This is a genomic window from Asanoa ishikariensis, from assembly GCF_900107455.1.
GTDB classification, from domain to species: Bacteria; Actinomycetota; Actinomycetes; order Mycobacteriales; family Micromonosporaceae; genus Asanoa; species Asanoa ishikariensis.
On record NZ_FNQB01000005.1, the window covers coordinates 115,344 to 228,380 of the forward strand.

108 protein-coding genes and 1 riboswitch (2 of these 109 running past the window's edge) are annotated in these 113,037 nt (G+C 71.5%); of the genes, 63 read left to right on the top strand and 45 right to left on the bottom strand.

What is annotated here, in order from left to right; translation table 11 throughout:
• Positions 1–229: the final stretch of a DUF5937 family protein gene (locus BLV39_RS37460; RefSeq protein ID WP_090803159.1), read on the top strand. The gene continues 761 nt to the left of window position 1, outside the view; the window shows 229 of its 990 coding nt (coding positions 762–990); its start codon lies off the left edge, out of view; the stop codon is at positions 227–229.
• Positions 230–236: 7 nt separating this feature from the next.
• Positions 237–578, top strand: coding sequence for a DUF1330 domain-containing protein (locus BLV39_RS37465; protein WP_090803162.1), 342 nt, complete (start codon positions 237–239; stop codon positions 576–578).
• Here BLV39_RS37465 and BLV39_RS37470 read toward each other — a convergent pair.
• On the bottom strand, positions 544–1,518 hold the full coding sequence (locus tag BLV39_RS37470; RefSeq protein ID WP_090803164.1) for a sugar kinase: 975 nt from the start codon (positions 1,516–1,518) through the stop codon (positions 544–546). The two genes, BLV39_RS37465 and BLV39_RS37470, sit on opposite strands and share 35 nt — an antisense overlap.
• 21 nt (positions 1,519–1,539) lie before the next feature.
• On the opposite strand from BLV39_RS37470, the gene BLV39_RS37475 reads away from it, so the two are divergent.
• Complete coding sequence (locus tag BLV39_RS37475) at positions 1,540–2,136, top strand: bifunctional 4-hydroxy-2-oxoglutarate aldolase/2-dehydro-3-deoxy-phosphogluconate aldolase (RefSeq protein WP_090803167.1); 597 nt, start codon at positions 1,540–1,542, stop codon at positions 2,134–2,136.
• Here BLV39_RS37475 and BLV39_RS37480 read toward each other — a convergent pair.
• Positions 2,126–2,404 carry a hypothetical protein gene (locus BLV39_RS37480; RefSeq protein WP_239084019.1) on the bottom strand — a complete coding sequence of 93 codons (279 nt, stop codon included), beginning with the start codon at positions 2,402–2,404 and terminating at the stop codon, positions 2,126–2,128. The genes BLV39_RS37475 and BLV39_RS37480 overlap by 11 nt on opposite strands.
• A 59-nt stretch (positions 2,405–2,463) precedes the next feature.
• On the opposite strand from BLV39_RS37480, the gene BLV39_RS37485 reads away from it, so the two are divergent.
• A complete protein-coding gene (locus BLV39_RS37485) occupies positions 2,464–3,666 on the top strand; it encodes an amidase (RefSeq protein ID WP_090803170.1) in 1,203 nt (400 codons plus the stop codon).
• Positions 3,667–3,670: 4 nt separating this feature from the next.
• Positions 3,671–4,693 carry an aldo/keto reductase family protein gene (locus tag BLV39_RS37490; protein ID WP_090803173.1) on the top strand — a complete coding sequence of 341 codons (1,023 nt, stop codon included), beginning with the start codon at positions 3,671–3,673 and terminating at the stop codon, positions 4,691–4,693.
• 4 nt (positions 4,694–4,697) lie between these two features.
• On the opposite strand, the gene add is transcribed toward BLV39_RS37490, so the two are convergent.
• On the bottom strand, positions 4,698–5,630 hold the full coding sequence (add, locus tag BLV39_RS37495; protein WP_239084020.1) for an adenosine deaminase: 933 nt from the start codon (positions 5,628–5,630) through the stop codon (positions 4,698–4,700).
• 23 nt (positions 5,631–5,653) lie between these two features.
• Here add and BLV39_RS37500 point away from each other — a divergent pair, with 23 nt between their 5' ends.
• Entirely contained in the window at positions 5,654–6,976 is a 1,323-nt protein-coding gene (locus BLV39_RS37500; protein WP_090803176.1) for an aldehyde dehydrogenase family protein, read from the top strand.
• Positions 6,977–7,089: 113 nt separating this feature from the next.
• Positions 7,090–8,553, top strand: coding sequence for an MFS transporter (locus BLV39_RS37505; RefSeq protein WP_090803179.1), 1,464 nt, complete (start codon positions 7,090–7,092; stop codon positions 8,551–8,553).
• A 1-nt stretch (position 8,554) separates the two neighbouring features.
• On the opposite strand, the gene BLV39_RS37510 is transcribed toward BLV39_RS37505, so the two are convergent.
• On the bottom strand, positions 8,555–9,628 hold the full coding sequence (locus BLV39_RS37510; RefSeq protein ID WP_143050060.1) for an Ig-like domain-containing protein: 1,074 nt from the start codon (positions 9,626–9,628) through the stop codon (positions 8,555–8,557).
• 250 nt (positions 9,629–9,878) lie between these two features.
• Here BLV39_RS37510 and BLV39_RS37515 point away from each other — a divergent pair, with 250 nt between their 5' ends.
• The 3 genes from BLV39_RS37515 (at position 9,879) to BLV39_RS37525 (ending at position 15,026) form a co-directional block, all read left to right on the top strand.
• Positions 9,879–13,589, top strand: coding sequence for an alpha-L-rhamnosidase (locus BLV39_RS37515; RefSeq protein WP_090803184.1), 3,711 nt, complete (start codon positions 9,879–9,881; stop codon positions 13,587–13,589).
• Positions 13,590–13,736: 147 nt separating this feature from the next.
• A complete protein-coding gene (locus BLV39_RS37520; RefSeq protein ID WP_176985288.1) occupies positions 13,737–14,801 on the top strand; it encodes a LacI family DNA-binding transcriptional regulator in 1,065 nt (354 codons plus the stop codon).
• Between the two features lie 15 nt (positions 14,802–14,816).
• On the top strand, positions 14,817–15,026 hold the full coding sequence (locus BLV39_RS37525; RefSeq protein ID WP_090803190.1) for a hypothetical protein: 210 nt from the start codon (positions 14,817–14,819) through the stop codon (positions 15,024–15,026).
• Between the two features lie 3 nt (positions 15,027–15,029).
• On the opposite strand, the gene BLV39_RS37530 is transcribed toward BLV39_RS37525, so the two are convergent.
• The 5 genes from BLV39_RS37530 to BLV39_RS37550 all read right to left on the bottom strand — a co-directional run bounded on the left by BLV39_RS37530 (position 15,030) and on the right by BLV39_RS37550 (position 19,204).
• Complete coding sequence (locus tag BLV39_RS37530) at positions 15,030–16,424, bottom strand: cation:dicarboxylate symporter family transporter (protein ID WP_239084021.1); 1,395 nt, start codon at positions 16,422–16,424, stop codon at positions 15,030–15,032.
• 43 nt (positions 16,425–16,467) lie between these two features.
• On the bottom strand, positions 16,468–16,977 hold the full coding sequence (locus BLV39_RS37535; RefSeq protein ID WP_090804030.1) for an LURP-one-related/scramblase family protein: 510 nt from the start codon (positions 16,975–16,977) through the stop codon (positions 16,468–16,470).
• Between the two features lie 17 nt (positions 16,978–16,994).
• Positions 16,995–17,609 carry a CE1759 family FMN reductase gene (locus tag BLV39_RS37540; protein ID WP_090803196.1) on the bottom strand — a complete coding sequence of 205 codons (615 nt, stop codon included), beginning with the start codon at positions 17,607–17,609 and terminating at the stop codon, positions 16,995–16,997.
• Complete coding sequence (locus BLV39_RS37545; protein WP_090803199.1) at positions 17,606–18,694, bottom strand: LLM class flavin-dependent oxidoreductase; 1,089 nt, start codon at positions 18,692–18,694, stop codon at positions 17,606–17,608. The genes BLV39_RS37540 and BLV39_RS37545 overlap by 4 nt, the downstream gene beginning before the upstream one ends.
• Before the next feature lie 66 nt (positions 18,695–18,760).
• The gene (locus tag BLV39_RS37550) at positions 18,761–19,204 is read right to left on the bottom strand and encodes a DUF5709 domain-containing protein (protein ID WP_090803202.1); all 444 of its coding nucleotides are present in this window, start codon (positions 19,202–19,204) and stop codon (positions 18,761–18,763) included.
• A 92-nt stretch (positions 19,205–19,296) separates the two neighbouring features.
• On the opposite strand from BLV39_RS37550, the gene BLV39_RS37555 reads away from it, so the two are divergent.
• The gene (locus BLV39_RS37555; RefSeq protein WP_143050061.1) at positions 19,297–20,949 is read left to right on the top strand and encodes a glycosyltransferase family protein; all 1,653 of its coding nucleotides are present in this window, start codon (positions 19,297–19,299) and stop codon (positions 20,947–20,949) included.
• A gap of 153 nt (positions 20,950–21,102) precedes the next feature.
• Here the strand turns inward: BLV39_RS37555 and BLV39_RS37560 are convergent, their stop codons facing one another.
• Positions 21,103–21,960: a bifunctional 5,10-methylenetetrahydrofolate dehydrogenase/5,10-methenyltetrahydrofolate cyclohydrolase gene (locus BLV39_RS37560; protein WP_090803208.1), complete on the bottom strand. Its 858-nt coding sequence runs from the start codon at positions 21,958–21,960 to the stop codon at positions 21,103–21,105.
• Between the two features lie 17 nt (positions 21,961–21,977).
• A riboswitch (ZMP/ZTP riboswitch) is annotated at positions 21,978–22,060 on the bottom strand.
• A 35-nt stretch (positions 22,061–22,095) separates the two neighbouring features.
• A complete protein-coding gene (gene pdxR / locus BLV39_RS37565; protein ID WP_204082961.1) occupies positions 22,096–23,481 on the bottom strand; it encodes a MocR-like pyridoxine biosynthesis transcription factor PdxR in 1,386 nt (461 codons plus the stop codon).
• A 46-nt stretch (positions 23,482–23,527) separates the two neighbouring features.
• Here pdxR and BLV39_RS37570 point away from each other — a divergent pair, with 46 nt between their 5' ends.
• Complete coding sequence (locus BLV39_RS37570; protein ID WP_090803214.1) at positions 23,528–24,469, top strand: aldo/keto reductase; 942 nt, start codon at positions 23,528–23,530, stop codon at positions 24,467–24,469.
• Here BLV39_RS37570 and BLV39_RS37575 read toward each other — a convergent pair.
• The gene (locus tag BLV39_RS37575) at positions 24,466–25,281 is read right to left on the bottom strand and encodes a S1 family peptidase (protein WP_090803217.1); all 816 of its coding nucleotides are present in this window, start codon (positions 25,279–25,281) and stop codon (positions 24,466–24,468) included. The two genes, BLV39_RS37570 and BLV39_RS37575, sit on opposite strands and share 4 nt — an antisense overlap.
• Positions 25,282–25,488: 207 nt before the next feature.
• Here BLV39_RS37575 and BLV39_RS37580 point away from each other — a divergent pair, with 207 nt between their 5' ends.
• Complete coding sequence (locus tag BLV39_RS37580) at positions 25,489–28,917, top strand: 3-keto-alpha-glucoside-1,2-lyase-like domain-containing protein (protein ID WP_090803219.1); 3,429 nt, start codon at positions 25,489–25,491, stop codon at positions 28,915–28,917.
• 19 nt (positions 28,918–28,936) lie between these two features.
• Here BLV39_RS37580 and BLV39_RS37585 read toward each other — a convergent pair whose 3' ends face one another.
• Together BLV39_RS37585 and BLV39_RS37590 are read right to left on the bottom strand one after the other, a co-directional pair.
• Positions 28,937–29,845 carry a helix-turn-helix domain-containing protein gene (locus BLV39_RS37585; protein WP_090803224.1) on the bottom strand — a complete coding sequence of 303 codons (909 nt, stop codon included), beginning with the start codon at positions 29,843–29,845 and terminating at the stop codon, positions 28,937–28,939.
• A gap of 32 nt (positions 29,846–29,877) precedes the next feature.
• Positions 29,878–30,138, bottom strand: a complete 261-nt coding sequence (locus BLV39_RS37590; protein ID WP_373315420.1) for a hypothetical protein — start codon at positions 30,136–30,138, stop codon at positions 29,878–29,880.
• A gap of 264 nt (positions 30,139–30,402) precedes the next feature.
• Between BLV39_RS37590 and BLV39_RS37595 the strand changes: the two genes are divergently transcribed.
• From BLV39_RS37595 to BLV39_RS37615, 5 genes are all read left to right on the top strand, one after another.
• On the top strand, positions 30,403–30,618 hold the full coding sequence (locus BLV39_RS37595) for a hypothetical protein (RefSeq protein WP_143050062.1): 216 nt from the start codon (positions 30,403–30,405) through the stop codon (positions 30,616–30,618).
• Between the two features lie 10 nt (positions 30,619–30,628).
• Positions 30,629–30,871 carry a hypothetical protein gene (locus tag BLV39_RS37600; protein ID WP_090803230.1) on the top strand — a complete coding sequence of 81 codons (243 nt, stop codon included), beginning with the start codon at positions 30,629–30,631 and terminating at the stop codon, positions 30,869–30,871.
• 87 nt (positions 30,872–30,958) lie between these two features.
• Positions 30,959–31,750 carry a class I SAM-dependent methyltransferase gene (locus BLV39_RS37605; protein ID WP_239084022.1) on the top strand — a complete coding sequence of 264 codons (792 nt, stop codon included), beginning with the start codon at positions 30,959–30,961 and terminating at the stop codon, positions 31,748–31,750.
• 153 nt (positions 31,751–31,903) lie between these two features.
• Complete coding sequence (locus tag BLV39_RS37610; protein WP_090803233.1) at positions 31,904–32,104, top strand: hypothetical protein; 201 nt, start codon at positions 31,904–31,906, stop codon at positions 32,102–32,104.
• A gap of 95 nt (positions 32,105–32,199) precedes the next feature.
• On the top strand, positions 32,200–33,543 hold the full coding sequence (locus BLV39_RS37615) for a hypothetical protein (RefSeq protein WP_143050063.1): 1,344 nt from the start codon (positions 32,200–32,202) through the stop codon (positions 33,541–33,543).
• Between the two features lie 34 nt (positions 33,544–33,577).
• Here BLV39_RS37615 and BLV39_RS37620 read toward each other — a convergent pair whose 3' ends face one another.
• Entirely contained in the window at positions 33,578–34,789 is a 1,212-nt protein-coding gene (locus BLV39_RS37620) for a M48 family metalloprotease (protein WP_176985289.1), read from the bottom strand.
• A gap of 79 nt (positions 34,790–34,868) precedes the next feature.
• Here BLV39_RS37620 and BLV39_RS37625 point away from each other — a divergent pair, with 79 nt between their 5' ends.
• On the top strand, positions 34,869–35,813 hold the full coding sequence (locus BLV39_RS37625; protein ID WP_176985290.1) for a Kae1-like domain-containing protein: 945 nt from the start codon (positions 34,869–34,871) through the stop codon (positions 35,811–35,813).
• On the opposite strand, the gene BLV39_RS37630 is transcribed toward BLV39_RS37625, so the two are convergent.
• Positions 35,749–36,993: an MFS transporter gene (locus BLV39_RS37630; RefSeq protein WP_090803242.1), complete on the bottom strand. Its 1,245-nt coding sequence runs from the start codon at positions 36,991–36,993 to the stop codon at positions 35,749–35,751. The genes BLV39_RS37625 and BLV39_RS37630 overlap by 65 nt on opposite strands.
• The gene (locus BLV39_RS37635; protein ID WP_239084023.1) at positions 36,990–37,472 is read right to left on the bottom strand and encodes a MarR family winged helix-turn-helix transcriptional regulator; all 483 of its coding nucleotides are present in this window, start codon (positions 37,470–37,472) and stop codon (positions 36,990–36,992) included. The genes BLV39_RS37630 and BLV39_RS37635 overlap by 4 nt, the downstream gene beginning before the upstream one ends.
• A gap of 63 nt (positions 37,473–37,535) precedes the next feature.
• Between BLV39_RS37635 and arfB the strand changes: the two genes are divergently transcribed.
• Genes arfB through BLV39_RS37660 form a run of 5 tightly spaced genes read left to right on the top strand, consistent with a single transcriptional unit; the run spans position 37,536 to position 41,750 of the window.
• Entirely contained in the window at positions 37,536–37,961 is a 426-nt protein-coding gene (gene arfB, locus BLV39_RS37640; protein WP_090803244.1) for an alternative ribosome rescue aminoacyl-tRNA hydrolase ArfB, read from the top strand.
• Between the two features lie 25 nt (positions 37,962–37,986).
• On the top strand, positions 37,987–39,039 hold the full coding sequence (locus tag BLV39_RS37645) for an ROK family protein (protein WP_090803248.1): 1,053 nt from the start codon (positions 37,987–37,989) through the stop codon (positions 39,037–39,039).
• 37 nt (positions 39,040–39,076) lie between these two features.
• Complete coding sequence (locus tag BLV39_RS37650) at positions 39,077–40,351, top strand: GTPase domain-containing protein (RefSeq protein ID WP_090803251.1); 1,275 nt, start codon at positions 39,077–39,079, stop codon at positions 40,349–40,351.
• The gene (locus BLV39_RS37655; protein ID WP_090803254.1) at positions 40,348–40,986 is read left to right on the top strand and encodes a hypothetical protein; all 639 of its coding nucleotides are present in this window, start codon (positions 40,348–40,350) and stop codon (positions 40,984–40,986) included. The genes BLV39_RS37650 and BLV39_RS37655 overlap by 4 nt, the downstream gene beginning before the upstream one ends.
• A 32-nt stretch (positions 40,987–41,018) precedes the next feature.
• On the top strand, positions 41,019–41,750 hold the full coding sequence (locus BLV39_RS37660; RefSeq protein WP_090803257.1) for an enoyl-CoA hydratase/isomerase family protein: 732 nt from the start codon (positions 41,019–41,021) through the stop codon (positions 41,748–41,750).
• Here BLV39_RS37660 and BLV39_RS37665 read toward each other — a convergent pair.
• Positions 41,713–42,243, bottom strand: a complete 531-nt coding sequence (locus tag BLV39_RS37665) for a winged helix-turn-helix transcriptional regulator (RefSeq protein WP_090803260.1) — start codon at positions 42,241–42,243, stop codon at positions 41,713–41,715. The two genes, BLV39_RS37660 and BLV39_RS37665, sit on opposite strands and share 38 nt — an antisense overlap.
• 73 nt (positions 42,244–42,316) lie before the next feature.
• Here BLV39_RS37665 and BLV39_RS37670 point away from each other — a divergent pair, with 73 nt between their 5' ends.
• On the top strand, positions 42,317–42,979 hold the full coding sequence (locus BLV39_RS37670) for a Type 1 glutamine amidotransferase-like domain-containing protein (protein ID WP_090803264.1): 663 nt from the start codon (positions 42,317–42,319) through the stop codon (positions 42,977–42,979).
• A gap of 1 nt (position 42,980) precedes the next feature.
• On the opposite strand, the gene BLV39_RS37675 is transcribed toward BLV39_RS37670, so the two are convergent.
• Both BLV39_RS37675 and BLV39_RS37680 read right to left on the bottom strand, forming a co-directional pair.
• The gene (locus BLV39_RS37675) at positions 42,981–44,183 is read right to left on the bottom strand and encodes a DNA polymerase domain-containing protein (RefSeq protein ID WP_090803267.1); all 1,203 of its coding nucleotides are present in this window, start codon (positions 44,181–44,183) and stop codon (positions 42,981–42,983) included.
• A 9-nt stretch (positions 44,184–44,192) separates the two neighbouring features.
• Positions 44,193–45,179: an NADPH:quinone reductase gene (locus BLV39_RS37680; RefSeq protein WP_090804042.1), complete on the bottom strand. Its 987-nt coding sequence runs from the start codon at positions 45,177–45,179 to the stop codon at positions 44,193–44,195.
• Between the two features lie 166 nt (positions 45,180–45,345).
• Between BLV39_RS37680 and BLV39_RS37685 the strand changes: the two genes are divergently transcribed.
• A complete protein-coding gene (locus BLV39_RS37685) occupies positions 45,346–46,713 on the top strand; it encodes a glycosyl hydrolase family 18 protein (RefSeq protein ID WP_090803269.1) in 1,368 nt (455 codons plus the stop codon).
• Between the two features lie 56 nt (positions 46,714–46,769).
• Here the strand turns inward: BLV39_RS37685 and BLV39_RS37690 are convergent, their stop codons facing one another.
• The gene (locus BLV39_RS37690; RefSeq protein WP_090803271.1) at positions 46,770–47,393 is read right to left on the bottom strand and encodes an NADPH-dependent F420 reductase; all 624 of its coding nucleotides are present in this window, start codon (positions 47,391–47,393) and stop codon (positions 46,770–46,772) included.
• Positions 47,394–47,465: 72 nt separating this feature from the next.
• Between BLV39_RS37690 and BLV39_RS37695 the strand changes: the two genes are divergently transcribed.
• On the top strand, positions 47,466–48,065 hold the full coding sequence (locus tag BLV39_RS37695) for an iron transporter (RefSeq protein ID WP_090803274.1): 600 nt from the start codon (positions 47,466–47,468) through the stop codon (positions 48,063–48,065).
• Here the strand turns inward: BLV39_RS37695 and BLV39_RS37700 are convergent.
• Entirely contained in the window at positions 48,052–48,975 is a 924-nt protein-coding gene (locus BLV39_RS37700) for an SDR family NAD(P)-dependent oxidoreductase (RefSeq protein ID WP_090803277.1), read from the bottom strand. The genes BLV39_RS37695 and BLV39_RS37700 overlap by 14 nt on opposite strands.
• Before the next feature lie 94 nt (positions 48,976–49,069).
• Between BLV39_RS37700 and BLV39_RS37705 the strand changes: the two genes are divergently transcribed.
• Together BLV39_RS37705 and BLV39_RS37710 are read left to right on the top strand one after the other, a co-directional pair.
• The gene (locus tag BLV39_RS37705; RefSeq protein ID WP_090803280.1) at positions 49,070–49,615 is read left to right on the top strand and encodes a TetR/AcrR family transcriptional regulator; all 546 of its coding nucleotides are present in this window, start codon (positions 49,070–49,072) and stop codon (positions 49,613–49,615) included.
• Between the two features lie 42 nt (positions 49,616–49,657).
• Positions 49,658–50,635 (top strand): phosphotransferase, encoded by a 978-nt coding sequence (locus BLV39_RS37710; RefSeq protein WP_239084024.1) that lies wholly within the window; start codon positions 49,658–49,660, stop codon positions 50,633–50,635.
• Between the two features lie 2 nt (positions 50,636–50,637).
• On the opposite strand, the gene BLV39_RS37715 is transcribed toward BLV39_RS37710, so the two are convergent.
• Positions 50,638–52,038: a serine hydrolase domain-containing protein gene (locus BLV39_RS37715; protein WP_176985291.1), complete on the bottom strand. Its 1,401-nt coding sequence runs from the start codon at positions 52,036–52,038 to the stop codon at positions 50,638–50,640.
• A 99-nt stretch (positions 52,039–52,137) separates the two neighbouring features.
• On the opposite strand from BLV39_RS37715, the gene BLV39_RS37720 reads away from it, so the two are divergent.
• Positions 52,138–53,595 (top strand): long-chain-fatty-acid--CoA ligase, encoded by a 1,458-nt coding sequence (locus BLV39_RS37720; protein WP_090803285.1) that lies wholly within the window; start codon positions 52,138–52,140, stop codon positions 53,593–53,595.
• Here BLV39_RS37720 and BLV39_RS37725 read toward each other — a convergent pair whose 3' ends face one another.
• From BLV39_RS37725 to BLV39_RS37745, 5 genes are all read right to left on the bottom strand, one after another.
• Positions 53,596–54,801 carry a cytochrome P450 gene (locus BLV39_RS37725; protein ID WP_090804048.1) on the bottom strand — a complete coding sequence of 402 codons (1,206 nt, stop codon included), beginning with the start codon at positions 54,799–54,801 and terminating at the stop codon, positions 53,596–53,598.
• Between the two features lie 39 nt (positions 54,802–54,840).
• Positions 54,841–56,352 (bottom strand): serine hydrolase domain-containing protein, encoded by a 1,512-nt coding sequence (locus tag BLV39_RS37730; RefSeq protein ID WP_090803288.1) that lies wholly within the window; start codon positions 56,350–56,352, stop codon positions 54,841–54,843.
• 93 nt (positions 56,353–56,445) lie between these two features.
• Complete coding sequence (locus tag BLV39_RS37735; RefSeq protein ID WP_090803290.1) at positions 56,446–56,883, bottom strand: nitroreductase family deazaflavin-dependent oxidoreductase; 438 nt, start codon at positions 56,881–56,883, stop codon at positions 56,446–56,448.
• 9 nt (positions 56,884–56,892) lie between these two features.
• Positions 56,893–58,005, bottom strand: a complete 1,113-nt coding sequence (locus tag BLV39_RS37740; RefSeq protein WP_204082963.1) for a protein kinase family protein — start codon at positions 58,003–58,005, stop codon at positions 56,893–56,895.
• A complete protein-coding gene (locus BLV39_RS37745; protein WP_090803292.1) occupies positions 57,969–59,132 on the bottom strand; it encodes a monooxygenase in 1,164 nt (387 codons plus the stop codon). The genes BLV39_RS37740 and BLV39_RS37745 overlap by 37 nt, the downstream gene beginning before the upstream one ends.
• Before the next feature lie 111 nt (positions 59,133–59,243).
• Between BLV39_RS37745 and BLV39_RS37750 the strand changes: the two genes are divergently transcribed.
• Both BLV39_RS37750 and BLV39_RS43390 read left to right on the top strand, forming a co-directional pair.
• The gene (locus BLV39_RS37750) at positions 59,244–59,753 is read left to right on the top strand and encodes a sigma-70 family RNA polymerase sigma factor (RefSeq protein WP_090803294.1); all 510 of its coding nucleotides are present in this window, start codon (positions 59,244–59,246) and stop codon (positions 59,751–59,753) included.
• A complete protein-coding gene (locus BLV39_RS43390; protein WP_090803297.1) occupies positions 59,746–60,600 on the top strand; it encodes a hypothetical protein in 855 nt (284 codons plus the stop codon). The genes BLV39_RS37750 and BLV39_RS43390 overlap by 8 nt, the downstream gene beginning before the upstream one ends.
• A gap of 6 nt (positions 60,601–60,606) precedes the next feature.
• Here the strand turns inward: BLV39_RS43390 and BLV39_RS37760 are convergent, their stop codons facing one another.
• Entirely contained in the window at positions 60,607–60,987 is a 381-nt protein-coding gene (locus BLV39_RS37760; protein WP_090804055.1) for a VOC family protein, read from the bottom strand.
• Between the two features lie 96 nt (positions 60,988–61,083).
• Here BLV39_RS37760 and BLV39_RS37765 point away from each other — a divergent pair, with 96 nt between their 5' ends.
• The 18 genes from BLV39_RS37765 to BLV39_RS37850 all read left to right on the top strand — a co-directional run bounded on the left by BLV39_RS37765 (position 61,084) and on the right by BLV39_RS37850 (position 81,181).
• On the top strand, positions 61,084–61,545 hold the full coding sequence (locus tag BLV39_RS37765) for a response regulator (RefSeq protein WP_090803299.1): 462 nt from the start codon (positions 61,084–61,086) through the stop codon (positions 61,543–61,545).
• 933 nt (positions 61,546–62,478) lie between these two features.
• On the top strand, positions 62,479–63,510 hold the full coding sequence (locus BLV39_RS37770) for a D-2-hydroxyacid dehydrogenase (RefSeq protein WP_239084025.1): 1,032 nt from the start codon (positions 62,479–62,481) through the stop codon (positions 63,508–63,510).
• A gap of 1 nt (position 63,511) precedes the next feature.
• Positions 63,512–64,420 carry a dihydrodipicolinate synthase family protein gene (locus BLV39_RS37775; protein ID WP_090803300.1) on the top strand — a complete coding sequence of 303 codons (909 nt, stop codon included), beginning with the start codon at positions 63,512–63,514 and terminating at the stop codon, positions 64,418–64,420.
• The gene (locus BLV39_RS37780) at positions 64,417–65,190 is read left to right on the top strand and encodes an SDR family oxidoreductase (protein ID WP_090803303.1); all 774 of its coding nucleotides are present in this window, start codon (positions 64,417–64,419) and stop codon (positions 65,188–65,190) included. The genes BLV39_RS37775 and BLV39_RS37780 overlap by 4 nt, the downstream gene beginning before the upstream one ends.
• A complete protein-coding gene (locus BLV39_RS37785) occupies positions 65,187–66,350 on the top strand; it encodes a pyridoxal phosphate-dependent aminotransferase (protein ID WP_176985293.1) in 1,164 nt (387 codons plus the stop codon). The genes BLV39_RS37780 and BLV39_RS37785 overlap by 4 nt, the downstream gene beginning before the upstream one ends.
• Before the next feature lie 14 nt (positions 66,351–66,364).
• A complete protein-coding gene (locus BLV39_RS37790) occupies positions 66,365–67,966 on the top strand; it encodes an ABC transporter substrate-binding protein (protein WP_090803308.1) in 1,602 nt (533 codons plus the stop codon).
• A gap of 88 nt (positions 67,967–68,054) precedes the next feature.
• A complete protein-coding gene (locus tag BLV39_RS37795; protein ID WP_090803311.1) occupies positions 68,055–69,023 on the top strand; it encodes an ABC transporter ATP-binding protein in 969 nt (322 codons plus the stop codon).
• Positions 69,020–69,991: an ABC transporter ATP-binding protein gene (locus BLV39_RS37800; RefSeq protein WP_090803313.1), complete on the top strand. Its 972-nt coding sequence runs from the start codon at positions 69,020–69,022 to the stop codon at positions 69,989–69,991. The genes BLV39_RS37795 and BLV39_RS37800 overlap by 4 nt, the downstream gene beginning before the upstream one ends.
• Positions 69,988–70,890, top strand: coding sequence for an ABC transporter permease (locus tag BLV39_RS37805; protein WP_090803316.1), 903 nt, complete (start codon positions 69,988–69,990; stop codon positions 70,888–70,890). Before BLV39_RS37800 ends, BLV39_RS37805 begins: the two co-directional genes overlap by 4 nt.
• Positions 70,890–71,816 (top strand): ABC transporter permease, encoded by a 927-nt coding sequence (locus tag BLV39_RS37810; protein ID WP_090803318.1) that lies wholly within the window; start codon positions 70,890–70,892, stop codon positions 71,814–71,816. The genes BLV39_RS37805 and BLV39_RS37810 overlap by 1 nt, the downstream gene beginning before the upstream one ends.
• A 34-nt stretch (positions 71,817–71,850) precedes the next feature.
• Positions 71,851–72,972, top strand: a complete 1,122-nt coding sequence (locus BLV39_RS37815; protein WP_090803321.1) for a Gfo/Idh/MocA family protein — start codon at positions 71,851–71,853, stop codon at positions 72,970–72,972.
• A complete protein-coding gene (locus tag BLV39_RS37820; RefSeq protein WP_090803324.1) occupies positions 72,969–74,444 on the top strand; it encodes a TldD/PmbA family protein in 1,476 nt (491 codons plus the stop codon). The genes BLV39_RS37815 and BLV39_RS37820 overlap by 4 nt, the downstream gene beginning before the upstream one ends.
• Positions 74,444–75,823: a TldD/PmbA family protein gene (locus BLV39_RS37825; protein ID WP_090803326.1), complete on the top strand. Its 1,380-nt coding sequence runs from the start codon at positions 74,444–74,446 to the stop codon at positions 75,821–75,823. Before BLV39_RS37820 ends, BLV39_RS37825 begins: the two co-directional genes overlap by 1 nt.
• Positions 75,823–76,677, top strand: a complete 855-nt coding sequence (locus BLV39_RS37830; protein ID WP_239084026.1) for a DUF4438 family protein — start codon at positions 75,823–75,825, stop codon at positions 76,675–76,677. The genes BLV39_RS37825 and BLV39_RS37830 overlap by 1 nt, the downstream gene beginning before the upstream one ends.
• Positions 76,674–77,498, top strand: coding sequence for a DUF4438 family protein (locus BLV39_RS37835; protein WP_239084027.1), 825 nt, complete (start codon positions 76,674–76,676; stop codon positions 77,496–77,498). The genes BLV39_RS37830 and BLV39_RS37835 overlap by 4 nt, the downstream gene beginning before the upstream one ends.
• Positions 77,495–78,157 (top strand): GntR family transcriptional regulator, encoded by a 663-nt coding sequence (locus tag BLV39_RS37840; protein ID WP_090803331.1) that lies wholly within the window; start codon positions 77,495–77,497, stop codon positions 78,155–78,157. The genes BLV39_RS37835 and BLV39_RS37840 overlap by 4 nt, the downstream gene beginning before the upstream one ends.
• A gap of 89 nt (positions 78,158–78,246) precedes the next feature.
• The gene (locus BLV39_RS37845) at positions 78,247–79,773 is read left to right on the top strand and encodes a hypothetical protein (protein WP_090803334.1); all 1,527 of its coding nucleotides are present in this window, start codon (positions 78,247–78,249) and stop codon (positions 79,771–79,773) included.
• A gap of 184 nt (positions 79,774–79,957) precedes the next feature.
• Entirely contained in the window at positions 79,958–81,181 is a 1,224-nt protein-coding gene (locus tag BLV39_RS37850) for an MFS transporter (protein WP_239084028.1), read from the top strand.
• 10 nt (positions 81,182–81,191) lie between these two features.
• On the opposite strand, the gene BLV39_RS37855 is transcribed toward BLV39_RS37850, so the two are convergent.
• The 3 genes from BLV39_RS37855 to BLV39_RS37865 form a co-directional block, all read right to left on the bottom strand.
• A complete protein-coding gene (locus tag BLV39_RS37855) occupies positions 81,192–82,067 on the bottom strand; it encodes an RNA polymerase sigma-70 factor (RefSeq protein WP_090803337.1) in 876 nt (291 codons plus the stop codon).
• A 20-nt stretch (positions 82,068–82,087) separates the two neighbouring features.
• A complete protein-coding gene (locus tag BLV39_RS37860) occupies positions 82,088–82,840 on the bottom strand; it encodes an SDR family oxidoreductase (RefSeq protein ID WP_090803339.1) in 753 nt (250 codons plus the stop codon).
• Positions 82,841–82,970: 130 nt separating this feature from the next.
• On the bottom strand, positions 82,971–83,741 hold the full coding sequence (locus BLV39_RS37865) for a GntR family transcriptional regulator (protein WP_275414328.1): 771 nt from the start codon (positions 83,739–83,741) through the stop codon (positions 82,971–82,973).
• A 93-nt stretch (positions 83,742–83,834) separates the two neighbouring features.
• Here BLV39_RS37865 and BLV39_RS37870 point away from each other — a divergent pair, with 93 nt between their 5' ends.
• The 7 genes from BLV39_RS37870 to BLV39_RS37900 are packed head-to-tail and all read left to right on the top strand — an operon-like array spanning position 83,835 to position 91,609.
• Positions 83,835–84,803 carry a Gfo/Idh/MocA family protein gene (locus BLV39_RS37870; protein WP_090803341.1) on the top strand — a complete coding sequence of 323 codons (969 nt, stop codon included), beginning with the start codon at positions 83,835–83,837 and terminating at the stop codon, positions 84,801–84,803.
• Complete coding sequence (locus BLV39_RS37875) at positions 84,800–85,645, top strand: TIM barrel protein (RefSeq protein ID WP_090803344.1); 846 nt, start codon at positions 84,800–84,802, stop codon at positions 85,643–85,645. Before BLV39_RS37870 ends, BLV39_RS37875 begins: the two co-directional genes overlap by 4 nt.
• Complete coding sequence (gene iolC / locus BLV39_RS37880; RefSeq protein WP_090803347.1) at positions 85,642–86,586, top strand: 5-dehydro-2-deoxygluconokinase; 945 nt, start codon at positions 85,642–85,644, stop codon at positions 86,584–86,586. The genes BLV39_RS37875 and iolC overlap by 4 nt, the downstream gene beginning before the upstream one ends.
• Positions 86,579–87,454 (top strand): Cgl0159 family (beta/alpha)8-fold protein, encoded by an 876-nt coding sequence (locus tag BLV39_RS37885; protein ID WP_090803350.1) that lies wholly within the window; start codon positions 86,579–86,581, stop codon positions 87,452–87,454. Before iolC ends, BLV39_RS37885 begins: the two co-directional genes overlap by 8 nt.
• Before the next feature lie 32 nt (positions 87,455–87,486).
• Complete coding sequence (iolB, locus tag BLV39_RS37890) at positions 87,487–88,287, top strand: 5-deoxy-glucuronate isomerase (RefSeq protein WP_239084029.1); 801 nt, start codon at positions 87,487–87,489, stop codon at positions 88,285–88,287.
• Complete coding sequence (gene iolD / locus BLV39_RS37895) at positions 88,284–90,125, top strand: 3D-(3,5/4)-trihydroxycyclohexane-1,2-dione acylhydrolase (decyclizing) (RefSeq protein ID WP_090803355.1); 1,842 nt, start codon at positions 88,284–88,286, stop codon at positions 90,123–90,125. Before iolB ends, iolD begins: the two co-directional genes overlap by 4 nt.
• Positions 90,126–90,136: 11 nt before the next feature.
• Positions 90,137–91,609 (top strand): CoA-acylating methylmalonate-semialdehyde dehydrogenase, encoded by a 1,473-nt coding sequence (locus BLV39_RS37900; RefSeq protein ID WP_090803360.1) that lies wholly within the window; start codon positions 90,137–90,139, stop codon positions 91,607–91,609.
• Here the strand turns inward: BLV39_RS37900 and BLV39_RS37905 are convergent.
• Positions 91,602–93,062: a serine/threonine-protein kinase gene (locus BLV39_RS37905; RefSeq protein WP_090803363.1), complete on the bottom strand. Its 1,461-nt coding sequence runs from the start codon at positions 93,060–93,062 to the stop codon at positions 91,602–91,604. The two genes, BLV39_RS37900 and BLV39_RS37905, sit on opposite strands and share 8 nt — an antisense overlap.
• A gap of 105 nt (positions 93,063–93,167) precedes the next feature.
• On the opposite strand from BLV39_RS37905, the gene BLV39_RS37910 reads away from it, so the two are divergent.
• Entirely contained in the window at positions 93,168–94,613 is a 1,446-nt protein-coding gene (locus BLV39_RS37910) for a glycosyltransferase family 39 protein (RefSeq protein ID WP_090803365.1), read from the top strand.
• Here the strand turns inward: BLV39_RS37910 and BLV39_RS37915 are convergent.
• Genes BLV39_RS37915 through BLV39_RS37935 form a run of 5 tightly spaced genes read right to left on the bottom strand, consistent with a single transcriptional unit; the run spans position 94,610 to position 101,339 of the window.
• A complete protein-coding gene (locus BLV39_RS37915) occupies positions 94,610–95,797 on the bottom strand; it encodes an ABC transporter ATP-binding protein (RefSeq protein ID WP_090803367.1) in 1,188 nt (395 codons plus the stop codon). The two genes, BLV39_RS37910 and BLV39_RS37915, sit on opposite strands and share 4 nt — an antisense overlap.
• Positions 95,798–95,810: 13 nt before the next feature.
• Positions 95,811–97,634 carry a glycoside hydrolase family 13 protein gene (locus tag BLV39_RS37920; protein ID WP_090803370.1) on the bottom strand — a complete coding sequence of 608 codons (1,824 nt, stop codon included), beginning with the start codon at positions 97,632–97,634 and terminating at the stop codon, positions 95,811–95,813.
• Positions 97,631–98,542 carry a sugar ABC transporter permease gene (locus BLV39_RS37925; protein ID WP_090803372.1) on the bottom strand — a complete coding sequence of 304 codons (912 nt, stop codon included), beginning with the start codon at positions 98,540–98,542 and terminating at the stop codon, positions 97,631–97,633. The genes BLV39_RS37920 and BLV39_RS37925 overlap by 4 nt, the downstream gene beginning before the upstream one ends.
• Positions 98,542–100,101 carry an ABC transporter permease subunit gene (locus tag BLV39_RS37930; RefSeq protein WP_090803374.1) on the bottom strand — a complete coding sequence of 520 codons (1,560 nt, stop codon included), beginning with the start codon at positions 100,099–100,101 and terminating at the stop codon, positions 98,542–98,544. Before BLV39_RS37930 ends, BLV39_RS37925 begins: the two co-directional genes overlap by 1 nt.
• A gap of 11 nt (positions 100,102–100,112) precedes the next feature.
• On the bottom strand, positions 100,113–101,339 hold the full coding sequence (locus BLV39_RS37935) for a sugar ABC transporter substrate-binding protein (RefSeq protein ID WP_090803377.1): 1,227 nt from the start codon (positions 101,337–101,339) through the stop codon (positions 100,113–100,115).
• Positions 101,340–101,473: 134 nt separating this feature from the next.
• Here BLV39_RS37935 and BLV39_RS37940 point away from each other — a divergent pair, with 134 nt between their 5' ends.
• From BLV39_RS37940 to BLV39_RS37955, 4 genes are all read left to right on the top strand, one after another.
• Positions 101,474–102,469, top strand: a complete 996-nt coding sequence (locus BLV39_RS37940; RefSeq protein WP_090803379.1) for a LacI family DNA-binding transcriptional regulator — start codon at positions 101,474–101,476, stop codon at positions 102,467–102,469.
• A gap of 41 nt (positions 102,470–102,510) precedes the next feature.
• Complete coding sequence (locus BLV39_RS37945) at positions 102,511–103,248, top strand: metallophosphoesterase (protein WP_090803382.1); 738 nt, start codon at positions 102,511–102,513, stop codon at positions 103,246–103,248.
• Positions 103,249–103,257: 9 nt separating this feature from the next.
• Positions 103,258–103,605 carry a hypothetical protein gene (locus BLV39_RS37950; protein ID WP_090803385.1) on the top strand — a complete coding sequence of 116 codons (348 nt, stop codon included), beginning with the start codon at positions 103,258–103,260 and terminating at the stop codon, positions 103,603–103,605.
• A 68-nt stretch (positions 103,606–103,673) separates the two neighbouring features.
• Positions 103,674–104,183, top strand: a complete 510-nt coding sequence (locus tag BLV39_RS37955; protein WP_090803387.1) for a cupin domain-containing protein — start codon at positions 103,674–103,676, stop codon at positions 104,181–104,183.
• Between the two features lies 1 nt (position 104,184).
• On the opposite strand, the gene BLV39_RS37960 is transcribed toward BLV39_RS37955, so the two are convergent.
• From BLV39_RS37960 to BLV39_RS37985, 6 genes are read right to left on the bottom strand one after another with little or no spacing between them, the layout of a single operon-like run.
• Positions 104,185–104,925 (bottom strand): ABC transporter ATP-binding protein, encoded by a 741-nt coding sequence (locus tag BLV39_RS37960; RefSeq protein ID WP_090803390.1) that lies wholly within the window; start codon positions 104,923–104,925, stop codon positions 104,185–104,187.
• Entirely contained in the window at positions 104,922–105,710 is a 789-nt protein-coding gene (locus BLV39_RS37965) for an ATP-binding cassette domain-containing protein (protein WP_090803393.1), read from the bottom strand. Before BLV39_RS37965 ends, BLV39_RS37960 begins: the two co-directional genes overlap by 4 nt.
• Entirely contained in the window at positions 105,707–106,519 is an 813-nt protein-coding gene (locus BLV39_RS37970) for an ABC transporter permease (RefSeq protein WP_090803396.1), read from the bottom strand. Before BLV39_RS37970 ends, BLV39_RS37965 begins: the two co-directional genes overlap by 4 nt.
• A complete protein-coding gene (locus BLV39_RS37975; protein ID WP_090803399.1) occupies positions 106,516–107,472 on the bottom strand; it encodes an ABC transporter permease in 957 nt (318 codons plus the stop codon). The genes BLV39_RS37970 and BLV39_RS37975 overlap by 4 nt, the downstream gene beginning before the upstream one ends.
• A complete protein-coding gene (locus BLV39_RS37980) occupies positions 107,469–108,983 on the bottom strand; it encodes an ABC transporter substrate-binding protein (RefSeq protein ID WP_090803402.1) in 1,515 nt (504 codons plus the stop codon). Before BLV39_RS37980 ends, BLV39_RS37975 begins: the two co-directional genes overlap by 4 nt.
• Before the next feature lie 39 nt (positions 108,984–109,022).
• Positions 109,023–109,715 carry a DUF1684 domain-containing protein gene (locus tag BLV39_RS37985; RefSeq protein ID WP_090803405.1) on the bottom strand — a complete coding sequence of 231 codons (693 nt, stop codon included), beginning with the start codon at positions 109,713–109,715 and terminating at the stop codon, positions 109,023–109,025.
• A 137-nt stretch (positions 109,716–109,852) separates the two neighbouring features.
• Between BLV39_RS37985 and BLV39_RS37990 the strand changes: the two genes are divergently transcribed.
• Entirely contained in the window at positions 109,853–110,839 is a 987-nt protein-coding gene (locus tag BLV39_RS37990; RefSeq protein WP_090803408.1) for a TrmB family transcriptional regulator, read from the top strand.
• Between the two features lie 114 nt (positions 110,840–110,953).
• Here BLV39_RS37990 and BLV39_RS37995 read toward each other — a convergent pair whose 3' ends face one another.
• Positions 110,954–113,037: the 3' portion of a S8 family peptidase gene (locus BLV39_RS37995; RefSeq protein ID WP_090803410.1), read on the bottom strand. The gene runs 1,390 nt beyond the window's last position; 2,084 of the gene's 3,474 nt are visible here — the last part of the coding sequence; its start codon lies beyond the right edge, outside the window — the gene reads right to left on this strand; it ends in the stop codon at positions 110,954–110,956.

Genomic DNA, 113,037 nt, shown 5'->3' on the forward strand with positions numbered 1-113,037 from the left:
CGCCCTGGAGGAGCTCATCGGCCGGACGCGGGCGCGGATCCTGGTCGCGCTGCGCGAACCGGCCAGCACCACGCAGCTTGCCCGGTCGCTGGCCCTGCCGATCGGCTCGGCCGGCGACCACCTGCGCGCGCTGCGCCGGGCCGGACTGCTGGACGCCGCCCGCTCCGGGCGCTCGGTGCTCTACCACCGCACGCCCCTGGGCGACCTGCTGGCCGCCGGCGGGGGATGATGCGGTCATGACCGCGTACGCCCTCGCTCATCTCAAGAACCCGACCACCAACGCCGACATCGTCGACTACATCACCCGGATCCAGGACACGATGGATCCGTTCGGCGGCCGATTCCTCGCGCACGGACCAAAGGTCGAGGTGTACGAAGGGGAGTGGCCGGGCTCGGTCGTGCTGCTGGAGTTCCCGGACGCCGACGCCGCGCGCGCCTGGTACGCCTCGCCCGCCTACCGGGAGATCCTGCCCCTGCGCCTCGCGCACATCGACGGCGACACGATCCTGTTCGACGGCGTCCCGCCGGGCTACGACCCGCGCGTCACCGCCGAGAAGCTGCGCTCCCAGCTGAGCTGACCAGCGCGCGGGCCCGGGCGGCGTCCGGCAGGCCCTCGTTGTCGCCCGGGGTGGCCACCACGCCCGCGGCGAACTGACTGCCCAGCCAGGCGGCGCCGCGAGTGTCGATGCCGGCCAGCCGGGCCGCCAGGTAGGCGCCGGCGAACGCGTCGCCCGCACCCACCGGGTCGACCACCCGCACCGCCGCCGTGGGCAGGTGCACCGGGCCGTCGTCCGTCGCGTAGAAACAGCCGTCGGCGCCGGCCTTGAGCACGACCTCGCCGACGCCGGCGGCGCGGGCCAGGGCGAACACCTCGGCCGGGTCGTCGGTGCCGAACAGCGCCGGCGCCTCGTCGCGACCCAGCACCAGATAGGCCGTGTACGGCAGCAGCCCGACCAGCGTCTCGCCGACCGGCCGCAGCCCGGGCCGCAGGTTGGGGTCGAGCGCGACCGCGACACCCCGGGCGTGTGCCTGCCTGGCCAGCCGCACCACCGCGCGCTCCGGACCCTCCCCGAGCGCCGCCGTCAGCCCGGAGACGGCGACCAGCCGTGGCGTCGCGGCCAGAGCCCGGTCGGCGTCGCCTTCGTCCATCGTGGACGCCGCCGAGCCGGCCCGGTAGTAGTGCACCCGGCGCGCGCCGTCGGGGCGTACCTCCTTGAAGAACACACCGGTCGGGAAGTCGTCGGCGGTGGCCACGAGGTCGGTGTCGACGTCGAGCGCCGTGGCGGCGGCGAGCACCCGCCGGCCGAACGGGTCGGCACCGACCCTGCTGCAGAACGCCGCCCGGGCGCCGGCCCGTGCGGCGGCCGCGAGCAGGTTGAGCTCGGCCCCGGCGACGTGCACCGAGGCCATCGCACAAGCGTCCAGGGGCGCGCCGCCGACCGGCTGGACGAGCACCATCGCCTCACCCAGGCCGACGATGTCCGGTGCGGCGGGGCTGCGGTTGACCGGTGGGGGCATGCGGGCTACCTTGCCATTCCGATGACCGACTTCGCGACGCTGCTCCGCGGCAAACCCCTGATGGCCATCCTCCGCAACGTGCCGATCGAGCGCGCGGTAGCGCTCGCCGAGACCGTGTGGGACAGCGGCCTCGGCGCGGTCGAGGTGCCGATCCAGACCCCCGAGGCCGCCCGGTGCCTGCGGGCGGTGGCGTCGGCCGCGGCCGCGCGTGGCGCCGTGGTCGGTGCCGGCACGGTAGTGACCGTCGAGCAGGTGAGGCTGGCGGCCGACGCCGGCGCGGTGTTCACCGTGGCGCCCGGGCTCGACCTCGACGTGGTCGCCGCGAGCGCCGCCGCCGGCCTGCCGCACCTCCCGGGCGTGGCCACCCCGTCGGAGGTGCACCACGCGCGGAAAGCCGGCTGCGACTGGCTGAAGGCGTTCCCGGCCGGCTCGCTCGGCGCGGGTTGGCTGCGGGAGATGCGCGGGCCGTTCCCCGACGTGCGGTTCGTCGCCACGGGCGGGATCGGGGCGCACAACGCCCGCGACTTCCTCGCGGCAGGCGCGGACGCGTTGGGCGTGGGTGGTGCGGTGACCCGCGAGGGCGGGCTGGCCGAGCTGCTGGCCGTCCTCAGGGCGTGACGTCGGAGCTCGTGCGCAGGCGGCGGCCCCAGGTCAGGTAGGCGACCGAGCCGACCGGCTGCACGAAGATCGCCGGCCACCAGAGCGCCTTGGGCCCGCGCACCAGGTGCTGCGGACGGCGCATCAGGTCGAGCGCGGCGGCGGTCGTGCAGACGACCTCGAACGCGGCCAGGGTGACCACGCCGGCCCGGCGGAAGGTGCCGAGGCCTGCCCAGAACTCGCGCAGTCCGGCGGCCTGGGTCGGGCGCGGGACGCTGTCGTCGGCCATGTTCCGAACGTACCCCCGGACCGGCCCGGCGTCGGGCCGCTCGCGTAGTTTGGTGCCCGATGGCACCTCTCGACCTGGTCAGGCCCCGGTCGCTGGCCGACCCCCAGCCCCTCTCCGCGTGGCTGGACAGGATCGACGCGGTCGACCCCGTGCTCCACGCGTTCCTGCCCGAGCCCGACCGCCGGGCGCGCCTGAGCGATGCGGGAGTCCCGCTCGGGGTCAAGGACATCTTCCGGGTCGACGGGTTCCCCACCCGGGCCGGCTCGGCGCTGCCGCCCGAGCTGTTCGACGGCCCGGAGGCGTCCCTGGTGACCCGCCTGCGAGCGGCCGGCTTCGTGGTCGCCGGCAAGACCGTGACGGCTGAGTTCGCCAGCGCGGCGCCCGGGCCGACCCGCAACCCGCACGACCCGACGCACACACCCGGCGGGTCCAGCAGCGGCTCTGCCGCGGCCGTCGCGGCCGGGATGGTGCCGGTCGCGCTCGGCTCGCAGACCCTCGGCTCGGTGGTCCGTCCGGCCGCGTTCTGCGGCGTGGTCGGCTTCCGCCCCACCCACGGCCGGGTCCCGGCGGACGGAATGGTGCCGCACTCGCCGTCGCTGGACACGGTCGGCTGGTTCACCGCCGACGTGGCGAGCGCCACGCGGATGGCCGCCTTCGCGTGTCCATCGTGGACGCCGATGGTGCCCGACCGCGCACCGGTGCTAGGTGTGCCGTCCCCGGTCTATCTCGCACGGGCCGGCGCGGCGGCGCGGGCGGCGTTCGAGGAGCGGCTGACGGCGTTGCGGGAGGCGGGTTTCGTCGTGCGTACCACCGACTTCCTGTCCGATGTGGAAGACAATGCGGCGCGATGCGTGGCGCTCAACCGGTTCGAGCTCGCCCGCACCCACGCGGCCTGGTTCCCTGAATACGGCGACCGCTACCGCCCGCAGACCGCGGCCGCGGTCCGCCAAGGGTTGGCGGTCACGCTCGACGACTACGCCGAAGCGACGCGCTGGCGGCGCGAGTTCGTCGCGGCCTTCGACGACGCCGACGTGGACGTCTGGGTCACCCCGGCCGCACCCGGCACCGCACCGCGCGGACTCGACAGCACCGGCCACGCCGCCATGTCGGTGCCGTTCAGCGTGCTCGGGGCGCCTGCCCTGAGCGTTCCCGCGGGCCACGACGCACAAGGACTGCCCTGGGGCATGCAGCTGGTCGGAGCGCGCGGCGCCGACGAGCGCCTGCTCGCTTGGGGGGCGACCATCGCACCAGCGCTAGATTGATCACATGGAGCATCGTGCGCTCGGCCGGTCCGGTCTGTGGGTCAGCGAAGTCGTCTACGGCAACTGGTTGACACACGGCGAGACCGTCGACCGCGCGACCGCGACCGCATGCGTGCGGGCGGCGTTGGACGCCGGCATCACCACCTTCGACACCGCCGACGTGTACGCGCTGGGCGCGGCCGAGCAGGTGCTGGGCGAGGCGCTCCGGGGCGTACGCCGGGACTCCGTGGAGTTGGCGACCAAGGTCTGCCTGCCCACCGGCGACGGCCCGAACGACCGCGGCCTGTCCCGCAAGCACGTCCTCGAGTCGTGCCACGCGTCGCTGCGCCGGCTGGGCACCGACCACATCGACCTCTACCAGGCGCACCGGTTCGATCCGAGGACGCCGCTGGAGGAGACGCTGGTCGCCTTCGACGACCTGGTCCGGGCGGGCAAGGTGCGCTACGTCGGCGTATCCGAGTGGACCGCGGCGCAGATCGCCGAAGCGCTGGCACTCGCCGACGAGTGGGGCCTGGCCCGCCGCATCGTGTCCAACCAGCCGCAGTACAACATGCTCTGGCGGGTGATCGAGCCCGAGGTGCTGCCGCTGTGCCGGCGCGAAGGCATCGGCCAGATCGTCTTCCAGCCGTTGGCGCAGGGCGTGCTGACCGGCAAGTACCAGCCGGGCGCCGCGCCGCCGGTCGGCTCCCGGGGCGCGGGCTTCGGCCGCGCACCGCGCTTCATCGGGCGGGTGCTCGGTGACGCCGTGCTCGACCGGGTCCAGCGGCTGCGGCCGTTGGCCGACGAGGCGGGCGTCACGATGGCCCAGCTCGCGATCGCCTGGACCCTGGCCACCGACGGCGTTAGCGCTGCCATCATCGGCGCCACCCGGCCGGAGCAGGTCACCGAGAACGCCGCCGCCGCAGGTGTCCGGCTGACCCCCGACCTGCTGACCGAGATCGACCGAACCCTTGGCGATCTGGTCGACACCGACCCGACGAAGACGGCCGACATGTTCGCCGTCAAGGCCGAGTGGGCGAGAGCTTAAGAAGTCACCTCAGGAGGACTTCCTTGAGCGCAGCGGGCGCGGCGCTCGCGGTGATGGAGCAGCGGGCCAGGTCGGCCTGTTCGGCCGGGTCGCTGGTGACCAGCGCGTACTGGGTGGTCAGGTCTCCGCCGAACAGCAGCGGGTCGTCGGTGCCCAGGGCGACCGGGACGCCGGCCGCTCGGAGCTCGCGGATCGGTAGCTCTGTGATCGCCGCGACGCCCAGTGGGGGATAGGACGTCGGGCAGACCTCCAGGGCGACGCCGCGTTCGGCGAGCAGGTCGCGGGTGGCGGGGTCGTGCATCGCGGCCAGGCCGTGGCCGATCCGGTGGGCACCGAGCACCGTGACGCAGTCGGCGACGTGCGACGCCGGGGTGTAGAACCCGCCGTGCGGCACCACCAGCAGCCCGGCCTCGGCGGCCAGCCGGCAGGCCGGCGCCAGGTCCGCCACGCTGCCCAGGCGCTCGTCGTTGGACAGTCCGAAACCGACGACACCCCGGTCCGCGTACGCCGCGGCCAGCTTGGCCAGTCGCAGGGCGTGCTCCGGCCCCGCCGCCCAACTCGCGGCCACCACGATGCCGACCGGGATCGGGGCGCGGGCGGCGCCGGCCAGGGCCGCCTCGACCGCGCCGTGCAGGCTGCCCGCCACCACGGCGTACGACGTCGGGTCGACCTGGAGCTCCACCCAGCGCGCGCCGCAGGCCGCGTCGTCCTCGGCGGCCTCGACCACCACCCGCTCGATGTCCTCGGGGCCGCGGATCGTGGCGCGGGCCAGGTCGTATCGCTCCTGGAAGGCGGCCCATTCGTGGACCGTGCCGGCGACGAACGGCGGCGGCAACGGAAGGCCGGCGCGGGCCGCCAGCTCGGCCAGCGTGCTCGGGCGCATGGCGCCCGTGAGATGCAGATGCAGGTTGGTCTTGGGTAGCGTCGCCGCTGTCACCCTCGGAACACTACGGAGGCACCGTGTCTGTCGAAAGCAGCACCGCCGCGGCCGCGGTCGCCGCGCGTGAGCTGGCCACCTGGTCCGGCGCCCGGCGACGGGACGCCCTGCACGCGGCCGCCGACGCCCTCACGGCCGCCGCCGGGCCGATCATCGAGACGGCGATGGCCGAGACCGGCCTGCCCCGGCCGCGGATCGAGGGCGAGCTGGCCCGCACGACCGGCCAGCTCCGCCTGCTCGGTGACTTCGTCGCCGACGGCCGGGACCGCCCGGTGGTCCGCTCGGCCGGCGCCGCACCCGGTGGCGGCGACATCGTCTCGGTGCGGGTGCCGATCGGTCCGGTCGCGGTCTTCGCCGCCTCCAACTTCCCGCTGGCCTTCGGTGTGCTCGGCGGCGACAGCGCGTCGGCGCTCGCCGCGGGTTGCCCGGTGGTCGCCAAGGCCCACCCGGCCCAGCCGGAGACCGCGCGGCTGGTCGAGGCCGCGGTCAAGCCCGCGCTCGGCGACGCCTTCCGGGTCGTAGAGGGCGGCGCCGACGTCTCGCTCGCGTTGGTCCGCGCACCGGAGATCCGCGCGGTCGGCTTCACCGGCTCCGCGGGCGGTGGCCGCGCGCTTATGGACGCGGCCGCCGCACGTCCCGACCCGATCCCGGTCTACGCCGAGATGGGCGCGCTCAACCCGGTGTTCGTCTTCCCCTCCGCGCTGGGCGACGAGCGCTGGCCGGCGACGCTGGCCGCCGCGGTGACCGGCTCGGCCGGGCAGCTCTGCACCAAGCCGGGCCTGGTCGTGGTGCCCGACGACGCGGCCGGCGCCGCGTTCGCCGACCGGCTCGCCGCCGAGGTCGCCGGGACGCCGGTGTTCGACCGCATGCTGACCCCGGCGATGGCCGCCGAACACGCCGCCTGGCGGGACCGGGCACCGGCGGCCGAGGGTGCGGCGACCGCGCCGGACGGTGGTGCGGCCCCGTTCGCCGTGCGGGTCGCCGGCGCGGCGCTCGACGGTGAGCTGCTGGCGGAGCACTTCGGCCCGACCGTGGTGATCGCACAGTCGGCCGTGGACGGTTACGGCACCCTGGCCGGCCGGCTGGAGGGCAGCCTGACCGCGACCGTGCTGGCCGGCGAGGGCGACGACGACGCGGTCCGTGCGCTGCTGCCGGCGTTGGTCGACCGGGCCGGCCGGGTCATCTACAACGGGGTGCCGACCGGGGTCGCGGTGGTCGATGCGATGCAGCACGGCGGTCCGTGGCCGGCGGCCTCCGGCGCGTTCACGTCGGTGGGCACCGCCGCGGTCGAGCGCTTCCTGCGCACCGTGGCACTGCAGAACCTTCCGGAGCGGCTCGTTCCGTAGGCGGAAGTGGCCAGTGGTGCCAGCGGTTTCGGCGACGGCCGGAACCGCGACGACCTGCGGGAATAGGCTGAAGGGCGGATCTGGACCTCTCAGCGAGGGCGAACCTTCACCCTATGGCGGCACCCCCGAGGCAACGCGTGACCAGGCAGGCCGCGCAGCCGCCGCGCGCCCGGGGAATCCTGGTGCTGGCCATCTGCTGCTGCAGCATCTTCATCGTCGGTCTGGACACGAGCGCGCTCAACGTCGCGCTGCCGTCGATCCAGCAGGACTTCAACGCGTCGATCCAGGGCGCGCAGTGGACGCTGGCCTCGTACATGCTGGTGCTCGCGTCGTTCCTGATCGTCTCGGCCTCGATCGGCGACCGGATAGGCCGGCGGCGCGTCTTCCAGGTGGGGCTGGCCGTGTTCGCGCTCGGCTCGCTGCTGTGCGCGCTGGCGCCCAACCTCGGCTGGCTGATCGCGTTCCGGATCCTGCAGGGGCTCGGCGGCAGCATGCTGAACCCGGTCGCCCTCTCGATCATCACCAACACCTTCACGGAGCGGCGGGCGCGGGCCAAGGCGATCGGCTTCTGGGGTGCCACGGTAGGCGTGAGCGTCGCCGCCGGCCCGATCCTGGGTGGCGTGCTGGTGCAGGCGTTCTCTTGGCGGGCGATCTTCCTGATCAACGTGCCGATCGCGATCACCGCGTTCATCCTGGCCGGCCGCTACATCCGCGAGTCGATGGCGGCCAAGCACCGCCGGCTGGACCTGTTCGCCCAGGTGCTGCTCGTCCTGCTGGTCGGGTCGCTCACCTACGGGATCATCGAGCTGCCGATGAGGGGCATGTCGCCGTCGATCCTCGGCTTCTTCCTGGGTGCCATCGGGTCCTTCGTGGTGCTGGTGTGGTGGGAGATGCGCCGGCGAGAGCCGCTGATCGACCTGCGCTTCTTCCGCTCGCCGCCGTTCTCCGGCGCCACCGCGATCGCGCTGCTGGCGTACACGGCGCAGGGCGGCTTCCTGCTGCTCAACACGTTCTACCTCCAGGACGTGCTGGCGTTCTCGCCGGTCGAGGCGGGCCTGGCGATCCTGCCGATGGCGGCGTTGCTGGCGGTGTTCAGTCCCGTATCCGGGCGGGTGGTGGCCCGCTACGGCCCACGGCCGTCGCTCGTCATCGGTGGCCTCTCGGTCCTGGTGGCCGGCGTGATCACCGTGATCCCGCACAGCGACCCGCACTACTTCCGGCTGTTCTTCATGTACTGCCTGATCGGCTTCGGCCTGGGTTGGACCAACGCGGCGATCACGAACACGGCGGTCGCCGGAATGCCCAACCGGCAGGCCGGCGTCGCCGCGGGCATCGCCTCCACCATGCGGCAGCTCGGCCAGACCCTGGGCGTGGCGATCATCGGGTCGATCATCGCGGGTCAGGTGGTCGAGGTGGCCCAGACGCCGGCGTTCATGCGGGCATACCACATCAGTTGGGCGGTGATCGGCGCGATCGGCCTGGCGAACCTGGTCATCGGGTTGATCTCCACGTCGACGCGCGCCATGCGTTCGGCAGAGCTCAACACCGAACGCATGGGCGCGGCGGCCCGCGACTGAGCTACCTCACCTTGAGGGTGGCGGTCGCGGTCTGCGACTTCCCGTCGACGGTCAGCCGGTACACGAAGCTGTCGTTGTGCTTGACCGTGTTGCGGTAGACGAAGCCCTTGCTCGTGGTGCGCACGATCGTGCCGTACGCCGGCGGGGTGACGATCTCCAACGCGGCCGAGGTGGTGGCCGCGTCGTTCACGAGCACGCTGATCGTCTTCTGCTCGCGGTGGGCCACCTGGACCGTGTCGTCGACCGCGTGGGGTGCCTCGGTGAACGCGCCCCGCCCGTTGCCGATGAACTGCGCGACCTCGCCGGTGTCCCCGCTCTCGACGCGCACGTCGCGCTTGCTGTCACCGTTGGCGTCGAGCGCGTCGACGGCGTAGTAGCTGCCGTCGTCACGCAGGACGACCCGCTCGCCGTCGTCGAGGATGACCACGGCCGCCGTGTCCGGCACCTGCGGGTAGGCGCCGGTGTATCCGATGACCAGGTCGGTGGCGCCGTTGCGGTCGAAGTCGGCGAACTCGAAACCGAAGTCCAGCGCCTGCTGGCGCACCGGACCCGGCACGAGCTGCCCGGACGGCGTGTTGAGCCAGGTGAGGATGCCGCTGCCCTGGTCGGTCCACTCGTACACGTCGACGAGGTCGTCCTTGTTGAAGTTCTCCAGGCCGATGAAGCTCGGCTGGTTGATGGCGTCGAAACCGCGGGTCGGCGTGAAGTCCTCGAGCACGACCAGGTCGCTGTCGACCCCGGGCGTCAGCCCGTTGAAGTAGGCCAGCACGAGCTCGGCCGTGCCGTCGCCGCCGAGGTCGACGATCACGCCCAGGTCGGGGCAGTAGCCGACCTCGGACGGGTCCGGCCAGGTGTAGCGGGTGGCGGCACCGAATCCGCCGCCGGGCTGGCCGAGCGCGACGTCGACGCCGCAGTCGTCCGCCAGGTCGACCAGGGTGGCCCGGTCGGTGCGGCCGTCGCCGTTGACGTCGCCGAGCAGTGGGTCACCCGGGCCGCCCGCGTGCGCCGGGCCGGCGACCACCGTCGCCGCCAACGCGGCCACGGCCAGTGCCGCAAGAACTCGCTTAGCCCTCAATTCGCGTCCTTCCCCCGTGTGTTCCCGGCCCGCGAGGCCGGGTTGAGTTGGCGGACCGTAACGCATCCCGCGCGGACGGTAACAGCGCGCTGACCGGATTCCGACTCGCGGCAACCTCCGCAAGACATGGATGAGCATCGTTGCCAGGCGTCGCGACGATCCGTAGCATGGCGGTTACGACCGTCGATGAAACGTTTCACCGCCGGTCGGTGCACCGATCCGCCCGTCCCCGGATCGCTTGGAGGAATCCATGCCAACCACCACACCGCGCCGCCTCGCCGGCGCGGCCACCACCCTCACCTGCGTCGCGGCCCTGCTGTTCGCCGGCGCCGCGCCCGCGCAGGCCGCGCCGGTCAACCTGGCCGGCGCCAACTGGATCTGGTACCCGGAAGGCAACCCCGCCGACACCGCGCCCGCCGCCACCCGCTATCTGCGTCGCACCTTCACCGCACCGTCCGGTGTGGTCAGTGAGGCGCAGCTCGTGGTGACCGGCGACGACAGCGTCGACGTCTGGCTCAACGGCGTGCCACTGGCCAGCTCGGCCCAGGCGGTCGACTCCTGGCGCCAGGCGCTCTACGTCGACCTGGCCGGCGCCCTGCGACCCGGCGCGAACACGCTCGCCGTCGCCGCCCGCAACACCGCCGCCGGACCCGCCGGCGTCATCGGCCGGCTGCGGGTGGTCGCCGCGGGCGGCACCGTCGAGCTCGTCACCGACGCGGCGTGGAAGGCCGCTAACAGCGTCGGTCCAGACTGGACCGAGCCGGCGACCAGTGACGCGAGCTGGCCCGCCGCGCTCGTCTCCGCCGGCTACGGCGCGGGACCGTGGGGGAGTGGCGTCACCGGACCGGACGTCGCCGCCGGCTCACCGCTGGCGGTCACCGCGCCGACCACCGAGCGCCGGGTGACGCCTCTCGGTGTCGACGCGGCGAAGCCACGTTTCGGCTGGAAGGCGACCGCGCCGGCCGGCACCGAACTGCTCCAGGGCGCCTATCAGGTGATCGTCTCCACGACGGAGGCCGCGGCCCAGGGCGGCACCGGCAACGTCTGGGACAGCGGCCGGGTGGTCTCCGGCCGCTCGGTCGACGCCGCCTACGGCGGTGCCGCGCTCGCGTCCCGCACCCGCTACTGGTGGCGCGCGCGGGTCTGGGACACCCAGGGCCGGCAAGGGTCGTGGGGTCCGGTGAGCTGGTTCGAGACCGGGCAGTACAACCCGGCCACTGGTTGGCAGGCCGCGTTCATCGGGTCCAGCGCGACCGCACCGGCGCTGTCCGGCGCCACCTGGATCTGGTACCCGGAGGGCGATCCGGGCGCGAGCGCGCCGATCGGCATCCGCTACCTGCGCCGCACGTTCACCCTCCCGGCCGGTGCCATCACCCGAGGCACCTTGACCGTCACCGGTGACGACACGGCCGACGTCTGGGTCAACGGCACCCAGGTGAGCAGTTCGCCGAGGGTGTTCGAGTCGTGGAAGAGCGCGGCCGTCCTCGACGTCACCGCCCGGCTCGTGGCGGGCGGCACCAACACCATCGCCGTCGCGACCGAGAACACCACCGTCTCGCCGGCCGGCGCGATCGCCGCGCTCGAGGTGACCGGGGCCGCCACCACCCGGGTGGTCAGCGACGGCGCCTGGAAGGCCAGCCAGACCGCACCCGCCGGCTGGCAGAACTCCGGCTTCAACGACGCGGCGTGGCCGGCGGCCCGGGCGATCGCCGCGTACGGCGCCGGCCCATGGGGCGCCCAGGTGTCCGTCGTGCGCGGGGCGCCGTACCTGCGCAAGGGCTTCTCACTGGCCAAGCCGGTGGCCAGCGCCCGGCTGATGGTGACCGCGCTCGGCCTGCACGAGACGCGGATCAACGGCGCGAAGGTAGGTGGTGAGGCGCTCGCTCCAGGGTGGACGGACTACAACCGCCGCGTGCAGTACCGGATCCTCGACGTCACGTCGCAGGTGCGCCAGGGCGACAACGCGATCGGCGCCTACCTCGGCAACGGCTGGTACTCGGGATCGCTGGGCATGGGCGGCAACCAGCGCTACGGCACCCAGCCGTGGTACTCGGCCGACCTCGTGGTGACGCACACCGACGGCACCAGCACGACCGTGCGCACCGACGGGTCCTGGCGCACGTCATCGAGCCCGATCCGGTTCGACGACATCTTCCACGGCGAGGAGTACGACGCCCGCGCCACGCAGGCCGGTTGGGACCAACCGGGCTTCAACGACGCGTCGTGGGCGGCCGCCACGGTCCGCACCGGCACGAAGCCCAACCTGGTGTCCTCCGTCGACCCCGGCGTCGCGGTGCAGGCGACGCTGCCGGCGGTGGCGGTGACCCAGCCCCAGCCGGGCGTCTGGGTGGTCGACCTCGGGCAGAACTTCGCGGGCTGGAACCGGCTGCGGGTACGCGGGCCGGCCGGAACGACGGTGACGATGCGGCACGCCGAGGTGCTCAACCCGGACGGCACGGTCTACACCGCGAACCTGCGCGCGGCCCGGGCGACCGACCGGTTCACCCTGGCCGGCACCGGCGCGGACGAGGTCTACGAGCCGCGGTTCACGGTGCACGGCTATCGCTACGTCGAGCTGACCGGCTTCCCGGGCACGCCCAGTCTGTCGACGGTGACCGGACTCGCGGCGTGGACCAACGGCCCCGCGACGGGCACCTTCAGCACCTCGAACGCGCTGGTGAACCAGGTGCAGCGGAGCATCCTGTGGGGACAGCGGTCCAACATGCTGACGATCCCGACCGACTGTCCGCAGCGCGACGAACGGCTCGGCTGGACCGGTGACATCGCGGCGTTCGTGGGCACCTCGACGTTCAACATGGACGTGCACGGGCTGCTCGACAAGTTCACCGACGACCTGACCGACGCGCAGCGCACCGACGGCGCGTTCACCGACGTGGCGCCGGCCGTCTGCTGCGGCGCGGGCACCGCGGGCTGGGGCGACGCGGGCGTGATCGTGCCGTACACGGTCTGGCAGCGCTACGGCGACCTGCGGATCGTCGACGAGAACTTCACGGCGATGCGCCGCTGGGTCGACTACTCCCGGGCCACCTCGGGCGCCGACCTGATCCGCAACCAGTCGACGTACGGGGACTGGCTCAACGTCGGCGACAACACGGCCAACGACCTCATCTCGACGGCCTACTTCGCCTACAGCGCGCGGCTGGTGGCCCGGATGGCCGCGGCGACCGGGCGCACCGCCGAGGCTTCGTCCTACGGGACCCTTGCCGACCAGGTGGCGGCCGCGTTCACCAACCGGTTCGTCGCGGCGGACGGCACGGTCTCCGGCAACACCCAGACGGGGTACGTGCTGGCCCTCTCGTTCGGGCTCGTGCCTTCTGGTCGGGTGCAGGCAGTGGCGGACAAGCTGGCCGCCAAGGTGGCCTCCCGCAGCGGGCACCTGTCCGTCGGCTTCCTGGGCGTGGAGAACCTGCTCCCGGTGCTCGCCGAGAACGGGCACCTGGCGACCGCGTACCAGGTGCTGCTCCAGCCGGACTATCCCGGTTGGGGCTACATGAGCGCGCGCGGCGGCACGACGATCTGGGAGCGCTGGGACGGGATCCGCACCGACGGCTCGTTCCAGGACGCCGGGATGAACTCGTTCAACCACTATGGACTCGGCTCGGTCGGCGACTTCCTGTACCGGTCGGTCGGCGGCGTCGGCCCGGACCCGCGTGACCCGGGCTACCACCGCCTGGTCATCGCTCCGCGCCCCGGCGGCGGGCTCACCTCCGGGCGGGCCGACCTGTCGACGCCGTACGGGCGGGCGCTGTCGGACTGGTCCATCACCGGCGGCACGCTGACCCTGCGGGTCGAGATTCCCGCGAACACCACGGCGACGGTGCGCGTGCCGGCGTCGTCGGCCGCCGCGGTCAGCGCCCCCGCGCAGGCGGTAGCGATGGGCTACACGGGCGGCGCGGCCGTCTACCAACTCGCGGCCGGCTCGTACACCTTCACCGCCTAAGAGCAAGCAAGGGCCCCTTGTTATCGCTTTCCGCGGTACAAGGGGCCCTTGTTAACGCTGTGACTGGCGTCACTCTATGAGGATCAATGTCTCGCGCGTACTGTATCGATGCAGAAGGGTTCTGGATCGATGCAGAGGAGGCGTGCGGTGCGACCCACACTTCAGACCGTGGCCGACACCGTCGGGGTGTCGCGCAGCACCGTCTCCAACGCCTACAGCCGGCCCGACCAGCTCTCCGCCGACCTGCGCGACCGCATCCTGGCCGCGGCGACGGCGCTGGGCTACGCCGGGCCGGACCCGACCGCCCGGTCGCTGCGCAAGCGCCGGGCCGGTGCGATCGGCATGCTGTTCACCTCCAGCCTGTCGTTCGCGTTCACCGACCCGTACGCGGTGCAGTACCTGCGCGGCATAGCCGAGGCGGCCGAACAGGCCCGCACCGGGCTGCTGCTGCTCCCGCTGTCCGTCGACGACGACGTGGCCGCGGTCGCGGCGGTCAACGAGGCCGCGGTCGACGGCTTCTGCGTCTACTGCATGCCCGACTGGCACCCGGCGCTCGACGCCCTCGCGGCCCGCGGGCTGCCGGTGGTCAGTGGGCAGCGGCGGGCCAGCGACGGTCCACAGTCGGCGTTCGTCGGCATCGACGAGGCGGCGGCCACCCGGGCGGCGGGCGAGCACCTGATGGCGCTCGGGCACCGGCGGATCGCCGTGATCGGCGACTACTTCAGCGTCGCACCGACGATCGGTCCGGCCCTGCTGGCGTCGCCGGCCGATGTCGCCTACTACACGAGTCGCGAGCGGCTGCGCGGCTACCAGGCGGCTTTTGCCGCCGCCGGCGTCGACTGGTCCACGGTCACCACCGTCAACGTGCCCGGCAACTGCCGGGACGACGGCGCCGCCGCGGCCGCGCACCTGCTCGACCGGGCGCCGCGCCCGACCGCGATCGCGGCGCTCAGCGACATCGTCGCGCTCGGGGTGCTGGACGCCCTGCGGGCGCGCGGGCTGCAACCCGGCCGGGACGTGTCGGTCGTCGGTTTCGACGACATCCCGGAGGCCGCGGCCGAGAACCTGACCACCGTCCACCAGCCGGCGGCCGACCGCGGCCGGCGCTCCGGCGAACTGTTGCTCGACCCACCGGCCGACCCGGCCGACCGCACCGTCGTGCTGCCCACGCGGCTCGTCGTGCGGGCGACGACCGGCCCGGCCCCGTCCTGACAGGAGAGTTCCGTCATGCTCGATCCCACTGCCTTCGTACAGGCCATGAACGCCACCCGTGACCACGTGTACTCGGCCCGCCCGGACGCGCCGGTGGTGCCTGACCGGGCACGCCGCACCGGCCGCGGTGATCCTCTGCGCCGGGTCGCCGCCACGGTGCTGCGGCGGGTCGCCGACCGGGTCGAGCCCCGGCGCGCCCGGACCTGCTCCACCGCGGCGATCTAGGTTCTAGATCGGTTCAGAGTTGTGGGTCGGGCGGTCGCTGCTCCTGCGTTGGGCGGCGACCACCGGCTCACGTTCCCGTTCCGGCTCGTCGTCGAGCATCGTGGCCTCGTCGAACGGGTCCGCGCCGCCCAGCACCGCCTGGGCGCGGTCCCGGTCGAGCTCGCCGGCCCAGTGCCCGACCAGGAACGTCGCCACCGCGTTGCCGGCGAAGTTGGTCAGTGCGCGGGCCTCCGACATGAACCGGTCGATGCCGACGATCAGCCCGACGCCCTCGACCAGGTCGGGCCGGTGCGACTGGAGTCCGCCGGCCAGTGTGGCCAGGCCGGCCCCGGTCACACCGGCCGCGCCCTTCGAAGCAATGATCATGAAGAGCAGCAGGCCGATCTGCTCGCCCACCGCCAGCGGCTTGTTCAGCGCGTCCGCGATGAAGATCGACGCCATCGTCAGGTAGATCGCCGTGCCGTCCAGGTTGAACGAGTACCCGGTCGGCACCGTGATGCCGACGACCGTGCGGGAGACGCCGACGTGCTCCATCTTGGCGATCAGGCGGGGCAGCGCCGACTCCGACGACGAGGTCGACAGGATGAGCAGGAACTCGCGGCCGAGATAGCGGAACACGGCGAAGATGTTGAGCCCGGTGACCAGCTTGAGCAGCGTGCCGAGCACGATGACCACGAAGATCAGGCAGGTCAGGTAGAAGCCGAGCATGATCTGGAGCAGCCCGGCGAGTGCCTTCCAGCCGGTCTCGCCGACCACGGCGGCGATCGCACCGAACGCGCCGATCGGCGCCACCCACATGATCATCGCGAGCACCCGGAAGACCAGCTTCTGGAGGAAGCCGACCGCGCGCAGGATGGGCTCGCCCGTCGCGCCCATCGCCTGGATCGCGAATCCGACCAGCAGGGCGACCAGCAGCGTCTGCAGCACCTGCGAGTTGGTCAGCGCCGAGAACAGCGTCGTCGGGATGATGCCGAGCAGGAAGTCGACCGTACCCTCGGACTCGCTGGTGTCCGGCGGCTTGCCGGCGCTGAGGTCGAGGCCGCTGCCGGGGTGCAGGATGTTGCCGACGAGCAGGCCGATCGCCAACGCCACTGTGGACATCACCAGGAAGTAGCCGAGCGCCAGGCCGCCCACCTTGCCGACCTTGGCGGCCTGGCGCACCGAACCGATGCCGAGCACGATCGTGCAGAAGATGATCGGGCTGATCATCATCTTGATCAGGTTGACGAACCCGGTGCCGAGCGGTTTCAGCGACTCACCGACCCCGGGCGCGACCAGCCCGACGAGAATTCCGGCCAACACGGCGACGATGACTGCCAGATAGAGGTACTTGGTCCGGTCGCGGCGCGGCGCGTCAGCAGGCCGGGTGTTCTCGGCGATCGACATGAGTCCACTCATGCCCACCTGTGACCGCGCTCACACCATTATGGATGTCGGTTCGTCAGTGGTCTTCGGCTTCCTCGGCGCGCTTACGTTCGGCCCGCGACTCGGCGAGGTCCAACGCCAGCACGCCGGCCAGGATCAGCAGGTCGTTCTGGCCTTCGGCGATGTCCACCGCGTACGTGTCGCGGATCGTGAACCACTTCTTGGACACCTTGGCGACGCGGTGGCCACCCAGCTCCACCTCGTACTCGTGGTCGAGCAGGTCGCCCTTCATCTCCAGGTCGTCCGGCCCCGGCACGTCGATCGTGTACTTGTCGCGGAACGGCGTGAACAGCTTCTTGCGCATCTCGGCCGCCTCTTCGCCACCGATGCTGATCGCGTAGGTCGGGCGCAACGCGATCAGCTTGCGGTGCACCGCGGCCACCTCGCGGCCCGACGGGTCTTCGATGACCAGCTTGTCGCGCAGGCTGAGCACCTTGCCGTCGACGTGGAACACCTTGTTGCCCGCGTCGTCGGTGATGTCGAAGTCGTCGCCGATGTCGAGGAACTTCTCACGGATGAGGTACATGACCTCATCCTCGCGCATCACTCGCCGGCGAGCAGGTCCTCGAACGAGGTCTTGAGCGCGAACGGGTCGTCGACCGTCGCCGGGTCGCGGCGGGCGACCTCGGCGGCCAGCTCGGCCGCGGCGCGGCGCACCCGCTGGTCGAGCCGGCCACCGCCCTCGTCGCCGCCCCAGTCCTCGGGCGCCGCGAACACACCGGTCGGGATGACGATCGACCGGGTGTACGCGAACAGCGGGCGCAGCGCGTGGTCCAGCGCCAGCGAGTGTCGGGCGGTGCCGCCCGTCGCGCCGATCAGCACGGGCTTGCCGGCCAGCGAGCCGTCCGGCAGCACGTCGACGAACGACTTGAACAGCCCGCTGTACGACGCGGTGAAGACGGGCGAGACGGCGACCAGCCCGTCCGCGCCGGCCACCGTCTCCACCACCTTGGCGAACGCGGCGCCGGCGAAGCCGGTCAGCAGGTTGTCGGTGATCTCGTGCGCGTGGTCGCGCAGCTCGATCACCTCGATCTTCGGCGTGACACCGAGCCGGGTCAGCTCCTCGCCGGCCGCGGCCGCCAGCTTGTCGGCCAGCAGCCGCGACGACGAGGGCTGGCGCAGACCGCCAGTGACCACCGCCAGGGTGCGTTCCGTCATGCGCTCACCTTCGCAGCGGCCGCCGCCACCAGCGACTCGTGCGTCGGCGCGTCCGGCACGTCGGCCGGCCGGTTGACCTCGAACTCCTTGCGGAGCACCGGAACAACCTCCTCGCCCAGCAGGTCGAGCTGCTCCAGGACCGTCTTGAGCGGCAGGCCGGCGTGGTCCATCAGGAACAGCTGACGCTGGTAGTCGCCCACGTAGTCGCGGAAGCCGAGCGTGCGGTCGATCACCTGCTGCGGGCTGCCGACGGTCAGCGGCGTCTCGCGGGTGAAGTCCTCCATCGACGGGCCGTGGCCGTACACCGGCGCCTCGTTGAAGTAGGGGCGGAACTCGCGTACCGCGTCCTGGCTGTTCTTGCGCATGAAGACCTGGCCGCCGAGACCGACGATGGCCTGCTCCGCGGTGCCGTGGCCGTAGTGCGCGTACCGCTCGCGGTAGAGCGCGATCATCTTCTGGGTGTGCTCCTTGGGCCAGAAGATGTGGTTCGCGAAGAAGCCGTCACCGTAGAAGGCGGCCTGCTCGGCGATCTCCGGGCTGCGGATGGAGCCGTGCCAGACGAACGGCGGGACACCGTCGAGCGGGCGCGGTGTCGCGGTGAACGACTGCAGCGGCGTGCGGAAGCGGCCCTTCCAGTCGACCACGTCCTCGCGCCACAGCTTGTGCAGCAGCGAGTAGTTCTCGATCGCCAACGCGATGCCGTTGCGGATGTCCTGGCCGAACCAGGGGTAGACCGGCCCGGTGTTGCCGCGGCCCATCATCAGGTCGACCCGGCCGTCGGCCAGGTGCTGGAGCATCGCGTAGTCCTCGGCGATCTTCACCGGGTCGTTGGTGGTGATCAGCGTGGTGGCGGTGGAGAGCAGGATCTTCTCCGTGCGCGCCGCGATGTAGCCCAGCATCGTGGTCGGCGAGGACGGCACGAAGGGCGGGTTGTGGTGCTCGCCCATCGCGAAGACGTCCAGGCCCACCTCTTCCACCTTCTGCGCGATGCGGACCATGGCCTTGATCCGGTCGTGCTCGCTGGGGGTCGTGCCGTTGGTCGGGTCCGGCGTCACGTCGCCGACGGTGAAGATCCCGAACTGCATCACAAAACTCCTCACTTCGGTTTCGCCACCGTCAACTTATTTGACGCCGCAACTATTCCGGGGAGCTTAACGGAGAGGTCCGTCACCCTCGTCGTCCGGCCCGTCGACCACGTGGATCGCGGCTTCCTCGGCGCTGGCACCGCCGGCATCGATCCCGGCGTCCCACGCTACCGAGTCGGCCTCGGTGTCCTCGCCGAATCCCTGGTCGTCCTCGACCAGGCGGCCGGACCGGGGGTCCTGCTCGTAGCCGCGCCGGCTGAGCTCGTCCTCGTCGTCCGGAACCTCCGCGTACGGGTCGACGTCCGGCTCCTCCTCGGCCAGGAGTTGCTCGAGTGACTCGCCCTGACGCTCCTCGGCCGCCGTAGTGCCGAACCGGTCGGCGCCGCTCCACCGGTCGGCGGGGGCTATGCCCACGTCCAGCGGGTCGGCGACCCGGTCGTCGTCGAGCGTGTCGGAGGCGTCGAGCACCCCGTCGTCCTCGAGCACCTCGAACTCTGGGTCCTGGCTCATTGGTTCCCTCATTTCCCTCGGTCGGGTGCCAGCCTAGGAGCCCGCTCGCTCGGTGCGTTGTCCCGGTCCTGGTCGTCCGCTAGCCTGCGCCGGTGCCCCGACTGCCGCTGACGCCGGTTTTGCGCCGAACGCGAGCCGTACCCGGATTGGTGTGGCTGATCCTGGTGTTGCACGTCGCAGTCGTGCTCTGGCAGACCGCGATGTTTCCGAACTTCCGCTCGCCGGACGAACGCCAGCACGTCGACCTGATCGTCGCGGTCGAGCGCGGCGCGGCGTGGCCCTGGCCGGACCCCGGAACCCTGGCCGTCACCGAGGGCAGCGGCGCGGGCGGCTTCACCAAGTCGAATCGGATCGACGGGCCGCTGCGGCTGGCCGACCACCCGCTGCCGTCGCGCGGGGACCGCCCCTCGTACGTTTCCCACGGCGGCAACACCCGCGACCCCGACCAGCCGGCGAACCAGCTCATCCAGCACCCGCCGCTGTACTACGTTGCCGGCGGCGCCGCGCTCGCCCTGGTGCCGGGCTGGGACAAGATCCCGTTCGACCTCACGTACCTCGTGCTGCGGTGGTGGAACGTGCTGTTCGCGGCTTTGCTTCCGCTGATCCTCTGGGCCGTGGCCCGCCGGCTGCGGCTGCCCGAACCCATCCCGGTGGTCGCGGCGCTGGTGCCGCTCGCGATCCCGGAGCTCACCCACACCGAGTCCGCGGTCAACAACGACAACCTGCTGGTCCTGCTGTTCGCAGTGCTGACCTTCCTGGTCGTACGGGTGCTGACCGGCGACACCACCCGGCGCACCGCGCTGGCGATCGGCGCGGTCGGCTCGCTGGCCCTGCTGACCAAGGGATTCGCGCTGCTGGTGCCGATCTGGGTCGTTGTCGCCTATGCCACCGTGGCGATCCGCAGGCGTTCGCCTCGCGTGCTCCTGACGCTCGGTGTCGCGTTGCTGGCCACGCTGCCCGGACTGGCGTGGTGGGTGCGCAACCGCATCGTGTACGGGTCGGTGCAGCCGCACGGACGGTTCACGGAGGTGCCGACGCTGACCGCCACCCACTCGTTCGGCGACGGCGGCCTGACCTGGTTGGCGCGGCTGCTGGAGCGGATGAACACGCTGTTCTTCGTGCACGACCAGACCGGCGACCGGTTGCACCACTGGCCATGGAAGCTCGCGATTCTTGCCGCCTTGGTGGTGGCGGCGGGCATCGTGCTGACGCTGGTGCTGGGGGCGGTGCCGCGGACCACGGCGCTCGTGCTGCTGGTGCCGGTGGTCGGGCTGCTGGCGATCGTGGCCAAGGGCTCCTACGAACAGTGGGCGGCGACCCAGACGTACGCGGGCATGCAGGGCCGCTACCTCTACGGAGGCCTGGTCGGGCTTGCTGTGGTCGCGGTCGCGGCAGCGAGTCGGCTGCCAGACCGCTGGCGACGCGCGACCCCGCTCGCGGTCCTGCTGGGCGCGGTGGTGATGCAGGCGGTCTACTTCGGATACACGCTGGACCTGTTCTGGACGCCCGCGGACGGCAACCGCCTGGCCGCGTTCCGGGCCATCTTCGACTGGTACGCCATGCCGCCGGTGGTTCTCGCCCTTGTCGTTCTGGTCGCGGTGGCCGCGCTGGTCTGGCTGCTGGTCGCCATGGTGCGGCTCGCCTTCCGTGCGCCGCTGGTCCCGGCGGTAGCCGGTCCGAGTCTGTCCCTGCCGACGCAAAAGGCCGCACCGGCCGTCGAGTCGGAAGACCGCGTCCAGATCTAACGCGAAGGAAGGGACCCTTGTTAACGCTGGGCGTTAGCAAGGGTCCCTTGCTTTGCCTTGGCGCCGAACCCACCGCGGACCTGGCAGTGGAGCGAAGCGGAGCGTTCTCTGGCGGGAGCGACGGTCGTGCCCACCGCGAACCCGAGCAAAGACCTAAGAAGTGGCGCGTTCCGCCGCCGAAACCGCGTTGCGGAACAGCATCGCGACCGTGGTCGGCCCAACTCCACCGACGCGCGGAGTAATAGCCCCCGCCACCTCGGCGCATGACTCGTCGACGTCCGGGAGCAGGCGGCGGCCCTCGTAGCGGACGCCGCCGCCGATCACTGTCGAGCCGGGGCGGACGTGCTCGGGCTGGATGATGCCGGGCACCCCGGCCGCCGCGATCAGGATCTCGGCACGCTGGGTGTAGCGCGGCCAGTCCTTGACGCCCGTGTGCACCACCGTGACCGCGGCGTTGGCGGTCGGGCGCTTCTGGGCGAGCAGCATCGCGAGCGGCCGGCCGAGTGTGGCGCCGCGGCCGAGGATGACTACCTCGCGTCCGGAGACCGGGATCTCGTGGAAGGCGAGCAGTGCCTCGATGCCCGCCGGTGTGCACGGCAGCGGGCCGGGCAGCCCGAGTGCGAGCCGGCCCATGTTGACCGGGTGCATGCCGTCGACGTCCTTGTCGGGGTCCATCGCGTTGAGCGCCACGTCGTAGTCCAGGTGCCCCGGGACCGGGTGCTGCACGAGCAGCCCGTGCACCGCGGAGTCGGCGCTGAACTCGGCGATCACCCGCTCGAGCTCCGCCTGCGTGGTGTCGGCCGGCAGGTGCGCGTGCGGCGAGACGAAGCCGAGGTCGGCCGCCTGCCGTTGCTTGATCCGGATGTAGCCGGCGCTGGCGTCGTCGTCGCCGACCAGGATGGTGGCCAGCGCGGGCGTGACGCCCTTGTCGCGCAGCACGCGGACCCGGTCGGAGACCTCGGACAGGATGCTCTCGGCGACCGGGCCGCCGGGCAGCAGACGTGCGGACATGGTTATCCCCCCTCGACCGTGGGAACCCAGGCGGTCGATACCCACGGCGGGCTCCCCGATGGTCGTTGCCATCCCCGTGCCGCCAGTCGCACTCACCCCCCAGCATGCCAGAAAGCACCCGTGGGCCGCCCGTCGCTACACCCGGTCGAGGGTCGTCCGCAGCGTGGCGACCGCCGGGGCGATCTCGCCGTCGGCGAGGTTGCCGTAGCCGAGCACTAGCACCGGCGTCGGGGTGGCTGGCCGCTCGGCCCGGTAGTCGTCCAGCGCCATCAGACTCAGCCCGGCCCGCGCGGCGGACTGGACCACGGCGCCCGCGTCAGTGCCGGCGGGCAGGTGGAGCAGCACGTGCAGTCCGGCGGCGGTGCCGTCGACCGTGCCCTCCGGGATGGCCCGGGCCAGGGCAGCCAGGAGCAGGTCGCGGCGGGTACGGAAGCGGCGGCGGGCGGCGCGCAGGTGGGCGTCGTACCAGCCCCGGTCGACGAAGGCGGCCAGCGCGAGCTGGTCCAGCACCGGCGGAGCGGCTTCGCCGCCAAAGACGAGCGCACCCGGCGCGACCAGCCAGCCCAGGCCGAGCGCAGGGGAGAGGATCTTGCTCACCGAGCCGAGCAGCGCCACCCGGGAGGGGTCGAGTCCCTGCATCGCGGCGATCGGTCGGCGGTCGTAGCGGAACTCGGCGTCGTAGTCGTCTTCCACCACGAAGCCGTCGACCGCGCGGGCCCATCGGACCAGTGCGGCGCGGCGTTCGGGGGAGAGCACCGCTCCACTCGGGAACTGGTGCGCTGCTCCGACGACGACCGCTCGCACTTCGTCCAGGGTGTCCACCCGCACTCCGTCCCGGTCGACGGGGACCGAACGCACGGACAGGCCCGCGCCCGCCACCGCCGCCCGCAACCGGGGCCAGCCGGGCTCCTCGACCGCTACCGCGTCGACGCCGAGCCGGCGCAGCGCCCGTGCCACCCGGGTCACGCCGTCGGTGATCCCGGCGCAGATGGTGACCGTGTCGGCGGTGGCGACGGCGCCACGGGAGCGGCGCAGATACTCGGCGATCGTCCGGCGGGCAAGCGGGTGGCCGCGTGGGTCGGGCAGGCCCAGATCGGTGACGGAGACCGTGCGGGTCACGGCGGCGACGCTGTCGGCCCAGCGGCGGCGGGGGAACGCCCGCAGATCGGGCAGGCCGGGTGCCAGGTCATAACGGATCGCGGTGGTCCGAGTGCGGGCGGCGCGGGCCGGTCCCAACGAGGTGACGGCTGTGTCAGGCGTCCAGGCCACCCGGGTCGCCGAACCCACCCGCGCCGCCAGGTAGCCCTCAGTGACGAGCTGGCCGTACGCCTCCGTGACCACCCAGCGCGAGCAGCCCAGCTCCTCGGCCAGCGCCCGGCTCGGTGGCACGGCTGACCCGCTAGGCAGCCGGCCGGTTCGGATCGCCGCACGCAGCGCCCGGGCCAGCCGTTGGTGGACGGGACCGGTCCCGGTCAGGTCGAGCAGCGTCGCCCACGCGAGATTGGTCTGGGAATCCGCCACGAAATTGGAGCGTACGCCCCGACCGATCCTCACTAGCGTCGACAGCATGATGGATCACCTGGTACTCGGAGCGATGATGTTCGGCACCACCGTCGACGAGCGGCGCGCGTTCGCGATCCTCGACCGCTTCGTCGACGCCGGCGGCACCTGGATCGACACCGCCAACTGCTACTCCTTCTGGGCCGACCCGAGCGGCTTCGGCGGACAGAGCGAGACGTTGCTCGGCCGCTGGCTGGCCCGCCGTCCCGGGGTACGCGACCGGGTGGCGATCAGCACCAAGGTGGGCTGTGAACCGCTGGAAGCGGGTCGCTTCCCGGAGACGGCCGAGGGGCTGGGCGCGCAGACGATCAAGAGCGGCATCGAGCAGAGCCTGCGCCGGCTCGGCACGGACCGGGTCGAGCTGTACTGGGCGCACAAGGACTTCCGCCGCACGCCGGTCGAGGAGACGGTGGGTGCCTTCGGCGAGCTGGTGAACGCCGGGCTGGTCAAGCGGCTCGGCTGCTCCAACTTCGCGGCCTGGCGCATGGAACGGTCACGCCGGGCGGCGGCGGACGCGGGAGTGGTCGGCTACACCGCGGTGCAGCAGCACCACACCTACCTGCGGCCGCGGCCCGGCACGCGGCCGACGGTGGTGCACCGGTTCGGCTTCTACGAGGACGAGCTGCGCTCCTATGTGGAGAGCCACGACGACATCGCGGTCTGGGCCTACACGCCGCTGCTGAGCGGCGCCTACACCAGGGCGGACAAGCCGCTGGCAGAGGAGTACGACCACCCGGGCACCGTCGCCCGGCTGGCAGCGCTGGACACCGTGGCTGCAGAGCTCGGCACCACCCGCAATCACGTGGTGCTCGCCTGGATGACCGGCGACCGCCCGTCGGTCATGCCGATCGTCGGCCCGAGCACGGTGGAACAGCTCGACGAGGCGATCGCCGCGATGGAGGTCACGCTCACCCCCGAGCAGCGCTCACTCCTCGACAGCAAAGCCTAGTAAGGCCCGACGCCGTACGCGGAACCGGCCCGCGCGGCCGGGGAGTAGTAGCTGACGCCGCCGGTGGAGCACGAGCCGCTGCCGCCCGAGGTGATGCCGACGCCGGTCGTCCCGGCGAACAGCGGTCCGCCGCTGTCGCCGGGCTGGCTGCAGATGTTGGTGCGGATCAGCCCGGTCACGGCCCCGTCGGCGTAGTTGACGGTCACGTTCAGCGCGGTGACCGTGCCGGACCGCACGCCGCTCGGCCCGCTGCGGGTGACCCGCGTGCCGACGGCCCTGGTCCCGAAGGTGCTGATCGGAGCCAGGCCCGGGTAGATGTTGACCGCACTGGGCTTGGCGATCGTGGTGTTGGTGTAGCGGATCAGCGCGGTGTCGTAGCTCGGGGTCACGGTGGTGACCACGCCGAGCGGCACGGTGGCCGCGGCGTCGGCGTAGACGGTGCTGCCGACCGCGCCGACACAGTGCCGCGAGGTGAGGAAGTAGTACGTGCTCCCGGCGCGGGCGTTGAACCCGATCAGGCATCGGAAGCCGCCCGCCTGGAAGAACGGGTCGGCGCCGGCGATGTGCCGTCGCAGCGTCCCCTTCTCCTGGACGACCTGTCCCCGGTCACGCAGGGCCTTGCGAAGGCCGGCGACGCGAGAGGTCGGGACCGTCTCGTCGACGGCGACGACGGTCTCGCCGGCCGGGGAGGTCCACCAGGCTGTGCCGGGCAGGCTGCGGTAAGCGGCGAGACTCGGCGCAGCCACGGCGGTGGTGGCCGGAAGCAGCACGGTGAGCGTCGCGACGGTGGCGAGGATCCGGGCTAGGCGCATATCGATGAATATCCCTGAACGGGTGACCGTCGGCAACCCTTTCGACGGCATCGGTGCTACTTCTGCTCGTTAAGACGGAAGTTCTGTCCCATTGAAGTTTAGATATGGACAGGTGACCGGGAAGACCCCTAACGTGTGCGCAACGCGATGACCCGCGTCGATCCGCCGTCCCCATTTCGCTCGTCCCTCTACCGTCCCGGAGGAACAATGAGCACACCGTTACGCCGTCCCCTGTCCATAGTCGCGGCCGCGGGCCTGCTCCTCGGTAGCGTGCTGGTCGCGCCGGTGGCAGCCCAGGCCGCTCCGCCGCCCCAGGAGCCTGGCGTCACCCTGCGCGTCTTCGACGTACAGGTGCCGCTCAACGAGATCTGTGACCTCAAGCCCAGCCAGACGCCCAACGTGGACAAACTCATGCCCACGATCAACTGGACGACGACCGCCGACTTCGGCGGGTTCAGCGACAACTTCGTCACCCAGGTGGTCGGCAACATCAACATCGCCACGGCCGGCAGCTACACGTTCCGGCTCACCAGCGACGACGGCTCCCGGCTGCTGATCGACAACACGGTGGTCATCGACCACGACGGTCTGCACAGCGCCCAGCCGCCCAAGGAAGGCACGATCTCCCTCACCACCGGCTACCACTCGCTGCGGATCGACCACTTCGAGCGCAGCGTCGACCAACAGATCACGCTGGACTGGCGTACGCCCGGATCGTCGACCTTCGTGCTCGTGCCCAACAGCGTGCTGTCCACCGACGCCGGCGTGGTGCGGGTGACCGCCCCGGGCCGCAAGGAGTGCGAGGCCGGCACCGACACTCCCGGCGACGGCCTGCCGCTGAACTCCCTGAACCCCAACTACACGCTGACCAACCTGCGCCCGACCGGCTTCCAGCCGCAGGTGTCCGCGATGGACTGGCTGCCCGACGGCCGGCTCGCGATCACCACCTGGGGCGGCACGGACAACGTGCTCGGCGAGGTCTACCTGCTGTCCAATGTGACCACCGCGACCGCGCCGTCACAGGTGACGTACCAACGGATCGCGCAAGGACTGCGGGAACCGATGGGCATCAAATACGTCGACGGAAAGCTGTACGTGTCGGAGAAGCACCGGCTCGTCGAGCTCAACGACACCAACGGCGACTGGGTCACCGACAACTACCGTCAGGTGGCGACGTGGCCGTGGGGTGGCAACTTCCACGAGTTCGCGTTCGGGCTGCTCTACCAGGCGCCGTACTTCTACCTGAACCTGTCGATCTCGATCAACTACGGCGGCGCGACGACGAACCCGCAGCCGGCCGCCAACCGCGGTTCGACGATCCGGATCGACAAGAACTCGGGCGCGGTGCACTACGTCGCGGGCGGCCTGCGTACACCCGATGGCATCGGTTGGGGTCCGGAGGGTGGCATCTTCGTCACCGACAACCAGGGTGACTGGCTCCCGTCCTCGAAGCTGGTGCACATCAAGCAGGACCGGTTCTTCAACCTCAACATGAACCCGCCCGGCCCGTTCCAGAGCCAGCCGGTGACCCAGCCGGTGCTGTGGATGCCGCAGAACGAGATCGCCAACTCGCCGAGCACACCGGTGCTCGTGCAGTCGGGTGTCTACGCCGGCCAGATGCTGATCGGCGACGTGACCTACGGCGGCCTGCAGCGGGCGTACCTGGAGAAGATCAACGGTGAGTACCAGGGTGCGCTGTTCCGGCACACCCAGGGCCTCGAGATGGGCGTGCTGCGCACGTCGATCGGCCCGAACGGCGCCATCTACGTCGGAGGCCTCGGCGCCGACGGCAACTGGGGCCAGGAGGGCAAGCTGAAGTACGGCCTGCAGAAGCTGACGCCCAACGGCGGCAACGTGTTCGACATGCTCGCGATGCGCGCTGTCAGCGGCGGTTTCGAGGTGGAGTACACCCAGCCTCTGTCGGCCGCCACGATCGCCAGCTTGGCCACCAAATACCAGGTGAAGCAGTGGCGGTACGTGCCGACGCAGAACTACGGCGGCCCGAAGGTCGACGAGCAGACGCTGACGGTCACCTCCGCGACCGCGTCCGCCGACGGCCGCAAGGTCACCCTGAAGATCAACGGCCTGCAGTCCGGCCGGGTGGTGTACCTGCGCTCGCCGCGCCCGTTCTCCGCGGCCAACGGCCAGGAGCTGTGGAGCACGGAGGCCTGGTACACGCTCAACTCCCTGATCGACGGCCCGCAACAACCGGGCGGCGTGCTGGAGGCGGAGTCGGCGGCACTGTCCGGCGGCGCCGTCGTGGCGACGGACCACCTGAACTACACGGGTTCGGGCTTCGTTGCCGGCTACGGCACCCAGGGCGCGAACACCACGTTCACGGTGTCCGCGGCCGCCGCTGGTTCCTATGACGTGAACCTTCGTTACTCGAACGGCCCCAACGGCGGCACGGGTACGAAGACGGTGTCGCTGTACGTCAACGGCACCAAGCTGCGCCAGACGCAGTTGCCGTTCACGAACAACTGGGACACGTGGGCGACGAAGACGGAGGCGGTGACGCTGAACGCGGGCAACAACACCATCTCCTATCGGTACGACGCCGGCGACATCGGCAACGTCAACCTGGACAACATCTCGGTCACGGGCGGCCCGTCCTCGACGGTCAACCTGGCGCTGAACAAGACGGCCACATCGGACAGCTCGTGCAACGCCAACGAGGGCCCGGCGAAGGCGGTCAACGGGAGCACGACGGGCGGCAACACCGACAAGTGGTGCTCGCTGGGCTCCTCCAAGTGGATGCAGGTCGATCTGGGTGCGGCGACCACGGTGAGCCGGGTCGTGCTCAAGCATGCGGCGACCGGCGGCGAGAACGCGTCGTGGAACACCCGGGACTTCAACGTCCAGGTGTCCACCAACGGCACGTCATGGTCCACAGTGGCCACGGTGACAGCCAACACCGCGGCGACGACGACGCACAACTTCACCGCGGTGCAGGCGCGATACGTACGGCTCAACGTGCAGACCCCGGCGAGCGACGGCAACGGGGCGGCGCGGATCTACGAGTTCGAGGTCTACGGCACGACCAGTTCAGGCCCGACCCGAACGGTCCTGTTCGACGGCACCGCGGCGTCGATGACCGCGAACTGGCAGCACACCGACGGCCGCAACCCGACCTGGACCATCACGGGCGGCGGCATGCAGGTCAACGGCGGTGACATCCGAACCCGGCAGAGCTACGGCGACTACAAGCTGCACGTCGAGTTCTGGCTCCCCTTGTACGGGCCGGAGGTGACAGGCCAGGCCCGCGCGAACAGCGGCGTCTACCAACAGGACCGTTACGAGCTACAGGTCCTGGACTCGTTCGGTGACACGTCGCTGGGCAACGACGAAGCGGCCTCGATCTACCAGAAGAAGGCAGCCGACGTGAACGCGGCGACGGCACCGGAGACCTGGCAGACGTACGAGGTCACCTTCCGAGCGGCCCGCTTCAACGGCACGACGAAGACCGAGGACGCCCGGATGACAGTGGTCTGGAACGGCGTGACGGTGCACAACAACGTGGCCGTCAACGGTCCGACAGGCGGGGGAGCGGCCGAGGCCAACACCCAGGGCCCGATCCGCCTACAGGACCACACAAACCCGGTCCGCTACCGCAACGTCTGGATCGAACCCGCGTAACCCCAAGACGGGCGCCGGGTCATTCGACCCGGCGCTCGTTCGCCCGCGGCTCGTGCTGCCGGCCCGTCTGCAGGGCTCGCAGATGCCGCTGGAGGTGGTGGTCCAGGATCCGGTCGACGTCGGTGACGGCCTGCGCCGCATACCCGTCGAAGATCTGCCGATACACAGCGACGTCCGCGGGACCGTGGGACGTCAGCGATGTGTTCAGCAGGTCGACTGCGACCGAACGGTCGCCCAGTTCGAAGCCGTGCATGGGCGGCGGAATGATGCGTCGGCCCTGGGGAATCACGCTGACCGTGACGTTGTCCTGCTTGGCGACCTCGCGCAGCCGTTCGAGCTGTGCGGGCATGTATTCGGGCGCACAGACATTGTCGGTCAGTACGTTCTCCAGCATGAGGAAGTGGAAGGTCCGCGTCGGATCGGCGAGGATCTCCTGGCGCTGGATTCGGGCGGACACCGCTTGGAGGACGGCGCGCTGAGAGGTGATCTCGCCGGCCGAGAACATGAGTTCGTGGAACGGCGTGAGAACGGATCTCGCGTAGTCACTCGACTGGATCAGCCCTGGTATCACCGAAGGTTGGAAGACGGCCAGCATCTGCGTGTCGGCCTCGAACGCCGCCGCACTTCTTTGCGCGTCCGCGAGCGTAGGGCCGAGGGGACGCCAGTCGGTCATCCGGTCGTGCGACAGCTCGGCCATTCTCACGAGCTCGACCACGAGATCGTCGGGCGCCTCGAGCGCCCGAGCGATCCGCTCCACGTCTGCGGCCTCGGCCGGCGCCCCGTTCTCAATCCGAGAAATCTTCGGCTGGCTCATGCCGACCAGCACGCCCAGTTGTCTGCCGGTCAGGTTCCTCGCTGCTCGAAGCCGTGCTAGTCGCGCGCCCAGCGAGTCGGGCTGGTCGTGGGGAGCGCCAAGGTTGTTGGCCATCAGCGCTCCCTCCTCCGTGGACTAGTCGCTGATCATGAAAGGCCGCGCGCGGCATTCTTCAGTAGCTCGACGGGAATCTCAACGAGTTGTTCTCCGTCGGGGAGGGTGACGCCCGCATGATCTCCGGTAACGATGTAGCCCTGGACGACGATGGTGCCGCGACCGCTGTCGTAGACCGTCGGGCACGTGCCTGTTGTGCAATACGCGGAGATGGTCCGAAGGTTGAACGCCGCCGAAGCCGACGGACCCTGGTTTGACGTGACTGCATCTGCACCGATGCTGGGCATATTCACGAAGCCGTATCCTGATTCAGGATCTTTGCGGCGTCAACCTCCCACGCTGAATTGTCATCCATCTGAAGGGCCGCTAGTTGGTGGTAGTCCATCGGCCGTCCTGCGATGTGGACGCTACCACTCAGCCATATGGCAACTTAGATGTGTTTTGACCCGGCTTCTAACCTGAATTCGCGCCAGTTGAATTATGCATGTGACCTTGAATGTTGATCATGGATAGTGAATCCATCGACGTGCGGCCCAACGATGTGTGGGGTGATCATCGTGAGTCTTGCGGATCTTTGGACATCGCTCAGCGACCATCGGTACGTCTACCTGGCCCTCGCCGTGGTCGTCGCCGCCGTCGCGCTGCGGTCGATGCGCCGGGCGTTGGCGCCGATCGGGCCGATCGTCCACGCGTTGGCCGCCATCGCCGGTGTCGCCTTCGCGGTCGGAATGGCGGTCGTCGTTCTCTTCGCTGTCGTCGTGAGCGGAACCTGAGGAGGTCGGGGTGGAGCACATCGCGCTCGTCGGGGTGGTCGGTGCGTTCGTCGGCCTGGTCGTGCTGGTCGAGCTCGCCGCCGCCGTGCTTCCGCTGGTCATCATCCTGACCTACGTGCCGCCGTGTGACCGGGCGGCGTTGGCCGAGCTCATCGCGGCCACCGACAGCTCGCGCCGGTTGCGGGTCGGCCGCGCGCTGCGGGTCGCCGTCGCTGCCCGCCGGGTCGAGCGGGCCAGGGACACCCTCGTGTAAATGGATGAGTCGGGTGGGTGACGGATGCGAAAGTCGTTCACTCGAACGGGGGTCAATCGATGGCGATCAGCGGATACTGTTGCCCGCGTGGTACCGGAGCGGTGGTCCGAGAAAGACGCCTACGAGGCCTATATGGGCCGGTGGAGCCGTCGGGTGGCCCCGCTGTTCCTACGCTGGCTGACCGCACCCGTGGGGCGGCGATGGGTCGACGTCGGGTGCGGGACCGGGGCGCTGAGTGGCGCGGTTCTTGCCGCCGCGGCGCCGGTCGAGGTGGTCGGTGTGGACAGCTCGGCCGCCTTCGTGACCGCCGCCGCCGATCGCGTCGGTGATCCGCGAGCCCGGTTTCGGGTCGGTGACGCGGAGGCGTTGCCGTTCGACGACGGGGAGTTCGACGTCGCGGTCAGCGGGCTGGCGCTCAACTTCGTGTCCGAGCCCCGTCGGGCCGTCGCCGAGCTGGCCCGGGTCACGGCCCCGGGCGGCACGGTGGCCGCCTACGTCTGGGACTACGGCGACGGCATGGAGATGCTCCGCTACTTCTGGGCCGCCGCGGCGAAGATCGACCCGACGGCGCCGGACGAGTTGGACCGGTTCGCCGCGGTGTGCCGCCCCGATCCGCTCCGCACACTGTGGACCGGCGCGGGGCTCCAGGGCGTGACCGTCGACGCGGTGTCGACACCGACCACGTTCACCGGGTTCGACGATTTCTGGACCCCGTTCCTCGGCGGGCAGGGCCCGGCGCCCGGCTTCGTCGCGCGGCTCGAGGCCGCCGACCGCAACCGCCTCCGCGACCTGCTGCGGTCCCGACTGCCGGCCGCGCCGGACGGCTCGATCCGACTCACCGCGCGCGCTTGGACGGTTCGCGGCACCCTCCCGGACTGACCGCGCGCTTGGACGGTTCGCGGCACCCTCCCGGACTGACCGCGCGCGCAACCCGTTCGGCCCGGCGCGCCGGTTCGTGACCGACAGCAAAATCCGGTCAAATGGGTGTCGCGGCGCCCGACGGTGCTGCGGCGAGGAACGGGGGCAGTGCCGATGAACGCGAACGGCGTGGCGAGTGAGATCCGTTGGGTCTACCGCCCACCCCGCAACCGCAGGTCGCCCGAGTCGAACCTGTCCGGCGCGCCGGTCTTCGGCGTCAGCGCCGCCGACGAGGCCGGCCTGGTAGACGTCATCCTGACCGACGGCACGCGCCTCACCGCCCCCGCCGGCGATGTCGTCGCCGAGCCCTGCTGACTCACGACGCGCCGATGACCGTCGATGCGATGGACTTCGATCTCTAGCACCTAGACTCCGGGGCTTCGATCCCACGAACCCTGGGGAGGTCCTACGTGTGGTTTCGACGAGCAGGTCTGGTCGCCGCGTTGGTTGTCGCCTCGACGGCCGTCGCCGTCGCTCCGGCGGCGGCCGCGCCACCGCCGCCCAAGCTCAGCGACTTCGACCTGCGGCCCGCGTCCAACGCGATCGCACTGACGCAGCGCGTGCAGGAGCTTGACGCCGAACTGCCCAAGCTCGGCGTCCAGAACATCCTGGCGCAGGCCAGCCGCGACGGCACCGCGATGTCGGGCGCCGGCGCGATCTGCAACCCGGACGCGGTCGATGTCAGGCAGCGCGATCTCAACGCCGTCTACAGCTTCTGTTTCGACGCCGCCGACAGCGGCACCAACGGCGGCAACGTCGAGTGGACGCCGCAGGGGATGACCACCGTCGCCGACGCGCAGGAGGACCAGTTCTGGGGCAACTCGCAGCCGCTGCTGGTGAGTTGGTACAACAACGACTCCGAGCAGGTCAAGGGCACCCGGATCACGTTCGTCGACGTGCACACCGGCGCCTACCAGCACGTGCTGCTGGCCTATCCGTTCCAGAACGACTCCGGCAACGCGACCTACATGAGCCTGCGCAACAACCAGGACTCCAGCGGCAGCTCGCTGCACGCCGGCGGCCTCGCCTGGTACGGCAACTTCCTCTATGTCGCCGACACGCGCCGGGGGTTCCGGGTCTTCGACATGCGCTACATCTTCGACCTGCAGGCGGCCGGCGCTAAGGGCAACCTCACCGACAAGACCAAGATCGGCCGGCAGAACGGGGTCTTCTACGGGCACGGCTACCGCTACGTGATGCCCGAGGTAGGCGCGTGGACCAGCAACGCCGGGCAGGTCGGCGACGCCAGCACCTGCACGGTGGACGGCGCCCCGCACTTCTCGTTCGTCGGCCTCGACCGCACCGGCGGAGACCACCTGACGACCGGTGAGTACTGCGACGGCGCCGCCAACGGCAACGACCCCAACAAGACCGGGCGGGTGGCCAACTGGCCGCTGGACGGGCTCAACGGGCTGCCGGCGATCTCCAGCGACGGCCGATGGCGGGCGACCAGCGCGTACCGGCTGCCCGTCCCGAACGTGCAGGGCGCGGTCGGGCACGGCAACACGTACTACCTCAACCGCAGCCACGGCAAGGACGTGCCGGACCAGAACGACAACGGCGACCTGCTGCGGTCGACGGCGCCGAGCGGCACGACGGGCACGCTCGGCACGCCGGTCCGTCGCACGGCACCGGTCGGCCCCGAAGACCTGAGCTACTGGTCCGACTTCTACGGTTTCGGCGACGTGCTGTTCAGCATCACCGAACATCCAACACAACGCATGGTGTACGCGACGCCTGTCTCCGCGTTCTGAGGAGCCCGAGCGGGCCGGTGCGGCACCGGCCCGCTCACATCTCGTACTGCTCGGCGAGCTCGTTCCGCAACGTCTCGGCGTACGGTGCGACCTCGCGCACGATCGTCGCCCACTCGGCGTCGGTCACCCGCACAGCGGCGTGCGAGTTCGGCAGCGTCGACACGAACTGGTGGCGGCGGCCCGTCGACGGGTGGCTGGCGAACAGCGACGCCTCGGTCCGCATGGTGAGCTGGCGCAGCACCGCGGTCCTGCCCTCGTCGTTGCGCGAACGGTTCTGCGCGATCCGCGCCCGCCATTCCGTCATCGCGTACCCCTTGCGGGTCGCACCGCTGATGGCGCCGCGGTAGAGCGGGAACGCGGCGGTCGCGTCGAACAGTCCCAGCGTCGACGCCCGCCCGGCGGCTCGCACTGCCAGCAGGTCGGCCCGCTGCTCGGCGTGCCGGTCGTCGCGGGCGGCCGCGGTGCGGATCACCGTGTGCACCGCGAACGACAGCCACGACAGCAGGCCGCTGATCATCCGCCAGAGCTCGAACACGATCAGTTGCAGGCCGAGCAGGTCACGTTCGACGCCGGAGACGCGGCTCGGCTTCAAGGCCCGCGAGATGTGTCCGAAGGTCACCCGCGCGGGCCAGGTCAACAGCCGACGACGGGAGTCCCGGTTGGCGAAGTGGCCGACTTCGTGACCAAGCAGTGCGACGAACTCGCCCCGGTCGATGCTGGCCAGCAGGGGAATGCCCAGCAGGAGGATCCGGCGCTGCCGGATGCCGGCCACGTCCGTCTCGGCGCCCCACGAGCCCGGGTCGATGGCCACGATGTCGGGCCGCGGCGCGTCGACCGCGCTCGCCACCCGGCCGATCAGGGCGTGCAGCACGGGTGCGCGGTCGGAGTCCAGCCGGTAGTGGCCCTTGAGCACTTTCTTGACCCGTCCGAGCCGGGGCCGCACGGCGTACGCGACGAGGAGCAGCAGCAGCCCGATGGCGACCGGCCCGACGATCAGCAGCCACACGGCGGCCAGCAACGCCGTCACCGGCACCGCGACGAGCACGACGGAGAGCGCGACGAGCAGCGCGTACACCCATGGCCGGCCTGGCACCCCGGACGCCAGCAGGCGGTCGGAGCGGAAACCGGCGCGGTGGTCGCGGGTGCGGATCGACCGCCAGAACCAGGTGGCCCCCTCGATCGGAGCGAGCGTGTCGAGGTTCCACTCACAGTGCGGGCACCTGCAAGAAAGATGATCTTCGGTCAAGCGATGGGAAGGGACCCTTATACAACGGAAACCGTTAATAAGGGCCCCTTCCTTCGTCCGGGTGGGGAGAATTTCGCGTGTGGTGGTCGCGCTGCCGTGGGAAGTGACGCCGACGTTCGCCGTGGGTGCGGGTCGGTCGGCGCTCGGCGCGGGTCGGCAGGCCTGGATCGGCGAGGCTGCGGACCTGGACGACGCGCTCGGGGCACTGCGGGCCGAGTCCGGTGCCAAGCCCGAGCTGGTCGCGGTCGATCTCTACCCGGGCGATCCGGCGAGAAGGTGGGCGGCGCGCAACGGGTTGCCCGCGCGGGCGGTGGTCCGGCATCACGCGTTGGTCGCCGCCGTGATGGCCGCGCACCGGCTCGGGCCCGACGAGCACGTGATCGGGTTCGCGTTCGACCGCGGCGGCTACGGCCCGGACGGTGCCACCTGGGGCGGCGAGGTGCTGGCCGCCGGCTACAAGGAGTTCCGCCGGGTGGCCCACCTCGACTACGTGCGCACCGCGGGCCGGGCCCACCACGCCGCGCTGGCCCACCTCCGGCACGCGGGCGTGGCCTGGGATCTGGACCTGCCACCGGTGCGGGCGTGCGCGACCCGCGAGCGCCGGGTGCTGGACGGCCAGCTCGACTCCGGCTACGGCTGCGGCGCCACGTCCAGCCTCGGCCTGCTCCTCGACGCGGTCGCCGCGCTGCACGGGCCGACGAGCGGGCACGGCGCCTTCGACCCGTACCCGATGCGCGGTCTGGATCCTGGCGATCTGGTCCGGGCCGTCGTCGGCGACGTCCGGCGGGGAACGTCGGCCGAGACGATCGCCGCGCGCGTCCGGGCGACGGTCGCCACCCTGGTCGCCCGGCAGGCCCGGCGGTGTGCCGACGACATGGGGCTCGACGTCGTGGTGCTCGCCGGCGCCGTGTTCGACGACCCCGCGCTGACCGCGGCGGTGCACGGCGCCCTGCGCGGGTTCACGGTGCTGACGGGGCGACCTCCGCTGGTGCTGGGACAGTTGCTGTGCGCAGCGGCCGGCTGAGGCTGGCCAACAGCACCGTGCCGGCCACGCAGCTCAGCCCGCCGATCGCCAACGCGGCGCCACCGCCGGTCAGCGAGGCGACCACGCCCGCGCGCAGGTTGCCCACCTCAGGCCCGGCGACCCCGACGACGTGTTCGAGGGCGGCCACCCGGCCGAGGTAGGCGTCCGGTGTGGACGTCTGCACCACCGTGCCGCGGGCCACCACCGCCCAGGTGTCGGCCGCTCCGGCCAGGGCCAGGCAGCCGAGCACCGCGGGCAGCGTGCCGGCGAACCCGGCCAGGGCCAGCCCCAACCCCCAGACCCCGCCACAGATCAACAGCACCAGGCCTGGTCTGGTACGCCGCGTCGACAGCCCGGACAGCACGGACGCGATGGCGCCCCCCACGCCGATGGCGGTCAGGAACAGTCCTAATCGGGCCGGCGACCCCCCGAACTTCTCCTGGTTGACCAGCGGGAACACGGCGACCGGCATCGCCAGCAGCGTGGCGCAGAGGTCGGCCAGCAGCGCGCCCGCCACCGGGCGGGTCCGCACCGCGAACCGGATCCCGTCGGCGACCGCGCGCAGCCCCGCCCCACCGCCCGGCATGCCGGTCACCCGGGGCAGCCCGGCGATCCCGACCAGCGCGGCGGCGAACGAGACGGCGTCGACGACGAAGCAGACCGTGGTGCCGGCGTACGCGGTCACCAGGCCGGCCGCCGCCGGACCGAGCAGCATGGCGAGCTGGAACGAGAGGTGGTCGAGGGCGAGCCCGGCGGCCAGCCGCGACGACGGCAGCAGCACCGGCGTGAACGCGCGCAGCGCCGGCGCCGCCAGCGCGGACAGTCCGGAGTGGATGGCGGCCAGCGCCATCAGCACGCCGACGGGGCTGGCGGTGACCGTGGTGACCGCCATCAGCAGGCTCGTCGCCAGCAGTCCCCAGGTCGCGCCCGCCGCCATCCGCCGCCGGTCGACGTGGTCGACGAAGGCGCTGCCCAGCAGCGCGACCACGATCAGCGGCACGGCGGTGACCAGGCCGATCAGCCCGACCAGGGCCGGGTTGTGGGTGCGGTCCCAGACGTAGAAGACGACCGCGAAGCCGCCGAACTGCCCGCCGAAGCCGGACAGCGTGCGGCCCACCCAGAGCCGACGGAAGGTGGGGTGGTCGCGCAGGGGACGCAGGTCGACCAGCGCGCCCTTCACTCGTCCTGCCGCTCGCCCGCGAAGTTGGCCCGCAGCCGGTCCCGGAACGACCGTTGCTCCAGCGCCCGCCGGATGTCCTCGACCACGGCGGTCAGCGCGTAGGGCACCTCCGCGTCGAGCTCGCGAACGGTCTTCTCGGTCGCCCGCCACTCCGCGGCCAGGAACGGCACCAGCTCCCGGCCACGGGCGGAGAGCTGGATCCGGCGCGTGCGCCCGTCGACGTTCGAGGCGTCGTCGACGAGCTCGGCCCGGCGCATGGCGGCCACCGTCTGGCTCATCGCGGAGTGGGTGACCGAGACGCGGTCGGCCAGTTCCTGGATGGTCAGCGGCTCGTGCCGGGAGAGCTGGATGACCGGGCCGACGAACCGGGTGCGCACGTCGCCGATGCCGGCCTCGGCGTAGAGCGCGGCGATCTCGCGGTCCATGCCGTGCAGGAGGGCCCAGACCGGTCCGAAGTGACTGCTGTCGAGAAGGTCCACGGCCCGATGTAACAGCACTTATATAAGTACTGTCAAACTCGAACGGGACCTATCCTGGGCGGCATGGCGCCACTGACGATCAGACCCGGCGTGGAGATTCCCGATGCCGAGCTGCGTTGGCGCTTCTCCCGCTCCTCCGGCCCCGGCGGGCAAGGGGTCAACACCGCCGACTCGCGAGTCGAGCTGTCCTGGGACCTCGAAGCGACCAACGCGATCGGCCCTGTGCTCAAGGACCGGGCCCGCGAACGGCTGGCCGGGCGGCTGGTCGACGGCGTGGTCACCATCGCCGCCTCCGAGCACCGCGCCCAGCTCCGCAACCGCGAGGCGGCCCTGGAGCGGCTGGCCGTCCTCGTCGCGCGGGCGATCGAGCCACCGCCGCCGCCACGGCGCGCGACCAAGCCGTCGCGCGGAGCCAAGGAACGCCGGATCGCGGCCAAGAAGCGCCGCGGCGAGGTCAAGCGCCTCCGGCGTCCGGACGACGGCGGCTAACGCGAGAGCGTGACAGGATCGGCTCATGAACGACAGCGTGCGGGCGGTCGAGGGTGACCGCTGGGTGGTGGTCGGCCTCGACAACGGCGGCAATGCCAACAACGCGACGGTGCTCGACTCGGCCGGCGAGTTCCTGGTGGAAGGGCTGCTGGAGAGCCCGAGCCGGGTCAAGGAAGGCCCGGTCGTCGCCGTCGAGGCGTTGGCCGAGGCGTTCGACAACGTGCTGACCCAGACCGGCGTGCCGCGGGCGGGGGTGCGCTCGGTCGGGCTGGACACCCCCGGGCCGGCCAGCGCCACCGGCGTCATCTCGACCAAGGGCTCGACCAACTTCGTCGACCAGGCCTGGCGGGGGTACGACGTCCGCGGGGCTCTGGAGGAGAAGCTGGGCCTGCCGGTCGTCTACAACAACGACGGCAACGCGGCCGCGCTCTACGCCCACCACGTCCACTTCGGACTGCTGGGCGCCACCCGGTCGTCGGTGTCGGCCATCGTCGGCACCGGACTGGGCGGCGGGGTCATCGAGTCCGGACGGATCGTCTCCGGCGCCGCGGGCATGGCCGGCGAGCTAGGGCACGTGCACATCCCGATGCAGGGGCTGCTCGACGGCGACCAGTCGATCCCGAGCTGCAACTGCGGCTTCTTCGGCGACGCGGAGAGCATCGCCTCGCTGACCGGCATCGAGCGCAACCTCCTGCCGTACTGGCTGGCGAAGCACCCCGACCACCCGCTCGCGAAGGAGCCCTCGGTGGCCACCGCGGCCAAGCTGGTGCGCGGGTTGGGCGAGGCGGGCGACCCGCTGGCCGTGAAGATCTTCGAGCAGCAGGCCGCGGCGATCGGCCGGCTGTTCACCATCGCCGCCAACTTCACCGACCCCGACGCGTACTTCGTCGGCGGTGGCGTCGTGCAGGCCTCGGCGGCGTTCGGCCAGTGGTTCCTCGAGCAGGTGGAGAAGAACACGAGCCTGCGTGACGAGCAGCGCCAGGTGGCGACGTTCGCGCTCGTGCCCGACCTCGACATGGCCGGCGCCCGGGGTGCCGCGCTCGCGGCCCGCCAGTCGGTGCCGCGCGGCACGAGCTAGGACGTATCAACGCGGGATCCGCGCCCTCCGTCAGGGCATGACTGTCTTCACGCTGGTGCTGGTCGCCGTCGCCGTCGCGGCGGTCGTCCTCGTGGTCCGGCGGCGCCACCGCGCCCCGCGACAAAAGGCCGAGCCCGCGCCGCGCGGCACCGAGGGCGTGCCCACGTTCCGGGTCGTCACCCTCGGCCCCCGCGGCTCGGGCAAGACCTTGCTGCTGGCCAGCATGTACCACCAGATGCAGACCTGGGGCGGGCGCGGCTACTTCCTGGCCGCGCCCCGGGAGCAGGTGGCGTTGCTCAACCACTGGTTCACCGAGGTCGAGGACTCCGGCCGGGACTGGCCGGCGGGCACCGCCACCGCCGACACCCGCGAGTTCACCTTCGCCGTCAAGACGCGCGGCGGGTCCGGTGCGCTGCACACGGTGCTCCAGCTCAGCTACCTCGACTACGCGGGCACCCTGCTCACCCAGCCTCCGGAGCCCGGATCGACGCTGTGGAAGGACCTTGACGACCGGATCGAGTCGGCCGACGCGCTCGTCGCGGTCATCGACGGCCACCGGGTGCGGCAGTGGCTGGACGGCAAGCGCGAAGGGCAGATGGGCCTGCAACACGCGCTGACCGCGATGATCAGCCGGATGCTGGTGGTGGAGAAGCCGGTCACCTTCGTCATCACCAAGTGGGACCTGCTGCGCGACGTGGACGTCGACGAGGACAGCCGGCTGCGGACCGTACGCAAGCTGCTCATGACGAACCAGGGCTTCCGCGACCTCGTGCAGGAGCACACCGGCCGGCGGGTGGTGCGGCTCGTGCCGGTCTCCGCGGTCGGCCCGGCGTTCGCGGAGCTCGACGAGAGCGGCGCGATGACCAAGCTGCCCGACGGCCTGCTCGAACCCACCAACGTGGACGTGCCGATCGCCGCCGTCGTGCCCGACGTCTTCGAGCAGATCATGCTCCGGCTCGACCAGGCCAAGCTGGCCGCCGAGCTCGCCCGGCTCCGCCGCCAGACCCGGCGCCCGCCGGCGGAGGCGTTCGCCGAGGTCGGTGCCACGCTGCTCCGCTCGACCAACCGGGTGATCGGCGCGCTCAACCCGCTGTACGCCTCGCTGGTCGGGTTGGCCGCGACCGACCTGATGCGGCGCCAGGAGCAGGCCGCGGCCACCCACGAGGCGCACGTGACCCGGCTGCTCGACGAGGCCGAGTCGCACATCGAGGAGTTCCAGCTCGCCCAGCGCAAGGTGATCCGCGAGTTCCGCAGCCGGGTCGACGTCCTGGAGGGCCGGATTCCCAGCTCTCGCCTCGGCGGCACGCCGTGACCGCGCGCGCCTGGCCGGTGGCGGTCGCGGCGGGCCGGCGCCGGGACTACAGCACGGTGCTGACACCGGAGATCATCAGCACCGAGTACGGCGTGCTGGTCGAGTCGCTCAGCCCCGGCCCGGTGGGTGGGGCGCCGCGGGTGCGGGCGGTCACGACCGCGAGCGGAGGCCGGCTCACCGTCGCGTACCGCACCCACGCCCTGACCGGCTTTGACGTGGGCCGCGGCGATCCGGCACCGCTGCGCGACGAACAGGGCCGGCCACTGCTGATGATGTACGGGCTGGCCCGCACCGGCACCACCACCTCGCCACCGCCACCGTCCGATCTGGACAAGGCGATGGGTCCGGCGCTGGCCGCTTACCGCGGGTTCCTGGCCGGTGAGGAAGCGTTCCGGGCAGTGCCCTCGCGAGCGGTCCCGGTCGACTGGTCCTCCGGTGCGGAACCGGTGCGGCGGCCGGACCGGCGCGGGTGGACGGCCGGCGTCGCGGCGCTCGCGGTGGTGGCGGTCGTCGCGCTGATCGGGTGGTTCCTGCTGCGACCCGGCGGAAGGACGGCCGAGTGCCCCGAGCTGACCGCCCGGGTCGCGACGGCCCCGACCACCTGCGCGCCCGCCACCGCACCCTCTGAACGCTAGACCCGATCCCGGGCCGGTGCGATGATCCCGAGGTGATCAGCGTCGAGGAACGCGGTGCGGTGTCGGTCGTCCGGTTCGAGAACGGGCCGGTCAATGTGCTGGACCTGGACACGTTGCGGGAGCTCACGTCGACCCTGGCGGGCCTGATCGACGCGCCCGCGGTCGTGCTCACCGGCGCGGGCCGGGCATTCTCCGCCGGGGTCGACCTCAAGCGGTTGTACGAGGGCGGCGAGGCGTACACCCGGGATTTCCTGCTCGCGCTCGGCGTCGCCTTCCGTGCGGTGTTCGACCACCCGCGCCCGGTGGTGGCCGCGGTCAACGGCCACGCGATCGCCGGCGGCTGCGTGATCGCCGCGGGCTGCGACTACCGGTTCATGTCCGGCGGCACGATCGGTGTGACCGAGCTTCTCGTCGGCGTGCCGTTCCCGGCGACCGCGCTGGAGGCGATCCGCTACGTGGTCGGCCCGCGCACGGCGGCTCTCGTCAACACCGGTCGGACCCTGCGTCCCGACGAGGCGCTCGCGGTCGGCCTGGTCGACGAGGTGGTGCCGCCGGAGGGATTGCTCGACGCGGCGCTCGCCCGGGCGGAGGCGTTCGCGGCCATTCCGGCGGTCAGCTTCGCGATGACCAAGGCCGCGTTGCGGGCCGACGCGAGCCGGTTGATGGCCGGTGGGTCCACCGACGAGGTGATCGAGGTGTGGAACAGCCCGGCGGTCCGGGCCGCGATCAGCTCCTATCTGGAGCGGCTGGCGCACCGCGGCTGACAGCGGCCTCGTACGCCGCCTGGAGCTCGGCGAAGACCGACGGTGTGCCCGGCGGACGCGCGATGCCGAGGTGCTGTTCGCGCAGCTCGTCCATGAACCGGTCCCACAGCTCGGGGCCGCCGCGCTCCAGCAGTTCGGCGCGCACGGAGAGCTCGTGGCTGGCGGGCAGGTGCCGGCGTCCCCACGAGCCGAGCGCCGCCATCACCGGCACGAGCTGCACGCCGGCCTCGGTGAGGCTGTAGCGGATCTTCTGCCGGTGGCTCGCGTCGTCGGACCGCCACAGCAGCCCGTTGGCGACCAGGCGCCGCAGCCGGTCGGCGAGGATGTTGGACGCGATCCCTTCCTGCGAGCCGGTCAGCAGCTCGCGGAAGTAGTGCCGGTCGCCGAACATCACGTCGCGCAGCACGACCAGTGACCACCGGTCGCCGAGGATCTCGACCGACAGGTTGATCGGGCAGCCCGACCGGTGCGCCGGTCCGCGTACGTCAGCCATCGTTCGCTGATGGTACTTCGCAACCAGTCGTGTTAGCGTGCTTTCACTCTGCAACCAGTTTCCGGGGGCATCGATGAAGCTGCTACTCACGGCCGCGGGCGTCAAGAACCCGAGCATCAAGGACGCGCTGGTCGACCTGCTCGGCAAGCCGATCGCCGACTCTGACGCCCTGTGCATCCCGACGGCGGGGTACGGCCACCCCATGGTCAGTCCGGTCAGGGCCTGGTCGTTCATCAGCGGGCAGGAACCCCGCTGCCCCATGACGGAGCTCGGCTGGAAGTCGGTCGGCGTGCTGGAGCTCACCGCGTTGCCCAGCCTTGACAAGGAGAACTGGGTCCGCTGGGTCCAGGAGACGGACGTCCTGTTGGTCAACGGCGGCGATGCGCTCTACCTGTGCCACTGGATGCGCGAGTCCGGCCTGGCCGACCTCATCCCGTCGCTGGACGACAAGGTCTGGGTCGGTCTAAGCGCGGGCAGCATGGTCATGACCCCGCGCATCGGCGACGACTTCGTCCAGTGGAAGTCACCGACGGGCAACGACAACACCCTCGGCATCGTCGACTTCTCGATCTTCCCGCACCTCGACGGATTTCCGGAGAACTCGCTGGCCGAGGCAACGCGGTGGGCCGCCGAGATCGGAAACCCGTCGTACGCGATCGACGACGAGACGGCCATCAAGGTGGTCGACGGCAAGGTCGAGGTCATCTCCGAAGGTCATTGGAAGCAGTTCGACTGAGTCAAGACCCTGATCCTGGCGCCCAGGGGTTGTAGTCGACTTCCAGCGGCTCCTGCTCGGGGCGCTCGTCCTCCGGGACATGTTGGAGGTTGACGCGGATGCGGTACCAGATCGAGCTGCGGCCGCGCATGCCGTCGATCAGGACGTCGGCCGGCTCCAGGTAGCCGACGATCGCGGCGTGCCGGGCCTTCCAGCGGTCCAGGGCGGCCAGCGACTCGTCCTTGGTCTTCGAGCGGGCGATCTCGATCAGCGGCCGGGTCTGCAGCCGGCGGCCCTCGCCCTTCGGCGGCTTCTCCGCCGGGCCGAGCCGGCGGGCCAGGTCGAGCAGCGGCTCCAGCGAGCCACGAGCGTCCTCGATGCCGGTCCACGGGTCGCCGCGCTCCGCCCAGCGGTCCAGCACCGTGGTCAGGGTGAAGTCGGCGGGCCGGCAGTCGGGCACCTCGGCCCAGTCCAGCGGCGTCGAGACCCGGGCATCGGGCAAGGGGCGCACGGAGTACGCCGAGGCCACCGTGCGGTCCTTGGCGTTCTGGTTGAAGTCGACGAAGACGCCTTCGCGCTCCTCCTTCCACCAGCGGGCGGTGGCCAGGTCGGGCACCCGGATCTCCACCTCGCGGGCCACCGTCTCGGCGGCCAGCCGCACGTCGCGGTAGCTCCACTGCGGGTCGATCCGCGCGTAGATGTGGAAGCCCCGCGAACCCGAGGTCTTCGGCCAGGCGGTCAGGCCGTGCTCCTCCAGCACCTCGCGGGCGACCAGCGCCACGTCGACGATCTGGCCCCACTCGACGCCGGGCATCGGGTCGAGGTCGACCCGCAACTCGTCGGGGTGCTCGAGGTCTTCGGCGCGGACCGGATGCGGGTTGAGGTCGACGCAGCCGAGGTTGACCACCCACGCCAGCGCGGCGGCGTCGCGGACCACGGTCTCCGCCGCCGAGGTGCCGGACCGGTAGTGCAACTCGGCGACCTCGATCCAGTCGGGCCGTTTGGCGGGCGCCCGCTTCTGCCAGATCGCCTCTTCGGTGAGCCCCTTGACGAAGCGCTTGAGCACCATCGGCCGCCCGCCGACGCCGCGCAGCGCGCCCTCGGCCACGGTCAGGTAGTAGCGGACCAGGTCGAGCTTCGTGTGGCCGGCCTCGGGGAACACCACCCGGTCAGGGTTGGTGATCGTCACCTCGCGCCCGGCGACCTCCAGCTTTTCAGACGCCACGTGACCACCTTAGATCGCTGGCTCGACCTCGATCAGGACCTTGCCGACGGCGCCACCCTGGACGGCGTCGTGGGCCGCGGCCGTTTCGGACAGCGGGAAGACCGTGATCGGCGGGGGAGTGAGCAGGCCCGCGGCGAGTGCGCCGGTGATGTCCGCGGCGGCCTGCTGGAAGGCCTCGTCCGGCATCGTGTAGAGCAGCACGAAGCGCAGCACCAGGTTGCGGTTCATCAGCTCGCGGACCACGAGTTGCGGCGGCTGCGGCTCGGCCGCGTAGCAGACGATCATCGCGTTCGGGGCGACCACGTCGAGGTCGAGGCGCAGGTTACTGGCCGGCGCGACCTCGACGATCCGGTCGACGCCCTCGGGTGCGATCGCGCGGATCTCGTCAGCCGCGCTTGAGGACCGGTAGTTGACCACGTGCCGGGCGCCGGCGTCGCGGGCCAGGTCGGCCTTGGCGTCGCTGGAGACCGTGCTGATCACGGTCGCGCCGGCCGCCAGGGCGAGCTGGATCGCGGCCCGGCCGACCGCGCCCGCGCCGCCGGCGACCAGCACGGTCCGGCCGTCGAGCGGGCCGTCGGCGAACAGGCAGCGGTGTGCCGTCACGGCCGGGACGCCGAGGCTCGCGCCGAGCCGCATCGACGCGTTGTCGGGCAGCGGGATCGCCTGGTCGGACGGGATCACGGTGAACTGCGCGGCGGTGCCGTAGACGCGTTTGTAGGCGGCCATGTAGAGCCACACCCGCTGGCCGATCCGCGATGGGTCGACACCCGGGCCGACCTCGTCGACGACGCCCGAGCCGTCCTGGTTAGGCACCTGGAAGTGCGACGCCCGTGGCTGAGCCACCGTGCCCGAGCGGGTCTTCCAGTCGGTCGGGTTGACGCCCGAGTACGCGACGCGCACCCGTACCTCGCCCGGCCCGGGACTCGGGGTGTCGATCTCCTCGATCCGCAGCACCTCGGCGGCGGGCCCATGGTCGCGATAAACAGCGGCAAGCATGGACGACAGCTTAGCGACGGGGTCGGACATCCATTGACTTCAATAGTAAAGTTTCCTAAACTTTGGCCACCTCGAGGCCCATCGGCGGGACCACCCACCACCCGCCGCACACCCGCGTACCTCCGTCCGTCTCCACGTACAAGGCTGTGCCTCGAAAGGTCCGCCCATGACCAAAAGATTCGCCGCTGCCCTGTCCGCCGCCGTCACGGCGGTCGCGGCCGGCACGCTGGCCGTCCTCGCCGCGCCCACCCCAGCCCAGGCCGCCGTCCTGCCGAACGGCTTCAAGAGCGTCGGCTACATGCCCTCGTGGGCCGGCAGCGCCACCGCGATCCAGTACAGCAAGCTCACCCACGTCAACTACGCGTTCGTGCTGCCCAACGCGAACGGCAGCCTGACCGGGGTCGAGAACCCGAGCAAGCTCCAGCAGATCGTCAGCCTCGGCCACGCCGCCAACACCAAGGTGCTGATCGCGATCGGTGGCTGGAACGACGGCAACGACTCCGGCTTCGAGCAGATGGCGGCCAACGCGGGCGCCCGCACCACGTTCGTCAACAACGTCGTGAACCTGGTCAACCAGTACAACCTGGACGGTGTCGACATCGACTGGGAGTACCCGGATCCCGGCACGAGCGGCAACAACTTCACCACGCTGATGTCGCAGCTCAGCACGGCCATGCACAGCCGGGGCAAGCTGCTCACCGCCGCGGTCGTCTCCGGTGGCGGCACCGCGCAGGGCGTCCAGCCGGCCGTCTTCGGCTACGTCGACTTCCTCAACATCATGACGTACGACGGCGGCTCGCCCCACGCCAACTACCAGTGGACGATCGACAACATCAACGGGTGGAAGTCGCGCGGCCTGCCGGCCAGCAAGGCGGTGCTCGGTGTGCCGTTCTACAGCCGGCCCGGCGGCATCCCGTACAACCAGATCGTGGCCCAGAACGCCGCGTGGGCGAACCAGGACTGCGCGACCATCAACGGCGCGCAGCAGTGTTACAACGGCCTGCCGACGATCCGTGCCAAGACGCAGTGGGCCATGGCCAACGCCGGCGGGATGATGAACTGGGAGCTGTCCCAGGACCCGAACAACGCCAACTCGTTGGTCAGCGCGATCTACACGGTCGCGACAGGGGGCACCACCCCGCCGCCTACCGGCCGCACCGGGCGGATCACCGGCCTGGCCGGCAAGTGCGTCGACATCGCAGCGGCCAGCACCGCCAACGGCGCCGCGGTGCAGCTCTACACCTGCAACGGCACCAACGCCCAGACGTGGACGGTGTCCAGCGACAGCACGCTGCGGGCGCTGGGCAAGTGCATGGACGTCGCGAGCGGCTCGGTCGCCAACGGCGCCAACGTGCAGCTCTGGGACTGCAACGGCTCCGGGGCTCAGGTCTGGCAGGCGCAGTCGAACCAGACGCTGCGCAACCCCCAGTCCAACAAGTGCCTCGACGTGCGCGACAACAGCAGCGCCGAGGGCGCCCGGCTGCAGATCTGGGACTGCTTCGCGGGTGCGAACCAGCGCTGGGTCCTGCCTTAACACCAGGCGCATCGGGTACGGCGGGAGCACCTTTTCCGCCGTACCCGATGGCGTTTCTAGCGGGTGGCGGCCGCGAGCGCCGCGCGGGCGCCTTCCACGTCGGCGTCGGCGCCGTAGACCGGCGTGCCGGGCTCCTGGCGCCAGCTCTCGTCCAGCGGGCCGGCGTCGACCGGGTCGAACCCGAGCGCGTCGATCAGCTCCGACACGACCCGCTTGGCCTCGGCGTCGTCACCGGCGACCGGGATGGCGATCCGGCCCGGCGTGCCGGCCGGCTTGCCCGCGTCGCCGAGCGGCCGCCAATTGATCGTGTTGAACGCCTTGACCACCCGCGCGCCCGCGAGATGGTCCGCGAGCCAGCGCGCCGACGGCGTGCCCGCGTCGATCGCCGCGAGCTGGCCGTCGCGTTGCGGGTAGTAGTTGTTGGTGTCGACCACGATCTTGCCGGCGAAGGCGTCACCCGGTAGGTCGGGGACGGCCTTGGTGGGGATCGAGACGATGACCACATCGTGGTCGGCGGCCTGGGCGGCCGTGCCGGCCGTCACACCGGGGGAGGAGGTCAGCGTCTCGTCGTGCGTCTCGGGGCCGCGGGAGTTGGCGACCACCACGCGGTGACCGAGCGCGCCGAGGCGCCGGGCGAGGGTGCCGCCGATGTAGCCGGCACCGATGATTCCGATTTCCATATCGCCTTGAACGCCGCCTGCGGTGGGGATCTTCCCCGGTTATCCCGGCCACACCGTGGGTAACCGCCAGTTATGACCACCGAACCGACGTATCCGCCGATGGAAGAGAGCAACGAGGCGACCCGCGAGGAGCTTCGGGTCGCGCGGGAGCAGGGCGACGCGTACGGGCACGCGATCGGCGCGATGGCCGACGAGGACGGCGCCGCGACCGCCCGGGCCGGCGACTATCTCGTCGCGTTCATCAACGAGAACGCCGAGGGCATGTACATGCTGGAGGACGGCGTGCTGCTCTGGCGCGAGGCGGCGCCGGACGCCAACGTGCACCTGGAGGTCGCGGTGGCCGACGCCGGCGACGGCCGGTTCGTGCCGGGACTGCGGGTGCACGTCGACGTCGAGCGCGACGGCAAGCCCATCCTCACCAACGCCGAGCTGCCGTTCCTGTGGCACCCGTTCCTCTACCACTACGGCGGCAACGCCAAGGTGCCGGACGCCGGGCCGTTCGACGTGACCGTCCGGATCGCGGCGCCGACGTTCATGCGCCACGACCCGGTCAACGGCAAGCGGTACCCGGAGCGAGTCGACGTGCGGTTCGAGAAGGTGACGTTCGCCAACGGCCGCAAGGAGAGCCCGGAGGGCTCACCCCGCGGCCAGGACGCGCCTACCGCGAGCTGAGCTCCCAGAGCCGGCTCGCCGCTTCCGGGTCGGTCGCGTACGCGGCCACCCCCGTGCGGCTGCCGGGCACGTTGGGCTCCGCCTCGTTGCAGTCCTCGAAGTAGTGGCCGGTCGCGCCTTCGACCAGCGGGGAGGCCGCGAGCAGCACCGAGGTGGCCGCGCCCTGCTCGGGCGTACGCCAGACGGCCTTGCTGCCCGCCGCCTTGCGGGCGGCTTCGAGCTCCTCCTCGCTGACGTGGCGCTGCAGCTTGGTCCGGATGCCGCCCGGGTGCAGCGCGTTGACGGCGATGCCGTCGTCGGCCCAGCGCCGGGCGGCCTCGACGGCGAACAGCACGTTGGCCGTCTTCGACTGGCCGTAGGCCGCCCATGGCTCGTACGCCCGCCGCTCGAAGTTGATGTCCTCGAAGATCACGGCGCTGCCGAGGTGGGCGGACGAGCTGACCGAGACGACCCGGGCCCCGCCGGCCTGCGCCAGCGCCGGGTGCAGGCCGGTGGCCAGCGCGAAGTGTCCGAGGTGGTTGGTGGCGAACTGCGATTCCCAACCATCGGGGGTACGGGACAGCGGCGCGGCCATCACACCGGCGTTGTTGACCAGGATGTGCAGCGGCCCGTCCCATCCGGCGACGAACGCGGCGACCTCCGCCCGGTCGGCGAGCTCGAGGTGCGCGACGTGGATGTATTTGTTGCCGGTGGTGGCGATGAGGTCGTCCGCGACGGCGGCGCCGGCGGCGAGGTCGCGCACGGCGAGGGTGACCTCGGCGCCGGCGGTGGCCAGCGCGCGGGCGGTCTCGATGCCGAGGCCGGAGGCGCCGCCGGTGACGATTGCCCGGCGGCCGGTGAGGTCGACGCCGTCGACCACGTCGGCAGCGGTCGAGGCGGCGGTGAACGGGGTCACGATGCGGTCAGGCATGGGGTCCAACTCCTTGTAGGCTTGAACCGGAGGGTCCTCCGGAACCATAACCGGAGGCTCCTCCGGATTGCCACCGTCCTCGGAAGGAACCGTCGTGACCGCCGCCACACCGCGCCCGCTGCGCGCCGACGCCCGGCGCAACCGGGAGCGCCTGCTGGCCACCGCCGTCGCCGCGTTCTCCCGCGATCCGGAGGTCACCCTCGACGCGATCGCCAAGGAGGCCGGCGTCGGGATCGGCACGCTGTACCGGCACTTCCCGACCCGGGAGGCGCTGGTCGAGGCCGCGTACCGCAACGAGCTAGCCCGCCTGGTCGAGGCGTCGGCGTCGTTGCGGTCGACACTGCCGCCGGACGAGGCGCTGCGGGCGTTCCTGGGCCGGTTCGTCGACTACCTGACCGCCAAGCAGGGCATGGCGGACGCGTTGCGGGCGGTGATCGCGGGCGGCGGCGACCTGTTCGCGGAAAGTCGGGCCCAGTTGCTCGCCGCGATCACGCCGCTGCTGGAGTCGGCGACCCTGGTCGAAGGCGTCGATCCCTTCGACGTGCTGGTCGCGGTCAACGGGGTGACCTTGGCCGCCGGGTCGCGCGAGCAAGCCGACCGGCTGCTCGACCTGCTGTTCGACGGGCTGCGCCAGCGGTAAATCCGGTGCCGCCCGGTCCCGTCCCCGGCTAGGGTGGCGGCCGTGCTTCCTGCGATCAGCGGCTCCACCGTAGACGGCAATGACTGGCTCGACCCGCAGTGGCGGGCGGGCGCCGAGGCCTGGGTGACCGAGCGGCTCGCCGCCCTCTCCACGCCTGTCACGGGCCCGATCGAGCAGACCCGGGTGCGTCCGTGGTCGGTCAGCCTGCGGGTGCCGACCGCCGCCGGTGCGTACTGGTTCAAGGCCAACACGTTCGGCTGCCGCTACGAGGCCGGCCTGGCCTCAGCCCTGGGCTGGTGGGCGCCCGACGCCGTGCTGGTGCCGGTCGCCGTGGAGCCTGACCGCGGCTGGCTGCTGACCGCCGACGCCGGCCCGATCCTGCGCGAGACCTCGCCGTCGCTGGACGACTGGGCGTCGCTGCTGGCGTCGTACGCGCAGTTGCAGCAGGCCCTGGCCGTACGGGCCGACGAGATGGTCGCGCTCGGCGTGCCCGACCAGCGCCCGCGCCTCCTGCCTGGTTTGCTGGCCGGCCTGCTCGACGATCCGGCGGTCCGCGCGGACCTCGGCACCGACCGGCTGGCCGCCATCACCGCGGTGGTGCCGGCCTACGAGACCTGGTGCGCGGAACTGGCCGGAGACGGCCTGGGCGCGTCGCTGCAACACGACGACCTCCACGACGGCAACGTCTTCGTCAACGGCCGCTTCTTCGACTGGGGCGACGCGAGCGTGGCGCACCCGTTCGGCACGCTCCTGGTCACGCTGTCGTCGGCGGGCTACACCTTCGGCCTGGACCCGGGCGCACCGGAACTGCTGCGGCTCCGTGACGCCTACCTGTCCGCCTGGCCGGGCGACCCGGTGGCCCTGCGCCACTCGGCCACGCTGGCCTGCCGCGTCACCCGCGTCAGCCGCGCGCTCTCGTGGCGGCGGTCGCTGGACCGCTCGGCGCTGCCGTTGGACGACGACGTGCGCACCGCACCCGCGGACTGGCTGGGCGAACTAACCGAACCCGACGTGATCTGACGTCAGGCCACGTCGGGCCTCGTCATGAGTGGCGAGGTCAGGTGCAGCACCAGATCGGGGTCGGTCAGGGGCACGATGTTCCAGGTCGCGACCGCGGTGCCGGCGTACACCACCAGCCTGACCCGGTGCGGCGTGGTGATGACGTAGAGGTCGGCGACGAACGTGTCGCCCTGCCAGGCGCCGGTCGCTACCACCGGGCGGCCCAGCGGTGCGCTTTCCCGCCATTCGCCGTGGCCCACCTCGACTTTCAGGGACGAGCCGAGGCTCACGAGCCAGCCATCCTCCGTAGCGTCGACGGTCACCGTGGTCCCGTCGGGCAGCGGTGAGTCCTCCGCGGAGGCGTCGAGTCGCGCCTTGACGGAGCGGCCGGGGGCGCCGTCTATCGGGGCGAGTGAGAGGTGCCGCAGCCGGTCGGCGAGGAGCGCGTCGTCCTCCGCGGTGCCCGCGTCGTCCAGGCCGGGCAGCAGGCAGTCCCACAGGGCGGCGGTGATCGCCTCTTCCTGGATCATGGCGCCGGTCACGACGACCACGAGATCGTGCGAGGGTACGACGATGCACTGCTGGCCGAAGGCGCCTTGGCCCCGGTAGCCGTGGCGGGACATCCAGAACTGGTAGCCGTACCCGCAGAGTGCGTCGGGGTTCTCCGCCCAGCCCTCGACGTGCCGCGTCTCGATCCACGGCGTGGTCGCGAGCCGCACCCACTCGCTCGGGACGAGCTGCCGGTCGCCCCAACGGCCGCCGCGCAACAGCAGTTCGCCGAAGGCGGCGACCGCCTCTGTTGTCAGGTGCAGGCCGTGGAACCCGAACACGGCACCGCTCGCCACGCGATCCCACTCGGCGTGGTCGACGCCCATCGGCCGCAGGAGGCGGTCGTCGAGGAACTCCGGCAGTTCGCGGCCCGTGACCCGCTCCACCATCCGGGCCAGGACGTAGGTGGTCGCGTTGTCGTACGCGTGGAAGGTTCCCTCGGAGTGGGGAAACGGGACGCGCAGGAAGCCCTTCACCAGGTCGTCCGGTTCGAGGTCCCAGGCCTCGCCGAGGCTGTCCGTGTCGTGCCCGGCCGACATGGACAGCAGGTGGTGCACCGTGATGCGGCGGGCCTGCTCCGAGATGCCGTCCGGTACGCGGTCGGGCAACACGTCCACCACCCGGTCGTCCAGCGCGAGCAGCCCGTCGGCGATCGCGAGCCCCACGGCGACCGAGGTGAACGACTTGGTCAGCGAGTAGAGCAGGTGCGGGCGCTCGGCCGAATAGGGCGCCCACCAGCCTTCGGCAGCGACGTGCCCGTGTCGCACGACCATGATGGAGTGGCACTCGATGGACTGCGCCTCGAACCGGTCCAGCACCGCGTTGACGGCACGGGACGGCACCCCCGAAGCGGACCGTGGCAGCAGAGCGGGCATCCACGCACCCTAGAAGATCGCGGTGACATTCAGCAGGTGTTATCCGGCGCGGGTTCGGCGAGAATCGACGGATCTCGTCGTCCCCTGGGAGGCACCGCCGTGACGTTCAACCTCAGCGTGATCCTCCGCGAGTCCGCCCGCCGCGACCCCGACAAGACCGCGGTCATCTTCGGTGATCGCAAGGTCAGCTTCGCCGAGCTCGACGCGGCCGCCGACCGGGCCGCGGCCGGACTGCTGCGGCACGCGTCACCCGGCGACCGGGTGGCGCTGATGCTGCCCAACCGCGTCGAGTTTCTCGAGTGCTACTTCGGCATTCTCAAGGCCGGCCTGGTCGCGGTGCCGATGAACCCGTTGCTGAAGGCCGCCGAAGTCGCGCACATCGTCAACGACAGCGGCGCCCGCGTGGTGGTCGCCGGCGACCTGTCGGCCGGCGAGGTAAACGGCGTCCCGGTGCTCAACCCCGACCGATCCGACTACCTGGGCGACCCGGACCCGCTGCCCTACGCGGCCACCACGAACGCCGACGACACCGCGGTCATCATCTACACGAGCGGCACGACCGGCCGGCCCAAGGGCGCGGAGCTGACCCACTTCCAGCTCTATCTGAACTGTTCGCTGTCCGGCGAGCGGTTCGACAGCGGACCCGATGACGTGGCGCTCGCGGTGCTCCCGTTCTTCCACGTGTACGGACTGTCCAGTGTGGTCAACGTGGCGATCCGCAAGGGCGGCACGATCGTGGCCGTGCCCCGTTTCGACGTGGAGCTCGTGCTCGACGCGCTGCACGACCACCGGGTCAGCATCCTCGCCGGAGTGCCGACCATGTACCACGCCCTGCTCAACGCCGACACCGGCGACCGCGACCTGTCGGCGCTGCGGCTCGGTTCGTGCGGCGGCGCGTCCATGCCCGAGGCGGTGCTCAAGGGCGTCGAGGAGAAGTTCGGCATCACGGTGCTGGAGGGCTACGGGCTCTCCGAGACCGGCAGCACCGCGACGATGAACCCGGGCGTCGACGACCGCCGCATCCTCTCCATCGGCCGGCCGATCTGGGGTGTCGACGTGCGGGTCGCGGCATCGGACGGCGCGGAGGTGCCGACCGGCGAGGTTGGCGAGCTGCTGGTCCGCGGCCACGTGGTGATGAAGGGCTACCACGGCAACCCCGAGGCCACCGCGGAGACGATCCGGGACGGCTGGCTGCACACCGGCGACCTGGGCTACCGCGACCCGGACGGTTTCCTCTACGTGGTCGACCGGATCAAGGACCTGATCATCCGGGGCGGTTTCAACGTGTACCCACGCGAGGTGGAAGAGGTCCTCTACGGCCACCCGGCCGTGGCCGAGGCGGCGGTGGTCGGCCGACCCGACGAGCGGCTCGGCGAGGAGATCGTCGCGGTGGTCTCCGTGCGGCCGGGCGCCGACCTGGACCCCGCCGAGCTGATCGCCTACTGCCGGACCCGGCTGGCCGACTACAAGTGCCCGCGCGAGGTGCGGGTGCTGGACACGCTGCCCAAGAGCGCGACCGGAAAGCTCCTCAAACGCGAGCTTCGGGCGAGCCTCTGACTAACGGGGTACGACGATCATGCCGTCCCGTGGTCGGGTCGGTACGCGGTCCAGGGGAATGTCGAGGTCCTGTGGCGGCACGTCGTAGTCCAGGCAGGCCACCCGGATCGCGAGGTCGGACAGCAGCGCGACCGTGTTCGGCTCGCCTGGGCAGCGGTGGCCGGCGGCGGGGTTGCCGGCGCCCTGCGACACGAGGGTGAACGGGTCCCGCGCGGCCTCCGCGTCCGGGCCGAGGAACCGCTCCGGGTCGAAGCGGTACGGGTCCTTCCACAGCGCCGGGTCGTGGTTCTGCCCGTACAGGTCGAGCAGGATCAGCGAGCCTGTCGGGATGGCGTGCCCGGCGAACTCGACGTCGCCGGCCGCCCGGCCGCCGACGAACGGCGCGAAGGGGTAGAACCGGCGGACCTCGTGGGCGAACGCCTCCGCGAACGCGCGGTCGCCGGACCGCAGAGGATCCCGGTGGTCGGGCCAGCGGTGCAGGGCGTGCGCGGCGAACGCGACGAGCCAACTGACCGCGACCGTGGGCCGCGCGATGTTGAGGATCTCGACGGCGGCGGTTCCCCGCGTGAGCAGGTGGCCGTCGTCGGCGCGGTGCCGTGCGATGACCTCCAGCGGGGTGTCGCCGCCCGCGCGGCCGTCGCGCAGGGTCGCCACCACGTCGGACAGTCGCTGCTCCTGGCGCCGCCGCGCGGCCCGGGCCTGCCAGTGCCGCTGCCCGGCGGTGGCGAATCCGTCGACCATGGCGACGCAGTCCCCGGCCAGGTCGCCGTCCGGTGGAAGGCCCATCCAGCGGGCGACCCCGTCGGCCAGGACCGCGGCGGCCGCGTCGAGGAGTGACACCGGCCGACCGACCCAGCCTGGCGCGGCGGTGTCCCAGGCGGCGCCGGTCTCCGCGACGAGGTCGGCGATCCGGTCGGTGGTGAACAGCGTCAGGAACATGGCCTTGCGGTGCCGGTGCTCCAGGCTGTCGAGCGTGTGCACCGCGCCGCGCCCGAACAGGGTCGCCTGGACGGAACCCGGGACGGCGCCGGTGCGGCGCACGTGCCGCTCGTCGTAGAAGAAGCGGGCGGCCGACGGCCCGCCGATGCCGTACGCCCGCCGACCCAGCAACCGCGTCTCGACCACACCGTCGGCGCTGCCTCGGCGGCTGTCCGGCAGCCAGGCATAGCCCTTGACCAGAAGGGCGGCGGAACTGTCGCGCATCATGGCGACTTCCATTCCCACTGGAAATTGGTCATAAACGGGTCAGTTCGGGCCCACTTCGCGACGGACCGTTTCGACGCCGGCGACCGCGAGTGTCGGAGTGCCGTCCGGGTCGCGGCGCAGCAGCACGGTCGAGCCGGGCAGCAGGCCGTCGGCCATGAGGTAGGTCTCGCCGCGTACCCAGCGCAGGTCGAAGCGGCGGGACTGCAGGTGCAGGACCAGTCGCGACTTCTCCAGCGTCAGCAGGTAGCCGCCCTCGTAGTAGCCCAGCCACGGCCCGACCCGGCGCGGGTCGACCGGGTGCGTCGTGGGGCCTTTCGCGGTCAAACTCTCGCGCGCCCGCGCCGCCGCCGCGCTGACCTTCGGCGGCACGCCCTCGTTGAGGCCGAACCGGCCGCTGAGGATCGCGTTGAGCGCGTAGAGGTAGAGGAACAGGCCCGTCGGTTCCGGGTTGATGTTGTTGAGCACGACCAGTCCGAGGTCGCGTTCGGGCAGGAAGCCGATGTACGCGGTGAAGCCGTCGATCGCCCCGTTGTGCCAGACGAGCGACGTGCCGTCGGTGAACCGCTCGCGGATCCAGCCCATGCCATAGCCCTGCGCGACGCCGTCCGGGTCGAGGACCGGGTCGATGGGCACGTCCACGTGCGGCTTCCAGCACTCGGCGAGGTTCGCGGCCGAGACCACCCGCCGGCCGGTCACCGAGCGGCCGCGACGCAGTTGCAGGCGTACGTAGCTGGCCATGTCGTCCAGTGTGGACAGCGTGCCGCCGGCCGGTGCGTAGCTGCCGACCGGGCCGTACGGCAGGACATTGGTGTTGCCGAAGATGTCGACGCCGTTGCCCCGGCTGTAGTCGGCGACCACGCCGCGCGGGTCGTCGGCGATCGTGCTGCCGGTCATGCCGGCCGGTGCGAACAGGCGCGTGCGGATCGCCTCGACCCAGGCGGCCGCGACGTCGGCGGGTCGCACGCCCGAGGCGAGCAGCGGCAGGTAGCCGCCGGTGGCGTACACCGTGTTGTTGTAGATCCAACGGGTTTCCGGCGGTGCCTCGACCGGCAGGTTGACGACCTGTTGGAGCAGTTGCTCGGCGGTCGGGTAGCCCTCGTGCAGCGCGGAGAGCGCCGGCGGCTCGCCGATGCCCGTGCCCATGCCGAGCAGGTCGCGCACCCGCAGCGTCCGGGTGAGCTCCGGCGTCGGCGCGCGGGACCCGGACCAGGCGTCGACGGCCCGCTGGTCCCAGCCGATGACGCCGTCGTCCACATAGGTCGCGGCGAGCAGCGACGACATCGACTTGGTGGTCGAGGCGACCAGGAAGTGCGTACGCGGTGAGATGGCCGTTCGCCGGCCCGGGTCGGTGTGGCCGAGGGTCAACCGGTGCAGCACGCGGTCGGCGCTGACGATCGCCACCGCGGCGCCGACCAGTCGCTCGCGACCGAACTCGGCCCGGACCTGCCGGTCGAAGTCGGCCCAGGGCAGCGGTGCCGCGGTCGCCGGTGTGCCCAGCGCCCCGGCACCGGCGGCGAGACCAAGAGCACGCAGGATCGTCCGTCGTCGCATGCTCTTCGTTTACCGCAAATCCGGACATAGGGCCTATCCGACACGCGCGAAGGGCGACCCCTGGTCGGGGTCGCCCTTCGATTCGAAGGGGCCTTACGCCTTCGGGGTCAGCACGAAGATCGGGATCAGCCGGTCGGTCTTCGTCTGGTACTCGTCGTAGTCCGGCCAGGTCGCGGTGGCCCGCTGCCACCAGGCCGCGCGCTCGTCGCCGGTCGCCACGCGGGCCACGTAGTCCTTGCGGACCGCCCCGTCCTGAAGCTCGACGTGCGGGTGGGCGACGAGGTTGTGGTACCAGACGGGGTGGGTCGGCGCGCCACCCTTCGAGGCGACCACCGCGTACTCGCCTTCGTGCTCGACCCGCATCAGGGGCGTCTTGCGGATCTTGCCGCTTTTGGCGCCGACCGAGGTCAGCAGGATGATCGGACGACCACGCAGCGTGTTGCCTTCCGCACCCTCGGTGCTCTCGAACAGCTCGGCCTGCTTGCGGGCCCAATCACTGGGGCTGGGGGCGTACTCACCGCTCAGGGGCACGGTGTCTCCTTAACTGGGGGGTAACCGTGAAGCTACCTCGATTTCCTCCGCGTCGGCCATCGCGCGGGCCGCGTCCGCCGCCGGGTACGGAGTCGTCCGGCTCGTGCCCCACAGGTCCCAGAAGAAGTCGTTGAACACCACCGCGACCGGCGCGTATCGGCTGACCACGGCCGCGAGTGGTGACTCCAGCCCGGCAGGCGCGGCACCGGCGGCGCAGGCCCGGATGTAGTCGTTGCGTGCGACCGGGTCCGGCACCCCGGCGGCGTGCGTGACCAGCCAGTTGACGAGCTGGGCGAGCGTGTAGCAGCGGTCGTGCGTGGCGTGGTGGTCGACGAAATCGCGCTCGTCGGAAGACAGGGCGAACGCCGGCGACGTGGCCAGTCCCAGGTCCGCGAAGTAGAGCCGGCGGCCGTCGGTGAGCACGTTGCCGAAGTGGGCATCGAAATGCAGCAGCCCGTTGGCGTTCATGAAGCCGACGTCGGCGAGCAGCGCCCGGCACACCATGCGAACGGCGGCGGCGAGCGCGTCCGGTCCGGCGGCCAGCCGGTCGTGCAGCCACCCGTGCAGGCTCCACGGCACGTGCTCCTGGAACAGCACGATGCTCGTCGTGGCCGTCGCACGGGCCCGCAGCCGGTGGCCGACTCCCGGTGCGCCGCCCCAGTAGGCGACGGCGGCCGCGACATCGGCATGCTCCGCGGGCGGCGATGCGGCACCGGGCAGCACCCGCCAGTGATGCAGCAGCGGGAACGCCGCGGTCCGTCCGGCCAGCACCCAGCCGGTCGCCAGTTGGTTGGCGGCCAGCTCGCGCCAGGCGCCGAAGCCTGGGCTGCCGATCTCGCCGACGCCGTACTGGCAGAACGGCGGAAGGTCGAACAGGTTCGCGGTGGACAACGCGTTGGCCCGTTCGAGGTCGCTGAGCGGGATCCGTTTGACGAACACCGCCGCGCCGGCGACGTCGAGGCTGGCCACCTCGCCGCCGATCCCCGTGCCGATCGCGTGGGCCGACGCCACCCGGTGCGCGAGCTCGTCGTCGGTGAGCCGGGCCAACGCCGCCGAGACGGCCTCGTGGCGGGCGATGCGTGCGGTCAGGATGCCCGCGCCTCGATCACGATGGCCAGGCACATCTCGTCGGCCGTGCCCTCGCCCCAGACCACGTAGCGGGGCGGGAGCTTGCGCAGCGCGGGCAGCTTCTGTCGCAGGCCCGCGTCGTGGGTGCAGGTCACGCGGTACGTGTCGCCGGGTTTGACCGTGACCCCCTCGCCGACCGGGCGGATGGCCTGGTCGTCGAAGTCGAACGCGGGCATGTCGAGCAGGGTGCGGGCGCCCGGCGTGCCGGGGTTGAGCTCGACCTTGATCGAGCGACCCAGCAGGTGCATGTGGCCGCCGATCCCGTAAAGCGTGGCGGTCCGGAAGACCCGGCGCGTGCAGGACTGCGTCGGCCCGGGCTCGGGGGCGCCGCCGCAGAGTCGGGCGAGGCCGTCCACGGTCTGGCCGGCCTGGTCGCCGAACCGGCGCACCACGTCGGCGACCGCGCGGTCCCGGTCGCAGAGCGGGCCCTTCTCGCCGGCGGCGCAGGGCAGCTCGATGGGGGCGGGCAGCAGCGTGGTGTGCAGCGGAGTCAGCTTGCCGCCGGCCAGCCGCAGGCGAATGCCGGACCGGTCGGCCCCGCCGGGTGCGCCGCCGGTGGCCAGCAGGCTGTAGTGGATCTGCATGACCAGCAGGCTGCCCGGGCTCAGCTCGAAGCCGACGCCGGTCGGGAAGATGGTCTCGCCGACGCCGGGCGCCCAACTCGCCACCCACGCGGGGTCGTCGCCGATGCCGGCATCGCCGAAACACTGCCAGCCGTCGCCGTCGGTGGCCGCGTCGTGTGCGCGTACCCGATCGGCGTCCTCCGCCGGGATCTGGAAGAAGATCGCGTGGTGCACGATGTCGCGGTTTTCGGGCCGGAACTGGCTGCCGGTCAGGTACGCGGTCTCGGTGAGCTTCGGGTCGACCACAAAGCACCGATATTCGTCGGCGTCGTCACCGGGCGGGTCCGGAGTGAACGGTCGCGCGAGTCCGGTGTCGACGAACCGCTCGCCGCCGCGCAACGGCTGCGCCCTCGGCGGGGGTGACGCGCTGTGGCCGCCGTGCGGAGCCGCGGTCTCTGTGGGCGCGGGCGCCGCGGCCTCGGGCGCGTTGGAGCCGCAGGCCGCGAGGCCGAGCGCGCAAATGGTCAGGACCGCGACGAAACCCAGACGTCGGGACATGCGCACCAATGTATCCCTAATCGCCCGGTCGGTGTGACCGGCTTCGCCTCGGGTGCAACCTAGTTCGACCGTGGGCCGTAAGAAGGGGGACACACAGGGAAGAGGCGGCCGGTGCGCGACGCGCCCAGTTTCGACGAGTTCTACCGGGCGACCGCGGCCCGGACGCTGCGGTATGCGGTGGTCGTCGTGGGAGATCACGGCGAGGCCCAGGACGCGGTGCAGGAGGCGTACGCGCGGGCCTGGCGCCGTTGGGAGACGGTGGCCGACCATCCGGCCCCCGAAGCGTGGGTGCGCCTGGTGATCAGCCGGCTGGCCACCGACCGCTGGCGGCGGCTCGGCGGGCTGGCCGGGGCGCTGCGCCGCAGCGGACCACCGCCGACCGCACCGCCGCCGAGCGAGAACACCGTCGTGCTGGTCGCCGCGCTGCGCGACCTGCCGGCCAACCACCGCCGGGCGCTGGCCCTGCACTACCTCTGCGACCTGTCCGTCGAGCAGATCTCGGCCGAGACGGGCGCCGGGACGAACACCGTGAAGTCGTGGCTGGCGCGCGGCCGGGAACGGCTCGCCGCGGTGCTCACCGAAACCGACACCGACACGGACCTGGGGGTACGTGATGCGTGACCTCGAGAGCCGATTCGCCGAGTTCGCGGGCGACGTGGACGCACGAGGCCTGACCGACGCGGCCGACCTGCGCCGAGGCGCGGACCGCCGGGCCCGGCGCCGGATGGCGGTGCTCGTGTCGGCCGGCGTGGTCGTGGTCGCCGCCGCGGGTGCGGGCGTGTTCCGCGGGGCCACGGCGCCGCCGGACCCGATCGTCCCACCGCCGGTGACCCCCACGCCGAGCTTCTCGCCGAGCCCGACGCCCGGCCCGTCCCGGACGTCCGCGCCGCCGACCTCGCCCAGCGTGAGCTCGGTGCCGCCGACGATCACCAGCATTCCGGGCCGGGCGTTCTTCGCGATCCCGAGTGAACGGCGCACGGTGCACGCGGCCGTCAACAAGCCGGCGGATTTCCCGGTCACCAAGTTCTGCGCCGACCCGCTCGCCGACGATTCGACCGTCACCGCCCGTCGGGTGCGGGAGAGCTACTACCAGTCGCCGTCCCAGGTCGACGACAACGCGATCGAGGGGGTCGTCGTCCAGGCGATCTCGGCGTACGGGCCGGGCAGAGCCGCCAAGGCCATGGACCGGCTGCGGTCGGAGCTGAACGGCTGCGACTCGTACGAGTCGGAAGGAATCACGTACACGCTGGAGACCCTGAACCCACCGGACGACGGCGACGAGGCGATCCTCGTGGAGCGGCGCAGCGAGTGGAGCCAGGGCAATGACTCGGACTATCTCCTGGCCATCCGGGTCGGCGACATCGTCACGGTGGTCAGCGACAGCGTGTTCGAGATCGGCGAGGCGGACCCGGACGACGTACGCCTCTTCGGCGGGCTGGCGGTGGAGACGATCGAAGACTGGCGCTGAGTTCTTTCAGGGCTCGTGGAAGGGCTCGGGCTCGGCGGCAATGCGCTTGGCCATCAGGCAGAACTCGTTGCCCTCGGGGTCTTCGAGGACCACCCAAGAGCCGCCGGCCTGGATGGGGGAGCGGCGGGCGCCGAGGGCGAGCAGCCGGTCCAGCTCCTGGGCCTGGTCGCCGTCGGTAGGGCAGACATCGAAGTGCAGGCGGTTCTTCGCTGACTTGACCTCGGGTACGCGGATGAACAGGATGTCGGGGCTGACGGTCGCGCCGCGGATCGCCACGCCGGTCTCGTCCCGGGCGAAGATCCGATAGCCGAGCACGCCAGACCAGAAGGCGGCGAGCAGTTCCGGGTCCGCGCAGTCGATCACAATGTCGCCAACCCGGCTGGTCATGCGCGGCAGCCTAGTGATGACCTTCGGGTCGTGCCACCATGGCCGTATCGGCTCGGCCGTCATCATCGCGCACCACCGATCGAAGGGCCGAGAGCCATGGCCAGTGACCAGTCATTACTCCAGGTGCTCGTGGTCGAGGACGACCTCGGCGACCTCGCACTGGTGGAGAACGCCTTCGCGGACCACAGCGTCTCCAGCACGCTGCACCACGTGGCCGACGGAGCCGACGCCTTGGCGTTCCTGCGGCGGGAGAACGGGTTCGCGGATGCGCCGCGCCCGGACCTGATCCTGCTCGACCTCAACATGCCGCGGGTAGACGGCCGGCAGGTACTGGACCAGATCAAACACGACGACGACCTGAGGTCCATCCCGGCGATCGTCTTCACGACGTCCGCGGCGACCCCGGACATAGTGGCCAGCTACCGCTCACACGCGAACGCATACGTCACAAAGCCCATAGACCTCGACGACTTCGACCGCGTGGTCTCCGAGATCCGCAACTTCTTCGGCCACACAGCGTCCCTGCCACACCGGGAGACCGACAGCCCGTCGTCGTAGCCCTTGGTCCCTGACCTGCCGACCGTCGCGGCCCGCGAGAGGCCAAGACGCGGCGGGTGGCTGGCGGTTGGTGGTCAGTAGACCGAACTGTCGCCCCCATGATCATGTGTCGTGTGTCTGGGGGAACGGGCGTGTCGGGCATGATCGAGTGTGCATGGTCGGGTCGACGCGCCGTGCGAGAACTCGACCAGCGACACATGATCATGCGCGGGTGTCCTCAGCTTGTCGCTCGGCTGCACTTGATCATGGGCCGATCCTCGCGAGCAGTCGCGGTGTCACGGCACACCCCTGTCGGGGCCGCCGGCGGCGCGTCGCAAATGACCCAACCGCCGCCGGCACAGGGCCCATAGATATTCATGAGCCGGCAGCCCTGCCGCCCGCGCCGGATCACACCGCCGCGATGCGCGCCCGCTCTAGAGCTGTTCGCTCGGGGTTGGCGTGCGGCTCAGTTCTGACTGCCTGGTGTCGGTCGGGTGGCTCGCTGGCCGGTCCCAGGAGTTGTTCGACCGGTTCGTCGTGCGGCTCGACCCTGACCGCTCGGCGTCGGCTCGGGTCGGTCGCCGGCAGGCGATACCGCCGCGAAGTCCGGCTCGACCCGACCGCCCGGTTTCGATCGGGCGGATTGCCCTCCGGCGACACCCCCGGAGACCGGTGAGGACCCTTCGCCGGGCGGCGTACATGGTCTGGCATGTGCGTACATCCCGGAGCATGTATTTCGCCCGGGCAAACCGCGGCTCGGGCCACCGCCGGACGGCGCCGGGACGTTCGTCTCGGCTTGGTTAGCTCGGCGGGACGGGGCCCTGGGTGGGCGTCCTTTCCCGCCTGAGTGACCGTTTTGCATGACATACAGGTGAAATTTTTCTTGCCTGGCGGGCAAGAAAAGTGTCGCCTACCGATTGTCGACAGTCGGCGGTGACCATTACGGTCCTGATCATGTCCGCGCGGCTTGGCGTTCTGATCGCCACCTACCTCGAACCCGATCTGGTCCAACGCATCGCTGATGTGGATCCGAGGATCGACGTCAGCTACGAGCCGGAGATCGTTCCGGTTCCGCGCTACGTCTGCGACCACGTCGGCACTCCGCGCCAGCTCACCTCGGCTCAGCAGGACCGCTGGGAGCGGGCCCTTGCCGGCGCCGATGTGTCGTTCGACTTCGACTGGCAGGCGCCTGCCGACCTGGCGACGCGGGCGCCGGGGCTGCGGTGGGTTCAGGCGACCAGCGCCGGCATCGGGGGCTTCGTCCAGCGCACCGGGCTCGACCGCACCGGCCTGACGTTCACCACCGCGGCCGGGATCCACGCCGTCCCCCTCGCCGAGTTCGCGGTGCTGGGGGCTCTGCACTTCGTCAAGGGTGTTCCGCACCTGCGGGCGCAGCAGGCCGCGCACCACTGGCAGCGCTACACCACCAGCCGGCTGGCCGGCCGCACCGTCACCGTCGTCGGGCTTGGGGGGATCGGCCGGCAGGTGGTGGCCAGCTTCGCCGCGCTCGGCACCCGGGTGCTCGCGGTCGGGCGTCCGGGTCGGGACTACGAGGTCGACGCCGCCGCAGGTGTGCACACGACCGACGAGCTCGACGACCTGCTGCGCTGGACCGACGTGCTGGTGCTGTGCACGCCGTTGACCGCGCAGACCGACGGGCTGCTGTCGGCCGAGCGGATCGCCAAGCTCAAGCCCGGCGCGATCGTCGTCAACATCGGCCGGGGGCAGCTCGTCGACGAGACCGCCCTCGTAAAGGCGCTGCGCGGCGGCGCGCTGGCCGGTGCCGCGCTCGATGTGTTCGGCACCGAGCCGCTGCCGGCTGAATCGCCCTTGTGGGACCTCGACAACGTGCTCGTCTCGCCGCACTCGGCGTCCACCGTGGACACCGAGAACGCGGCGATCACCGACCTGTTCTGCGACAACCTGCGCCGTTACCTCGACGGCCGCGAGCTACGCAACGTCTACCAGCGGGAGTTGGGCTACTGACATGACGGACCTGACCGGTACCTGGTACATCAGCCCCACGCCGTTCACCGGCGACGGTGCTGTCGACCCGGACAGCCTGCGGCGGATCGTCGACGCCGCGTCCTCCTGGGGCGCCGACGGCATCACCATCCTCGGTGTGATGGGTGAGGTCGCCGACCTCACCTCGGCCGAGCGCGAGACGGTGCTGTCCACCGTCGCGACCGCGGCGGCCGGGCGGATTCCGTTCGCTGTCGGCTGTTCGGCGCCGGCCGCCGCGGTGGTTCGCGCCAACGTCGCGCGGGCCGTCGACGCGGGTGCCAGCGCGGTGATGGTCGCCGCGCCGACGTTGCTCAGGGACACCGACCAGATCGCCGCCTTCTACACCGCCGCCGTCGGCACCAGCCCGATTCCGGTGATCGTCCAGGACGAGCCCGCCGCGACCGGTGTGACCATGCCGGTCTCCGCGCTGCTGGCCGCGCTGGACGCCGCGCACAGCACCGTGGTCAAGCTCGAGGACCCGCCGACGCCGCCGAAGATCGGGCGGTTGTTGGCCCAGCGGCCTGGGTTGACCGTGTTCGGCGGGCTCGGTGGTGTCAGCGCCTACTCGGAACTGCGCCGGGGTGCGGCCGGGACGATGACCGGGTTCGCGTACCCGGAGATCCTCAAGGCCATTCGGCTGGCGTTCGAAGCTGGCGACACCGCGCGGGCCGCGGCGCTCAACGACCGGTTCCTGCCCTACCTCGTCTTCGAGGGCCAGGTGCGGGTCGGGCTCGGCATCCGCAAGGAGGTGCTGCGCCGGCGCGGCGTGCTGGCCACGGCCCGGACCCGCGCGCTGAACCCCCTGCCGGACCCGGCGACCCTCGCGGAGCTCGACGACGTGCTTGCCCGCGTCGGCCTCACGCCCGGCATCGAGCCCTTGGAGTTGCAGTGAGCACCGCTCTCGTTGGGGGCGCGAGCGCTGGTCTCGGAGCGGCGATCGCGAACCGGCTCGCTGCTCACGGTAACGATCTGCTGCTCTGGTCTCGGAGTGCCGAACGGCTCGCACCGATGGCGGCCAAGATCCGGCAGGAGTACGGCGTCACCGTGCACACCGTCGCCGCGGACGCGGCCGACCCGGACGCCGCCGCCACCGTGGCCCGGAAAGCCCAAGAGCTCTTCGAGAGCGTCGACATCCTCGTGCTCAACGCCGGCGGCCCGCCGCCGGCCACGGCCGACAAGACCGACGCCGACGGCTGGCGCGCCGCGCTTCAACTGCTCACGATCACCCCGATCGACCTCGCCACCCGGCTGCTGCCCGGGATGCGCGAGCGCGGGCACGGCCGGATCATCGCGGTGCTCTCCTCGGGGGTACGCGAGCCGCTGCCACACCTGACCTACTCCAACAGCGGCCGGGCCGCCCTGGCCGCCTGGATCAAGACGCTTGGCCGCGAGGTCGCCCAAGACGGCGTCACCGTCAACGGTGTCGTGCCGGGCCGGATCGACACCGACCGGGTCGCGCAGCTCGATGCCGCCGCTGCCAAGCGGACCGGCACCGACCCCGCCAGTGTCAAAGCGGCCAGCATCGCCACGATCCCGGCCGGGCGGTACGGACGGCCGGAGGAGTTCGCCGCCCTCGTCGGCTTCCTCGCCGGCCCCGAGTCCTCCTACGTGACCGCCAGCCTGCTCGCCTGCGACGGCGGCCTCATGCGGAGCCTGCCGTGAACAGGATTTCGAAGCAGGTCCGTGACACGCCCGCGTCCGGCATCCGGGCGCTCGCCAACGCCGCCTGGGCGCACCCGGGCGCGGTACACCTCGAGTTCGGTGAGCCGGACTTCGCCACGCCGGCCCACATCGTCGAGGCGGCGGACGTAGCGGCACGCGCCGGGCACACCCGTTACGGGCCGAGTGCCGGGCTGCCCGCCCTGCGTGAAGCGGTCGTCGCGAAACTGGCCCGCGACAACGGCCTGACCGCGACGATGAACAACGTCGTCGTCACGGCCGGCGGCGTCGGCGCACTGACCGCCGCCTACAAGGTGCTCCTGGAACCGGGCGACGACATCCTCGTGCCCGACCCGGGCTGGACCAACTTCACCACCATCGCCACGATGCTCGGTGCCACCGCCAAGGGCTACCGGCTGATCGAAGAAGACAACTTCGGGCCCGACTACGACCATCTCGCGTCGCTGGTCGGCCCGCGCACCAAGGCGATCCTGGTCAACTCACCGGCGAACCCGGTGGGCTACCAGTGGACCGCCGGCCAGCTCGCCGAACTGGGCGCCTGGGCCAACGAGCACGGGCTGTGCGTCATCTCCGACGAGTGCTACGACCAGCTCTGGCTCGACGAGCCGGCCACCACCTTCACCGTCGCCGCACCGGAGACCCCGGCAGTCACGGTGTTCTCCCTGTCCAAGAGTTATGCGATGACCGGGTGGCGGCTCGGCTACGCGGTGACCGGCGGACCCGGTGCCGACCAGCTCGGCGCCGGCCTCGCGCGGGTGCAGGAGGCGACCGCCTCCTGCGTCAGCACACCGACCCAGCACGCCGGGATCGCCGCGCTGTCCGGCCCGCAGGACGCTGTCGCCGAGATGCGTGTGGCGTACCGGGAACGCCGCGACGTCGCCGTCGAACGCGCGGCCGCCCTCGGGCTCAAAGCCGCTCGCCCCGCCGGCGCCTTCTACCTCTGGCTCACTGATCACTCCATAACCGACAGTGCTGGGTTCGCCCTGGACCTGTTGCGTGACCAGGGTGTCGCACTCGCACCCGGTATCGCTTTCGGCGCGGCGGGCGAGTCCCGCATGCGCCTTTCACTGGCCGCCCGGCCCGAGGACATCGACCTCGGACTGTCCGAACTGGCCGCTGCCCTCAACGTCCGTCCCACATAAGAGATGGAGCGCACATGAAGTCCACACCCCTCCGGCCCCTTCTCGGCGCGCTGCTCGCCGGCACCCTCGCGGTCACCGCCGCCTGTGCCGGAAACAGCACGCCGACCGACACCGGCGCCGCCGCCGGCAGCTCGACCGAGCCGCGCTTCGGCGAGACGATGACCGTCGCGTACAAGAGCGACCCGAAGACCTTCGACCCGGCGGTGTGCTACGACGCCACCTGCTGGAACAACATGCGGATGATGTACGACCGGCTGTTCGACTACGTGGGCGACACCATGGAGATCGAGCCGCAGGCCGCGCAGGACATGCCGCAGGTGAGCCAGGACGGGCTCACCTACACCGTGAAGCTGCGCGCCGGCATGACGTTCAGCGACGGCAAGCCCGTCACCGCCGCCGACGTCGTCTACTCGTACACCCGGATCCTCGACCCGGCCACGAAGTCCCCGGTGGCCAGCTTCTGGACCGGCATCAAGGGCGGGGCCGCCGGGATCACCGCGGTCGACGACAGCACCGTGCAGATCGTGCTGACCGCGCCGAACAGCGCCTTCAAGTACGTGTTGGCGATGCCGCACGCGTCGATCATCGAGAAGGACTCGGCGAGCAAGCCGATCGGCTCGGGCCCGTTCGTGCTCGACCACTTCACCCCCGGCTCCGAGATCGTGGTCAACCGCAACGCCAAGTACTGGGACGCGCCGAAGCCCTATGTGGACAAGGTCGTCGAGAAACTCGGCGTCGACCCGCACGTGCAGCTCCTCGAGCTTCAGAAGGGTCAGATCGACCTGATGGGCGACCCGATCCCGGCCGCCGACTACCTGAAGGTCAGCACCGACGCGTCGCTCAAGGCGCAGACGAAGACGATCGTCAAGCCGTCGACGTACTACGTCACGATGAACACGAAGATGAAGCCCTTCGACAACCCGAAGGTGCGCGAGGCCGTCTCGTACGCGTTCGACCGCAACTTCCTGCTCAAGCTCGTCGCGGGCCAGGGCGAGGTGGCCAACGAGTACCTGCCCAAGGGTGTCACCGGCTACACCTCCGAGAAGCTGGTGCACGACCAGGACATCGCGAAGGCCAAGCAGCTCCTGACCGAGGCCGGCTACCCCAACGGTTTCGAGACCACGATGTACTCGTGGAACACCGACCCGTGGACCGCGCTGCTGCCCCAGCTCCAGCAGGACCTGGGCAAGATCGGCATCAAGGTCGACGCCCAGCCGATCCAGCAGAGCGCCTTCTTCGAGCTGGCCGCGACGCCCAACAAGGCGCCGATGACGCTGACCTTCTGGGTGGCCGACTACCCGGACGGAAGTGACTTCTACCAGGCGCTGCTGTCCTGCGCCTCGGCCGTGCCGGGCGCGCAGAACTACCCGTTCTACTGCAACAAGGACGTCGACGACCTGGTCAACAAGGCGCTCGCCGCTTCCACTGTGGACGAGGCGAACACCATCTACGCCGAGGCGACCAAGAAGATGCTCGCCGACAACCCGGTGGTGCCGCTCTACTACGGCTCCAAGACCGAGGTGTTCGGCAAGACCGTCGGCGGCTACCACTCGCAGCCGATCTGGGGCTGGGACATGACCAACTACTGGAAGACCAACGGCAAGAGCAGCCGCTGACCTTCCGAGGCGATGCGGCCGCGCCGCCAACCCCCTTCCGCGGCGCGGTCGCATCGCCACCCACCCCCTTCGAACCCCGAGGATCTCGATGACAGCCATCCTCGAAGTCGACGACCTCACCGTCGACTTCAGCCGGACCACCGCGGTCCGTGGCGTCTCCCTGCGTGTGGAGGCGGGCGAGCGGGTCGGCATCGTCGGCGAGTCCGGCTCCGGCAAGTCGGTCACCGCGCAGGCGGTGATGCGGCTGCTGCCGCCGACCGCCACCGTCGGCGGCCGGATCCGGTTCGCCGGGCAGGACGTGCTGGGTTTCGACCCGGCCCGGCTGGCCGCCTGGCGCGGCGCCGACATCGCCATGGTCTTCCAGGACCCGATGTCGAGCCTCAACCCGCTGCTGCGGGTCGGCACGCAGCTCACCGAAGGACTGCGTCGGCACCGTGGCCTCGGTAAGGCGGCGGCCCGCGCGGAGGCGGTGCGGCTGCTGCGGACGGTCGGCATCGACGACGCCGAGCGCCGGCTCGACGACTACCCGCACGCGTTCAGCGGCGGGATGCGCCAGCGGGTCTGCATCGCCATCGCCGCGGCCTGCACGCCCAAGCTCATCATCGCCGATGAGCCCACCACCGCCCTCGACGTCACCGTGCAGGCCCAGGTGCTCGACCTGCTCGACGAGCTTACCGAGCGGCACGACACCGCGACCGTCCTGGTCAGCCACGACCTCGGCGTCATCTCCAGCTTCTGCGACCGGATCATGGTGATGTACGCCGGCCAGGTCGTCGAGGCCGGCCCGACCGACGACATCGTGGCCGCGCCCGCGCACCCGTACACCCGGGCGCTGCTCGACTCGATCCCACGCCTCGACGGCGACCTGCCGCGCCGGCTCCCGACGGTGCCCGGCTCGCCGCCCTTCGGCAACGTGCCCACCGGCTCGTGCGCGTTCGCCGACCGCTGCCCGCACGCCCAGGACCGCTGCCGGACCGAGGCTCCAACGATGGCGCCGGTCGGCCCCAACACCACTGCCGCGTGCCACTTCCCGCTCACCGAGGGGGCAAGAACATGACCGTCGTCGAAGTGCACGACCTGACAGTGCGCTACCCCCGCCGAGGCACTCTCCGGCGCACCCAGTTGACGGCCGTCGACGCGGTGAGCTTCACCATCGAGGCCGGCCGCACGCTCGGGCTGGCCGGCGAGTCCGGCTCCGGCAAGAGCAGCGTCGCGCGCGCCCTGATGCGGGTGCACGACCCCGCCGCCGGCTCCGTGCGGGTGGCCGACCGCGAGGTGACCACGCTGCGCGGCGGAGCCCTGCGGAAGTTCCGCGCGCACATGCAGATGGTCTTCCAGGACCCGTACGACTCGCTCAACCCCCGGCTGACCGTGGGCGACAACGTGGCCGAGGCGCTGACCGCGGCCGGCATTCCCCGCCCGGCCCAGGTGGCACGCACCCGCGAGCTGTTCGAACGGGTCGGGTTGCCGGCCGCGTTCACGGGCCGCTACCCGCACCAGCTCTCCGGGGGCCAGCGGCAGCGGGTCTCCATCGCCCGCGCGCTCGCCGTCGGCCCGCAGGTGCTGGTCTGCGACGAGGCGGTGTCCGCATTGGACGTCTCGGTGCGAGCCCAGATCCTCAATCTGCTCAAGGACCTCCAGGAGGCCGACGGGCTGGCGTACCTGTTCATCTCGCACGACATGTCGACGCTGCGGTTCATCGCCGACGACGTCGCGATCATGTACCAGGGCCGGATCGTCGAGCTCGGCACCTCCGCCGAGGTGTTCGCCAACCCGCGCCACCCGTACACCCGGGCCCTGCTCGCGGCCATCCCGCAGCCCGGCGCCGGCCGCCGCCACCGCCGGGGCGTCGTCCGCGGCGAGGCACCACCCGCCGACGCCGAGCTCACCGGCTGTGCCTTCGCACCCCGCTGCCCGCTGGCCACGGAGATCTGCCGGACCGAACGCCCGCCGCTGGAAGCCGACGCCGCCGGGCACCGGGCCGCCTGCCACCACGCCGACCAGACCGAGGGGAGCCCAGCATGACTGCCCCACCGATCGCCGAAGCCGTGCCGCTCGCGGCGCCGACCGGCCTTCGACGAGCGCTCGGCAGCCTGCGGCACGACCTGCCCGCGCTGATCTCGATCCTGGTCCTGGTGCTGCTGGCCCTCGCCGCGATCTTCGCCCCGCTGCTGGCGTCACACCCGCCGCTCCAGACGTACCAGGAAGGCCTTGCCGCCAACGGCGCCCCGATCGGCCCCGGGCACGGCTTCCCGCTCGGCACCGACCCCAACGGCCGAGACGTATTGGCCCGGCTGCTCTACGGAGCAAGGGTGTCGCTGACCATCGGCATCCTGGCCAACGGTCTGGCCACGGTGTTCGGTGTGCTCGTCGGGCTCACCGCCGGCTATCTCGGCGGCTGGGTCGAGACGATCCTGATGCGGCTGACCGACGTCGTGATGTCGTTCCCGATCCTGCTGTTCTGCATCGCGCTGATCTCGGTCACCGGGCCCAGCGAGCGCAACGTGGTGATCGTCATCGCGCTCATCTACTGGACCACCCTCGCCCGGATCATCCGCAGCCAGGTGCTGTCCCTGCGCGAGCGGGAGTTCGTGGTCGCCGCCCGCACGATGGGCCTGTCGCACTGGCGCATCATGCGCAAGCACCTGTTCCCGCATCTAGTCCCGACCATCATCGTGTACGCCACCCTCGGCGTCGCGTCGTCGATCCTGATCGAGGCGTCGCTGTCGTTCCTCGGTGTCGGCGTGCCGGTGCCCACCCCGTCCTGGGGCCAGATGATCGAGCAGGGCAAGGAGTATTTCCAGATCGCGCCGTGGCTGCTGTTCGCTCCCGGCGTCTGCCTGATCGTCACCGTGCTCGCCTTCAACCTCGCCGGTGACTGGCTGCGCGACCTCCTCGACCCGACCGCACCGGAGCGCCGCTGATGACCCGGTTCCTGCTGCGCCGCATCCCGCAGGCGGTCATCGTCCTGTTCGGAGTGGTGACTCTCGCCTTCGTCCTGACCCACGTGGTGCCCGGCGACCCGGCCCGGCTGATCGCCGGCCCGAACGCCAGCGTCGACACCGTGGCGTCGATCCACCACCAGCTCGGCCTGGACCGCTCGATCGGCTATCAGTACTGGCGCTACCTGGTCGGGCTCTTCCACGGCGACCTGGGCACCAGCTACGCGCTCCAGGACACTCCGGTCGCGTCGGCGATCCTGCGTGCCCTGCCGATCAGCGCCGCGCTGGCCGTCCTCGGCGTGCTCTGGGAGGCGCTGCTGGGCATCCCGGTCGGGATCCTGGCCGCGTACCGGCCGGGCAAGCTCGCCGACCGGGTCACCACGCTGGCCACCCTGGTCGGCCTGTCCGCTCCGCCGTTCTGGGTCGGCCTCCTGCTGCTCTACGTGCTGGCGTTCAAGTTCAACCTGTTCCCGCTGTCCGGCTACGCGGCGCCGTACATCAACTACCTGATCCTGCCCAGCTTCACCCTCGGCCTCGGCGGAGCGGCCTGGTACGCCCGGCTCACCCGCACCAACATGCTGGAGGCGCTGCGCAGCCCGTACGTGCAGATGGCCCGGGCCAAGGGGATGCCCGAGCGGGTCGTGCTGCTGCGGCACTGCCTGCGCAACGTGCTCAGCCCGCTGCTGACGATGCTCGGCATGGACCTGGGCTACTTCCTCGGCGGCGTCGTGGTCATCGAGTCGGTCTTCGGCCTGCCCGGCGCGGGCAAGCTCACCTTCGACGCCATCGGCACGCTGGACGTCCCCATGATCACCGGCGCTGTGCTGTTCGCCGCCTTCTTCATCGTCGTCATGAACCTCCTCGTCGACCTCGCCTACGCGCTGGTCGACCCCCGGGTGCGTCGTTAGACCGCCCCGGAAACGCAAACGGAAAGGAAACACCATGAGTGACAAGCTGCGCGTGGCTGTGGCCGGTGCCGGCCGCTGGGCCCAGCGGGCCCACATCCCGGGCTGGCAACGCGATCCGCGCGTCGAGGTGGTCGCGCTCGCCGACACCGACCCGGCCATGCTGGCCGAGGCGGGGGAGCGCTTCGGCGTCAAGCGGCTGGTCACCGACTACCGCGAGCTGCTCGACGACCCGGACATCGACGTCGTCGACGTGGCCACCGCCAACCGGGTCCACTACGAGATCTCCGCGGCGGCGCTCGAGGCGGGCAAGCACGTGCTGTGCGAGAAGCCGGTGCACCATGACAACCGTGAGACTCGCGCGCTGGCCGAGCTCGCCCGCGGCAAGGGCCTGAAGACCAAGCTGGGCTTCACGTTCCGGTACGCGCCGGCCGTTCAGTACGCCAAGAGCCTGATCGACGCGGGCTTCGTCGGCACGCCCTACATCTTCAACGGGTACGAGCAGAACAGCCAGTGGATCGACCCGGCCACCCCGATGCGGCAGGTCGACCCGAACGCCGACCCGGCCGTGCTGACCACCTCGTCCATCGAGGGCTACGGCGCGCCGATCATCGACATCATGCACTGGTGGAGCGGCGGCAACCTGAGCTCCGTCGTCGGCACCATGCGCAACTTCGTGCCCGAGCGGATGGTCCGCGACACCGGCCTGGTGCAGCGCCTCAACATCGACGACGGCGACATGTGGATCGGCGAGTTCGACAACGGCGTGCTGGCCTCGATCCAGTCGTCGTACGTGACCGTCGGCAACTTCCCTGGCATCGAGGCGCGCATCTTCGGCTCGGAAGGCGCCATCATCGTCCGACTGGTCGAGGAGTTCGGCATCTGCCAGACCATCAAGACGGCCACCAAGGGCTCCGTCGAGTTCGTCGAGCGGGAGATCCCGCAGGAGTTCTTCCCGGCCGGCGGCCACAGCCGCGAGGACTGGGACTTCCTGTTCTACTCCAACCTCTGCGCCGACTTCACCACCGAGATCCTCTCGGGCAGCGACGTCAACCAGGGCGACTTCGCGCAGGGCGCGCTGGTGCAGGAGACCATCAACGCCTTCGAGAAGTCGTTCCGGGACCGGGCGTGGGTGTCGTTCCCGCTGGAGTCCGCATGAGCTCCCACGATTGGGGCGCGCTCTCCGACGATGCCGCCGCTCGCGCCATCCTCGACTCCGCTCTGGACACTGTGGATGGCCGGGTCGAGTACGCCGACGCCCGGCTGATCGAGTGCGAGGAGCTGCGGTCGTACGCCCAGCTCGGCGCGGACCCCGACGAGCGGATCGAGCAGAACATCGGCATCGGCGTACGGGTGCTCGTCGACGGCCAGTGGGGCTTCGCCGCCCGGCCGCTCGCCGCGCACGCCGACGCCGCGACCGCCGCCCGTTCGGCACTCGCCTCGGCGGTCGCGTTGGCCGGCAGCGGCCGGCGGGTGTCGTTGCCGCCGCGCGAGGCGGTCAGCGGCCGCTACGAGACCGAAGCCGGCCAGGATCCGTTCACCGTCGACACCGCTACCCGGCACGACCTGCTGGCCGCGTGGCTGGGTGCCGCGAGCGCGCCGGCCGAGGTGGCGGCCGCGCAGGCCGGCGTCAACGCCAAGCGCCAGCATCGGCATTTCGCCAGCACCGAGGGCTCGCGCCAGCACCAGCATCTGCTGGAGACCGGCGCGATGCTGATGGTGACCGCGGCCGGGCACGGCGACGTGCAGCGGCGCAGCTACCCCAACTCGTTCCACGGCAACACCGCGGCCGCCGGGTGGGAGTACCTGGCGGGCCTGGCGATGCGCGAGAACGCGGCCCGGGTCGGCGAGGAGGCGGTCGCACTGCTGACCGCGCCGCTCGCGCCGCGCGGCCACGCCGACGTGGTGATCGGCGCACAGCAGGTGTCGCTGCAGATCCACGAGTCGGCCGGGCACGCGCTGGAGCTCGACCGGATCCTCGGCGACGAGGCCAACTACGCCGGCACGTCGTTCATCACGGCCGGCGACGTCGGCTCGCTGCGCTACGGCTCGGACGCCGTCACCATCGCCTCCGACCCGACCGTGCCCGGCACCCGCGGCAGCTTCGCCTTCGACGACGAGGGCACCCCGGCCCGCCGCGCCGCACTGATCGACCGGGGCATCGTCCGCAACACGCTGTCCACGCGGGACTCCGCCGCCCGGTCGGGTCTGGCGCTGACCGGGGCCGCCCGCTCGGACGGCTGGGCGTACCTGCCCGTGTGCTTCTCGACCCACGTCTACCTGGAGCCCGGCGACGGCGGCAGCCTCGACGAGCTGCTCGACCGGATGGGCGACGGCTACTACATCGACGACAACCGGAGCTGGTCGATCGACAACCAGCGCCTCAACTTCCAGTTCGGCACCGAGGTGGCGTACGAGGTTCGCGGTGGCCGGCGCGGCCGGCTGCTGAAGAACTTCTCCTACGGCGGCGTCACGCCCCAGTTCTGGGGTTCGGTGGAGGCCGTCGCCGGTCCCGAGGAGTTCCGCGCGTTCGGCTACCCGTGCGGCAAGGGCGAGCCCAAGCAGTGGGGCTTCCTCAGCCACGGCGCCTCCCCGATGTTGGTGCGCGACCTGCGGATCGGAGTGGCCTGATGACCTCGTTCGCCCCACCCGTGGCACCGGACGGCCTGCTGGCGCAGCTCGCGTCCGCAGCGGCCGCACCGAATGCCGACGCGGTCGAGATCACCCTGCTCGGCCGGGCCGGCGAGTACACGCGGTTCGCCGGCGGCCGCGTGCACCAGCCGCAGGACATCCTCGAGACGCAGTTCTCCGTGCGGGCCGTCGTCGACGGGCACGCCGCCCGGGCGGCGACGGGCACACTGTCGGGTTTGGACCAGGCCGTCGCGCGGGCCACGGCTGCGGCCCGCGCGTTGGCGGACCGGGCGCGAGGGAAAGCCGGTTCGGCTACTGTCGCGATGCCGGCCGTCGCGCCCGAGGTGGTGCTCTGGCACGACGACACCGCGGCCTTCGACGGTGGCGCCCGCGCGACCGCCGCCGGCCGGACGATGCGGGCCGCGGCGGACGCCGGTGGCGGCGCCGCCGGCATGTTCGGCCGCGCGCTGACCCAGATCGCCGTGGTGAACTCGGCCGGCGTGGCCCACCACGCGCTGGCCACCGAGGCCCTCGGCACGCTGACCGCGACCGTGGCCGACGGCACCTCGCACTGGATCGACCTGCACCGGTCGGCCGGAGCCCTCGACCTGGCCGCCAGCGTCGACCGGACGATCGCCGAGGCGGTCGCCGGCCAGGGCCGCCGGCCTGTGCCCGACGGCCGGCACACCGTCGTGCTCGGCCCGCAGGCGGCCGGCGAGCTGCTCACCTTCCTCGAGGACGCCGGCTTCTCCGGCGAGCTCGCGGCCGCGCACGTCGGGCTGGTCGCCCAGCGAGCAGGCCAAAAGGTGGCCAGCTCGTTGGTGACCGTCGCCGACGACGCCACCGCCACGATCGGCCTGCCCATCGGGTTCGACATGGAAGGCACGCCGAAGCGCCGGGTGCCGCTGCTGACCGCCGGCGTCGTCGGCGAGGCCGTCACCAACCTGGCCACGGCCGCCGCGCTCGGGACCCGGTCGACCGGGCACGCGCACATCGCCCGCGAGGAGGTGCCGACGCCCGTCGCCGCCAACATGGTGATGGACGCCGGCGACGCCACCGAGGCGGAGCTGATCGCGGGCGTCGAACGCGGCATCTACGTGCAGCGGTTCTGGTACACCCGGCTGGTCGACCGGGTCACCGCGACCATCACCGGGGTCAGCCGCGACGGCTGCTTCCTGATCGAGGACGGCCGGCTGACCGCGCCGGTCGCCGGTGCCCGGTTCACCCACTCGGTCCTCGACTTCCTCGGCACCGTCGACGGGGTCGGATCGGCCCGCCGGTCGCAGCCGGTGATGAACGTCTGGAACGGCGCCGTCACCGCGCCCGCCTTGCGCGGGCACGGGTTCCGGTTCGGCGCCGCGACCGTGGAGGAGTCCTGATGGCTGTCCGCAGCAATGCCGACCGGCTGGTCACCCAGATCCTGACCGGCGAGGTGTGGCCGGCCCTGGCGGATCGGCACGGCTACCGGGTCGACGCCGACGGGACGCCGTTCCTGCTGCCCGGCATGGGCGGGGTGACCCTGGGCGTGCACCCCGGTGACCCGGCCACCGGCTACGCCGCCGACCACCTGGAGCCGGGCCTGTCGGTCCGGCACCGGGACGGCGACGCCAACATGGCCCTGCAGTTCCTGTCCTGCGTCGGCAACACCGTGACGGTGCGCACCGGCCCGGCCGCGGGCGCGCAGGGCAAGGTCATCGGACAGCACGCGTACGTCCTGGTCGACCTGGCCGAGGAGGAGCTGGCCCAGGTCAGCACCGGCGACCAGGTGACCGTGGCGGCCCGTGGCCAGGGCCTGCGACTGCTGGACCACCCGGACGTGGTGGCCAAGAACCTCGACCCGGGGCTGCTCGACCGGCTGCCGGTGCGGACCCGCGCCGACGGGCGGTTGGAGATCGGCGTCGCGGCCAGGGTCCCAGCCATCGCGGTCGGAGCGGGCGCGGGCATGGTGTCCGAGTTCGCGAACACCGATCTGATGGGCGCGTACGCCGGCCAGGGTGACGATCTGTCGCTGGGCCTGGAATCGCTGCGCATCGGCGACCTGGTGGTGCTCGAGGACAGCGACCACCGTTTCGGCCGGGGTTTCCGCCCCGGCTATCTGACGATTGGCGTGATCAGCACCGGCCACTGCCGGCTGTTCGGCCACGGACCCGGGCCGAGCACCATCCTGTCCGGCCCGGCCGACGCGTTCCACGTCGTCGACGACCCCGACGCGTGCCTGGGAGGCCTGCTGTGACTGTCGCGGTGAACCTGACCGGGGTGGTGGAGACACCCACCATGCCCGGCTCGCCCTACCTCGTCGACGCCGACGGCCACCCGTACGTGCCGGTCGGCGACGGCGGCGTGGTGCTCGGCGTACACGTGGGCGACGGGGTCTTCGACGTCGACGGCGACCACGTCGCGCCCGGCGTCACCCTCGCCCACCCGGACCAGGCGGCCCGGCACGCGCTGACCGCGTTCGCCTGCTTCGGCAACCGGGCGCTGGTCCGCTCCGGCGGCGCGGCCGGCGCCGAGGGCTTCGTGCTCGGCAAGCGCGGCGAGGCCGGCCGGGTCATCGTGGTCTTCCACGACGACGTGCTGGCTCGATTGGCACCCGGCGACAGTGTCGTGGTCCGGGGCGACGGCCAGGGTGCGTCGCTGCCCGGGGTGTCGGTGCTCAACGTCGACCCGGCGGCCCTGCACCTGCTGCCGTTGACTGTCGGCGACGGCAACGTGTCGGCGACGGTCCGGGCGGTGTTCCCGTCCTCGTACGCCGGGAACGGGATCGGTCGTCCCGCGCAGATGTGGGACATCGACCTCCAGGTGACCCCGGCGTTGGCGCCAGGACTGCGGCTCGGCGACCTGGTCGCGGTCGACGACCTGGACGTGCGGCACAACGCCGGCTACCGGCGCGGCTACCGCACGATCGGCCTGATCGTCCACGGCGCCAGCCCGTTGCCCGGGCATGGACCCGGCCTGATGCCGATCCTGTGCGCTCCCGCGGAGAACTTGCCGGTCACCATCACGACCGATGCCTTGCCCATGCTCCGCCCCGACGACCTAAACTGCCGCCCATGACCGATCCGACAGCTGTCCTGCACAGGTCCCTGCCGGAGAGCGTCTATCTGCTGTTGCGCCGGCGCATTCTGAACAACGAGTTCCAGGCCGGGCAACGGCTCATCGAGGCCTCCATCGCAGAGGAGCTCGGCGTCAGCCGGTCCACGGTCCGTGAGGCGCTGCGCCAGCTCTCCGTCGAGGGGCTCGTCGACATCTCGCCGCGCCGGCACAGCGTGGTCACCCGGATGGCGTACGAGGACATCCGCGACGCCTGCTACGCCCGGTTCGTGCTGGAGGCCGGCGCCGCCCGCAGCATCAGCGAGCGCACCGGCCTGATCGTGGCGATGAAGAAGGTCGTCGCCGGCATGGCCGAGGCGGCGGAGTCCGGCGATGTGGCGCGCATGATCGACCTGGACACCGAGTTCCACGGCTGCATCATCGACGCCTCCGGCCGGCACCGCCTCGGTTCGCTGTGGCGGATGCTGGACGCCCAGATGGGCGCGCTGATGCGGTCGTCGATCGACCGGCAGCACATCGCGCTGGACGAGGCGGTCCGGCGGCACCAGCTCATCGTCGACGTGTTCGGCGCGGGCACCATGGACGAGATCGTCGCGGCCATGGAGGAGCACTACCTGGGCACGGTCGACGGCATGGCGGAGGCGGGCGTACTCAGCCAGTAACAACCGTTTTGGCTCGGTGGGGCAGCAGGGTCGCTGACAGTGATCTATCGTCTGCGGTCTTGATCTTTGACCCCCTCCCGAGGACATCCATGTCGATAAAGACTGCCCGCCGGCTGCTCGCCGGCGTAGCGGCCGCCGGCGCTTTCGTCGCGGCGACCGCGTTTCCCGCCTACGCCGCGCCCAGCCTCAAGATGGACACGCTTGACGCGCTCGTGGCCGCGAACGGCTACACACGCGGATTCGTCGCGGTGTACGGCGGCGGGGACGAGCTGGTTGGCAAGATCTCCATCCTGATCGACTCGTCGGATCTCGAGGGCGCCACCGTCGAGCTCGACTGGACGTCCAGCGACTGGCTGTGCGACACCACCACCGGCACGCAGATCCGGTGCGAGCAGGACGCTCCCGAGGGCTCCTTCGGCACCAGCATCAGCTACGCGATCCTCGGCAAGTCGGACGCGGAGATCGGCACCAAGAGCAGCATCACCCTCACGGCGGACGTCGACGGCACCAAGGCGACCGCGAAGTCGGTCGTCACGATCGCCGAGGCGAGCGACCTGCGGGTCCAGCAGGAGCCGCTGGCGGTCAAGGGTGACCCGGGTGGCGTGGCCAAGTCGAACGCCCCGGTCTCCAACGTCGGCGAGTCCACTGTGGCCCGCACGACCATGATCCTGTCGCCCGACTGGCACACGCCCTACGCCGGCGACTTCTCGAACTGCGTCAACTACATGGACGCGTTCACCATCTGTGAGTTCGACCAGCCGCTCAAGCCGGGCAAGAGCTACCGGCTTTCCGAGGACATCCCGTACTCCGTCTCGAAGACCGCTCGCACCGGCGCGGTGTTCCCGACGTACGCCGACTGGTACGTCGAGGACGACTGGAAGGTCCTCGAGCCGGCGTGGGGCCTGGGCGACTACGAGCCGACGCGCGGCACGGGTGAGCCCCTGCGCCTCGAAGAGGTGGCCAACACCGCTCGTGGTCCGCAGACCGACATCAACCCGTACGACAGCTTCCTGCAGATCGACATCACGGTCGGCGGCAACAACCAGGTCGACATGGCGGCGGTCGGCGCCACCGCCACCGGCGCGGCCGGCGCGACCGTCACGGTGACGCCGACCCTGAAGAACCTCGGCCCGGCCGACCTCGAGACGAACTTCGAGGAGCCCAAGACGCCGGCCCTGCGGATCACCATTCCGGAGGGTACGACGGTGACCGACGCGACGTGGGACTGTGCTCCCTACTCCGCGGGTGGCACCTGGCCGCCGGACGAGGACGCGTGGGGCAAGGCGGGCGCGCGCGAATACGGTTGCATGGTCTGGGACGTGTTCGCCGGAGACTCGTACGGGTACGACTTCCGACTCAAGATCGACCGGGTGGTGAGCGACGCGACCGGCACCATCACTGCCAAGATCGATGGCGACCCGAACGCCGCCAACGACGTGGCCCAGATCGTGATCAACGGAACCGGCGCCGGTGGCGGCGGTGGCGACGATGACGGCGGGCTGCCCGTTACCGGCCCGCAGGCGACGCTGATCGCCAGCGCCGGCGTGCTGCTGGTCGGCGCCGGCGTGGCCGGCTTCATCGTGGCCCGGCGTCGCCGGACCCGCTTCGTCGCCTGACCCTTCGTATCAACGGAACCCGCCGACCATGCACCGTGGTCGGCGGGTTCCTGCGGTAACGTGCGGGCCATGCCCGGTTACTCGCGCACGCGCTGACGTTCCAGGCCGATTCTCGGCCGGTCCGCATCGCGTGCTGCTCTGATCAGCGCGGCACAGCGAGCCCTTCAGTCCAAGGGGTTCTCCTTTGCCGTCCCTGTTCAACGACCGTGACTTCCGCTCCCTCTGGATCGGTCAGACCGCGTCCCAGCTCGGTGAGCAGACCAGCCTGGTGGTCCTGCCCCTGGTCGCCGTGCTCACCCTCGGCGCCGCACCGGACCAGCTCGGCCTGCTCCGCGCGGTCGGGCAGGTGCCGTTGCTGCTGCTCCCACTCCTGGCCGGCGCCTGGGTCGACCGGTGGCGCGGCCGGACCGTCATGGTGCTCGCCGACCTCGGCCGCACCGTCGCCCTGGCCGGCGCGGTGGTGGCCGCGTACCTCGGTGGCCTCGGACTGCCGGCGCTGCTCGCGGTCGCCTTCGCCGTCGGGGCCATGTCGGTCTTCTTCGACGTCGCCTACCAGGCGTCCGTGGTCCGGCTCGTCCGCCGCGGCCGGCTGACGGAGGCGAACAGCGCGCTGGAGGCCAGCCGCTCCGGCGCCCAGATCGGCGGTCCCGCCCTCGGCGGTGCCCTGGTCTCCGTGCTCTCGGCGCCGTTGGCCGCCGCGTCCAGCGCGGTCTTCTTCGTGGTGTCGTTCCTGACCATCCGCCGGATCCGCCGCGTGGAGCCGGTCCCGCCACGGTCGTCGGGCGCGCTCTGGCAACAGGTCCATGATGGACTTCGCTTCGTGGCCCGCGACGGTGCGCTGCGGGCGCTGTGCCTGGCGTCGGCGGCGTTCCAGTTCTGTTTCTCCGCCACGATGACGGCCTACCTGTTGTTCCTGCCACGCGAGCTGCATCTGTCGGGCGCCGCGATCGGCCTGGTGCTGGCGGCGACCGGGCCGGGCGCGCTGGTGGGCTCGCTGCTCGCCGCCCGGCTGCCACGCCGGCTCGGCCACGGCTTCGTGCTCGTGTCCGGGGCCGCGATCGGCGACGGCGTGCTGCTGTCGGTGTCCGCCCTGCACGGCCCGGCGGCCGTGACGGTGCCCGCGCTCGTGGCGGTCAACCTGGTGTTCGGTGTGTTCGGGCAGCTCGTCAACGTCACGACGCAGGCCGTCCGTCAGGCGCTGACCCCGGACGGTCTCCAAGGCCGGGTGGCCGCGACGATCACCTTCGCCGGGATGGGCATGACGCCGCTGGGCTCACTGCTCGGCGGCGTCCTCGCGGCGCACTGGGGTCTGCGCACGGCGCTCACCTTGACGGCCGCCGGCATGCTGCTCTCGCCGGTGGTGATGGCGTGCTCGCCGCTGGCCCGACTGGGCCGAGAGCTTGGCTGAACTTGGGAACTCAGTTGAATTGGCGCAGCTTGTCGGGGTTGGCGACGATGAAGAGCTCTTCGATGCCTCGGGCGGACGTGCTCAGCGCGATCAAAGCCTCGGGCGTTCCGTCGGCGTGCACCACCAGCAGGCCGGTGTCGCCGTTCACCTCGACCTCGCGGAACGTCGCCGTGTTCCAGTACTTGCGCAGGACGTTGTCGAGCAGGTTGGCCACCCGGTCCGCGCCGACCACGTCCTTGCGGGCCGCGTGCACCTTGCCGCCGCCGTCGTTGCGGGCGATCACGTCGCTGGTGAGCAACTGCTCGAAGGCCGCGATGTCGCCGTCCCGGGAGGCGGCCAGGAAGCGGTCGACGAAGCGCCGGTGCTGCGCGCGGTCGACCGGCGCGGACCGGTCGCTGGCCAGGTGCCGCCGCGCGCGGGTCACGAGCTGGCGGGCGTTGGCCTCGCTGGTCTCCAGCACCTCCGCCACGTCCTTGTGCGGATAGCCGAACGCCTCGCGCAGGACGTACGCGGCCCGCTCCGCCGCCGGAAGCCGTTCCAGCAACAGCAGTGCGCTCATCTCCAGCGCCTCGGCCCGTTCGGCGCCGAGCGACGGGTCCGCGCTGGTGTCGACAGGCTCGGGCAGCCACGGACCCACGTACGTCTCCCGCCGCGCCCGCGCACTGGTGGTCGCGTTGATGGCGAGGCGGGTGGTCGTGGTGGTGAGGAAAGCGGCTGGGTTGTCGACCTTCCGGCGATCGGTGTTCTGCCACCGCATCCAGGCCTCCTGGACGACGTCCTCGGCGTCGCTGACCGAGCCCAGCATCCGGTACGCGATGCCGAACAGCCGCCCGCGTACCGCCTCGAACTGGTCCAGGTCTTCGCCTGTGACGTCAACGCCGGTCACCCGACAACCCTAGCCTCGCGTTACTTTCCGGCGTGGGCGGCGAGCCAATCTGCGAGCTTGGTCGCACCCTTGTCGTAATCGCCGATCGGGACGATCGTCTCGTCGTTCATGACCTGGCCGAAGTACGGTGCCTTCGGGTCGGTGACCACCTCACGCGTGTCGCCCTTCGACGCGAGCGCCTGCCGGATCACCTCGTCGAAGGTGCTGCGGTCCGGTCCGGCCACCTCGACGGCACCGTTGACCGGTGCGGCGACCGCCGCGTCCGCGACCGCCTTCGCGACGTCGGCGGACGCGATCGGCTGGAAGGCCACGGGCGCCATGTGCACCTTGCCGTCCTGGGTCGCCGAGTCGGCGATGGCGCCGAGGAACTCGAAGAACTGCGTCGCGCGCACCACCGTGTACGGCAGTCCCGACTCACGGATCAGCTTCTCCTGCGCGACCTTCGCCGGCAGGTAGGTGCTCTGCGGGCTGCGGTCGGAACCGACCACCGACAGGGCGACGTAGTGCCCCACCCCGGTCGCCCGCACGGCCTCGATCAGGTTGGTCGTCGCCGTCGTGAAGAAGTTGAGCACGTCGTCCGGCGCGAAGGAGGGCGAGTTCGCCACGTCCACCAGCACGTCGGCGCCGGTCAGCACCTCGTTCAGCCCTTCACCGGTCAGCGTGTTGACGCCGCTGGAGGGTGACGCCGCCACCGCCTCGTGCCCTGCCTTCTCCAGGTGGCTCACCACCTGCGAGCCGATCAGGCCGGTCCCACCAATCACCACGATCTTCATGTACTTACCCCTCCGGTCAGTCTGCGCGGCACCGTGGAGCGCCGCCACCACTTCGACCGGACAGCCCACCGATCCGTGACAGGGTCGCGGGAGGAATTTGGAAAACCGGACATTCGCCTCAGACCGACGGTCAGCGGGCGACGAGGGACACCTCGAACGAGTAGCGGTCCGCGCGGTAGACGTGCGAGCCGTACTCAATCGCCCGGCCGGCGTGGTCGTACGCCGTGCGCTGCATGGTCAACAGCGGTGCGCCGCGGCCCTCGCCGAGCAGGCGGGCCTCGGCCGCGGTGGCCCGGCGCGCGCCGATCGTCTGGTCGGCGATCCGCAACTGCACGCCGTGCGTGCGCAGCACCTGGTAGAGGCCATGCTCACCGAGTTGCTCAGGGGTCAGCCCGGGCGCGACGGCGGCCGGCAGATAGTTGTGCATCAGTGCGAGCGGCTCGTCCTCGGCGTAACGCAGGCGCTGCGTGGTGATGACGTCGGCGCCGGGCTCGAGGTGCAGGGCGACCGCGATGTGCTCCGGCGCGGGTGCGACCGAGAAGGCCAGCACCTCGGTGCGCGGTGACCGCTGTGCCCGGCGCAGATCGTCGTTGAGGCTGGTCAGCTCGACCTTGCGGCGCACGGCGCTGTGCACGACCTGGGTGCCGACGCCGCGCTTGCGGACCACGAGCCCCTTGTCGACCAAGTGCGCGATCGCCTGGCGCATCGTGGGGCGGGACAGCCCGAGCCGGTCGGCCAACGCCACCTCGGTGTCGAGCCGGGAGCCGGCGGGCAGCTTGCCGGACTCGATCAGGTCTTCGAGGCTCGTCGCCACCTGGAAGTACAGCGGCACGGGGCTGAACCTGTCGATGGTGATGAGGCTGGCGATGCCGTCCACGTCGGACTCCTGCGCTCGGGGCATCCATGATAGGGCTACGGACAAGGGTCATTCGAACGTCAGTATGTCATGACAAACACTTGACACGATCTCGGGACCGCGGCAAGACTCGCTGACATGCGCATCGGACTCATCGGTGCAGGGCGCATCGGCGCTCTGCATGCTTCCACGCTGGCTTCGTTGCCGTCCGTGACCGGGTTGGTGATCGAGGACGTCGATCGCGACCTCGCCCGGGTGCTGGCGGAGAAGGTCGGCGCCGAGACGGGGGACGGCCTCGGCGGCCTCGACGCGGTCGTCGTCACGACACCCACCTCCACCCACCGCGCGCTCATCGAGCGGGCGGCCGCCGCCGGGCTGCCGGTGTTCTGCGAGAAGCCCGTCGCGCCCGATGTCGCCGGCACCCGGGCGGCGCTCGCCGCGGTGCGCGCCGCCGGAGTGCCGCTGCAGGTCGGCTTCCAGCGCCGGCACGACGCCGGCATCACGGCCGTCCGCGACGCGATCGCCGCCGGCACGCTCGGCACCGTGCACCTGGTGCGCTCGGCCACCCACGACCCGGCACCGCCGCCGCCCGGCTACGTCGCCGGCTCCGGCGGGATCTTCCGCGACTGTGCGGTGCACGACTTCGACGCGGTCCGGTTCGTCACGGGACGGGAGGTCGTCGAGGTGTCGGCGGCCGGCGCCAACCGCGGCGACGCGTACTTCGCCGAGGCCGGCGACGTGGACACCGCCGTCGCCACCCTGACCCTCGACGACGGCACCCTCGCGGTCTGCACCGCGACCCGATACAACGGCGCCGGCTACGACGTCCGGCTGGAGGCGCACGGTTCCGCCGGTGCGCTGGCCGCCGGGCTCGACGCGCACACGCCACTGCCGCCGATCACCGCCGCAGCGCCGTACGCCGGCTTCGGTGAACGGTTCCGCGACGCCTACGTCGCCGAGCTGACCGCGTTCTGCGCGCTGGTCGCGGGCACCGGGCCGAACACCTGCCCCGGCGAGGAGGCACTCGCCGCCCTGCTGGTCGCCGAGGCGGCCGACCTGTCCCGCCGCGAAGGCCGGCCGGTGCGCATCACGGAGGTGGCCGCATGATCCGCGTTGCCGGGGCACCGATCTCCTGGGGCGTCTGCGAGGTGCCCGGCTGGGGCCACATGCTGCCCGTTGAGCGGGTGCTCGCCGAGATGGCCGCGCTGGGGCTGACCGCCACCGAGCTCGGGCCCGACGGCTATCTTCCGGTCGACCGGGCCACGGTGCTGCGACAGCACGGTCTCGAGGTGGCCGGCGGGTTCGTACCCGTGGTGCTGCATGACTCCGCGCACGACCCGCTGCCCGCGCTCCAGCCGACCCTGCAAACCTGGGAGGGCGCGCTCGTGCTGGCCGCCGCGACGGGCGCCGACGGCTACGACGCCCGACCGGAGCTCGACGCCGACGGCTGGCGGACCCTGCTGACCAACCTCGACCGCATCAACGCCGCCGCCACCCGGCGCGGCGTCCTGGCCACCCTCCACCCGCACGTCGGCACCATGGTCGAGCGGGAGGACGAGGTGCGTCGGGTGCTGGACGGCTCGGACGTCAAGCTCTGCCTGGACACCGGCCACCTGCTGGCCGGCGGCACCGACCCGGCGGCGCTGGCCCGCGAGGTGCCGGGCCGGGTCGCGCACGTCCACCTCAAGGACGTCGACGCGGCGTGGGCGGAGCGGGTGCGCGCCGGAGAGGTCAGCTACACCGACGCGGTCCGGGCCGGGATGTACAGGCCGCTCGGCGATGGCGACGTCGACGTGGCCGCCATCGTCACCACCTTGACGGCCAACGGCTACGCGGGATGGTACGTGTTGGAGCAGGACACGATGCTCGACACGGACCCGCCGGCGGGGGAGGGACCCGTGCTCGACGTCCGCCGGAGCCTCGAACACCTGCGAAAGGTGAGCGCATGACCCAGTTCGACGTCGTCGCGGTGGGGCGTCTCGGCGTCGACCTCTACCCCGAGCAGATCGGCGTGCCGCTCGGCGCTGTGCGGACGTTCGCCAAGTCGCTGGGTGGCACCGCCGCCAACGTCGCGGTCGCGGCGGCCCGGCACGGAAGGAGGGTCGCGCTCGTCAGCGGCACCGGCAAGGACCCGTTCGGCGACTACCTGCACGACGAACTGCGCGGCTACGGCGTCGACGACCGCTGGGTGGCGACCGTGCCGGACCTGCCGACCCCGGTGACGTTCTGCGAGATCTTCCCGCCGGACCACTTCCCGATCTACTTCTACCGCTTCCCGACCGCTCCCGACCTGTGCGTCGCGGAGGAGGACCTGGACCTGGGCGCGTTGCGCGCGGCCGGGGTCCTCTGGCTGACCGGCACCGGACTGTCTGCGGAGCCGAGCCGCGCGGCCCACCTGGCCGCGCTCCGCGCCCGCGACCGGGCGCCGCTGACCATCCTGGACCTCGACTACCGCGCCCAGTTCTGGCCGGACGAGGAGACCGCCGGCTCCGCGTACCGCCAGGCATTGCCGTTGGTGACGGTCGCGGTCGGCAACCAGGAGGAGTGCGCGGTCGCCACCGGCGAGCGCGACCCGGAGCGGGCCGCCGCCGCGCTGCTCGCCATGGGAGTCGAGATCGCCGTCGTCAAGCTCGGCGGCGACGGTGTGCTCGCGGTGACCGCGACCGAGGCGGTACGGGTGCCGCCGGTACGGGTCGAGGTGGTCAACGGGCTCGGCGCGGGCGACGCGTTCGGTGGCGCGCTCTGCCACGGCCTGCTGGCCGGCTGGCCACTGGCCCGGGTGCTGGCGTTCGCCAACGCGGCCGGCGCGCTCGTCGCCGGCCGACTCGCCTGCGCGCCCGACATGCCGACGTCCGCTGAGGTGGAGGAACTGGTGACGACCCATGCGTGAGGAAGCCTTGCGGGAGCTGGTCCGGACCCGCGCGGAGGAACCGGAACGGCTGGCGGCCACGGCCGCGGCCCGACGGCGCCGCCCGCTGCTGGGTGACCGGGGCCGGCTGATGCTGATCGCCGCCGACCACCCCGCCCGCGGCAACCTCGCGGTCGGCAAGCGAAGCATGGCGATGGCCGACCGGATCGACCTGCTCGACCGCCTCCAGGTCGCGCTGTCCCGCCCCGGCGTCGACGGCGTGCTGGCCACCCCCGACGTGATCGAGGACCTGCTGCTGCTCGACGGGCTCGACGGCAAGGTGGTGATCGGCTCGATGAACCGCGGCGGGATACCTGGCACCGCGTTCGAGATCGACGACCGGTTCACCGCGTACGACGCCGACGCGCTGGCCTCCGGGCACCTCGACGGCGGCAAGATGCTGCTGCGCATCGACCCGACCGACCGCGCCAGCGCCGACGTCCTGCAGGGCTGCGCCGAGGCGGTCAGCGCGCTGGCCGCGCACCGGCTGATGGCGATGGTCGAGCCCTTCTGGGTGCGCCGCGACGACGCCGGCAAGGCCGTCAACGACCTGTCGCCGGACGCGGTGATCAAGTCGATCGCGGTCGCGCAGGCGCTCGGCCGCACCTCCGCGTACACCTGGCTCAAGGTCCCGGTCGTCGCGGACATGGAGCGGGTCCTCGCCGCCAGCACGCTGCCGGCGCTGCTGCTCGGCGGCGACCCGGGAGAGGCACCGGACGAGACCTACGCCGCGTGGCAGAAGGCGCTACGGCTGCCGACCGTACGCGGGCTCGTGGTCGGCCGGACCCTGCTCTACCCACCGGACGACGACGTGGCGACCGCGGTGGACACGGCGGTGGGCCTGCTGTGAGCGTGAGCTGGCACCGACCACGGTGCTCGGAGGTGGCCCCGGACGGCGACGGCTGGCGGCACACCGGTCTGCGGATCGTCACCCTCGCGCCCGGTGAGTCGACGACCTGGCACACCGGCGGCACCGAGGTGGTCGTCGTGCCGTTGGCCGGAGCCGCCGAGGTGAGCTGCGCCGGTGTCGACCTGACCCTGCACGGCCGGCCGGACGTCTTCACCGCCGCCACCGACCTCTGCTACCTGCCTCCCGGCGAGCGGGCGACGATCGGCAGCGCGGCCGGCGGCCGGTTCGCGATCGCCTCCGCCGCAGCGGACCCCGGCCTGCCGGTGCGCTATCGGCCGGCAGCCGACGTCCCGGTCGAGGTGCGCGGCGCCGGGGTTTCCACGCGCCAGGTCAACAACCTCGCCGACGCGGTGACGTTCGAGTGCCGCAAGCTGATCGTGGTCGAGGTGCTCACCCCCGGCGGCAACTGGTCGAGCTACCCGCCGCACAAGCACGACGAGCACCGGCCCGACGAGACCGAGCTCGAAGAGATCTACTACTTCGAGGTCGCCCGCGGCGGCCCCGGCTACCAGCGGGTCTACGGCAGCGCGCCGGACCGCCCGATCGACGTGCTGGCCGAGGTGCGCACCGGCGACGTCGTGCTGGTGCCGCACGGCTGGCACGGCCCGTCGATGGCGGCGCCCGGCTACGACCTCTACTACTTGAACGTGATGGCCGGGCCGGGCGACCGGGCCTGGCGGTTCCGCGACGACCCCGCGCACGCCTGGATCCGCGACACCTGGGCCGACCAGCCGATCGACCCGCGCGTTCCGTTCTACGGGAGGCCAGCATGACGACCCGACTCACGGTGGCACAGGCCCTGGTCCGGTTCCTCACCGCGCAGGAGACCGAGCGCGACGGTGTGCGCCGCCGGTTCTTCGCCGGCACGTTCGGCATCTTCGGCCACGGCAACCTGGCCGGCATGGGCCAGGCGCTGCGCGAGTACGCCGACACGATGCCGTACCACCTGGCCCGCAACGAGCAGGCGATGGTGCACTCGGCGGCGGCGTACGCGCGGATGACCAACCGACTCGCCACCTACGCCTGCACCACTTCCGTCGGTCCGGGCGCGACCAACATGGTCACGGGCGCGGCCGGCGCCACCATCAACCGGCTGCCGGTCCTGCTGCTGCCCGGCGACACGTTCGCCACCCGGGTCGCCGACCCCGTGCTGCAACAGCTCGAGGCGCCGTACGCCGGAGACGTGTCGGTCAACGACTGCCTGCGCCCGGTGTCCCGCTACTTCGACCGCGTCAACCGGCCCGAGCAGCTTGTCGAGGCGGCGCTGCGGGCGATGCGGGTGCTCACCGACCCGGTGGAGACCGGCGCCGTGACCCTGGCGCTGCCGCAGGATGTGCAGGCCGAGGCGTACGACTGGCCCGACGAGTTCTTCGCGACCCGGGTGTGGCACGTGGCCCGCCCGGTGCCCGAGCCCGCCGCACTGGACCGTGCGGTCGCCGCGATCCGGTCCGCCCGCCGTCCGCTGATCGTGGCCGGCGGCGGCGTCATCTATTCCGAGGCCACCGAGGCGCTCGCCGCGTTCGCCGAGCGGACCGGTGTGGCCGTGGGCGAGACCCAGGCCGGCAAGGGCGCGCTGCACCACGACCACCCGTCGGCGGTCGGCGCGATCGGTGCCACCGGCACGACCGCGGCCAACGAGCTCGCGGCCCATGCCGACCTGGTGATCGGGATCGGCACGCGCTACTCGGACTTCACCACCGCGTCGCGGACCCTGTTCGCCGACCCGGACGTCCGGTTCGTCAACCTGAACGTCGCGGCGTTCGACGCGGCCAAGCACAGTGGACTGTCTCTCGTGGCCGATGCCCGGGCCGGTGTGGCGGCGCTCGACGAGGCGTTGGCGGACTGGCAGGTCGACGACGCCTATCTGGTGCGGGCGGCCCAGTTGACCGCTGCCTGGAACGAGACCGTCGACCGGGCGTACGCCCTGGACCACCGGCCGCTGCCCGCACAGAGCGCCGTGATCGGCGCGGTCAACGACGCCGCAGGCGAGCGCGGCGTGGTGGTCTGCGCGGCCGGTTCGATGCCCGGCGACCTGCACAAGCTGTGGCGGCCCCGGGACCCGAAGCAGTACCACGTCGAGTACGGCTACTCCTGCATGGGCTACGAGATCGCCGGCGGCCTCGGGGTCAAGCTCGCCGCACCCGACCGCGACGTGTTCGTGCTGGTCGGCGACGGCTCGTACCTGATGATGTCGAGCGAGCTCGCGACGGCGGTCGCCGAGGGCGTGAAGCTGATCGTCGTGCTGGTGGTCAACCACGGCTTCGCCTCGATCGGCGCCCTCTCGGAGACTGTCGGCGTCAACCGCTTCGGCACCTGGTACCGGGACCGGGACGGCGCCAACCTGCCGACCGACCTGGCCGCGAACGCCGCGAGCCTGGGCGCGCACACCATCAGCGTGGCCGACATCGACGGGCTGCGGGCGGCGCTGTCGACGGCGCAGGCGTCCGACCGCACGACCGTCATCCAGATCGAGACCGACCCGCTGGTGCACGCACCGGACTCGCAGGCGTGGTGGGACGTGCCGGTCGCCGAGGTGGCGCGCACGTCCGGCACCGACGCGGCCCGGGCCGCGTACGAGAAGGCCAAGCAGGCCCAGCGAGACTATCTGTGAGGGGTTCTCTTTTGCGCACCATCGAGCACGTCATCGGCGGCACCCGGCGCACGTCGGAGCGGACCCTGCCCGTGCACGACCCGGCGACCGGCGCCGAGACCGCGCGGGTGGCCGCGGCGACGGCCGCCGACGTCGACGACGCGGTCGCGGCCGCCGGCAAGGCGTTCGTGGAGTGGAGCGAGATCTCGCTCGCGCGCCGCAGTGCGGTCATGTTCGCCATGCGCGACCTGGTCGACCGGCACGCCGACGAGCTCGCCCGGCTGGTCACGGCCGAGCACGGCAAGACCCTCGAGGACGCCCGCGGCGAGGTGACCCGCGGCCGAGAGGTGATCGACTACGCCTGCGGCATCCCGTCGCTGCTCAAGGGCGCCTACACCGACCAGGCGTCGACCGGCGTCGACGCGTGGACGTTCCGGCAGCCGCTGGGCGTCTGCGCCGGCATCACACCGTTCAACTTCCCGGTGATGGTGCCGCTGTGGATGCACCCGCTGGCCATCGCGACCGGCAACACGTTCGTGCTCAAGCCCAGCGAGCGGGACCCGTCCGCGTCGGACCTGATCGCTTCCCTGTACGCCGACGCCGGCCTGCCCGACGGGGTGTTCAACGTGGTGCACGGCGACAAGGTGGCCGTCGACGCGCTGCTGGACCACCCCGACGTCGCCGCCGTCTCGTTCGTCGGCTCGACGCCGGTCGCCCGCTACGTGCACCAGCGGGCGGGCGCGGCCGGCAAGCGCGTGCAGGCGCTGGGCGGCGCCAAGAACCACGCGGTGGTGCTGCCGGACGCGGACCTCGACGACGCGGCGCGGCAGATCACCGGGGCCGCGTACGGGTCGGCGGGGCAGCGTTGCATGGCGATCTCGGCCGTGGTCGCCGTCGGTGCCGCCGCCGACCCGCTCGTGGAGCGGCTGGCCGCGCACGCCCGCGCGATCGTCGTCGGTCCGGGCGCTGACCCGGCCAGCCAGATGGGACCGGTCGTCACGGCCGCGGCCCGGGACCGCATTTTGTCCCTTGTGGACGCTTCTGACGCCGATCTGGTGGTAGACGGCCGCGACCTGGCCACTGGGGAAGGCTTCTTCATCGGGCCGTGCCTGTTCGACCACGTCGGCACCGACATGCCGGTCTACCAGGAGGAGATCTTCGGGCCGGTGCTGGTTGTCCTGCGGGTCGCCACCCTGGACGAGGCGATCGAGTTGCTGAACGCGAACCCGTACGGCAACGGTGCGGCCATCTTCACCGACTCGGGTGCGGCCGCGCGGCGGTTCCAGCGGGCGGTGCGGGCCGGCATGGTCGGCGTCAACGTGCCGATCCCGGTGCCGATGGCCTACCACTCGTTCGGTGGCTGGAAGGACTCGCTGTTCGGCGACACCCACGTGCACGGCCCGGAAGGGGTGGCCTTCTACACCCGCGCCAAGGCGGTCACCTCGCGCTGGCCCGGCCCGGCGGTCGACGCCGCGCCGTCGATGCACTTCCCGACCGCTAGCTGACCCCCCGGTAGCTGCTGAGGACCAGCCGGAACAGGTCCTGGTCGCGCGGCCAGGCGGCGTCGTCGGTGAACCACGACAGCGCGTACGCCCGGCCGGGATCGGTGGTGACGGTGACGCGCCGCGCGTGCCGGCCGGACCAGGTGAACTCCCAGTCGGCACCGCCGGCGGCGGCCCGCACCGGGCCGATCCGCAGCCGCTCGTAGCCGGGCAACACGCGTAGCTCCGGTTCGGCGCGCAGCCAGTAGTCGGCGGGCTCCGGAGTAGGCGTGACCGTCGGGTCGACGGCCAGCGTCCTGGTGCCGATCTGGTCCCGGAAACACACCGCCGAGCCCGCCTGGAAGCGGGTCCAGGTGGCGGGCACGGCCACCGTGAACCCGGTCTCGTCGGTGTGCCAGCGCCAACCGGGCGGCAGCGCGAACGCGCCGGTGCCGCCGCCGGGGGAGGTGGCGCCGGGTTCCGGGCCGGCGTTCAGGCAGGCGTGCACGGCCGGCGGCCCCGGTGCCGGCTCGTCGGCCGGGAGGGCGACCGCGGCGGCGGTGCCCACCGAGGCCAGCGTCAGCGCGGCAGCGCCGGCCAGCACGACCCGCCAGCGATGCCGCAGGGCCAGCCCACGGGCCGCCCGGACCACGCGCCGGCCCGGCCCGGGCTCCGGCGGCTCGCCGTCCGCGACGGCCTCGAGCAACTGCCGGATCCGGGCGGCGTCCGGCCGGCGGCCCGGGTCGCGATCCAACAGGCGCAGGATCACCGGGGCGAGCGGCCCGGCTCGGCGCAGCGGGTCGGGTGGTCCGGCGGCGAGCGCGGTCAGCGTGGCGACCACGCTCGGCCGGTGGTAGGGCGCGACGCCTTCCACGAGCGCGTAGAGCGTGGCGCCCAGCGACCACAGGTCGCATGCCACGGTGGACGCACCGGTGCGGGCGAACTCCGGCGCGACGAAGTCCGGCGACCCGAGCACCTGCCGCGGGATGGTGACCCCGCCCTCGGCGGCGACCGCGAGCCCGAAGTCGGTGAGCACCACCCGTCCGTCGTCGGCCAGCAGGACGTTCTGCGGCTTCACGTCACGGTGCAGGATGCCGGCCCGGTGCGCCGCGTCGAGGGCGGACAGGAGCTCCAGCCCGATCCGGGCGGTCTCCTCCGGATCGAACGGACCGCGGTCGGCGACCACCTCGTGCAGGGAGCGGCCCGGCACGTACTCCATGACGATCCACGATCTGTCCGTCTGGAGCACGTCGAGGATCGCGACCACGTTGGGGTGCCGCAACCGCGAGGCGGCGCGCGCCTCACGCAGGGTCTGCTGCCAGCGGTCGGCGCCGAGCCACGGCTGTGCCAGCACCTCTTTGACCGCGACGGCCCGGCCGAGGACCGGGTCGTGCGCGCGCCAGACCCGTCCCATGCCGCCGGTGCCGATGACCTCGTCGAGGACATAACGGCCGGCAAGCACGGTTTCGGCGGTCACATCAGTGCTTCGAGGCCGAAGCCGCCGAGGATTGGCCGCCGGCGAAGATTCTTTCGGTGGAATCGGGGGACACCGCCGCGGCGGCCGGACCGATACGGTCGGTGCGTGGACGAACCGGGGGAACGGCCGGCAGTGTCCTGGGGTCCGGTCGGCGCGGTGGCCGTGCTGCTGGGTGTCCTGGTCGCGGCCAACAGCAACCGTTACGGCTACCACCGCGACGAGCTCTACTTCCGCCTGCTGGGTGAGCATCCGGCCTGGGGCTACGTCGACCAGCCACCGTTGACCCCGCTGCTCGCGCGGGCGACGACCGAGGTCTTCGGCGACCACCTGTGGGCGCTGCGGGTCCCCGGGTCGCTGGCCATCATGGCGACCGCCGTCCTGACCGCGCTGCTGGCCCGCGAGCTCGGCGGCCGCACCGGAGCGCAGGTGCTGGCGGCGCTGGGCGCGGCCGGCACGTTCCCGCTGGTCTTCGGTCACGTCCTGCTGACCGCGACGGTCGACCTGGTGGTCGTGGCGGCGGTGCTGCTGTTCGTGGTGCGGGCCCTGCGCGGCGACCCCCGTTGGTGGCTGGCGGCGGGCCTGGGCGTCGGAGTCGGGCTCTACAACAAGCACCTCGTGCTGCTGACGTTGGTCGCGATCGGCGTCTCGCTGGTCGCGGTCGGTCCGCGCCGGGTGCTCGCGTCGCGCTGGCTCTGGGCGGGCGTCGCCGTCGCCCTGGTGGTCGGCTCCCCGAACGTGATCTACCAGATCACCCACGGCTGGCCGCAGCTCGAGATGGCCGGCGCGATCCGCGAGGACAAGGGCGCCGAGTCGCGCACCCTGTTCGCGCCGTTGCAGCTCGTGCTGCTCGGCATCCTGTTCGTGCCGGTGTGGGTGGCCGGCATCGTGCGGCTGTGGCGCACGCCCGCGCTGCGCGCGCTGGCGCTGGCGTACCCGGTGCTCTGCGCGCTGGTGCTGGTGACCGGCGGGCAGCCCTACTACACGCTGGGTCTGGTGCTGGCGCTGTTCGCGGCGGGTTGCCCGACGGCGGTGCGGTGGCCCCGTTGGCTGCTCGGAGTCGGGGCACCGCTCAACGTGGCGGTGTCGGCGGTGTTCGCGCTGGCGCTGCTGCCGGTGTCGGTGCTGGCGAAGACCCCGATCGCCGACGTCAACCAGGGCACGAGCGACCAGATCGGCTGGCCGGTCTACGTCGAGCAGATCGCCTCGGTCTACGACTCGCTCCCGCCCGCGGACCGGTCCCGCACGGTGATCCTGACCGCCAACTACGGCGAGGCGGGCGCGCTGGACCGTTACGGTGTCGGCCTGCCGGCTGTCTACAGCGGACACAACGAGCTGTGGTATCGAGGCGGTCCGCCGGCCGACGCGACCGTGGTGGTCGCGGTCGGCTTCGGTGCCCCGCTAGGCGCGTTGTTCGGCTCGTGCCAGGTGGCCCACGACCTCGACAACGGCGTCGACATCCCCAACGAGGAGCAGGACAACGACGTCCGGGTCTGTCGCGACCCGGTCAGCCCATGGACCGTTCTCTGGCCGCGCCTCCAGCACTATTCCTAGCGGATCGCGTCCCCGGTCGTCGGGTCGAAGAAGTGCATCCGCTCCGTGTCGACGACGACCTCCACCTCGTCGCCGGCGCGGACCCGGGAGCGGGGGGCGAACGAGGCGACGAACTTGGTCGCGTCGTGCTTCGGTGCCTCCTCGGCGTGCGCGTCCTTGTCCAGCAGCTTGGTGTCCTCGGTGACCACGCGGGGAGCGTCGAGCAGGAAGTGCACCATGATCTGCGAGCCGAGGGCCTCGATCAGGCTGACCGTCGCCCGCAGCCGGCTCCGCTCGTCGGCGCCGCGCACGAGCCGGGCGTCCTCCATGTCCTCGCTGCGGATGCCGACCGCTACCTGCCGGCCGGCGTACGCGTCGAGCCCCGGCCGCTCGGACCTGGCCGCCGCGGGCAGTGGCAGCCGGGACCGGCCCAGCACCACGACCAGGTCGTCGCCGTCGCGCTCGACCTGGGCCAGCGCCATGTTCATCGGCGGTGACCCGATGAAGCCGGCGACGAAGATGTTGTCGGGGTTGTCGTAGAGGAACTGCGGGTTGCCGACCTGTTGCAGCACGCCGGCCTTCATCAGGGCGACCCGGTCGCCCATCGTCATCGCCTCGGTCTGGTCGTGGGTGACGTAGATGGTGGTGACGTTGAGGTCGTGCTGCACCTGGGCGATCTCGGCCCGCATCTGCACGCGCAGCTTGGCGTCCAGGTTGGACAGCGGCTCGTCCATCAGGAACACCTGTGGCTCGCGGACGATCGCCCGGCCCATCGCCACGCGCTGCCGCTGGCCGCCGGAGAGCTGCTTGGGCCGCCGGTCGAGCAGCGCGCCGAGCTCCAGCATCTCGGCGGCCTTCTTGACCCGACGGTCGATCTCGGCCTTCTCCATCCGCCGGATCTTCAGCCCGTACGAGATGTTGTCGGCGACCGTCATGTGCGGGTAGAGCGCGTACGACTGGAACACCATCGCGATGTCGCGGTCGCGCGGCGAGAGGGTGTTGACCACCCGGTCGCCGATCTTCAGCGTCCCGCTGGTGATGTCCTCGAGCCCGGCCACCATCCGCAGCGCCGTGCTCTTGCCGCAGCCGGACGGGCCGACCAGGACGAGGAACTCGCCGTCGGCGATGTCCAGGTCGAGATCCTTGACGGCGTGGAACCCGTTCTCGTACTGCTTGTTGACCCGATCGAGGATGACCTCGGCCATCACGGACCTCCGTTCAGAGCTGCCAGACCTGGAATGTGGGCCCGTCACCGGGCAGCGTCACGTGGTTGTCGACGGCGGCCCGCAACGGGGGCGCGCCGCCGTAGCGGTTGGCCGCCTCGCCGTGCAGCCCGAGCTGCCGGCCGAGCAGCCGCACCGGGGCGTGCGGGGACCGTGCGGCGAGCACGAGCAGCCGGCCCGCCGCGCTCTCGCGCAGGAACACCAGCACGTCGCCGTGGGCGTGCACCCAGCGCAGGCCACCGCGGCGCAGCGGTTCGGCGTCCCGCCGCAGCGCCGCGAGCCGGGCGTACACGTCGAACGTGCGGCGGTCCCAGCGCTCCGGCCGGTCCCAGGGAAACGGGCGCCGGGCGTCCTCGCCGTTGGTGCCCGTCAGGCCGATCTCGTCGCCGGCGTAGACCATCGGCACGCCCGGCATCGTGAACATCAGCCCGGCCGCGACCTCGACCAGCGCGGCGTCGCCCGTGATGGTGCGGATCCGGGCGGTGTCGTGCGAGCCGACCAGTGACCACGAGGCGGCCATCGCGTGCCACGGCACGCCGGCGCGGAAGGCCCGCACGGTGGCCAGCAGCGCCTCGGCCGGTCCGCGGGTCGGGGCGACCGGCTTGCCCGACAGGGTCAGCCCGGCGGCGGGGTCGCGCAGCCAGGTCCACACCGGGTTGCTGAAGCCGGCGTAGTTCATCGTGCCGTGCCAGTCGCCGCGGCGCAGGTCGGCGGTGGCGTCGTGGCAGTGCTCGGCGATCAGCAGCCCGCCCGGCCTCGCCTCGTCGACCGTGCGGCGCAGCGCGGCGGCGACCTCGGCGTTGCGGTCGTCGGTGCGGTAGCGGCCCGTCATGTTGGCGACGTCGACCCGCCACCCGTCGAGCTCGAACGGCGGGCGCAGCCAGCGTGCGGCGGCCGACGCCGGCCCCTGGACCAGCCGGCGGCGCAGCTCGACGGAGGCGTACCGCAGCTTGGGCAGGGATCCGTGGCCGAGCCAGCCGACCACCTCGCCGGCGGGGGTGAGGTAGAAGAACTGGCGTTCGAGGCTGGCCGGGTCGGCGAGCGCGGTCCGGAACCAGGGGTGCGTCGACCCGCAGTGGTTGGTGGTGAGGTCGCCGAGGATCCGCCAGCCCCGGGCGTGCACCTCCTGCGCCAGCCGGGCCAGCGCCTTGTCGCCGCCCAGGTGCGGGTCGACCTCGTCGAACGAGGAGGCGTTGTAGCGGTGGTTGGACGGTGCGGGGAAGAACGGTGTCAGGTAGACGGTGTCGGCGCCGACGGCCCCGATGTGGTCGAGCTTGTCGGTGACACCGTCGAGGTCGCCGCCGTACCACTGCGCGGGGGTGGATGGTCCGGTGTGGACGACCGGATCGTCCCAGCCCGCCGGCTCGGCCCAAGGTGGCGGCTCGCGATCGTGGCCGGACCGGGCGAACCGGTCGGGGAAGATCTGGTAGACGATCGCGTCCCGGGCCCAGTCGGCGGCGGGCGGCGCGGTGGTCAGCAGGAAGTCGTCGGCGTCGGTCACGTCGTGGTGGTGGGTGCCGGAGCCGTTGAGCCAGCGGTAGCCGGGGTCGGCGCCGCCGCCGAGCAGGAAGCGGTAGCCGGTGAGCGGGTTGTGCATCGGGATGTCGCAGCGCCACCACGTCTCGGCCGCGGTGGTGCGGTCGATCCGACCGGCGACGAACATGGGCTCGGCGTCGGCGGTCGCGCGCGCCCACACCCCACCGGTGCCGTGGCCGTGCGGCACCCGGACGAAGACCGGCACGGTGTCGCCGAGCCGCGGTGCCTCGACCGGCACGTGCCAGGCGGCGCCGTCGTGGTGAGGCTCGGCGAGCAGGCTCATCCCTTCACCGCACCCGCGGTGAGTCCGCCGACGATGTAGCGCTGGAGGAACTGGAACAACGCCACCGTGGGCACGGCGAGCACCAGCGCGCCGGCGGCGAAGACGCCGAAGTTGTTGTTGCGCTCCTCGGAGACCAACCCGTAGAGCCCGACGGCCGCGGTCTTCGCGTCGTCGTCGGTGAGGAAGACGCTGGCGATCAGGAACTCGTTGACGGCGCTGATGAAGCCGAGCAGGCCGGTGACGGCGAGGATCGGCGTCACGAGCGGCAGGATCAGGCCGAAGAACACCTGCGCGTGGGTGGCGCCGTCGACCTTGGCCGACTCGTCGAGGTCCTTCGGGATGGTGTCGAAGAAGCCCTTCATCAACCAGGTGTTGGTCCCCAGCGCGCCGCCGAGGTAGAGCAGCAGCAGCCCGGTGCGGGTGTTGAAGCCGACCGCCGGCCACAGGTCGCTGACGTACGCGAACATGATGTAGAGGGCGACGATGAGCAGGAACTGCGGGAACATCTGCACGAGCAGGATGCCGAGCAGGCCGGCGCGGCGGCCGCGGAACCGGTAGCGGCTGAACGCGAACGCCGCGCAGGCCGAGACGAACATCGACAGCGCGGCCGCGAGCAGCCCGATCACCATGCTGTTGAGGAACCACGTCGGGAACGCGGTGTCGACGAACAGCTTGCGGAAGTTCTCGAAGCTCGCGCCGGTCGGCACCAGCTCCGAGGAGCTGAGCGTGCCCAGCGGGTTGACCGCCGCCGAGACCACGAACAGGATCGGGAACAGCGAGAACGCCAGTGCCAGCAGGCCGACCAGGTGCCGCCAGCCGACCTGGCGGAACCAGCCGCCCTGGGCGCCGCCGAGCCGGACGACGGTCTCGTCGCCGGTAGTCGCCGGGAGGGTGTCGGTGGCAGCCATCAGTTGATCTCCTCCAGCGCGTGGGTGCGGCGGAAGCTCACGATCGAGATCGTGGCCACGATGAGGAAGATGAACACCGAGATCGCGGCGGCGAACCCGTACTGCGCGCCGGCACCGCCGAACGCCAGCCGGTAGGTGTAGGTGATCAGGATGTCGGTGGCACCCGCCTGCGGGTTGTCGGGCGGGAACGGCGCGCCCTCGCTCACCAGATAGATCGCGGTGAAGTTGTTGAAGTTGAAGGCGAACGAGCTGATCAGCAGTGGCGCGAGGGCGACCAGCAGGAGTGGGAAGGTGATGGTGCGGAACGCGTGGAACGGCCGGGCGCCGTCGACCTGGGCCGCCTCCGTGAGGTCCGCCGGGATCGCCTGGAGCGCGCCGGTGCTGACCAGGAACATGTAGTTGTAGCCCAGCCAGAGCTGCACGAGCAGGATCGCGAACATCGAGCTGGGTGCCGAGCCGAACCAGTTGACGTCGAGCCCGAACAGCCTGTTGATCAGCCCGAAGTCGGTGTTGAACATGTCCCGCCAGACCAGCATCATCGCGACGGCGGGCATCGCGTACGGCAGGATGATCAGCGACCGGTATAGCCGCTGGCCGCGCAGTCCCGGCTTGTTGAGCACGAGCGCGACGAGCAGCCCGAGGGCGAACGTGATCAGCACGACGCCGAACGCGAAGCCGAGGTTCCACAGCAGGATCTTGAGGAACGACGCCCGGATCACCGGGTTGGTGAGCACCTCGGCGAAGTTGCGGAAGCCGACGTTGACCTGCCAGCCCTGGGCGAGCGCCTGGCCCTGCCCGTCGACGAACAGGCCGTCGTCGTCGTTGGCCGTCCACGTCTGGCCGGTGGTGCGGTCCTTCACACAGTCACAACCGGCGTCGTACGCCTGCTGCGGGGTGCCCTCGAAAGCCCGGGACAGGCCCTGGTTCTTGATCGCCCCGCGGTCGGTGGGGACGCTGAACTCGACGATGTCCGCCGAGCGGGCGCTGACCTCGGCGATGTCGAGAATCTCGTACCCGCCGGCCTCGGTTATCTTGCCGTCGGTGTTCTGCGTGGCGTCGTTCAGCGGTTCGAGGCCGTCCGCGGTGCCGACGAACGCGGCCTTCGTGGCGGGATCCGTGAGCAGGAAGACGATGTCGCCGCTGCCGGGCTCGCCGTCGGTCGCGATGGTCAGCGTGTAGACCGTCGAGCCGGGCACCTGCTGCACCGACGAGCCCTCGACGGCGGCGACCGCCTCGTCCTTGCTGCCCCGGTGCGCGTCGCCGAAGTTGGTGAACGCGGTGGAGAGCGTGAACAGCACCGGCAGCACCTGGAACACGATGAGGAACAGGGTGCCGGGGATCAGGTACTTCGCGGGTATCGCCCGCGGCGACAGGTAGATGGAGAAGATGACGGCGGTGACCAGCAGCAGGACGGCCAGGCCGAGCCAGTTGCCGGTGCCGATCAGCGGGAACGCCGCCCAGACCGCGATGGCGGCCACCAGGCCGAGCACCACGATCTTGATGATCAGGCCGAGCGGGGAGGCCGTGCCGTCGGCGCCGAGGCCGAGCTTGCGTCTCATCTCGGTCCTCTCTATTTGATCTGGGCCTGGATGGCGGAGGCGGCCGCGGAGATGGTCGAGGCGGGGTCGGCGCCACCGACCACGGCGGCCTCGGCCTTGCCCAGCGGGTCCCACACCACGGCCATCGCGGGGATGCTGGGCATGATCTGTCCGAACTCGACACCCGCGTCGGACACCTTGCCGACGAGCGGGTCGCCTGCTCGGACCGTGGCCAGGGCCTCCTTCAGCGCCGGGACGCTGGAGGTCGCGGTGTAGAGCGCGGTGCCGGTGTCGGGGCGGGACCAGAAGTTGGTGACGAACTCCTGCGCGAGCGCCTTGTTGTCGCCGCGGCTGGCCACGTAGGCGGCGTCGACCGTGATGAACGGCCGGGCCGGCTGGCCGCCCTCGAACGGGGGCACTGGGGAGATGTCGTACTTGACGCCGGTCTGCTGGAGCTGCGGTAGCTGCCACGGCCCGGAGATCATGAACGGGGCCTTGCCGCCGGAGAACAGGCTCAGGATGTTGTCGGTGGTGATCGATCGCTTGAGCACGCCGGCTCCGCCCTCGCCCAGCGCACGGATCTTCGCGTACGCCGCGGTGGCGCCGGGCTTGGCCACGCCGAGGTCTGCCGGGTCGAAGTCGCCGGTGTCGCGGGTGCCGAAGATGTAGCCGCCGCCCGAGGTGAACAGCGGGTTGATGTGGTACGGGTCGCCGGTCGGCCCGACCGGCAGCGCCAGGATCTCCTGTGCCTTGCCGCTGCTCTTGAGCTGCGTTCCTTTTTGGACAAGCTCCTCCATGGACCGTGGCGCGTCCGGGACGAGGGCGGTGTTCCGGAACAGCACGATGTTGTTCATCGTGTACGGCATGCCGTAGACCTGCCCGTTGAAGGTGACCGCCTTGATCGCCAGATCCTGGTAGCCGGCCTTGGTGTCGTCGGTCATCTGCAACGGATCGATCGTCGCGTTCTGCACCAGGTTGCCGATCCAGTCGTGCGCGCCCATCACGACGTCGGGCGCGCGGCCGGCCTGGGAGGCCGTGACGAACTGGGTCTGCAGGTCTTCCGGGATGATCTGGACGTTGACGTCGACGCCGTTCTCCCGGGCGAAGATCGCGCCCAGCGCCTGCGTCGCCTCGCCGCCGGGGCCGCCGCCCGTCCAGATCAGCAGGCTCGGCTTTTCCGTGGCACCCGCGCCCGCTCCTGCTTGGCAGCCGGCGAGCAGCAGGGCGGTGATAGCCACCAACGCTCGTGCTCTGTGCATGGTCGTCACCCCTCCCGCAGGGGAGTTGCTGTGCTAACCCGATTTAGCACGGAGCATGCGCCGGGATTCGGCGACTGTCAATACGATGCGTCGATCGGATTGCCAGCGGCGGCAAGATCGGTGAACCTGTGCGTATGGCATCGCGCGTCACACTCCAGGACGTCGCCCGGCACGCCGGCGTCTCACGGACCACCGCGTCGTTCGTCCTCACCGGCCGGCGCGACATGCGGATCTCCGTCGACGCCGAGCAGCGGGTGCTGCGGGCGGCCCGGGAGCTCAGCTACCGGCCGAACCTGATGGCGCGCGGGTTGCGTACCCGCACGACGCACACGATCGGCCTGATCTCCGACACGGTCACCACCGAGCCGTTCGCGGGCGACATCGTCCGTGGCGCCGTCAACGCCGCGCTGCGGCACGACAACCTGCTGGTCATCGGGGAGACCTCGGGCGACCGGGGCGTCGAGGAACGGGTCGTCCAGGACATGCTCGACCGGGGCGTCGACGGTTTCCTGTACGCGTCGACCTGGACCCGGGTCAGCCGGCTGCCGGCCGTGCTGCGCGGGCATCCGTTCGTGTGGCTCAACTGCCTGCCACGCGGCCGGGCGAGCGCGTCGGCGGTGATCCCCGACGAGCGTTCGGCCGGCACGCTGGCCGCCTCGGCCCTGACGGCGGTGGGGCACGAGCGGATCGCGCTGGTCGGTGTCCCGAGCCCCGACGTCTGGGCGGCAGGGGAGCGACTGGCGGGCATCCGGGCGGCGGGGGTCACGGTGGCCGCGACGGTCGAGTGCGACTGGTGGCCGGAGCCGGCGTACACGGCGGTGTCGTCGTTCCTCGCCACCGGCCCGTCGGTGACCGGCCTGATCTGCCTCAACGACCGGATCGCGCTGGGCGCGTACCAGGCGGCGCAGGAGGCGGGGCTGCGAGTGCCCGACGACCTGTCGGTGGTCTCGTTCGACGACTCGGACCTGGCGGCCTGGCTGCGACCGTCCCTGACCAGCGTCGCGCTGCCCCACGCGGAGCTCGGCGGCCGCGCCGTCGACCTCCTGCTGTCGCCACCGGCGAGCCCGCTGGTCGAACGGGTGCCGATGCGGCTCCACGAGCGGGCCTCGATCGCCCCACCTTCATCCTAGGACGCTTTAGGGGGTGTGCGGCCGGCGACTAACGTGGCGCCATGATCATTGCGCAGCTCAGTGACCTGCACGTCGACGGTGGGGAGCGCAGCCGGCGGCGGGTCGAACGGGTCGTGCGGGAACTGGCCGGGCTGCGGCCGGCGCCCGACGTCGTGCTGGTCACGGGCGACATCGCCGACCACGGAGCCGAGGCGGAGTACGAGCTCGCCCGCGAGCTGGTCGACCTGCCCGCGCCGGTGCTGTACTGCCCCGGCAACCATGACGGCCGCGCGGCGTACCGGAAGGTCCTGCTCGGTGAGCCGGCGAGTGACGCGCCGGTCAACCGCGCCCACCGGGTCGGCGGGGCACTGTTCGCGATGTGCGACTCGAGCATTCCCGGCCAACACGACGGCCTGCTCGAGGCGTCGACGCTGGGCTGGCTCGACGCGGAGCTGACGGCAGCGGCCGACCTGCCCGCGTTCGTCTGCTTCCACCACCCGCCGGTCGTGCTCGGGTCGCCGTTCGCGGACCAGAGCCGCCAGTTCGCCACCGACCGGCTGGCCTCGCTCGTCGCCGCGCACCCCAACGTCGTGGCGCTGCTCTGCGGCCACGCCCACACGCCGGCCGCGACGACGTTCGCGGGCCGGCCGCTGCTGGTCGCGCCGGGGGTGGTGTCGACGTTCCGGCTGCCGTTCGAGCCCGCCGACACGATCGACCAGGACCTGCCGCCGATGCTCGCCTACCACCTGCTGGACAATCAGCGCCGGCTGACCACCCACTATCGCGTCGTTTCGGCCTAGGGTGCGCCTGTGGACCAATACGATCGCTACCTTCTCGACAGCCATGTGCTTCGCGCGATCGGGACAACGCTGGGCGGCGCGGTGGCCGGAGCCGCCGTGACGCTTCCGAGTGAGCTCGCGGCCGCCGCCCTGGCCGCCTGGCACCGCGACGAGGACGACGACCTGGCGTCCCCGGAGTCAGCGCGGCAGTCGACTCTGCGCGAGCATGCCGCCACGCTGGCGCTGATCGGTCTGACGGTCGAGAAGCGCGGCAGCGACACCGCCGGTGGGGTCAGCGTCCAGCTCCGCGCGAACCTCGTCGCGGAGGCACGGGCGGCCGCGGCCGGGGGTCAGCCTGCCAACCCGGGCCGGCAGTAGCTGTCGCGTCGGCGTCCGGTCTCGGCGGGTCGCTGGTGTGTTTCCGCTCGCGGGTGGACGATCGACGCATGGTGTCGTCAGATCCGCCGCCGTTGACGGTGGTGCAGCCCGGTGGCGGGCAGGTGGGCGAGCTCGGCTCGATCGGCGTGCAGTTCAAGCTCTGGGGTCACGACACCGGCGGCGCGTTGGCGATTGTCGAGCATCCGTTTCCGGTCGGCGCGTTGGTGCCGCCGCATCTGCATACCCGGGAAGACGAGTACTCGATCGTCACCGAGGGCGAGATCGGGTTCCGGTCGGGCGATCGGGAAGTCGTGCTCGGGCCCGGCGGCTACATCACCAAGCCGCGGGGTGAGTTGCACGCGATGTGGAACGCCGGTGTCACACCCGCGCGGATGATCGAGATCATCAGCCCGGCCGGTTTCGAGCACTTCTTCCGGGAGGTGGCCGAGGCGATCGCGGCCGGGCCGGTCGCGGAGGGGGCGGGCGCCGACCTGACCGAGCGCTACGGTTTGCAGTTCGGGGACCCGGACTGGCTGCCGGGCGTCATCGAGCGCTACGGACTCACCGTCGAGCGGTAGTTCAGGGCAGCCGGGGAATGCTCGCGATCAGTCGTCGGGTGTACGCGTCCTGCGGGCTGCCGAGCACCGCGCCGGTCGGGCCCTGCTCGACCACCCGGCCGCGTTCCAGGACCACCGTCTCGTCGCAGAGGCTGGCCACCGCGGCCAGGTCGTGGGAGACCAGGACCAGGGTCAGGCCGCGGGTGGCGCGTAGCTCGGCCAGCAGGTCGATGATGCGCACCTTGGTGGTCACGTCCAGCGCGCTGACCGGCTCGTCGGCCAGCAACACGGTCGGCTCGACCGCGATCGCACGGGCGATCGCGATCCGTTGCCGCTGGCCGCCGGAGAACTCGTGCGGGTAGCGGTCCGCCGCGTCGACCGGCAGGCCCACGGCCGACAGGGCCGCCGACACCCGGGGCGCGTGGTCGGTGAAACCCAACGCCCGCAACGGCTCGGCGACGATGCGCGAGACCTTCTGGCGCGGGTCCAATGAGGAGTACGGGTCCTGGAACACCGTCTGCACGTGCCGCCGGAAGTCGCGGGCGGCGCGGTGCCCGGTCGGCAGCGGCGCGTCCTGGAACAGCACCGACCCCGATGTCGGCCGGCGCAGGCCGAGCAGCAGCCGCAGCAGCGTGGTCTTGCCGGCCGCGGACTCGCCGACCAGGGCGACACTGCGGCCCGGTGTCACGCCGAAGGAGACACCGTCGAGCACCGGTGCGCCCGACGGGTAGCGGAAGCCGACGTCTCGGGCCTCGAGAATCACAACGCACCTCCGAGGGCCTCGTCGAGGCGGCGGGCGCTGGCCACCAGGGCCGCCGTGTAATCGTCCTGAGGGTCGGCCAGGATCGCACGCAGCGGACCGGTGCGCACCGCCCGCCCGGACGACAGCACCACCACCTCGTCGGTGACCTTGCCGACGACGGCGAGGTCGTGGCTGACGAACAGCAGCGCCATGTCGTGCGCGGCGACCAGCCGGTCGAGCAGGGCCAGCACCTCGGCCTGCACGGTGACGTCCAGCGCGGTGGTCGGCTCGTCGGCGATCAACAGCGCGGGGCGGCAGGCCAGGGCCATCGCGATCGCCGCGCGCTGGCGTTGGCCGCCCGAGACCTCGTGGGGATAGGCGTGCGCCACCCGCGCCGGCAGTGCCACCTCTTCCAACGCCGAGGCGACGGCGGCCCTCAACGCGGCGCCGCGCAGGCCCTGATGCCGGCGCAGCGGCTCGGCCACCTGGTTGCCGAGGCGCATCAGCGGGTCCAGCGCCGTCGACGGCTCCTGGAAGACCACCGCCGCCACCCGACCGCGCAGGCGGTTGAGCGAACGCTCGTTGGCACCGATCACCGGTGTGCCGTCGAGCAGCACCGTGCCGGACGCGCGCAATCCGGGCGGCAGCAGGCCGGTCACGGCCAGCGCGGTCAGCGACTTGCCCGAGCCGGACTCGCCGATCAGCCCGAGGCGGTGGCCTTTCGCGATGGAGAACGAGAGACCGTCGACCAGTGTGCGTCCGTCAGCCGTCGACACCGTCAGGTCGGAGACCGTCAGCAGGCTCATCGGTGCCCCCTTCGGGTCGGGTCGGCGACGTCGCGCAGGCCGTCGGCGAGCAGGTTGACGCCGACGACGAGGACGACCAGCAGGACGCCGGGCGCGATGGCTCCGATCGGTGCGGTCAGGACCGTGGACTGGGCCTCCTGGAGCAGCCGGCCCCAGGACGCGTTCGGTGGCGGCGGACCCAGGCCGAGGTAGGAGAGGCTGGCTTCCGCGAGCACGGCGAGCCCGAACTGGAGGGCCAGGTTGACCGCCATCGTGGGCCAGATGTTCGGCAGCACGTGCGCGGTGACGATCCGGGGCCAGCTCACCCCGGAGGTGCGGGCCAGCGTCACGTAGTCCATCGCCAGCACGCGTTTGACCAGCACGCGGGTGAGGCGGGCGACGATCGCCGACATGGCCAGCCCGATCGCGACGATCGCGGAGCCGAGCGACGCGCCACGGGCGGCCACCACGAGCATCGCCAGCAACAGGGTCGGGAACGCGATCAGGATGTCCAGCAGGGCCGCGAGGGTGTCGTCGAGCCAGCGGTTGGCGAAGCCCGCGAGCAGCCCGGCGACGCCCCCGACCACCGCGCCCAGGGCGACCGCCCCGAGACCGACCGCGACCGCGATCCGGGCGCCGATCATCAGCCGGGTGAGCAGGTCGCGGCCCAGCTTGTCGGTGCCGAGCAGGTGGTGCGCGCCCGGTCCTTCGAGCCGGCCGCCGGTGGTGTCCGCGGCCGGGAACGGTGTCCAGAACAGCGACACCAGTGCGATGCCGACGACGAGGGCGACCAGCACGATCCCGGCGATGAGGAAGACGCGGCGTCTCATCGGACGAGCCCGCCGCGCAGCCGAGGGTCGATGAACCGCTGTGCGACGTCGGCGAGGAAGCCGACGACCAGCACCGCGAACGTGCTGACGAACAGCACGCCCTGGATCACCGGGTAGTCGTGCTGGGCGATCCCGCGCACCAGCATGCTGCCGAGCCCGGGAAGCGCGAACACGCTCTCGATGACGACCGCGCCGAGGAACGTGGTGGCTAGCTCGATGCCGAGCACCGACACCACCGGCACGGCCGCGTTGCGCACCCCGTGCCGCCACATCGCGCCCGCGAACGACGAGCCGAGCGCGCGGGCCGTGCGCAGGTGGTCGCTGCCCAGCACGTCGAGGGTGGCCGACCGGACGTACCGGATCAGCGATGCCGCCATGACGAGAGCGACAGTCACCACAGGAAGCACCAGTGCCCGGAACGCGTCGGGGAACGACGACCAGCCGTCGGGCGGGAAGCCGCCGGCCGGCAGCACCCGCAGGTTCAGCGCGAACACCCAGACCAGCAGCAGACCGAGCCAGAACGCGGGTACGGCGATGCCGAGCTGCGACACGAGCCCGGCCAGCGCGCCGTACCAGGTGTGGGCGCGGTGCGCGGCCAGGAAACCGACCGGCACCGCGACGACCACGGCGAGCACGAACGCGGACAGCGTCAGCGGCACCGTCACCGACAGCCGGCTGACGATCTCCGGGCCGACCGGCAGCGAGCTGACGAACGAGTCACCGAAGTGCAGCGTGGCGAGCTGGCTCAGCCAGTGCCCGAACTGGGCGGGCAGCGGCCGGTCCGTGCCGATCTGGTGCCGGGCGGCGGCGACCTGGTCGGGCGTGGCGCCGACCGACAGCAGGGCGTTGGCCGGGTCGCCGGGCAGCAGCCGCAGGATGAGGAACAGCACCACGCTCGCGAGCAGCAGAGTGCCGACCAGCAGCGCCGCCCGGCGCACCAGGTAGCGGGTCATCCCTTGTGGATGCCGTACGCGTAGAACTGCGAGTTGAGGCCGTTGACCGGGTAGCCGGACAGCTTGGTCGAGGCGACCACGATCTGGGGGTAGAGGTACAGCCAGTCGCTGGCGGCGTCGGCCGCGATCTGCTGGTCGGCCTTCTTCAACAGCTCGGTCTGCTCCGCCTCCGAGCCCGCCTGCTCCGCCTGCTTGATCCACGCGGTGACCTGCGGGTTGTCGTAGCCCCAGTAGAAGTTCGGGTCGCCGTACCAGACGACGTCACGGTCGTTGACGTGCTCCTGGAGCGTCGCCGTGAAGTCCTTGTTCTGGTAGACCTTCGTGTACCACTGGTCCGGCGTGATCACGTTGATGTTCACCGTGATGCCGACCTTGGCCAGCTCCGACTTGACGAACGCCGCGACCGTCGGGTGCGGGTCGTAGTTCGGGGTGTCCAGGGTGAACGTGAAGCCGTTCGGGTGGCCGGCCTCGGCGAGGAGCGCTTTGGCACCAGCCACGTCGTAAGCGTTGACACCCGTGAGATCGGTGTGCCACGGGTCGGTCGGCGGGACCATCGAGCCGATCAGCTCGCCGTGGTCGCCCCAGATCGACTGGAGCAGCTTCTTGTCGTCGATCGCCGAGCTGACCGCCTTGCGCACCTTGACGTCGTTGAAGGGCGCGACGCGGTCGTTGAACGCCAGCAGCAGCTTGGTGGTCGAGTGCCCGTCGTTCACCTTGTACGCCGGGTTGTCGGTGAACTGCGCGAGCGCGTCCGGGTTCTGCTCGCTGGTGACCACGTCGACGGCGTTGGTCAGCAGCGCGTTGTCGAGGGCGCTGCCGTCGGTGAAGTAGTGGAACACCACGCCGCCATTGGTGGCCGCCGTGCCCCAGTAGCTCGGGTTCTTCTTGAGCGTCAGGGACGAGCCGCGCTTCCAACCGTCCAACGTGTACGGACCGGTGCCGTCCTCCTTGGCGGATAGGTTGCCGGCCTGGTCGTTGACGATCCACACGTAGCTGAGGTTGTAGATGAACGAGATCGAGCGCGTCGCCAGCGTGACGGTGACCGTCTTCGGGTCCGGGGTGGCGATCGACTTGATCTCCGGGAAGCTGCTCTTGCGGGCCGACTTCGAGTCGGGCGCGAGCACCTTCTCGATGCTGTACTTCACGTCGGCGGACGTGAGGGCCTTGCCCGAGTGGAACTTCACGCCGTCGCGCAGGGTGAACGTGTAGGTCAGGCCGTCGGCGCTGACCGTGTTGGCGGTGGCCAGCAAGGGTTCCACCTTGCCGTCGTCGGTGAGCCGGAACAGTCCTTCGTAGACGTTGCCGTTGAACGCCTCGGTGATGCCCTGACCGCCACCGGCGGTGTTGTCGAGGTTCTGCGGTTCGTAGAGCGAGCCGACCTGGACGACGGCGTTGGCGTCGGCCGCCGCACTCGAGGACGGGCTGGCGCCGCCGCTGTTCGAGCCGCACGCGGCCAGGGCCACAGCGGTCGCGACAGCGGCGCCAAGCAGCGCGATTCGTTGCTTCTTCACGTGTGTATCTCCGGCATTGAAGGGGGTAAAGCGAACGGGCTAGTGCACCTGGAAGCCGTCGCGGAAGAGGGGCTGCTTCTCGCCGGCCAGGACGGCCCTGCGGAAGCGGTTCTGCCGCGGCGGCATCGGACAGTTGTATTGCCCGGAGAACCCGCACGGCGGCACGAAGGCCCGGTTGAAGTCGAGCACGACCCGGTCGTCGCCGGGTTCGCGGGGCACGATCAGGAACCGTCCCGACTCGTACGTGGTGATGCCGTTGGTCTCGTCGCCGAAGACCAGCAGCAGCGTCCCCTCGTCGTCGAACGCGTCGAAGGCGTAGTCGACACCGTCGAGGCTGAACAGGATGTCGCCCGGCACGGCGAGGTCCCGGGTCAGTCCGTTGTCGCGCAGGTGCTCGAAGGCCACCAGCCGGGGCGGGTCGTGGGGTACGAACCGCGCCTCGACCACCCAGTCGGGGTCGAACGGGTAGGCGTCGATGGTCTCGAAGTGGCGGATGGCCGGCGAGTCTCCGTCGAAGCGGCGCACCCCGCGGAAGACGACGCCGGTGCGCAGGTCGCGGCGCTCGATCGGCACGCTGCCCGGGTGGTCCTCGACGCCGGCGCCCCAGATCGTCTCGACCAGGGCGAGGTTGCCGTCCGGCCCGGCGACCCGCTTGACCCGGGCGGCATGCCATGCGGGCCAGCCGGCACGGGCACGGTCGAGCACCGCGACGGAGGCGGGGGGCGTGGGCACGGTCGGTCTGCCTTTACGGGGTCGGGGGCAACAACTCGACTTAACCTACTGCCATGGTGGGTTAATCCGACCAGTGCGGTTGATCACAACCAACCTGGCCCGCACATGATCAACAGCTCGTTCGTACAGTGGCCCGCATGGATGAGCTGCTCTCGGCCGGCGAGCAGGACGCGTACCGGCTGCTGGTCCGGCTCGGCGCGGCCGACGCGGCGAAGCTCGCGGCCTCGGCGGGGGTGCCGGCCGGCGAGGCCGGAGTGCTGCTGGCGGCCCTGCACGCGAAAGGGCTGGTGAGCGCCGGCCCGGTGTTCCGCCCGCTGGCGCCCGACGTGGCGCTCGGTGACGCCCTGCTGCGGCGCCAGGAGGTGCTCGACGATGCCCGCCGGACGGTCGCGGCGCTCAGCGAGGACTTCCGCCGGCACAGCCGCCGCCGCGACGCCGACCGCCTGGTTGAGGTGATCGTGGGTCGCGACGCGCTGCGCGGCCGGCTGCGGGAGATGCAGGAGGGCGCCCGCAAGGAGATCCTCTGGTTCTGCCGCGCCAACCCCCTGGCGATGCCCGGTCCGGAGAACACCGAGGAGGACACGGCGCTGGCGCGCGGGGTCCGCTACCGGGCCATCTACGAGCGGGCGTTGCTGGAGCTACCCGGCGAGCTGCCCAGCATCCTGGAGTCGATGACGCGGGGCGAGGAGGCCCGCAGCCTGCCGACGTTGCCGGTGCGCCTGGCCATCGCCGACGGTGAGCTGGCGATCTGCCCTCTCGTGCCGGACGAGGCCCGGGATCTGGGCGAGCCGACCGCGGCGCTGATCCGGCCCAGTGAGCTGCTGGACGCACTCGTCGCGCTCTTCGAGAGCTTCTGGGAACGGGCCACACCCCTGCGCGGCGACGGACACCCGGCGGAGGATCTCGGCGAGGCCGACGTGCTGCTGCTGTCGCTGGTCGTCTCCGGCCTGCCGGACAAGTCGATCGCGACGCACCTGCGGGTGAGCAAGCGGACCGTGCAGCGCCGGCTCGAACGGCTGATGGCCCTGGCCGGCGTCGACACCCGCACGGGCCTGGCGTTCCAGGCGGCCCGCCGGGGCTGGCTCGCAGCCCCGGCGGACCGGTTCGGTCCCGCCCGCGGGTAGGCGCGGGCAGCCCGCCGGGCTGGGGTGCAGCCCGGCGGACCCGATTAGTCAGCCCCGCGCGGGTAGGCGCGGGCAGCCCGCCGGGCTGGGGTGCAGCCCGGCGGACCCGATTGGTCAGCCCCGCGGGTAGGCGCGGATGACCGTCTGGTCGAGCGTGTTGCCGGCGCGGTCGGTGGCCCGCACTCGCAGCGAGACCGCGCTGTGGCCGCGCGGCACCGACGCCACACCGTCGCGCACCGTCGCCGCCCGCCAGGTGGCGCCGTCGTCCGTGGAGACGTCGACGCGCAGCGTGCGCAGCTTGGCGTTGAAGTCCAACGCCACCCCGTCCCGGCGCACGTCGTAGTCCACGCCCAGCAGGGGCAGGTCGCCGTCCGCGCCCGAGCGGAACGTCCACTGCGTGTCCGTGCGGGTGGCCACGGTCCAGTCGTCGCCACCGTGTGCGGTGGTGACCTTCAGTCGGTAGGCCGCGTCGCCCGGGGTGGTGGTCACGTCCTGCCAGCCGTCGGGAAGCTCGGCCAGCACCGTGCCGTCGCGCCACAGCGTCGCGGCCAGCTCACCGCCGCCCAGGTGGGCGTAGTGGCCCTCCTGGTCGACCAGACCCGGCACCCGCAGGCGGAGCACGTCACCGGCGCGGGTCGACCCCAGGTCGGCGGGCCGCACCACCGGCGCGCCCCAGCTCTCCGCCGTCCGCCCGGCCTTGACCGAGTGCGGGGCGTCGCGGAAACCGCTGGTCAGCGGACCCCAGCCCCACGGGTAGCCGTCGGAGACGTAGTGCTGCCACAGCGAGTCGCCGGCCGACACCCACTCCTCACGGACCGAGGGGGTACGGGCGTCGCGCGAGGTGTCGTTCCACGCGTACTCCTGCCAGGGGCGCCAGCCGAACCGCTGCTCGCGTACCCAGTCAAAGCCGCCGTTGTCCGCGTAGTCGGTGGTGATCCGCTGGCTGTTGGCCGCGGTCACCTTGTGCACCACCTGGTCCGGGATGCGGCCGGGGGAGACCTGGACGACGTCGTAGAGGTACGGGCTCGACGTGGTCAGCGTCAGCGACAGTTGGGTCTTGCGGGCCAGCTTGGCCGCGGTGGGCTGGTCGAGCGCGAGCGAGACGATCGGCAGCCGGTCGCCCTCGGGGCTCCACGAGGTCCAGGTCGAGAAGTCCGGCGGGCGGACCATCAGCGCGACCGCGGCGCCGGCCCGGGCCGCCGCGTCGATCTTGGTCAGCTCGTCCTGCTCGTCCGCTGGGATCAGGACCGCCTTGCCGCGCACGTCGCGGTCGCCCGAGCGGGCCAGGGGGAAGCGCTTCGTGCCGTCGTACGCGGGGGAGTTGCCCATCAGGTTGAGGTCCAGCGGCCCCTTGACCCCCGGCGCGCTCGCCACCACGAGCGGCGCGACGAGTTGCCAGCGGGACGAGAACTCGAAGCTGCCCGCCCGGACCGCCTTGGTCGGCACGACGTTGACCTGCTCGATGTTGCTGAAGTGCATGACGCCGTGAGCGATGGAGCGGCCGGTGCCGGTGACCCGGTGCACGTAGTAGGACAGCACCGCCCGCTGCTCGGCCGGCTTGGGCGTCTCGATCCGGATCGGCCGGGCCTTGCGGGCGTCGACGACGACCTCGAGGTCGCGGTCGACGGTGAGCTCCGGGATGGTCAGCAGGGTGGCCTGCTCGTCGTTGCGTGCGCCGTCCTCGAGCACCCCTTGCAGGATGTACGTGCCCTCGCGGACCTCGAACGTGGCGCCGCCCTCGGACGCCCAGCCCAGCAGGTCGGAGCGGGCGTCGTCGCCGAACATCGTCAGCACCGGCAGGGAGGCCGGCGCGCCCTTGCGGTCCAGCGCGCGGACGGTGACGTGGTGTACCGGCCCGTCCTTGATCGCGCCGACGGCGGTGGTGACCTTGACGCCGGTCGCGGTCGCGGTGATCCAGCCGCTGAGCGTGCCGAGCGGCAGGGTGCCGAAGTCGACGGTCGCATCGACAGTGGCGGTGCCGTTGGCGGGCACGGTCACGGTGGCGGCGCTCAGCAACACCCCGGCCGGACCGGCCAGCGTCAGCGTCACGGGGGAGTCGCCGCTGTTGGTGTACGTGAGCGTCCGGGTCCCGGTGGTCGGCGTGCCGCCCACGGTGTGCAGGCCGAAGTCGGCGACGCCGGTGCCGGTGACGGCCTGGGCGCTGGCCCGGGCGACGTCGACGCGGCCCGCGCCCTGCG

Excerpts from the sequence above, each read along its gene's own strand:
- BLV39_RS37545 (WP_090803199.1), bottom strand. The coding sequence starts at position 18,694 with ATGCAGTTCGGGATCTTCACCGTCGGCGACGTGACGCCGGACCCGACC.
- BLV39_RS37970 (WP_090803396.1), bottom strand. The coding sequence starts at position 106,519 with ATGAGACGCCGCGTCTTCCTCATCGCCGGGATCGTGCTGGTCGCCCTC.
- BLV39_RS37485 (WP_090803170.1), top strand. The coding sequence starts at position 2,464 with ATGGCACCTCTCGACCTGGTCAGGCCCCGGTCGCTGGCCGACCCCCAG.
- BLV39_RS37645 (WP_090803248.1), top strand. The coding sequence starts at position 37,987 with ATGAACGACAGCGTGCGGGCGGTCGAGGGTGACCGCTGGGTGGTGGTC.
- BLV39_RS37610 (WP_090803233.1), top strand. The coding sequence starts at position 31,904 with ATGAACGCGAACGGCGTGGCGAGTGAGATCCGTTGGGTCTACCGCCCA.
- BLV39_RS37825 (WP_090803326.1), top strand. The coding sequence starts at position 74,444 with ATGACCTCGTTCGCCCCACCCGTGGCACCGGACGGCCTGCTGGCGCAG.
- BLV39_RS37800 (WP_090803313.1), top strand. The coding sequence starts at position 69,020 with ATGACCGTCGTCGAAGTGCACGACCTGACAGTGCGCTACCCCCGCCGA.
- BLV39_RS37870 (WP_090803341.1), top strand. The coding sequence starts at position 83,835 with ATGCGCATCGGACTCATCGGTGCAGGGCGCATCGGCGCTCTGCATGCT.
- BLV39_RS37505 (WP_090803179.1), top strand. The coding sequence starts at position 7,090 with ATGGCGGCACCCCCGAGGCAACGCGTGACCAGGCAGGCCGCGCAGCCG.
- BLV39_RS37650 (WP_090803251.1), top strand. The coding sequence starts at position 39,077 with ATGACTGTCTTCACGCTGGTGCTGGTCGCCGTCGCCGTCGCGGCGGTC.
- BLV39_RS37680 (WP_090804042.1), bottom strand. The coding sequence starts at position 45,179 with ATGCTTGCCGCTGTTTATCGCGACCATGGGCCCGCCGCCGAGGTGCTG.
- BLV39_RS37535 (WP_090804030.1), bottom strand. The coding sequence starts at position 16,977 with ATGTACCTCATCCGTGAGAAGTTCCTCGACATCGGCGACGACTTCGAC.
- BLV39_RS37580 (WP_090803219.1), top strand. The coding sequence starts at position 25,489 with ATGAGCACACCGTTACGCCGTCCCCTGTCCATAGTCGCGGCCGCGGGC.
- BLV39_RS37465 (WP_090803162.1), top strand. The coding sequence starts at position 237 with ATGACCGCGTACGCCCTCGCTCATCTCAAGAACCCGACCACCAACGCC.
- BLV39_RS37915 (WP_090803367.1), bottom strand. The coding sequence starts at position 95,797 with ATGGCCGAGGTCATCCTCGATCGGGTCAACAAGCAGTACGAGAACGGG.
- BLV39_RS37470 (WP_090803164.1), bottom strand. The coding sequence starts at position 1,518 with ATGCCCCCACCGGTCAACCGCAGCCCCGCCGCACCGGACATCGTCGGC.
- BLV39_RS37930 (WP_090803374.1), bottom strand. The coding sequence starts at position 100,101 with ATGAGACGCAAGCTCGGCCTCGGCGCCGACGGCACGGCCTCCCCGCTC.
- iolD (WP_090803355.1), top strand. The coding sequence starts at position 88,284 with ATGACGACCCGACTCACGGTGGCACAGGCCCTGGTCCGGTTCCTCACC.
- BLV39_RS37515 (WP_090803184.1), top strand. The coding sequence starts at position 9,879 with ATGCCAACCACCACACCGCGCCGCCTCGCCGGCGCGGCCACCACCCTC.
- BLV39_RS43390 (WP_090803297.1), top strand. The coding sequence starts at position 59,746 with ATGCGTGACCTCGAGAGCCGATTCGCCGAGTTCGCGGGCGACGTGGAC.
- BLV39_RS37840 (WP_090803331.1), top strand. The coding sequence starts at position 77,495 with ATGACCGATCCGACAGCTGTCCTGCACAGGTCCCTGCCGGAGAGCGTC.
- BLV39_RS37940 (WP_090803379.1), top strand. The coding sequence starts at position 101,474 with ATGGCATCGCGCGTCACACTCCAGGACGTCGCCCGGCACGCCGGCGTC.
- BLV39_RS37530 (WP_239084021.1), bottom strand. The coding sequence starts at position 16,424 with ATGAGTGGACTCATGTCGATCGCCGAGAACACCCGGCCTGCTGACGCG.
- BLV39_RS37475 (WP_090803167.1), top strand. The coding sequence starts at position 1,540 with ATGACCGACTTCGCGACGCTGCTCCGCGGCAAACCCCTGATGGCCATC.
- BLV39_RS37790 (WP_090803308.1), top strand. The coding sequence starts at position 66,365 with ATGAAGTCCACACCCCTCCGGCCCCTTCTCGGCGCGCTGCTCGCCGGC.
- BLV39_RS37920 (WP_090803370.1), bottom strand. The coding sequence starts at position 97,634 with ATGAGCCTGCTCGCCGAGCCTCACCACGACGGCGCCGCCTGGCACGTG.
- arfB (WP_090803244.1), top strand. The coding sequence starts at position 37,536 with ATGGCGCCACTGACGATCAGACCCGGCGTGGAGATTCCCGATGCCGAG.
- BLV39_RS37865 (WP_275414328.1), bottom strand. The coding sequence starts at position 83,741 with ATGCCCCGAGCGCAGGAGTCCGACGTGGACGGCATCGCCAGCCTCATC.
- BLV39_RS37695 (WP_090803274.1), top strand. The coding sequence starts at position 47,466 with ATGACCACCGAACCGACGTATCCGCCGATGGAAGAGAGCAACGAGGCG.
- BLV39_RS37730 (WP_090803288.1), bottom strand. The coding sequence starts at position 56,352 with ATGCGACGACGGACGATCCTGCGTGCTCTTGGTCTCGCCGCCGGTGCC.
- BLV39_RS37490 (WP_090803173.1), top strand. The coding sequence starts at position 3,671 with ATGGAGCATCGTGCGCTCGGCCGGTCCGGTCTGTGGGTCAGCGAAGTC.
- BLV39_RS37775 (WP_090803300.1), top strand. The coding sequence starts at position 63,512 with ATGACGGACCTGACCGGTACCTGGTACATCAGCCCCACGCCGTTCACC.
- BLV39_RS37570 (WP_090803214.1), top strand. The coding sequence starts at position 23,528 with ATGATGGATCACCTGGTACTCGGAGCGATGATGTTCGGCACCACCGTC.
- BLV39_RS37700 (WP_090803277.1), bottom strand. The coding sequence starts at position 48,975 with ATGCCTGACCGCATCGTGACCCCGTTCACCGCCGCCTCGACCGCTGCC.
- BLV39_RS37805 (WP_090803316.1), top strand. The coding sequence starts at position 69,988 with ATGACTGCCCCACCGATCGCCGAAGCCGTGCCGCTCGCGGCGCCGACC.
- BLV39_RS37965 (WP_090803393.1), bottom strand. The coding sequence starts at position 105,710 with ATGAGCCTGCTGACGGTCTCCGACCTGACGGTGTCGACGGCTGACGGA.
- BLV39_RS37690 (WP_090803271.1), bottom strand. The coding sequence starts at position 47,393 with ATGGAAATCGGAATCATCGGTGCCGGCTACATCGGCGGCACCCTCGCC.
- BLV39_RS37830 (WP_239084026.1), top strand. The coding sequence starts at position 75,823 with ATGGCTGTCCGCAGCAATGCCGACCGGCTGGTCACCCAGATCCTGACC.
- BLV39_RS37525 (WP_090803190.1), top strand. The coding sequence starts at position 14,817 with ATGCTCGATCCCACTGCCTTCGTACAGGCCATGAACGCCACCCGTGAC.
- BLV39_RS37990 (WP_090803408.1), top strand. The coding sequence starts at position 109,853 with ATGGATGAGCTGCTCTCGGCCGGCGAGCAGGACGCGTACCGGCTGCTG.
- BLV39_RS37575 (WP_090803217.1), bottom strand. The coding sequence starts at position 25,281 with ATGCGCCTAGCCCGGATCCTCGCCACCGTCGCGACGCTCACCGTGCTG.
- BLV39_RS37765 (WP_090803299.1), top strand. The coding sequence starts at position 61,084 with ATGGCCAGTGACCAGTCATTACTCCAGGTGCTCGTGGTCGAGGACGAC.
- BLV39_RS37810 (WP_090803318.1), top strand. The coding sequence starts at position 70,890 with ATGACCCGGTTCCTGCTGCGCCGCATCCCGCAGGCGGTCATCGTCCTG.
- BLV39_RS37540 (WP_090803196.1), bottom strand. The coding sequence starts at position 17,609 with ATGACGGAACGCACCCTGGCGGTGGTCACTGGCGGTCTGCGCCAGCCC.
- BLV39_RS37480 (WP_239084019.1), bottom strand. The coding sequence starts at position 2,404 with ATGGCCGACGACAGCGTCCCGCGCCCGACCCAGGCCGCCGGACTGCGC.
- BLV39_RS37885 (WP_090803350.1), top strand. The coding sequence starts at position 86,579 with ATGCGTGAGGAAGCCTTGCGGGAGCTGGTCCGGACCCGCGCGGAGGAA.
- BLV39_RS37935 (WP_090803377.1), bottom strand. The coding sequence starts at position 101,339 with ATGCACAGAGCACGAGCGTTGGTGGCTATCACCGCCCTGCTGCTCGCC.
- BLV39_RS37560 (WP_090803208.1), bottom strand. The coding sequence starts at position 21,960 with ATGTCCGCACGTCTGCTGCCCGGCGGCCCGGTCGCCGAGAGCATCCTG.
- BLV39_RS37875 (WP_090803344.1), top strand. The coding sequence starts at position 84,800 with ATGATCCGCGTTGCCGGGGCACCGATCTCCTGGGGCGTCTGCGAGGTG.
- BLV39_RS37670 (WP_090803264.1), top strand. The coding sequence starts at position 42,317 with ATGAAGCTGCTACTCACGGCCGCGGGCGTCAAGAACCCGAGCATCAAG.
- BLV39_RS37770 (WP_239084025.1), top strand. The coding sequence starts at position 62,479 with ATGTCCGCGCGGCTTGGCGTTCTGATCGCCACCTACCTCGAACCCGAT.
- BLV39_RS37815 (WP_090803321.1), top strand. The coding sequence starts at position 71,851 with ATGAGTGACAAGCTGCGCGTGGCTGTGGCCGGTGCCGGCCGCTGGGCC.
- BLV39_RS37845 (WP_090803334.1), top strand. The coding sequence starts at position 78,247 with ATGTCGATAAAGACTGCCCGCCGGCTGCTCGCCGGCGTAGCGGCCGCC.
- BLV39_RS37955 (WP_090803387.1), top strand. The coding sequence starts at position 103,674 with ATGGTGTCGTCAGATCCGCCGCCGTTGACGGTGGTGCAGCCCGGTGGC.
- BLV39_RS37820 (WP_090803324.1), top strand. The coding sequence starts at position 72,969 with ATGAGCTCCCACGATTGGGGCGCGCTCTCCGACGATGCCGCCGCTCGC.
- BLV39_RS37860 (WP_090803339.1), bottom strand. The coding sequence starts at position 82,840 with ATGAAGATCGTGGTGATTGGTGGGACCGGCCTGATCGGCTCGCAGGTG.
- BLV39_RS37925 (WP_090803372.1), bottom strand. The coding sequence starts at position 98,542 with ATGGCTGCCACCGACACCCTCCCGGCGACTACCGGCGACGAGACCGTC.
- BLV39_RS37745 (WP_090803292.1), bottom strand. The coding sequence starts at position 59,132 with ATGTCCCGACGTCTGGGTTTCGTCGCGGTCCTGACCATTTGCGCGCTC.
- BLV39_RS37585 (WP_090803224.1), bottom strand. The coding sequence starts at position 29,845 with ATGGCCAACAACCTTGGCGCTCCCCACGACCAGCCCGACTCGCTGGGC.
- BLV39_RS37685 (WP_090803269.1), top strand. The coding sequence starts at position 45,346 with ATGACCAAAAGATTCGCCGCTGCCCTGTCCGCCGCCGTCACGGCGGTC.
- BLV39_RS37975 (WP_090803399.1), bottom strand. The coding sequence starts at position 107,472 with ATGACCCGCTACCTGGTGCGCCGGGCGGCGCTGCTGGTCGGCACTCTG.
- iolC (WP_090803347.1), top strand. The coding sequence starts at position 85,642 with ATGACCCAGTTCGACGTCGTCGCGGTGGGGCGTCTCGGCGTCGACCTC.
- BLV39_RS37760 (WP_090804055.1), bottom strand. The coding sequence starts at position 60,987 with ATGACCAGCCGGGTTGGCGACATTGTGATCGACTGCGCGGACCCGGAA.
- BLV39_RS37795 (WP_090803311.1), top strand. The coding sequence starts at position 68,055 with ATGACAGCCATCCTCGAAGTCGACGACCTCACCGTCGACTTCAGCCGG.
- BLV39_RS37715 (WP_176985291.1), bottom strand. The coding sequence starts at position 52,038 with ATGCCCGCTCTGCTGCCACGGTCCGCTTCGGGGGTGCCGTCCCGTGCC.
- BLV39_RS37725 (WP_090804048.1), bottom strand. The coding sequence starts at position 54,801 with ATGATGCGCGACAGTTCCGCCGCCCTTCTGGTCAAGGGCTATGCCTGG.
- BLV39_RS37945 (WP_090803382.1), top strand. The coding sequence starts at position 102,511 with ATGATCATTGCGCAGCTCAGTGACCTGCACGTCGACGGTGGGGAGCGC.
- BLV39_RS37550 (WP_090803202.1), bottom strand. The coding sequence starts at position 19,204 with ATGAGCCAGGACCCAGAGTTCGAGGTGCTCGAGGACGACGGGGTGCTC.
- BLV39_RS37665 (WP_090803260.1), bottom strand. The coding sequence starts at position 42,243 with ATGGCTGACGTACGCGGACCGGCGCACCGGTCGGGCTGCCCGATCAAC.